The following is a 115,343-nucleotide window of genomic DNA, read 5'->3' as shown; positions in this document are numbered from 1 at the left end:
TGTGTGAGAAAAGCCGCCGCTGTTCCGCTGTCCCTCCTCGGTCTCGGCATCGCCGGACTCGGATACGCCTCCGTCGTGGAACGGAACTGGTTTCGGCTGCGCCGGTTCGACGTGCCCGTGCTCGCCCGCGGACAGCGGCCGATCCGGATCCTGCACATCTCCGATCTCCATCTGACCCCCGGACGCACCCGCCTGATCAAGTGGGTGCGGTCGCTGGCCGCGCTGAACCCCGACCTCGTGGTCAACACCGGTGACACGCTGGCCCACCCCGACGCGATCGAGCCCTATCTGCACGCCGTGGCACCCCTGCTCGACCGGCCCGGCCTGTTCGTCTACGGGTCGAACGACCTCTACGCCCCGCGGCCGAAGAACCCCACACGTTATCTGTGGCGTACCTCGAAGGGGGAGGTGCGCCAGCGCGTGCCGAACCTGCCGTGGGAGGAGCTCGGGGCCGCGATGACGGCGGCGGGCTGGCTGGACATGAACAACGCCACCGCCCGCCTGAAGGTCGCCGACCTCGACATCCACGTGGGCGGCATCCACGACTCCCACATCGACCGCGACCGCTACGACAGCATCGCGGGCCCGGCGCCCGTCGACGCCGACCTGCGGCTGGGCGTCATGCACTCTCCCGAGCCGCGCAACATGTCGCGTTTCGCCGAGGACGGATATCAGCTGCTGCTCGCCGGCCACACCCATGGCGGCCAGCTCTGCATCCCGTTCTACGGCGCCCTGGTCACGAACTGCGGCATCGACCGGGACCGGGTGAAGGGGCTGAGCCGGCACGACGGCGCGTGGCTGCACGTCTCCGCCGGCCTCGGAACCTCTCCGTACGCCCCGGTGCGCTTCTCATGCCCGCCGGAGGCGACCCTGCTCACCCTGGTGCCACGCCGCCCCGTCGCGTCTGGTGGCACATCCATCCGCAAAGTCCGCTAGACTTGCCGAGGCACAGAGCAGACGTTCTGGCCACCGGGGTGTAGCGCAGCTTGGCAGCGCGCTTCGTTCGGGACGAAGAGGTCGTGGGTTCAAATCCCGCCACCCCGACTTGAGTCTCACAGGTCAAGGGCCTGATCACTGGAGACAGTGATCAGGCCCTTGATCGTTCATTAGCGTGGCGTTAGTGGTTTGAACCCGATCACGTAGCCGTTAGCGACCCCGGGCAGCCCCAAGAAGCACCTGACCCTGCACCCGATTGAACGTCGGCTTTCAGATTTCAATGCAGGTCCGCCGGCTCCCCGAACCTGCCCGCCGCCCATCCATGACGACGGTGCCCGACATGAGTCCGCCCCGGCGGCCGTTATCACTTTGCCGCCCTGGCATGGTTTGGACGGCCTGTCCCGATCGCCTTTCAGAAGGATGACCCCTTCGGCCTCGCGATATACGGTTACCTCGTCCTGGCCATTCTGTTTTTCTTGGTCATTCGGATATTGGGTGTCGTACGCGAGACGCTCGCGTCGTCCAGACGTCTAATGCGCCTCTAGCGACCCGGATACGCCGTCCCGGCCGATCTTGATATCGAAGCTCACGCACGTCTCGCCCATGCTGGCCTCGGCGTCCAGATTGTCAATGCCTCTCAGGTCCGGCACCTGGGTCGGCTGAACTGAATTGCCGACGATCTGATTCGACCCGCGACGGCTGCGGGAGATCGCCCGAATTCTGAGGAGCCATACCGGCCTTCGAGCCGAACAAGCCGGAGCACTGCATGGAGCGGTTACTCCGGAGTTGCTCGCCATGCTCGAACCCCGGCGCGTGGCGCTATAACGATCGGCTCGGACGGTTTCCCAATGGGTGGCAGATCTTGAACTGTACGCATGCCGCGTTCAGGAGGCAGACGCGGTGCTACGGGCCCAGGAACCTCTGAAGAGCAGCGACAAGTATCGCGACCTTCTGGCGCATACAGATGACCTCGAAGGCATGCACATGCTTGTTCTTCAAGCGGCCGCCACCGAAGAGACTCCGGTACGGAGTGATCGCCGCCGGATGCCCATCGTCGGTTCCTCGGCTTGCCCCCTGTACGACGGGGGCCCCACACCGTAGTACGGCGTGCACCTGGTCGGTGGCCTTGGCTTCTTCCCAGCGAACGAAGCACCAGCACGCGGTCCGCCAAGGCGGGAAGTCGAAGGGCACCTGCCACCACGCGTAGCCGATCATCATCGCCGTCTACGGCACAGCCGGCCACGCCTCAGGACTGTTGCCTTCATCACGGCCCAGCGGTATCGTCCGACCATCACGGCGAATGTCGAACATTAGGAACCCGGTATGCCACGCACCGTCGTCCCCCCTCCAGCCAGTAAGGACTCTATCCGCAAGGTCACTGTCGCCTCCATGGTCGGCACTGTGATCGAGTGGTTCGACTTCAACCTCTTCGGCGCCATGGCCGCGCTGGTTCTCGGGCCGCTCTTCTTCCCCTCGGATAACCCGCTGACCAGCACACTGCTCTCGCTGGCGACGTTCGGCGTAGCGTTCGTCGCGCGCCCCTTCGGCGGCGTCCTGTTCGGTCACTTCGGCGACAAGTACGGTCGCAAGAAGGCGCTGGTCTTCGCGCTGCTCATCATGGGTGTCGGCACGTTCGCCATCGGCTTGCTCCCCACCTACGCCTCCATCGGCATCGCAGCGCCGGTCCTCCTCGTCACCCTCCGTCTGCTTCAGGGCCTGGCACTCGGCGGCGAGTACGGCGGTGCGGTGCTGATGGTGGTCGAGCACGAGGGGGCAGCCAAGCGTCGCGGACTTCTCGGATCTTGGATGGGCAGTGCGTCGCCGATCGGGTACATTCTCGCCGCGGGTCTGATCGCCATCACGTCGGCGGTCATGCCGGAGGACGCCTTCAACTCGTGGGGTTGGCGTGTCCCGTTCCTGCTGAGCGCCATCATGGTCATCGTCGGCCTCTACATCCGCATGTCGCTCGAGGAGCCGCAGGCGTTCAAGGAGGTCACCGCGCAGTCGGAAACTCCGGAGCCCGTCAAGATCCCCTTCTTGGAGATGTTCAAGCGCTACCCGCGCAGCGTTTTCCCCTCCATCGGCGCCGCTCTCGGCATCCACGCCGGCTACTACCTGTCCATCATCTTCGCCCTGGCATACGCCCGCAACGACGTGGGCTTCAGCGCGACGTCCAGCCTGTTGATGGTCCTGATCGCATCCGTCTTCTACTTCTTCGCGATTCTGGCCTCGGGCCACATCTCGGACAAGGTTGGCCGCAAGCCTCCGATGCTCGTCGGCGTCGTCGGCTTCGCTATCTGGGTCTTCGCACTGTTCCCACTGATCGCCACCGGTAACGCCGTACTGGCGGGCCTGGGCTTCTCGGTCGGACTGATCTTCCTCGGATCGCTCTACGGTCCGATGAGCACCTGGCTTGCCGAGTTGTTCGGAACGCAGGTCCGCTACACCGGCATCTCGTTCGGTTACACCATCGCGGCCGTTATCGGTGGAGGCATAACGCCGGCGCTGGCCGTCGGGCTGATGGACCGCTACGACAGCACGATCCCGATCTCGGTGTTCGCCGCCGGCATCTCGGTGATCGCATTTCTCACCATCCTGTTCACGCGTCGTGGGCTGTCCCACGAGGAGGAGGACCTGAACAATGTCTGAGGTCGACAACGCGAAGCCGGGAGTGTTTCTGGTGCGAGCCGAGGTTCGTGACGATCTGCGTGACGACTTCGACCACTGGTATGAAACCGACCACCTCCCGCTGGTGATCAAGACGCTCGGGGCGAAGTCGGGACGGCGCTGCTGGAGCGTCACCAGCCCCGGAGTCCACTTCGCCGAGTACGAATTCGAGGACCTCGACGCTCTGGTGCGGATCGTCGGGTCACCGAAGCTTCAACCGCTGCTCGACGAGTTCGACTCCCGATGGCCCGAAGGGGTCGTGCGCACGCGGGAGATCCTTGAACCGGCAGGCGCGGCGTGGGCGACTCACTCTCGATGAACGCCGGCGGCTGACCATCAGCCGGTGAGGACGGACCGACTCAGTGGCCCGGGGTGGCGAAGGCCCCCCGGGCCACTGAGTTTGTCGTGTCCGCCGACCGCCCGCGCCCGACGAGAGAAAGACCTTCGCTAGGCGCCCGACAACACGGCGGCCGGCCATGACGATGTCTGAGAGCACCCGTGCATGCGAGCATGAGCACCGATCAGAGACCTTGAGCACGGAAGAAGTCGATGTGCACGCGCCATGAAACCCCAGGCCGGCGCTGATCACCGCGTCTCGTGACCACCGGGTGTCAAAAGGGATGCCCTCCGGCATGCCGGAGGGCATCGGCGATGGCGTCCGATCGCGGTGAGCACGTTTGGCCGGGTTGGTTTACGCGGGATCTTCCGCCAGGACTCGCGGGGCTTGTGAGCTGGGACGAAAACTTGCCGACCAGAGCGGCCTCTCGCTCTCATCAGGCTCGGATCGATCGCGGATCAGTTGATCGTCCAGAACACGGCGATTCCGCTCAGTAGTTGCGTCGGCGGCGTCCAGACCACCCACGCCTAACAGCCACCCACGCCTATCGAGGGCGAGGAGCCCGGCCTTCTGGTCGGACAGAGGCGGGCTCACCAGTTGTAGAAGCCCTTGCCCGTCTTGCGCCCGAGGTGTCCTGCGGCGACCAGCTCGCGCAAGATGCCGGGAGGTTCGAAGCGAGCCCCCAGTTCGCGAGCAAGGTGTTCGGCGATGGCGAGTCGGACGTCGAGCCCGACGACGTCGGTCGTCTTCAAGGGACCCAGGGGGTGCTTGTAGCCGAGCGTCATGGCCGTGTCGATGTCGTCTGCCGACGCGACTCCCTCTTCAAGCATCCGCATCGCCTCCAAGGCCAGGGCCACGCCCAGTCGGCTGCTGGCGAACCCCGGCGAGTCGCTCACCGTGATCGCTTTCTTGCCAAGGGCGGTCACCCAGTTCTGCGCATCCGCGACGAGGTCCGGCGAGGTCTCGGCGCCGACGACGACCTCCACCAGATCGCTGGCCGGCACAGGGTTGAAGAAATGCAGACCGACGAAGCGCTCCGGCCGGGCCAGGTCTCGAGCGAGATCGTCGACCGACAGGCTGGAGGTGTTGGTGGCGAGCACGGCACCCGTCGCGACCCCTTCCACATCGCGCAGCACTCGCCGCTTGAGGTCGGGGTCCTCTGGGACCGCCTCGATCACGAGGGCGCACGCCTGCAACTGAGAGTGGTCCGTGGTGACGATCAGCCTCGAGAGGAGCTCGGCCGCGGGCGTGGGGAGCTTCCCACGTTGCTCGGCGTACGCCACGCTCCTCTCCACCCGCTCACGGGCGCTCCGGACGGCGCCATCTGAGATCTCGACGATCCACACTGTGGCGCCGGCCAGCAAGAATGCGTGTGCGATGCCCGCGCCCATGCGTCCGCCTCCGTACACCCCCACCGTCGACGGAGCGCTGTCGGACCGCGTCATGAACACTCTCCTGTGCCGGTGACATTTTCCAGTACGACGGCGAGGGCTTGCCCTACGCCGATGCAGATGGCTGCGACGCCCCAACGCTCCCCTTCGGAGGCAAGGCGTCGAGCGAGCGTGCCGAGAACGCGTGCACCTGAGACTCCAAGCGGATGCCCGATTGCGATCGCCCCGCCCTTGGTGTTGACGATGTCGTGATCGATCTTCCAGGCCTCGATGCAAGCCAGTGACTGCACGGCGAAGGCCTCGTTGAGTTCGACCGCGCCGACGTCGGACCAGTCGATCCCCGCCCTCGCCAAAGCGACATTGGCCGCTTCAACCGGTGCGAATCCGAAGTCCCGGGGGTCCAGCGCATGGACCCCCCGGCCGGCGAAGCGGGCCACCGGGTCGGAACCGATGAGCGATCCGGCTCTCTCAGACCCGATGACCAGGGCGGCCGCCCCGTCGCTGAGCGGGGACGCATTGCCCGCCGTGATGGAACCATCGGGTCGAAACGAGGGCCTCAGCCCTGCCAACGTCTCAGGGGATGAGTCGGCTCTGACGCCTTCGTCCTTGTGCAGTCCGGTGTTCTCGACCGGAATGACCAGGTCGTCGTAGAACCCGGCTTCCCAGGCGGCGTGGGCGAGCCGGTGTGAGCGCGCCGCGAACTCGTCTTGCCGCTGACGGGAGATGGCGTACCTATCGGCCAGTTGCTCGTTGCACTCCCCCAGGGAGGCCGTCCACTCCTTCGGCATACGTTCGTTGACCAGCCGCCACCCCAACGTCGTGGAGACGGCATTGAGATCACCCGCGGGATAACCGCGTTCGGGCTTGGGGAGCACCCACGGCGCCCGTGACATCGACTCGACACCGCCGGCGACGACCACCTCGGCATCACCCGCCTCGACCATCCGGGACGCCGTCATCGCCGCGTCCAGCGACGAGCCGCACAGCCTGTTCACCGTGGATCCGGGCACCGAAGTGGGTAGCCCGGCGAGTAACACCGCCATGCGTGCGACGTTTCGGTTGTCCTCGCCGGCGCCGTTGGCATTGCCGTAGATCACATCGCCGATCGTTGCGGGGTCAAGCGCCGGCACCGTGTCGAGTACCCCCCTGAGCGCGGTCGCGGCCAGGTCGTCGGGGCGCACCTTGGCGAGGGCGCCGCCGAAACGACCGAACGGCGTACGGACGGCGGAGTAGAGAAACGAGGCGGTCACCCGTGGAGTCCTTTCATGGTGTGGGCAGCGGCCGCACCGATCGCTATGGGTAGATCGCTGAATGAGGCTCAGCCCAGGCCCGTCGTCAGTACGACCTTGCCTTTGACCTGGCCGTCCTTGACGTACTGCAGTGCTTCAGAGGCCTTGTGGAGCGGGAACGTCGTGTCGACCGCCGCGTCGACCTTCCCCTCGACGAACAGCTGGAACACCTCGGCCATGACCGAGCGCATCAGCTCCGGCATCCGATCGCGGTAGTCGCTGCTTTGGAGTCCTACGATGCTGATGCTCTTGACCAGGACATGCCCCGGCTTGATGGGGTTCTGGCCGCCGGAGGCGAATCCGACGATGACGATGCGGCCTTCCCAGGCGGTCGCTCGGATGGCCTGGGTGAGGAAGTCACCGCCGAGCATTTCGAGGACCACGTCGACGCCCTTGCCGTCGGTGGCGGCCAGCAGGTCATCACGCAGCGTTTCCGGGGTGGAGGTGAGCACGACGTCCGCACCCTGCCGACGGGCCAGCTCCGCCTTCGCGGCATCCTGAGCCAGCGCGATCACCCGCGCGCCGTACACCTTGGCGAGCTGGACTCCCGCAGAGCCGACGCCTCCTCCCGCGCCGGTGACCAGCACGGTCTCCCCCGGCTTCATCTGGCCGCGGCGCAGCAGCCCGAAGTAAGCGGTGGAGTACACCAGGCCGGCGGCGGCCGCCGACTCGTAGGACATGGCGTCGGGCAACTCCATGACCAGTTCCTCGGGGACGCGCAGCTGCTCGGCGTAGCCGCCGAACTCGACCAGCGCCAGGACACGCTGACCGACCCGGACCCGCTCGACGCCCTCCCCGACCGCCTTCACCCGTCCGGCGGCCTCCTTGCCGGGACTGAACGGCCGCTCCGGAAGGTTCTGGTACGTGCCCTCGACGACGAGAATGTCGGGGAAGTTGACGCTGACCGCGCCGACCTCGATCACGACCTCGCCGGGGCCAGGCACCAGGTCGGGCACATCTTCGACGACGAGGCTGGAGGGAGGGCCGAACTCCTTGACGAGTGCAGCACGCATGGGTGGCTCCTTCGGTTGATCGGGCGTCAGGACCAGGGCGATTCGTCGCCCAGATCGACGAGTGCGGGGTACGGCACCGTGCCGGGACCTCGACGTAACGTCGGCGAGATGGGGCTGGGGAGGGTTCCGAACGAGTCCTGCGTTCCAGGTGCGGACACGCGCTCGGGCGCGTCGATGTCGACGAGGTTCGCCTGAACCGCCTCGTCCCACGTCGCGACGACGACGGTGCACACGTCCTCGCCGTCGAGTACGGACCGCCAGTGATCGGCGGGCTCGGAAGCGAACCGTTCGGCCAGTGCCCTGATCACGGCCTGCTCCTGGCCGTGGTCGTCGCGGAGCTTCGGGTCGAGTTCCACCAGCTCGACCAGCCGGTCCCAGAACTTCTGCTCCAACGCCGCACAGGCGACATGACGGCCGTCCGCGGTCTCGTACACGTGATAGCGCGGGCTGCCACCGGTCAGGAGCTCTGCGCCGGGGCGAGGCCAGCCTCCGCCGGCTTGATGGGTGGCGAAGTAGCCGTACGCGAGAACCTGCAGGTTGTGGGTGATCGAGACCTGCAGGTGGACCGAGTCACCGGTCATGTCTCGCTGCCGCAGGGCCAGCAGGATGTTGACGACCGCGGGATAGGTGCCGCCGGCGATGTCGGCGAGCACGGTCACGGGCAGGCTGGGTGAGCCCGTGCTGTCGGTGACCACCCCTAGCAGGGCGGACTCGGCGAGATAGTTCAGGTCGTGGCCGGCGCGAGCGGCCCGAGGGCCCGTCGGCCCGTAGCCGCTGATGGAGCAGTAGATGACGTCGGGGTTGACGGCGCGCACGTGCTGATATCCCAAGCCGAGCCGGTCGGCGACTCCCGGCCGGAACTGTTCGAGCACGACGTCGGCCTCGGCGGCTATTTCGAGTACGCGGTCCCGCTGGACGGGGTCCTTGAAGTCGACGGCATAGGCCCGCTTCCCACGGTTGAGCACCGCATAGTTCGCACTCGCCTCGCCGAAGCGCGGCTCATAGGTGCGCATCTCGTCCCCGCGGCCCGGCCGTTCGAGCTTGACGACGTCGGCGCCCGCATCGGCCAGCATCAAGGTCGCGAGGGGCCCGGGCAGCAGGGTGGAGAGGTCCAGGACCTTCACGCCGTGCAGGGGGAGCCGCGGCTGCGAGCCGGTCATGACGCCTCGCCCTCACGGGGCGGACCCGAGCCGACGAGGGTTCGGGCGGTGAGGGCGGCTGCTGCCTGGGTGTCCGTCGCCGCGCGAAGCGAGACCGCGTCTCGCAGGTACCGTTCAGCGGGATACTCGGTCAGGTAGCCGTAGCCGCCATGAGACTGCAGAGCCGCGGCGGCCACCTCGATCGCGGCGTCGCAGGCGTGACGCATCGCGGCCGACGTCTGCACCGAGTCCTCATCCACGGCGAGCGCGGCCGCCAGCGCTACGGCGGTCCGCGTCGCCTGGTCGAGCAGCGACTGCCGCACGGTCGGCAAGGCGGTGAGGGGGCCGCCGAACTGGTGGCGGCCGGCGGCGTAGGCGGCCGCGGCGTCGGCAGCGGCCCCGGCGATTCCGGCGGCGACCGCCGCGGCGCCTCGGCGCAGTCGTGTCCGTGCCGCGGCCACGTCGACATCGTTCAATCGATGGACCGTATCCGGTGACACGGTTTCCGCGAACCGCACCGATCGAGTCAGTGCGCCGTCCAGCCCCATCCGGTCCAGCGGTCGGGTCGTCATCGCCTCCGGCCCGACCAACACCGCGGTGTCGTCGTCGCGCAGCAGCAGCAGGTAGGGGGCTTCCGCGGCCGGGTCGATCCGGTCCACCGAACCGTTGAGCGCCTCGCCGGAGCCGACCAGTCGCACCTGCCGCGACGCCGTGTCCACGACGGCGATCGCCGCGGCGGCGGTGTGCACAGCGGCGACCAGGTCGGAGAATCGGTCGTCGCCGCCCAGGACGTCGACCGCGGCGTGTGCCTGGGTGGCCGCCCAGCCGAGGGCGGGCCAAGCACGTCCCAGCCGCTCCATCGCCACAGCGGTGGTGACGCGGTCGGCTCCGCCGCCGCCGTACCGCTCGTCGGTACCGATGGTCCAGATGCCCAGACCGGCGAGCTCGGTCGCGAGCCCGCTGACGATGTCGGCATCGTCGGACAACACCACGTCGCGATCGAGGGCGAAGACGTCCAGCATGGCCGCCAGATCTCGCTGCTCCTCATCTAGGGCGGGGCCGAGCCAGCTCACGACCAGAAGCTTTCGGTTGCCGGTTCGCGACGCTCGCGGAACGAGTCACTGAGCTCGTGGGCCTCGCGGGTCTGCAGGTAGAGAGTCAACTGCTGGTCATGGGCCATCCGCGCCTGGCCGGAAACGCCGTTGTGGCGAGCCGAGAAGGCGGCCTTCAGACCGGCGATGGCCATCGGACTGCGGGAGGTGATTTCGCGCATCACCGCGGCGACCCGGTCACGGAATTCGTTGACGGGCACGACCTCGTTGACCAGGCCCATCGCCAGTGCCTGCGCGGCGGTGTACTTCCGGTTGAGGTACCACATCTCCTTGGCGCGCTTGCGGCCGATGGTGTCCTCCAGGTACCAGGACCCGTAACCGGCGTCGAAGCTGCCCACCATGGGCCCGACCTGCCGGAAGACAGCGTTCTCCGAGGCGATCGTGAGGTCGCACACCGTGTGGAGCACGTTGCCACCGCCGACCGCGAACCCGTTCACGGCGGCCACCACCGGCTTGGGGATGGTGTCGATCGCCTGATAGACATCGACGATCGGCAGGACCTGCGACTGGTCCAGCGACGTGATCGGATCGTGCTCGCCTCCGATGCAGAAGAACTTCTCTCCTGCCCCGGTGAGGACCGCGGCGCGTAGGCCGGGGTCGAGGCGGAATCGCTGGAGCGCGTCGAACAGCTCGAGACAGGTCTGGTGACGAAGCTTGTTCCCCGCGTCCGGCCGGTTGATCGTGAGCGTGAGAACCGGGCCGTCGCGGTCGATGAGGATGTCGTCGTAGTTCGGTGCGGTCATCGAGTGCTCTTCTCCTCGGTGCGGAAACCTTTGCCGTTCTTGGTGCCGAGGTGGCCGGCGGCGACCATCCTCCGCAGCAGCGGGGGTGGTGCGTAGCGGTTGTCCGAAGTGGCGGCGTACGCGCTCTCGGTGGCGTTCAGGTGCACGTCCAGACCGATCATGTCGAGCATCTCGAGCGGGCCGGACTTGTACCCGAGCCCCAGCTTGAGCGCCAGGTCGATGTCCTCGGCGGTGGCGAGTCCGTCGTCGTACTCCTGGATGACGTCGTTGAGGTACGGAAGCAGCAGCGCGTTGATCAGAAACCCTGGGCGGTCGTCCACGACGATCGGCTCCTTGCCGTCCAAGCCGCTCACGAGCGTGACGAGCCGGTCGACGAGGTCTTGGCTCGTCTGCAGGGCGCGAACCACCTCGACGGTGCGCATCACCGGTGCCGGGTTGAAGAAGTGCAGCCCGGCGACACGCGTGGGGTCGGGCAGGGAGGCAGCGAGTGCGGTCACCGACAGCGCGGAGGTGTTGGTGACGATCGGAGTCTCGTCGCCGACGGCGGCGGCGACGCCGGCGAGTACCTCGCGCTTGACCTCCAGGTTCTCGGTCACCGACTCGATGACGAGGTCGACGTCGGCCAGGTCGCTCAGCGACGTGCTGGCGGTGACGCGGGCAAGTGCCGCCTTCTTCTCGTCGTCGCTCACCTTGCCGCGGGCCACGCCGCCGTCGAGGAAGGCGCCGACGGCGGCGATGCCCGCTTCGGCTCGGGCCCGGTCGGCCTCCACGGCGATGACGTCGCGGCCGGACACGGCGAACACCTGGGCGATGCCGCTGCCCATGGTTCCCAGACCGACCACTCCGATCCTGCGGAACTGATTCATCGTCTGCCTCCTTCAGGATCCGAAGAGCCGGGTGTTCTCGTACTCGTAGAAGCCGCGACCGGTCTTGCGGCCGAGGTCGCCGGCTGCGACCATCCGCTCGACCATGGGCGGCGGGAAGAAACGCGGGTCGCGCAGTTGTTCGTACAGCCGCGTCGCGACCTGCTGGTGGATGTCGAGACCGACGATGTCCAGCAGCCGGAACGGCCCCATGGGGTGGCCGACGGCACCGATCACCGCGGTGTCTATGTCTTCCTTGGTGGCCACGCCGGCCTCAAGCGCGCGGATGCACGAGTTCTCCCACGGGATCAGGAACCGGTTGACGATGAACCCCGGACGGTCCTTGGTGACGACGCATACCTTGCCGAGGGAGCCGAGGAACTCCTCGGTCGCCTTGTGCGCCCAGCCGGCGGTGTGTCGTCCATCGGCCACCTCCACGAGTTTCATCAGCGGCGCCGGGTTGCAGTAGTGCGTGCCGACGACCCGTTCCGGCAGGCGCGACCCGGACGCGATGCCGGTGACCGACAGCGTCGAGGTGTTGGTGTGGAACAGCGTCGAGCTCGACACGATCTCGTCGAGGCGGCCGAACATGTCCTTCTTCAACTGCAGGTCTTCGAAGACCGCCTCGACCACCACGTCGCAGGGCGCGAGATCGGTGAGGTCGGTGCTGCCCACGAGAGCGTCCTTGGCCGCCTGCCCGGCCGTCGCGTCCAGCTTGCCGAGTCGGACGCTCTTGTCGAAGAAGCCGTGCACTGTTTCGATGCCGCGCTTGAGATTGTTCTCGTTGACGTCGAAGAGGATGGTCCGGTGACCGGCTCGCGCCATCACGGTGGCTATGCCGGAGCCCATGGTGCCGGCACCGAGCACGGCGACGGTCTTGCTCTCGTTGCTCACGTGGTCTCCTTGCTGTGGATCGGCGTGGTCATCGGACGGTCTGGCCGCCGTCGATGACGATGACCTCTCCTGTCATGAAGTCCGAGGCGCTGCCGGCCAGCAGCAGCAGCCACGGCTTGAGCTCCTCGGGCTCCCCCATGCGACGTGCCGGGATGGCGCGCACGACCTTCGCCATGACATCGGCGTCCCTTCGCATCTCGGCGTTGAGCGGGGTGGCGAAGTACCCTGGCGCGATCGCGTTGACCTGCACTCCCGAGCGCGCCCACTCCACCGCCATCGAGCGGGTGAACCCGATGACGGCCGCCTTGGAGGCTGAGTAGGCCGCATGATCGGCGACGCCTTGGATCGCGAAGTTGGAGGCGATGTTGATGACCTTGCCCGCCCCCTGGGCCACCATGTGGCGGCCGGCCGCCCGCGTGGCGAGGAAAGTGCCGCGCAGATTGGTCGCCAGAACGCGGTCCCACTCGGCGGCCGACTGATCGAGCAGCGGCGTGGAGGCGACGATCCCGGAGTTGTTGACGAGCACGTCGACGCGCCCGAAGGTCTCCACGGTCGCCGCGACCATACGCTCCACCGCCGCCTCGTCGGTGATGTCCGTCGGGCATGCGAGGGCCTGACCGCCGGCCGCTCTGGCTTCCTCGACGAACGCGTCGAGCTCCGAAGCGGTGCGCGCCGCGACCGTCACCGAGGCTCCGGCGTCGACGAGCCCTGCCGCCATGGACCGGCCGAGCCCGCGGCCGGCCCCCGTGACGATCGCGACTTTGCCGTGCAGGTTGGTCAATGCCAGTCCTCCATCGCGCGGGTGATCTCTCGGCCGATCAGAATCCGCTGGATCTCGTTCGTGCCGTCGTAGATTTGGGTCACCTTGGCGTCGCGCAGGCAGCGCTCGACGCCCAGGACCGCGAGGTCACCGTAGGGACCCAAGATTCGGGTGGCCTCGACCGCCGCGGCGAAGCCCAGGTCGGTGCACGACTGCTTCATCATCCCGATCTGCCCCGTCGAGACCTCGCCGACGGCATCCACCTGTCGGGCCACCGCGTGCAGGAGCAGCCTCCCTTGCAGGATGCGGCCGCGTAGGTCGGCCAGCGCGAAGATGTGCTCGTCCGGTAGGCGCGTCCCGTGCATCCGGGTCAAGGCGGCCAGAGTCCGCGCGTAGGCCGCTCGGGCCAACCCGACACCCTGCGCTGCTGCGCTGATCCGCGACTTCACGACCGAACTCATGACCACGCGCCAGCCTTCGCCTTCCTCACCCAGGCGGTGGTCGGCCGGCACGCGCACGTCGTCGAAGAAGAGCTCAGTGGTGCTGGAGCCGTGCATGCCCATCTTGTCGAACGGCCGGCCCGCGCGGACGCCGTCCCAACCGCCGTCGACGACGAAAGCGCTGACACCACCGCGACCGAGGGTCTTGTCGGTGGTCGCGAAGCAGACGATGACGCCGGCCCTGTCACCGGTGGTGATGAAGGTCTTGGACCCGCTGAGCCGGTAGCCGTCCTCCGTGGGTTGGGCGGTGGTGCGCAGGCTGGACACGTCGCTGCCGGCATTCGGTTCGGTGATGCCCAACGACCCGTACACCGATCCGTCGAGCAGGCCGGGAATGTACCGCTGTGCCAGGTCATCGCTTCCGGCGATCATGATGGGGTACGCCGCATGCGTCTGCGTCATGAACACCAGCGATGTGGCGGCGCAGCCGGTGGTGATCTCCTCCATGGCGATCGCGTAGGCGACGTTGGTGTCTCCGGTTCCGCCCAGGCTCTGCGGGAAGATCAGACCCATCAGGCCGGCCTGTGCCAGCGCTTGCACGCCGTCGTGGACGAAGGCGTGCGTGCGGTCGATGTCGTACGCTCGCGGTGCCACCTCACGGGAGACGACATCTCGTGTGAGGGCGCGCACCTCCAACTCCCTACGGCTCAGTCCCGCGTCGACGACGGGCTCGTCGAGCAGCCCGTGGAGGGCCAGGTAGGCCTTCGGGTCGCTGTCGATGCCGAGTCGTTCCACGCTCATGCGGGCTCCTCGGGTACGGGTGCGGGATCGGCGAACCGAGCCGGTCGTCGTTCGAGGAATGCGGCGATCCCCTCGTCGGACTCGGCGCCCGCCACGGCGAGTGCCGCCAGGCCGGTCTCCAACTGGAGTCCGGCATCGAGCGCGGCGTCTCGGCCGCCCTCCACGGCGGTGAGGATGGAGCGGACGGCGACCGGTCCCTGAGCGGCGATCTTCTCCGCCAGTGCCGACGCGGTGGTCATCAGGTCGGCGGGGGCGACAGGCGGTACCGGGGTGAGCCCCAGCCGGTGGGCGCGCTGTGCGTCCAGCCGCGCTCCGGTGAGCATGAGATACGCGGCGGTGGGGGCGCCGACCGCACGGGGCAGGCGCTGGGTTCCGCCGTAGCCGGGGATCAACCCGAGTCCGGACTCGGGCAGCCCGAGGGATGCCTGGGTCGACACCACGGAGAACGTCGAGGCGAGCACGAGCTCGAAGCCGCCGCCGAGTGCGACGCCGTTGACCGCTGCGATCACGGGCACAGCCGCCCGCTCGATGTCCCGCAGGACCCGCTGTCCGGTGCGGAGCGTCTCGTGGGCGCGGTCCGCGCTCATGCCGGCGAGTTCCTTGAGATCGGCACCGGCACAAAATGCCTTCTCGCCGCTTCCGGTGACGACGACGGCGCGGATCGCGGGGTCGGCCTCGGCGTCGAGGACCGCGGCGTGCAGCCGGCGAAGGACCTCGGCGTTGAGCGCGTTGTACGCCTCGGGCCGGTTGATCGTCACGGTCGTGACCGAGCCGGCTCGCTCGACGATGACGGTCTCAGGTGCGGTCATGATGCGATCTCCGCTGCCGCCAGACCGACGACGCCCGCTGTCGCCAGCTCATCGATCTGCTCCTCCGTGTACCCCAGATCCAGCAAGGTCGCCCGGGTGTCCGCCCCCAGGGCGGGGAACCGCTCGTTGCGCGGTGACTCCTGCGAGGCCAGGCGGAACGGACTGCGAACGCTCACGAGGTCGCCGTGAAACCCGGGGACAGGAAGGATCGCACCACGCGCCACGACCTGGGGGTCCTTGGTGACCTCAGAGAGGGGCTGCACCAAGGCGGCGGGCACCTCGACGTCGGCGAGAAGCCGGAGCCACTCCGCTGCGGGTTTCGTGGCGAGTCGCCGTGCCACCTGCTCGGTGATTCGCGAGCGGTTGGCACGGCGGCCGGCGTTGTCCGAAAGTTCCGGGTCCGCGCCTAGCTCAGGAAGCCGGATCGCGGCGCAGAACCGCTGCCACATGGAGTCGTTGCCGATGGCGATCACGATTGTTCGGTCTTCGGCCTCGAACGGCTGATACACGGCCAGGACCGAATCGGTGCCGCCGCTGGGCGCCGGCTCCGGCTCGCCCGCGCAGTAAGCGGCGACACGCGGCGCCATCAAGGCGAGGTCGGTGTCGAGCAAGGACACGTCGATGACGTCGCCCTCTCCGGTGCGGAACTGACGGACCAGCGCCGCGTTGACGGCGATCGCCGCGGCCATCCCCGTCGCCACGTCGGACAGCGCGGTCGAGACTCGCTGGGGGGCCCCGCCTTTCTCCCCGGTGACGGACATCAGTCCGGACCGGGCCTGGGCGACGAGGTCATAACCGGGCAGGTCGCTGTCGGGACCGGTGAGGCCGAATCCGGACATGGCGCAGTACACCAGTCGCGGATTGCGGCGCCGGAGGGTCTCGCCGTCGATTCCGATGCGGTTGAGCTTGGCGGGGTTCATGTTCTGCAGGAAGACGTCAGCGGTGTCGAGCAGCCGCAGAAGCGCCTCGCGCCCCTCGGGCGCGCTGAGGTTGAGGACGATCGACCGCTTGTTGCGATTGGCGGAGGCGAACCACGCCGACGCTCCCTCGACGAACGGTGGGCCCCAGGACCGGGCATCGTCCCCGCTGCCGGGGCGCTCCACCTTGATCACTGTGGCTCCGAGGTCAGCGAGGTACATCGCGGCCGTGGGGCCGGCATACGAGGTGGTCATATCGACCACGCGTATGCCGGCAAGAGGTCCCGACGGCTCGACCGCAGATCCGTGGCTAGTGTCCAAGGAAGTCACCCCGTAATAATGTTGGACATTTGCTGATTGGTCAACTCCGTCTGCCTCACCGAGCTCAGGATGCGGCGTGCGACTCGGCCGGCGTCAGAACGGCGACCCCGGACAGGACCGAGCTGTCCCACTGGCGGGCCTCGACCCGCACAGACTCCTGGTCGTCGCCGCGCTCGAATCGCACCTCGATGGGCACTCCCGGGAGCATCGGCGCCTGGAATCGGCATTCGAGTGAGACGAGGCGACCTCCATGGTCGACCGCGTGGCGCCCGAGATATGTGGCCAGGTATCCGTAGACGTACATGCCGTGGAGAATCACGCCGGGCAGGCCGACGCGGCTTGCCACTGCCTCATCGAGGTGCACGGCACTGCGGTCCCCCGAGACCTGCGCGTAATCGCGGGGCACGCCGGCCGTCGGCTCCCACACGAGAGGGGCGGGCACCGGGACCTCACCCATGACGCAGAGCCTGGGTGCTGGTGCCGCGTAGGCATATCCGGCCGTCTTCGGTGATCGATTCGGTCTCCACATCGAAGAAAAGGGCGCGTGCGCCTTCCTTGATGCGGCCGATCCAGGCTCGGGTCTCGATCGAGGCGCCTACGGTGATGGGCGCGTGCCATGCGAGGGATTGCGCCGCATGGACATTGTGGTCGAACGGCAGGTCGAGGCGGCGATCGCGCAGGACGCCGAGTACGGCGCGCATCGTGAGGGCTGCGGCCAGGCTGGGCGGCACGTCCTGGGTGTCCATGAAGCCTTTCCCGCCGGGGTCGTTCACATCGGGCCGCTCGGCCCGTACGCCGCTGAGCCGAGCGTGACCGATCGCGTCGGCCGGCGCGATGACTTCGTGGGTCCGCCACAGTCCACGCCGCCCCTGCAGCGCGGCAAGCCGGGCGAGCACCGGAGCCGGGTCCCAGGTCCCTGTCACAGGGCCGCCGTCTCCGTCGACGTCAACCGCTCGCGGAGTTCGACTTTACGGATCTTCCCGCTGGGCGTCTTGGGCAGGCTCGGCACCAGCACCAGGCGCTCCGGCAGGAAGTGCTTGGACACGCCGTTGTCGAGGAGGTGCCGGGTGAGATCGGCGAGGTCCAGATCATCATTGCTGGATACCACCACGGCGCAGGCCCGCTCACCGAGACGCTCGTCGGGAACTCCGACGACGGCGACATCGACGACATCAGGATGGGTGTAGAGCACGCTTTCCACGGCGACCACGGGGATGTTCTCCCCGCCGCGGATGATGATGTCCTTGCTGCGCCCCTCCAGGTAGACCAACTGGTTCTCGTCGACGCGGGCGGTGTCGCCGGTGTCGAACCAGCCCTCGGCATCGATCTCCTGGCCGGTTCGATCGGGCAGCCCCTCATAACCCAAGAAGAGTCCCGCGCTGCGAACCTGCATCCGTCCCGGCGTGTCGGCGCCCACAGGCCGGCCGTCCTCCCCCACGACACGGACTTCGACGCCGGGCACCGCCCGGCCGTCGCTGGCGAGCTCGAGCTCAGACATACCGGGTCGGCAGGAGACTCCGATGCCGATCTCCGTCATTCCCCAGGCGGAGCCCACCCAGCAGCCGAAGGCATCGCGACCGGCGCTGGGGAGCGCACGCGGGACCGGCGATCCCGTCGTGATGACGGCACGCAGCGCGCAGCGAGGGTCGCCGACGAGGTCGGTGGCGAGCAGGTCCTGGAGGAACGTCGGTGCGCCGAAGAACACCGTGGCCCGTTCCTCACGCAGGAAGGCCGCAGCCGCCGGCGGGCTCCACTTCTCGAGGTAGGCGGCCGTCCCCCTGAGGTATGCGGTCATCAGGACTCCCCACAGGAAGCCGCTGTGGTGACCGACCGGTGAGACCACGGCGTTGACGATCGGGGAGCCGAGGTTCTCCGCTCCGAAGTAGGCCAACCAGTTCCGAAGCACCGCGATCAGGGTCTGGTTGGTGTTCATGACGCCCTTGGGCGCGCCCGTCGTGCCGGAGGTGAATCCGATGTGGCACAAGGCGCGAGGGTCCACCGCGGGAAGGTGCACGTCGGCGGCGGCGGACGGTTCGGCCAGGTCCCCGAGCGCGATCTCGCCGTCAACCCGGCCCGAGTCCCCACGCACGACGATCAGCGGCGCCGCCTCTCCACGCGAGGCGCGCACGACCGCCAGCGGGGTGGCGCTGGCGACCCGCTCCTGCGTCACCACCACCTTCGCGCCTGTCGAGGCCAGGATGTGCCCGACCTCCTTGGTGCCGTAGGCGACGGGGATACCGGTGTAGACAGCGCCGGCGCGGTTGATGGCGAAGATGAGTGCGGCGAACTCGATGCAGTTCGGCAGCATGACCACGACGGAGTCGCCCTCGGTAACTCCGCGTGCACGCAGACCCACGGCGAGATCGGTGACGTAGGCGTCGAGCTCGGCGTAGGTCATCGCGCGACGACTTCCACCCGGTCCGGCGGAGTCAACCGCCGCGGTCAGGTCGGGGTGTGCGGCAGCCGCGTCGGTGAGCAGGGAAGTCAGCGTCTGTGAGTTCCACTGGCCGGTGGACTCGTAGGCGGTCGCCAGCTCCGGGGTCAGCCTGCTGTCCGGGCGGATGCCCGGGTGCTCGCCCGCCGCGGGCTTGTCCTGCAAACTCACGATGCGCTCCTCGTTGGTTGGGGTTGCTCGGCCGCTCAACGCGCGGTCTCTCCGCCATCGACTATCAGCACGGCTCCGGTCAGAAACGTGCTGTGGGGGTCGCACAGCGGTCCCATCGCCGCCACGACGTCATCGACCGTCCCAAACCGGCGGGCGGGCACCGCCTTCACCACACGGGCACTCCGTTCGGGGTCCGCGCGGATGCTCGCGTTGAGGTCGGTCGCGATGAACCCGGGGGCGATGGCGTTGACCTGGACGCCGTAGCGCGCCCATTCGACCGCCATGCTGCGCGTGAACGAGACGACGGCCGCCTTCGACGCGCAGTAGGCGGCGTGCTCGGCGACGCCTTTGAACGCGTAGTTCGAGGCGACGTTGACAACCCGGCCGGAGCCCTGGGCGGTGAGGAAGGCCCCCGCGGCGCGGGTCACCCGTACCGTGCCGAGGACGTTGGTCTCCCACGCCAGAGCCCACGGTTCGTCACCGGCGTCCAGGAGAGAACCCGAGGCGAGCACGCCCGCGCAGTTGACCAAGAGGTCCAACCCGCCCAGGTCATCCACCGATTCTGCGACGAAGCGCTGGATGGAGTCGTGGTCCGAGACATCGACGACATGCGGGTGGGCGGCGCCGCCATCGGCGGCGATGTCATCCGCTACCGCGCTCAACGCCGCGGAGTCCCGGCCGCCGACCGCGACTGTTGCGCCGGCCGCTGCCAGCGCCCGCGCGATCGCTCGACCGATTCCCCTGCTGGCACCTGTGACCATGGCCCTTCGGCCGGCCAGATCCGGGAAACCCGACATGCTGTCGCTCCTCATCGCGCGGGGCGCGTCTCCGACGCCCTCCCTCGGGAACGAGTCGACTACGCCGGCGACGCGGAACCGGTACGCACGCCATAATGTCGAACATTCGCCGGGTGGGCAAGTATGGTCCTCTAGCGACTTCGCCACCCGCCGTACGGGTGGGGACCAGTAGACTTTTGATCTGACGACTGACTGGTGTAGGACACTTGTCGACTCCTGGAAACGAGAGGCCCGCATTGGACACCCTTGGTGAGGCCCGCACTCTCGGGCAAGCGGTCACGCGCCCGCGTGAGCAGGTGGAGGACCGCATCCGTCGGGCAATCCTTGACGGCGAGCTCAAGCGTGGTGAACGCCTTCCTTCGGAGGCCGAACTCGCGCGTCAGTTCAGGGTGAGCAGAACGACGGTGCGCGAAGCACTGCGCTCGCTGTCGACGCAGAACTTCATCGAGAAGGTCCCGGGCGCGGGCGGCGGCAGCTTCGTCCGGGCCGTGGACCACGAAGCACTCGGCGAGATGCTGTCGGAGTCCATGAAGAACCTACTCAGCCTCGGCAGCATCGAAGCCGACGAGGTGCAGTCCGTGCGCGAGTACCTCGAGGTCCCGGCGGTTCGACTGGCCGCCGGTCAGCGTAGCCTGGAGGACCTGGCCCGGCTGCACGAGATCATCGAGCGCCAGAAGTTGGTCCGCGTGACAGACCCGTCAGTGCCCCAGCTCGACGTCGACTTCCATTCGGCGATCGCCCGCGCGTCCGGCAATCGGGTGCTGTGGTCGTTCGTCCAGGCACTGCATGAGCAGACGATGCCGGTGCGGTTTCTCGATCTCTCGGAGGAGGTCGGCACCGAGACCGTGCTTCAGCACTTGCAGATCGTGAAGGCGATCGAGGCGGGTGACGAGGACGCGGCCCAGAACGCCATGGTGACGCACCTTCGCTACCTCGAGGCGCACCGCGCCACCGCCGCGGAACGTCCTTGAGCCGGGGGCTTCCGCTCCGGCGCCCCACGGTGCGATACACCATGTGCCGACCTTTCCAGACAACCCTATTGCCGCGCCGCAAACTGTCCGACAATAATCTGACAGTCCTCAAGTAGTCGATGCAGGGAGCGCACGGTGGGCGGTTTCGAGGGGCAGGCAGTGGTTGTGACCGGCGCGGCAGGAGGCCTGGGGCGGTCGATCGCAGGCGAGTTCGTCGAATCCGGCGCAAATGTGGTGCTCGTGGACGTGGAAACCGACCGTCTGAGGGAGGTTTCCCAGCAGCTCGGCTTCCCCGACCGCGTCATGGTCTACACCGGAGATCTGACCGACGAGGATGACGTCATCGGCCTCGCAGAGGCGACCGCCGACAGGTTCGGTACCTGCGACGTGCTGGTGAACAACGCCGGCATCCTGGGCGCTCCCGGGCCGTTGGCGTCGCTCTCGACGGCGGCGTGGAATGAGACGATCGCGGTGAATCTGACGGCTGCGATGCTCTGCACTCGCGAATTGGGCCGCCTCATGATCGACAACGGCCACGGTGCCGTTGTGAACATCGCCTCGGTCGGCGCACACTCGCCGAACACCTCCCCCACCTATGGCGTCTCCAAGGCGGGTTTGATCGCGCTGACGCGACACACCGCCGTGGAATGGGGTCCGCTCGGGGTGAGGACCAACGCGGTCAGTCCCGGGTTCGTGCGCACAGAGATGTCGGCAGCCCACTACGCCGACCCCGATCTGCTTGCGTTGCGCACCCAGCTCACCCCCTTGCGTCGCATCGGCGTCGCGTCCGACATCGCGAAGGTGGTGGCCTATCTGGCGAGTGACGCCGCCGCGTTCGTCAATGGCCAGGAATTGGTGGTCGACGGTGGGTTCCTGTCCGCCTCGCTGATGCATGTGCAGCGTCACGCGGATCAGTACGGTGGCCATTCGGCTCCCCAGCCCGCACTTTTCGCGGATCGCCTGCGTTCCGCCGAGGCCGGCCGATAGCGCTATCGCGCCTTGCGAGGGGGTCGGTAAGTGGCTCATGTCCAGACCGATCTCCGGCAGGATCGCCAAGGCCGGCGACGTCATCGGCCTCCCTCTGGCGGAGGAGGGAGGCCATGCCGGATCTGCCTCATAAGAGGCTCGTACGCAGACGGCAGGCGGCCTGGTGCGGGTCTACCGAGTGTCACCGGCCCCGAACGTGGACAACAGGCGGTCAAGCTGGTGCGGTGCCGCCGGGCGGACCAGTGGCAAGGTGACGCCTGCCTGCCGATATGCCTCGATCCTGGCCCGGACGTCCGCAACGGTACCGGTAGCCGTGAGCGAGGTGACGTAGTGCTCCGGAAGGATCTCCTGGAGCGCTGCCTCCCCGCCCTGTCCGAACGCGGCGGCGAACCGAGGTAGGTCGTCCGGATCGATGGTCGGCTCACCCACCGACATCTTCGCCTTCGGCGTCGAGGCGTGTTTGAACTTGGTCGCCACCTCCCAGCGGATCGCGGCGACCGCGGCGGCGCGATCGTCCTCGATGGAGGTGTTGATGAGCTGTGCCACGGCCAGTTCGTCGGGGTCACGGCCGATCTTCTCGCAGCTCTGGTGGAGGAGCTTGACGGCGTTGGCCGAATACTCGGGAGAGGCGCCGGCATCCAGCAGCACGCCGTCACCGAGCGCCGCCGCGTTGATGAGACCCCGGCGACTCGCCGCCGCGATCCAGATCGGGATATCGGCCCGGATCGGGGTGAAGTTCAGCGCCACGTTTTCGAGGTGCACGACCTCGCCGCGGTAGGTGACCGGTTCTCCGGTGAGCAGCGCACGGATGGATTCGACGTACTCGCGCAGGGTGGTGATCGGGTCGGTCAGCGGACGACCGTTGCGGGCGGCGTGTTTGGCGGTGAACGCCCCGACCACCAGCACGAGACGTCCACCGCTGAGCTCGTCCAGAGTCGCCGCCGTCTGTGCCATCACCAGTGGGCTGCGCAGCCGGACGACCTGGGTGGCACCGAGGGTGACGCGCTCGGTGGCGAGCCCGAAGGCAGCGAGCGCGCTGGCCGAGTCGCGGTTGGTGAACAGCGTCTCGGAGAAGAAGGCGGTGTCGAAACCCGCTCGTTCTGCGGCGGCGGCCGATGCCGCCATCTCGCGTACGGTGACTGACGGGTCATACCCGAGCGCAAGCCCGACACGGGCCGACGACGAGGGCGAGGAGGGTGTTGGCTGGATCACAGCGGCTCCGTGAGGTCGGTGGCAGGTTCGCCATGGTGGGCCGAGACATCGAGAACGATCTTGCCGAGCAAACCTCCGTGTTCGAGGCGGTCCAGCGCGACCGCGACATCGGCCGCCGGATAGGTAGCGGCGATCACCGGCCGGACGCCGTCCGGCCCGGCCCACGGGCCGGCCTGTCGCAGTTCGGCGATGATGGCGGCCTTCTCCGCTGCGGGCAGGCTGCGCAGTGAGCCGCCGGTGATGACGAGTCGGCGCCGGATCACGGCACGCAGGCTGAGCGGGACCTCGTCGCCACCCAGGACGCCCACGCACAGCCAACGCCCGCCCGTTCGAAGGCCGGCGAGCGTGAGTCCGGCGACGGCCGCTCCGACGAGGTCGAGCACGATGTCGAAGCCGTCCGGCACCTGCCTGCGCAGGGTCTCCCCGGCGTCAGGCGAGGTGGAGACGACGACGGGGTCCGCACCGAGGGCACGCACGCGTTCGACCAGAGCAGGAGTTCGCACGGTGCCCGCGACGGTGGCTCCGAGCGACCGTGCCAACTGTACGGCCGTGGTGCCGACGCCGGAGTTCGCCGCGTGCACCAGCACTCGGTCGCCGGGACGGAGGCCGGCGCGTGACCGCAGGTTCCACCACGCTGTGGCCAGCGCCTCGGGGAGCGCCGCGGCCTCGGCCGGGCTCCATCCCTCGGGCACCGGCAGCAGGAGGTCCTGCGCCACGAGCACGTGCGACGCGTAGCCGCCGCTGCCGAGCAGCGCACACACCAGGTCGCCGACCTGCCAGCCGGTGACGCCGGGACCGAGCGCGGCGATCCGGCCGGCGCATTCCAGCCCCGGCACCGCGGACTCGCCTGCGGGCGGCTGATAATCGGCGTCGCGTTGTAGCAGGTCGGCACGGTTGAGTCCGGAAGCGGATACCTCGATCAGCACCTGACCCGCGCCGGGTGTCGGGGTGGGGGCGTCCACCCAGACCGGCGTCGGCGGACCTGCCGGCGATCTGCTTGCCGCGTCGCCTGCCGGAGAGGTGAACAGGACCTGACGCATCAGCGTTCTCCAGCGGCGGACGGAGATTCGGGGCGGAATGGAGTGGGTGTGGTCGCGCGTCCGTCCCGGACGACCTCCACACCGTCCCGGAACACGCGGCGGACCCGCAGATCCATGTCGAGCACGGCGACGTCCGCCGGCACGCCGGGCCGCAGCATTCCGGCCCCGTCGAGTCCCAGGGCGGCGGCCGGGTTGCGGGTCACGAGGGCAAGTGCGTCGGGCAGGTCGAGGATGCCCTCCTCCGTCAAGGACCGTACGGTCGGCAGCAACTCCGTCCGGTAGGCGAAGCGTTCCAGCGAGCCGTCGGGCAGCGTACGCGGCACCGATGCGTTGCCGTCACTGCTGAGCGTGATCCGGTCGGCCGGCACTCCCCGGGCGAGCGACTCGGCCACCGCCGTGGTCGGTGCCACGGCACCGGTGATGCGGGCAGGGTTGATCAGCGGGTTGACGTCGACCCAGGATCCGGCGGCGCCGAGCCGGACGGCCACGTCGAGCGTGGCGGGGCTGTAGTTGGCATGGGTCACCTGGAGCCGTCGCGGATCGGCGCCGGATCCGTCCAGCGCCCGTACCAGCAGATCCGGGTCCCCGACAGCCGTGCCGAGGTGCACGTGGAGCAGACATGCCTTCCCGGTGGCGCCGGCCGCCCATTCCAGTTCCCGGAGCAGACGGGTCAGCTCGGCGAGGTCCGGACAGGTCGCCTTGTGCTCGTACAGGGCGACCTTGACTCCCAGGAGGTGCGGCAGCAGGTACAGGTCGCGTACCAGAGCCCCGGTCACGGTCGGCGGTGGCCAGTGAAAACCACCGGCCATCGCCCAGGCGCGCGGGCCGATGGCCGGAAGCGCGTATGCCCGAGCGAGCAGCGCTTCCGGGCTCTTGCTGATCGGGTCGACGCCGGGCATTCCGACACAGGTGGTCGTACCGGCCTCGACGATCGCGTCAGCGGGCAGCTCCGGAATCCTGCTGTGGTATCCGGAACCACCGCCGCCGCCGAGGATGTGCAGGTGCCCGTCGACGATCCCCGGCACCACGATCAGCCCCGCGCAGTCGTGGACGACCGTGCCCGGCGGTGCGGTGGGAAGCGCCACCGGGCTCTCGGGCATGCCGGCCCGATTCTCATCCATCGGCACGACGGCCAGGATGTCGCGCCCACCGATCACAACGTCGGCGGTGCCTGCGGGCTCCGGGGTGAGCGTGGTGCCGCCATGCAGGATGGTGAGGGTCATGGTCAGCTCGCGGGCTGCCCGTTGATCGTCACGGCGGGACGCAGGATGTCCTGCAGTCCCCACTTCTCACCGATCTTGGCGTAGCCGCCGTCCTCCATGAGCGCCTTCAGTGCCGCCGCCACCGCGTCCCGGAGCTGGTTCTGGTTCTTGCTGACGGCGATGCCGACCGGGATCTCCGCGATCGGCTTGCCGATCAGCGCGTACTTTCCGGGTGACTGCTCGTTGACGACGTACCGGATGGACTCCGCGCCCCTGATGCTCACGTCGGCGCGTCCCTGCTCGAGCTGTAGGAGTGCGTCGGCCGTGCCGTTGGTGGTCACTTCCTCGACCGCCGGCTTTCCGGCCGTCGCGCAGACGTTCTTGCTGAACTCGGTGAGGGCGTTGCGGTATCCGGTGTCACCGCTGTCAACCGCCACCTTCTGCCCGCACACGTCGGCCTCCGTGGGGAACCGGTCGGCCTTGTCCGCCAGGCTGAACAGCTGCGGACCTGTCGTGTAGTAGTCGATGAAGTCGACCGTCTCCCGGCGCGTCTCCAGATCCTGCATGGCCGAATGGACCATGTCGAGCCTTCCGGTCGCGAGCGAGGGAATGTACTGCTCATACTCCTGGGTCACGAATGTGACCTCCACGCCGAGCTTGTCGCCGATGGCCCGGGCCAGATCAACGTCGAAGCCCTGCCGCTTCTCCCTGTCCTCCGTCCCCTCCGGAAGGTAGGACATCGGCGGATAGACCGGACTGTTTCCCACGTTGAGCCGGCCGGACTTGCGGATGGCGTCCGGCAGCATCGCGTTGAGCGGGTTGTCCGAGGACGAACTGTTCGAGGACGAGGGCGCGGCCGGCTCATCAGCGTTGCCACCACAACCGGCGAGCAGCGCGGCGACGACCGCCGTACTCACCCACATGGCTGACTTTCTCACTCTGTCTCCTCCGGGTTCTCGGTGGGCCGCACCGCGGACCCCGCATGGCCGCCGGCGAACTTCGCCCCAGTTTTCAAGCGACGCCGAGCCGTAGGAAGGGGACCTCTTGTCCAGGATGTCCCCGATGGACTGTACTTCAGGTCCAGGTCGCTCCGATCCGGCGATGACCAAGACCTGAGAGGCGGGATATCCGGTGGGAGTCACAATCGAACAGGTTCTCGCGCTGCCCGACCTGAACCTGCGCGTCGTGGCCGGAGCGGCCGCACTCGGCAACGAGGTCCGATGGGTGCACGTCAGCGAGACCGTCGACCCGACACCCTGGCTGCGCGGCGGGGAACTGCTGCTCACCACCGGCCTCCAAATCGAAGATCCGAAACAGTTCGGGCCATACCTGCACCGACTCGCCGACGCGGGGCTGGCCGGCCTCGGATTCGGTGTCGGACTGGGCCACCCGGAGGTGCCCGAGACGCTGCTCGTGGCCGCCGACGAGCGCGGCCTTCCCGTGCTGGAGATTCCGGTCGACGCTCCCTACGTGGCCATCTCGGAGGGAGTGTCCAACCTGCTCGCCGCCGAGAGACGGGACACCATCGCGCGAGCGTTCGACGCCCAGCAGGCGCTCACGGCCGCCGCGCTGGAGTCCGGCCGAGGCGGCATCATCACGGCGATCGCCAACACGCTGGGCGGGTGGGCGATACTCACCGATACCTCGGCGGCAGTCGTACGGGCATGGCCGCCGGAGGCGGCCGAACGGCTGCCGACCCTGCTGCCGGACATCATGCGCACCCGGGAGCGGGGCATCCGGTCCAGCAGTTCGGTGATCGGCCTGCACGAGTCGATCGTGATCCACCCCCTGGAGGCCCGGGGCCGGATGCGTGGATTCCTCGTCACCGCCATACCGGGCGGGGCCGACGACTACAGCCGGATGGTCCTGGCGGGCGGGGTGGCCCTGCTGTCGCTGGAGATGGAGCGTTCGCACGCGGCCGGCCGACAACTGCGCCGGCTCCGCGCCGACACCCTGGCCCATCTGCTGCACGGCGCGGTCGAGCTTCAGGTCGCGCGGCAACATGTCGTCGGCTGGGGCCTGGACCCCGGTGCGCTGCGGGCCGCCGTCTATCTGTGCGACGCCGGCCACGGCAGTCTGCTCTACGAACAGGTCACCGAGCTGATGAGCGAGGCCGACCTCTCCGGTGCCGTCGTCACCCAGACGGCCGGGCGGAACATCCGAGTGGTGGTGCTCACCGACGGCTCCGAGCAGACCGGCGCGACACTGTCCCGGCTGGCGTCGGTGCGTCCGGCAGCGGTGCTCGGGCTCGGCGACGTGGTCTCGACCGAAGGCATCGGGCAGTCATACCGTGCCGCCGCCCACGCGGCCGAGGTCGGCCAGGTGGAGCGGCGGGCGGTGACCCGCTTCGACGACCTGGAGACATTGCAGATGCTGTTGCGGGCCCAGTCGCCGCAGGCTCTGGCGAGCTTCGTTCGCCGGGTCCTGGGGCAGCTCCAGCAGCACGACCGAGGACGTGAGGGAACGCTGAAGGCCACCCTGCGCGCGTTTCTCGCACACAACGGCCACTGGAACGAGACCGCAGCCGAGCTGGGCGTGCATCGGCACACGCTGCGCGCCCGGATGGACAGGATCGAGCGGATCACCGGCCGCAACCTCGACTCCGCGTATGCCCGGATGGAGCTGTGGCTCGCGCTTCTCGCCGACGGCGCGGCAGAGCCGGGGGAGGACGTCGCGGGCGATGTCGCAGCGGCCCCCGAAGCCATCGCCGGCGACGCCGAGGTCATCCAGGCACTGGACAACCAGTAGTGCCCCGGGCCACATAATTCGACCTTCTGTCAGGTATCGCACTTCTTGCCGCAGCGGCAAGACTCAGCCCAACGCAGACGGGAGACAGCGATGACGAGCACAGAGCGGGCCACCGCTGCTGCGCCGGCACCCGGTCCAGGGCAACTTGCCGGACTCGAACGCATGCCGCTTCGGCACTATGGCCGCTGGATCTCAGCGGCGGTGGTGCTCACCCTGATCGCCCTACTGGGTATGGCATTCGCCCGGGGCGGCATCGAATGGTCGGTCGTCGGCCACTACCTCACGGCCGGAGCGATCCTCCACGGTTTGGGCAACACCGTGATGATCACGCTGTGCTCGATGGCTCTCGCCATCGTCCTCGGCGTGGTGGTGGCCTTGATGCGGATGTCGGCCAACCCGGTGACGAGTACCGTCGCCTTCGGCTACATCTGGCTGTTCCGCGGCGTCCCCGTCCTGCTCCAGCTGCTCATCTGGTACAACCTGGCGCTGGTCTTCCCGACCATCGGGTTCGGCGACTTCCAGACACGCACGATCGACGTGATGACACCGTTCATGGCCGCGCTGCTCGGTCTCGGCATCAACATGAGCGCCTACACCGCCGAACTCGTCCGCGCCGGCATCCTCTCGGTCGATCGCGGGCAGATCGAGGCCGCCCAGGCGATCAGCCTGACCCCGGGACAGATCCGCCGCCGGGTGGTGCTGCCGCAGGCCATGCGGGTCATCCTGCCCCCACTGGGCAACGAGTTCATCAGCACGCTGAAGATGTCCTCGCTGGCAGCGGTGATCTCGTACGGAGAGATCCTCGAGAGCGCCGAGTTCATCTACTACGCCAACAACCGGGTCATCGAGCTGCTCATCGTCGCGGCGATCTGGTACCTGGCCGTCGTTTCGGTGCTCAGCGTGGTCCAGCACTTCGTGGAGCGGCGCGTCGGTCGCGGCTTCCAGCACTCGGTGAAACGTACCGGTCGTTCGCTCGGACGCTCTGGTAAGGGAGACGCGGCGTGAACAGGACAACCGTCGTCCGGGCCATCGAGGTGCACAAGTCGTTCGGGCCGGTGCACGTGCTGCGTGGTGTGTCGCTGGAGGTGCACGCCGGGGAGGTGCTATGCCTGATGGGGCCGTCCGGCTCCGGAAAAAGCACGTTCCTGCGCTGCATCAACCAGCTCGAACGCGTCGACGACGGCGAGCTGTGGGTGCGCGACGAACTGGTCGGCTACCGGCTGCACCGCGGCCGGCTACGCGAGCTCACCGAGCGGGAGATCACACGCCAGCGCCGCGGCATCGGCATGGTCTTCCAGCGGTTCAACCTCTTTCCGCACATGACCGCGCTCGGCAACGTGGTCGAGGGGCCGCTGCGCGCGCTGGGGCACAATCGTGCCGACGCCCTCGCCGCGGCCCGCACGCTGCTCGACCGGGTCGGGCTGAGCGACAAGTACGACGCCTACCCGGCCCAGCTCAGCGGCGGGCAGCAGCAGCGGGTCGCGATCGCCCGAGCACTGGCGATGCAGCCCCATCTGATGCTCTTCGACGAGCCCACGTCCGCGCTCGACCCCGAGCTGGTCGGCGAGGTGCTCGACGTGATGAAGGCCCTGGCCGCCGAGGGCATGACCATGGTCGTCGTCACCCATGAGGTCGGCTTCGCCCGAGAGGTCGGCGACACGCTCGTCTTCATGGACGGGGGCGTCGTCGTCGAGAGCGGGCCACCGGCCGAAGTACTCAGCACACCGCAGCATCCGAGGACCCGGGAGTTCCTCTCCCGCGTCCTCGGCTGAACCACACACCAGACGCCTTTAGGCCTAGCGAAAGGTCAGGAATGCCACGTCCTCACGAGGCGCGGAAGTTCGACGTGTGGGGGGTCCCGTTCGATGGGGGCTCGACGTTGGGCTGGCCGGGTTCGCGGTACGCGCCCGCCCGGGTCCGCGATGCGTTGCGTTGGATCACCCAGCGCATCGAGAACGGCGCCATCTACTCCCTGGAGAGCGACTCGGTGCACGAGGTCGGCGACGACCTGCTCCGTGACCGGGGTGACGTCGACGTGATCGGGCACGACATCCTGGCCACCATCGACGCCTGCTCCACCGCGGTCGCCGACTCGCTGCGAGAGGGCCGTACGCCGATCGTCATCGGCGGCGACGACTCCGTCCTCTTCCCCTGTGCACAGGGAGTTCACCGGGCGCTGCCCGGCCGGGTGGGCATCGTGCACTTCGACGCGCACCTCGACCTACTCGACCACAACCGCCACCAGGGCCGGGTCAGCCAGTCCAGCGGCATGCGGCGCAGCCTGGAACTGGAGCGCGTCAACGCCGACGACTGCATCCAGGTCGCCGTACGGCACTTCAACTTCCCGTCCTCGGCCGAGTTCAAGCGAAAGTCCGGTCTGACCCACATAACCGCCCGGGAGTTCCAGGCGCTCGGTCCGGTCGCCGCGGTCGAGCAGATCCTCGATCGGGTCTCCGGCGCGGACCACCTGTTCCTGTCCTTCGATATCGACGCGATCGATCCCGCGTTCGCTCCCGGGGCGGGCGCGCACGAACCAGGCGGTCTCACCTCGGGCGAAGCGCTGGAGGCGGTCCGCCTGCTGGCGCCGCACTGCGACGCGTTCGCCATCACCGAGGTCAACCCGATGACCGACCACACCGTGTCGACGACCGCGACACTCACCGCGTACCTGCTGTTCCACTTCGCCGTCTCAGGTTCGGGGGCGACGCGTCGATGAGCGCCGACCCGAGCCACGCCTCCCAGGGCTTCCGGGCCACCGGCATCAGGCTGACCGAGGAGCAACTGCCGCACCTGCGCAGCCACCGTACGGAACTGCTCGGCGATTCGTTGCCCGCGATCCACGCCTTCGACAAGGCGCACGCGGTGATGCTCACCGAGCAGGGCCTGCTCGACCCCGCCGACGGCCGGGACATCCTCAACGCGCTGCGCGATATGGAGGCCCGTGGCGTCGCGGAGGCCCGGATCGAGGCCGGAGGCGGGATGCACTCCGGCGAACAGTATCTGATCTCCGTGCTCGGCGCCGAGACCGGCGGGAGGATCCATCTCGGGCGCAGCTCCGGAGATCTGATCGAGGTGGCCCGGAGGATGACGATCCGCCGGCACCTGCACGCCCTGCTGCCGGCCCTGGCGGACGTGCGGGCCGCACTCCTTGATCTGGCCGAGGCGCACCGTGAGACGATCATGCCTGGTTACACGCACGGCCAGCACGCCCAGCCGACCACCTTCGCGCACTGGGCCACCATGTTCGAGCAGGCCTTCGCGCGCGACACCGAGCGGTTCCTCGGCTTCCACGGCCGGCTCAACGTCTCACCCGCCGGCGCGGCCATCCTGACCGGCAGCGACCTGCCGATCGACCGGCACCGGATCGCCGACCTGCTCGGGTTCGACGCCCCGCTGCCGCACACCATGGACGCGATCCTCAGCCATGACCTGGAGATGGAGGCGGCGGCGCTGCTCGCCACCACCGGCGCCACGCTGGCCCGGCTGGCCGACGACCTCTACCTCTGGTCGACCTCCGAGTTCGCGTACATCGAACTGCCCGATCGGTACTGCGGCACGAGCAGCATCATGCCCCAGAAGAAGAACCCGGACGCCCTGGAGGACATCAAGTCGGTGGCCACCCAGGCACTCGCCGCGCTGGTGGGCGTGATCACCGCCGAGCGCGGGCCGACCGGCTTCCCCATCCTGGAACGACGCTACTCACAGCAGGCGCTGTGGTCGATGTCGGCGGCGATCACCGGCAAACTGCGGGACGCCGCCGGGATCCTCACCGACCTGCGCGTCGACCGGGACCGGATGGCCGGACAGGCGGGCGCCCACTGGGCACAGGTGACCGATGTCGCCACCGCGCTGGTCAGGCACACCGAGCTCGACTGGCGTCATGCCCACCAGGTCGTCGGCGTCTTCGTACGGCTCGCCATCGAGCGCGGCGTCGACCCGTCAGCGGCGACCCGGGACCTGCTCGACGAGGCGGCAGGACAGGTCATCGGGCGGGGAAGCGGCCTGACCGAACAGCAGTTCACCGAGGCCATGGATCCGTATGCCTTCGTTGTCAGACGAACCATCTACGGCGGCCCGGCACCCGACGCGGTCCAGCGGGAGTCCGTCCTGTTCACCCGGCGTCTGGCCAGCGACCGACACCGGGTCGAAGAGTTTCAGCGGCGGGTGGCCCGTGCCGAGGCGGCGCTGGAGGAGGCCATCGATGCCCTGGTTTCTGAGGGCCACCCCTGATGATCCGTACGGCCACCCGGCGTGACCGGCGGCACCGCGCCGCCGGTCGGTGAAGACCTCGGTGGCGCGAACCTGGTCCGTCTCACCGCGATGGGCAGGCGGCCGGTGACCCGATGCACCGGAAAGGTGCACCCGATCCTGTGCGGATTCGATCCAGGCGATCGCATCCTTGCAGGTCAGGTGCACCTTCTTCATTTCACCGGTCTTGCCCGGCCGCCCGCAGGCGGAGCAGCGGAGGTCAGCGCTGCAGTGTCAGCAGACCCGGCCGGTAGGGCAGGAGGCCGTAGTCGCCGCCGGAGTTGGGGTCACGTCCCTGGTAGAGCAGCTGCAGATTGCAGGGATCGACGGTCTTGGTCTGGTCGGGGTTGCTGCGCACCAGATCGCCGTGGCTGATGTCGTTGGTCCAGGTGGCGCCGCTGTTGGCCTTCCCGGCGAAGGGATTGCTCTCGGTGGCGGCCTGCGGTGTCCACGTGCCGTCCAGGCTGGTGGCCGTGAACGAGCGGAAGTAGCGACCCCGCGAGCCCATCGCCTCGACGAGCATGAGGTATTTGTTCTGGCCCTGGAGCTTGTAGACCTCGACTCCTTCGAACAGGTTGGCCTGCGTGTCGCTCATGATCGTCGTGTAGTTCGAGCCGAAGCTGCCGGGGAAGTTCCCGATGGGCATGCTGGCCCGGTAGATCTTGCCGTTGTCACCGGCGAAGAACAGGTACATGTTGTTGCTGTCACCGATGAGCGTCTGGTCGATGGGTCCTGTTCCGGAGCCGGAGATGCTTCCGGTGAACAGGGTCTGCTGCGATGACCAGCCGTTCGGGTTGGCGGGGTCGGTGGAGGTCCGGTAGGAGAAGGCCGTCCCACCCCACTGGTAGGCCAGCACCCAGATGTTCTTCGGGGCGAAGTAGAAGAGCGTGGGCGCGACGGTGGAGAAGTTCATCGTGTTCTGGGGGGCCGAGGCCATGTCGGACCAGTTCGAGAAGAGGCCGAAGTTCATCGAACCCCACCTCGTTCCCGTGTCGTGCGTCGTCGCGTAGACGAGATGCTTGCCGTTGTAGACGACGTTGGTGAAGTCCTTGAGCGAGACCCACCCCGACTTCGGGTTCGCCAGCGGGCCCGTCGACGTCCAGCGGTACGTCGAGGGGAGATCGCACGTGCCGGGCGTCGGAGTCGGCGTGGGCGTCGGGGTCGGAGTCGGGGTCGGCGTGGGCGTCGGCGTGGGGGTGGGGGTCGGCGTGGGGGTGCCGGAGCCGCCACAGGTCACACCGTTCAGGGCGAACGACGTGGGCACCGGATTGCTGCCGTTCCACGAGCCGTTGAACCCGAAGTTGGTGCTGCCGCCGGAGGGGATGGAGGCGTTGTAGGAGACGTTGGTGGCGGTCACCGACGAGCCGGACTGGGTATGGTCGGCGTTCCAGATCTGAGTGATCTGCTGGCCGGCGCCGAAGGACCAGGTCAGCCGCCAGCCGTTGACCGCGTCACCGAGGTTGTTGATGGTGATGCTGGCGTTGAAGCCGCCCGGCCAGCTCGAAGCGATGGTGTAGTCGACCCGACAGGCGACGGCGGCCTGGGCGGGCTGTGTGGCCAGTATGCCCCCTCCGACCAGCAGGACCGAGGTGGCACCGATCGCGAGGCTGCGGCGCGGGGCCCGCCGGGGCGGTGCCGCGGTCGCGACGGTGGATGCGCGCGGTGACCGCGCTCGCCAGGACAGACGCATCTGTGTTCTCCTCATCATCAGGTCCGACCGCCGTCAGGGGCTGGTGCAGGTGGCGGTCGGGGTGGTCGCGGTGCCGTTGCCGGTGTAGCCGAAGGTCGTGGAGCCGCCGGAGGCGATGGAGCCGTTGTAGGGGGCGTTGCGCACGGTCACGCTGGAACCGGACACGCTCTGTGTGCCGTTCCAAGGCTGCTGATGCTCTGCCCGCTCGGCCAGGTCCACTTCACGGTCCATCCGTTGACCGCGGAGCCGCCCGAGCGGACCGTCCCCGCGGACTCGACGCCGCGCCCCGCCGATTCGGGTGGACGCACACCACCAGGGCGTCGCGGACGCGCGGTCTCCCTGCCCGTGCACCAGCCGCTCCGGGGACCGCTTTGGAGACCAAGTGTGGAAACCGCACCCGAAACTTGTCAAGACCGTTAGAGAAAGTTACGACACGGCCTTTGGTGCGAAAGTGGAAACCGCCGCACTAGGGGGACATCCGTGGAAGTGAAATTTCCCGCGTCCCACGTAGTGATGCGGGAAACGTCGGTGAAAGTTTCACCATCCGATCCGCATCGGTCGGGCGCGCAGACGCGAAGACTCCCAGGTGGGCCGGGATCAGGCCCCGCACGGCCGGCGCGCGACACATCGGACCCTTGACATCTGCTCCGTCCCTCGTGTGTGCTCCACTCCACACCACCTCCACCCGACCGATGGAGAAGGGACTCGACCGATCGACAGAATGTGAGCGCTAACATTTATGGAGTCACGCGTGTCGTTACTCAGACCCGTGCGACCCGGGCGGGCACCGCGTCCCGGGGCCGCTCGATTCCACTGATCAGGAGGTTCTCGCATTCGTCAGGAAAGGTCGGCCGCTTGACCGCGGTCCATCGCGACAGAACCGGAATGGCGATCGGACCCCACTTCGGAGTTCGTCAGACCGATCCAAACATTCGCTCAAGATACTCATGTACAAGAGCTGAAAAATCGGCATTTCCCGCATTAACGTAAACGCCACATCGAGGTTGTACGGCACGCACTCGGCCGGCAGAGGTCGGCCCATGGCCGCCGATGTCAGCCAGGAGGTCTCGATTCCACCCCACCCGCCGAGCCGTTCCGGGAGCAGCCGGATAACGGACGACTCCGGATGGATAACCGCTCCACCGCCGTGATCGAATTTTGTCGGCAGGGATCGCTAGGGTGAGCGCTCCGCTCCCTGCTTGATCTCCTGGATGTGACGCGTGCACCGTTATCGGTCGATGCTCCCCGCCGTGCTCGTGACCGGCGGATATGTGACGGCGCTCGTGATCGCCGCCGTACTCGCGCTGATCGGTGGCGACGTCGGCTTCCTGTGGCGGCTGTCGCTGTTCTCCGAGGCGGACGAGGACGCCGCGGCCACGTGGCCGAACGTGCTCACCCTCATCATGGCGGGCGGGCTGTGGGCCTGGGCGCTGTGGCAGAGCCTGCGGGGCCTGCCGTCCGGGGAGCCCCTCTCGACCGACCCCGAGACGCGCCCGCTGCGAATGGCTCTGTACGCGGCGGTGGCGTCGTGGGCGTTCTATGCGGTCATGCCGATCTGGCCGTGGTGGGCGGTGGTGCTCGACGCGCTCCTGATGTCGGCGGTCGTGGTGCTGTTCCACCCGGTGCTGCGCCGTAACATACGCCACGCCGACCTCGCCCTGGGCGCCGGCCTGCTGACCCAGGCGAGCCTGGCGGCGACCGAGGTGTTCGACGTGCTCAACTGGCACGGGGTGGAGCGGGCGGCGGCGCTCGGCGGGTTCGCCGGCGTCGGAAGTCTGGTGTGGTCCGTGCTGGTGCTCAAGGCGCAGTGGCGCGACGGCCGCTGGGGGCTGACGACCGTGCGGTACGGCATCGCCTCCCTGCTGGTGCCGGTCGCACTCTTCGTCGTGGGCATTCCGCTGAGTGGGGACGGTGGCCTCTACGACGAGGCCACCACGGCCGCCGACGCCCTGTTCGTGATCTGGCTGGCCCGATCCGCCCACGAACTCGGCGGCACACCCGGCGGGCCAGCGCCGTACCTCCCGCCCGCCGATCGGAGGGCCACGCTCACGGTGGCGGCCCGCCTCACCGCGTGCCTGGTCCTGCTACTTCCGCCGCTGACCAACCGCCATCCGGCGTGGATCAGCCCGCACGTGTCGATCGAGCGGCTGCCCAGTGTCGCTGGTGGCTCGGCGGGAGACGCATTCGCGACGCTCTGGCAGGCTTTCGAGCTGTTCGTGGGCATCGGCGGCCTGGCCGTACTCGTGCTCGTCGCCCTGCACCGGCGGGCCGTGTTCTGGGTGGCCATGAGCGGCCTGCTCCTCACCGCGCTCGGCGGGCTCGCCGCCGTGACCCTGGTCGACGCGCAGGGCCTCGACCTCCCCGGCGGTTGGGTTCTCACCCGGCCGGATCCCTCCCATCTGTACGGGATGATCCAGACGTTCTCGAGGTCGACCGTCTCCCCGCTGTGGTTCACCACCGCCTGCCTGGTCTCGGCCGCCCTGCTCTGGTGGTCGAGCAGGCCAGGGCGCGCGCCGTCGCGGATTCGAGTGCCCGCGCCTACGAGCCGGCCGGATGAACACGATCGGCCGCGGCACGCGATGCCCTGAGCCGGCATACCGCCCCCGGCTCGAAAACCGCAGTTCAATCGGCCGGCCGTCCCTTTCCTTCAGCCGTCCCTTTCCTTCAGCGGTACCGCAGGCGGGCCTGGAGGGGGACCTCGCCGAGCCTGCCGGCGTGGAAGTCGCGGAAGGCCTGGGTGATCTCGGCTCGGGCGTTCATCACGAGGGGCCCACCGATGGCGATGGGTTCCCTGATCGACTCTCCGCTGTAGACCATCACCATGCTCTGCGTGTCCCCGTCGCCGGCCTCCAGGGCGATCGATGAGACGAGCGAGCCGGGGACCGGATCGGACCAGGCGATCTGACCCGCTCACCCCGGCCGACGTCCGGCGGTTAAGTCTCCCCGGTGCCCGACGATGCGCAGGGCCAGGGCCGCGTAGAAGTCGCCGATCCCTTCGGGCGAGAGATCGAGGCCCTGCCTGTACCACCGGGCCACGTCGATGCCGAGAGACAGCAGCGCCGCGGTCGTCATACGCGGATCGGAGGTCTCGAAGGCGCCATCCGCGACCCCGCGCTCGACCACCTGCCGCAGCTCCCCGGTGATCGTCCGGCGGATGCCCTCGATCTCCGCCCGATGCTCCGGGGTCAGTGCGGCGAGCTCGTAGTTCACGACACGGGCGATCGTCGGCGAGCGCGCGTGGTCGGTGACGAAGGCGCGGATGACCGCCACCAGCTGGGCCGCCGGGTCTTCGGAGGTGGCGATCGCCTTCCGTACCAGCGCGAGGGAGCCGGCGTGCCCCTCCCGGGAGATCTCGTAGAGCAGTTGCTCCTTCGTTTCGTGGTGGACGTAGACCGCTGCCGGGCTCATGCCCGCGGCAGCCGCGATGTCGCGCGTGGTCGTCGCGTGGAAACCGCGCGCCGCGAACGCCGCCACGGCCGCCTCGAGGAGCCGCGCCCGCCTGTCAGCGTTGCGCGAGCCGCCGTTGTCCATCCCTACCCCTTTTCGGTCTACCCGTTGACGCCTACCCCTGTGGTGGGAAATCGTAGGGCGAGTCTGGTAAGCGACCGCTTAGTATGTTGGAGACGTGGTGCCTGAAGCAGTGATCGTGGCCGCCGCCCGCTCCCCGGTCGGACGGGCGGTCAAGGGCTCCGCACTCCGGCGCCACGACAAGGAGCTCGGCCCGGGGACGATGTGCGTCGGCGGGGGCCAGGGCATGGTCATGGTCATCGAGCGACTCGGCCGAGGGAACGGGACATGACAGAGAGACTGACAGGACGCACGGCCATCGTCACCGGTGCCAGCCGCGGGATCGGCCTCGCCGTGGCACGACGGCTCGTCGCCGAAGGCGCCAGGGTCGTCATCACGGCGCGCAGGCCGGAGGCACTCGCCGAGGCGGTCACGCGGCTGGGCGGGCCGGAGCACGCCCTCGGCGTGGCCGGCCACGCCGACGACGCCGACCACCAGGCCGAGACGATCGAGCGGGCGATCCAGACCTTCGGGAGTGCGGACCTGCTCGTCAACAACGCCGGCATCAACCCGGCCCTCGGGCCGATGGTCGAGCTCGACGTCGCCGCCGCGCGGAAGATTTTCGAGGTCAACTGCCTGGCCGCCCTGTGCTGGACCCAGCGGCTCCACAGGGCATGGACGGGAGCGCACGGCGGCGCCGTCGTCAACGTCGCGTCGGTCGCCGGGCTGACCACGTCGCCGGGGATCGGCTTCTACGGCGCGAGCAAGGCGATGCTCATCCACCTCACCCAGGAGTTGGCGGTCGAGCTGGGGCCGAACGTGCGCGTCAACGCGGTCGCGCCGGCCGTCGTCAAGACCCGTTTCGCCTCGGCCCTGTACGCCGGTCGCGAGGCGGAGGTGGCGGCGACGTACCCGCTCAAGCGGCTGGGCGTTCCGGAGGACGTCAGCGGCGCCGTGGCCTTCCTGCTGTCCGAGGACGCGGCATGGATCACCGGCCACGTCCTGGTCGTCGACGGCGGCCTCACCCTGGTCGGTGGGCAGTGAGGGCGCCGGGCCTCGACCTCGACCGCCTCGGCGCCTGGTTCGCGGCATCGGTTCCCGGTGCCGGCGCCGACCTGACGGCCAGGGTCATCACGGGTGGCAGATCCAATCTGACCTACGAGATCAGCGATGGCTCGCACGTCTGGATTCTCCGCCGGCCGCCGCTCGGACACGTGCTGGCGACGGCGCACGACATGGCCCGGGAGTACCGGGTGATGACGGCTCTCCGCGACACCGACGTGCCCGTCCCGGCCACCTTCGCCCTGTGCCGGGACACCGAGGTCGTCGGCGCCGAGTTCTACGTGATGCAACGGGTCGCCGGGGTGCCGTACCGGCAGGCCGACGAGCTCGAGGCGCTCGGGCCCGACCGCACGCGCGCCATCTCCACGCGGATGGTGGACGTGCTGGCCACCCTCCACGCGGTCGAGCCGGGCGCCGTCGGCCTCACCGGCTTCGGCCGTCCCGACGGGTTCCTCAGGCGTCAGGTCTCGCGCTGGAAGCGCCAGCTCGACGCGTCGTACAGCCGCGAGCTGCCGGCGGCGGACCGGCTGCACGCGGCGCTGGCGGATCGTGTGCCGGCGGAGTCGGCCGCTGCGATCGTCCACGGTGACTACCGCCTCGACAACCTGCTGATCGACGAGCACGACCGCCCGGCCGCCGTGATCGACTGGGAGATGGCCACCCTGGGCGATCCGCTGACGGACCTCGCCCTGCTCGTCACCTACCAGCGGCTCGGCGAGCTGTCCCCCGACAACGCCGTGGTGAACGCCACGACGGCGCCGGGCTTCCTGTCCGAGACCGAGATGGTCGAGCGGTACGTCGCCCACACCGGTGGAGACCTGCCCCGATTCGGGTTCTACCTCGGGTTGGCCGCCTACAAGCTCGCCGGGATCCTCGAGGGCATCCACTTCCGGCACCTCCGGGGGCAGACCGTGGGCGCCGGTTTCGACCGTATCGGCGAGGTGGTCGAGCCGCTGCTCGAGCACGGCCTCGGCTCGTTGAAGGAGGACCACTGATGGACTTCGCGTTCGACCCACGGACAGAGGAGCTCCGGGAGAACCTGCTGGAGTTCCTGGACGAGCACGTCATCCCGGCCGAGCCGGTCTTCCGGCAGGAACTGCGACGGCTTCGGAACCGGTGGGCCTGGGACTCCGTTCCGATCCTCGCGACGCTCCGTGCCGAGGCGCGGCGGCGCGGGCTCTGGAACGCCTTCCTGCCCGGTGAGCACGGGGCAGGACTGACCAACCTGCAGTACGCGCCACTCGCGGAGCTCACGGGCCGGAGCATCCACCTGGCGCCGGCGGCGCTCAACTGCGCGGCGCCGGACACCGGCAACATGGAGGTGCTCACGCTCTTCGGCACCGAGCAGCAGAAGAAGCGGTGGCTCCGGCCGCTGCTCGAGGGCGAGATCCGCTCCTCGTTCGCGATGACGGAGCCGGACGTGGCCTCGTCGGACGCCACCAACATCGCGACCCGGATCGAGCGCGACTCCGACGAGTACGTCATCAACGGCCGCAAGTGGTGGATCACCGGCGCGATGAACCCGAACGCCCAGATCTTCATCGTGATGGGCCAGACCGACCCGTCGGCCGAGCGGCACCGCCGGCAGTCCATGATCCTCGTGCCGCGCGACACCCCGGGCGTGGAGGTCGGCCGCGGCCTGGAGGTCCTCGGGTACGACGACCACGAGCACGGTGGCCACGCCGAGATCACGTTCACCGACGTACGGGTCCCGGCCGGCAACCTGATCGGCGCCGAGGGGAGCGGCTTCGCCATCGCGCAGGCGCGGCTCGGCCCGGGCCGCATCCACCACTGCATGCGCTCCATCGGCCTGGCGGAGCGGGCCATCGAACTCATGTGCGCGCGGGCCTCCGAGCGCGTCGCGTTCGGCAAGCCGCTGTCGGAACAGGGTGTGATCCGCGACTGGATCGCCGAATCGCGGGTCCGGGTCGAGCAGCTGCGGCTGCTCACCCTCAAGACGGCGTGGTTGATGGACACCGTCGGCAACAAGGGCGCCCACACCGAGATCCAGGCGATCAAGATCGCCACGCCGGCGACCGTGCAGTGGATTCTCGACAAGGCGATCCAGGTGCACGGCGCCGGCGGACTGTCGCAGGACTTCCCGCTCGCCAGCGCGTACGCGGGCATCCGCACATTGCGTTTCGCCGACGGGCCGGACGAGGCGCACAAGGACGCCCTGGCGAGAAACGAGCTCCGTCGCCAGGCCGACCGGAGGACGACGAAACGATGAACGACGATCGCGGCCGGTGCCGGACCTCCCGTTCGGAGCACCCGGCGGGTCAGGGCGTCGGTACGGGAACCTCCGCGTACAGCTCGAGATGCCGCTTCGCGCTCGCCGTCCAGGTATATCCGTCCACCAGTGCCAGGCCCGCGGTCCGCAGCCGGTCACGCAGGGCGTGGTCGTCCAGGGCACGTGACAGGGCGTCCGCCAGCGCGTCGGCGTCGCCGACGGGGACCAGCAGGGCGTCGCGACCGGGCACCAGCCACTCGCGGAACACCGGGAGATCGCTGGTGACCACCGGAACGCCGGCCGCCATCGCCTCCAGCGCGGCCAGGCCGAACCCCTCCTTCACCGACGGGAACGCCAGCACGTCGGCCGCCGCGTACCATGCGGCCATCTCCTCCTCGGGCACGGTGCCGAGCTCGACGACGTCCCTGCCCAGGGTCAGGCCGAGGGGGCCGAGGCTCGCCAGGACCCTTTCCCTATAGGCCCGATGGTCCTGGAAGGAGTGGCCGCCGAGCACCGCCAGCACCGGCGGCGGGGTGCGTCTCCCGACCAGTCTGGACAGGGCCGCCACCAGGGTGTCCGATCCCTTGCGCGGCTCGATCCCGCCGACGGCCAGCAGCATCGGGCGGTCGCTCGCGCCGACCCTGGCGCGCAGCCGCGCCACCAGGTCCGGCGGGGCCTGGCGGTATCGGAGCGGGTCCACCCCGTTGGGGACGACGGCCGCGTGCACGCCGTAGTCCTCGCGCAGGATGTGCTGCCAGGTGGTGGTCACCACCAGGATCCGATCCGGTTCGAGGATGGCGCGGGCCTGGCAGTCCATCAGCGACTCGCTGTCGAAGTCGTCGACGTGGTGGACGGTGCGTACGACCCGGCAGGTCGTCCCGGCGTCTCTCACCCGCGCTGCCGCACGCGCCGAGATGCAGTCCTGGGTGTGCAGGATGGGGTGCGTGGGCGCGATGTCGGCCAGGGCGATCTCCAGCGCGTCGATGTTCGCCGCCACCTTCTCCTCGAGTCCCCCGCCGACGGTGGGGGCGGAGACGACGTGGGTGGGCGCGGCGACCGGCCGGAAGAAGCCCTTCTCGGGGTCTCCCAGGCCGACGATCATCACTTGTCGGCCCAGGGCGTGCAGCGCCTCGCCCAGCGCGAGGGTGTGCGCGACTCCGCCACGGGGCTTCGTGCTGTAGGTGACCAGGGCGATGGGCGGCGGTCCGGGGTTCCCGGTCATCGGTTCAGCTCCGTGATCTCGGGGCGGCGGCTCGCTATCGCCGCCGCCGCGTAGGCGGCCCGGGCCGCTGTCTCGGTCACCAGGCAGCCGACCCGTTCGAGCGCGGCCCGCTGCTCGGCGTAGCCCTGTGGATCGGTGTCTGCGCCCAGAACGTAGGCGACCACCCGAGGTCCCCCTTCCGACATGATCTCCTTGAGGACCGGGGCGAGCCGTCCGGCCGGATCCTCGTGCGCGCCGTAACCGAGCACGACGTCGAGCAGCACCACCGCGACCTCCGGATCGCGGGCCTCGTCGAGCATGAGCTCCAGACGTAGGCCGGGGTCGATCATCGGGTGCGGCCGGCCGACGGTGTACTCCTCCGCGCCGAGATCGAGCAGCACGTGCGCGCCCGGAGGGGCCGGGAGCGCCTGCTCGCTCCGGAGCGGCTCGTTGGAGTACACGTTTCCGAGCAGCTCGCCGATGATCAGCTGTGCCTCGTAGCACAGCGTTCCGCCGGAGTAGTATCCGCGGATGACGCGCCGCCGGTCGTCCAGCGCGGCGATCCCGTCCACCACCTGTTCACGCACCCCCGCCGACGTCGCGGGCGGGGTGACGCCCACCAGCTTCGCCGCGGCGAGCGCACCGGTCTCCAGCGTCCGCGCCAGCCGGACGCCCGGAGGTGTCTCCAACTCGTCCAGGCCGAGGAAGGTCGCCACGGCCGGCGTCGACGTGCACTGGCCCAGCACCTCGCGGGCGACCGCCTCGCTGGGCGGCTTGGAGACCAGGAGGATCGCCTCGGTCTCCGGGTCCTGGTCGAGTGCGCGCACCGCCGCCTTCGCCATCCGCCCGCCGATGTCCTCCGACAGGTCGCGGCCGCCGACGCCGATCACGTGCGAGACCCCGACGCCCCAGCGGTCGAGCAGCGCCGAGACCTCCTGGGCCCCGGTGCCGGCGGCGGCCACGACGCCGACCGGCCCGCGGCGTACGGCGTTGGCGAACCCCAGGCCGACACCCGAGATCACGGCGGTGCCTGCGCCGGGCCCCATGACCAGCAGGCCGAGCTCGTCCGCACGCCGCTTGAGCTCGGCCTCCTCCTCGATCGAGACGTTGTCGCTGAAGAGCAGGACGTGCAGTCCCGCGGAGAGCGCGTGGTGCGCCTCCACCGCCGCGTAGTCTCCCGGCACGGAGACGACCGCGACGGTGGCGTCGGGCATCTGCTCCACGGCCCGCTCCATGGACCGGGGCGGGGCGGCCGCGGTGTCCCCCTGCTCGTCGGACGCCTGTGCGTAGACGGCGTCCGCGCCGGAGTCGAGAGCGGCCTGTGCCGCGGTCTCGTCGCTCGCGCGTACGGCGAGCACGAGGTCGTTCGATCCCGCGGTCCCGATGACCTCCTCGCCGAACCCCTCGTCGGCGAGACTCTCGCGGCCCGAGGGGGTCGCCATGACCGCGCCGGCCCAGGAGACGCCCGCTTGCTCGGACATCACCGAGGTGGCCACGAGCAGGCGCAGCGAGTCGCAGTAGGTGTCGCGGACGACACGGGATCGGGCGACGTGCTTGGGTGTGCTCATGCGATGCTCTCGACTGGTTCGGGGATGATACGGGTACCGACGCCGGTCGTCGGGTCGAGCGCGTGGAGCATCAGCTCCGCTGAGGTGATGACGGCCGTTCCGCCGCTGTGCCGTACGAACTCCGACGCGGCGCGCACCTTCGGCCCCATGCTCCCGGCCGGGAACTGGCCCTCCGCCAGGTACTTCTCGGCGAGGGCGAGGGACATCTCGTGTACGACGCGGGCCCGCGGGGTCCCGTAGTCGACGGAGACCGCGTCGACCCCCGTCACCAGGATCATCGCCTTCGCCCCGACGTCCCTGGCGAGGCGGGCGGCCGCCCAGTCCTTGTCGATCACGGCGTCGACGCCCAGGTAGCGGCCGTTCTCGTGGGAGACCGCGACGCCGCCGCCTCCGGCCGCCAGGACGATCTTGTCGGCGGACAGCAGCGCCTCGACGGCGGACGACTCCAGCATCTCGACGGGAAGGGGCGAGGCGACCACCCGCCGATGGCCTCTTCCCGCGTCCTCCCGCATGGTCCATCCGCGTTCGGCGGTCAGGTCGAGCGCCTGATCCTCGGTGAAGAACGGGCCGATCGGCTTGGTCGGCGTCTCGAACGCCGGGTCCGTACGGTCCACGGTCATGTGCGAGATGACGGCGACGGCGGAACCGGCGCCCAGGACCGAGTCGATCGCACGCACCAGGACGCTGCCCAGCTGACCTTCGGACATGGCGTTGAGGATGTGCAACGGCTGGGGCGGGACGAGGTCGATCCCTCCCTCCTGCTGGATGGAGAGGTTGCCGACCTGAGGGCCGTTACCATGAACGACGACCACCCTCCATCCCGCCCGACACAAGCTCGCGATCCCGGCCGCCACCTGGGCGGCGTTGTCCTCGATCTGCTCGGAAGTGCCTTCCTGGTCCGCTCGGGTCAGGGCGTTCCCGCCGACCGCCACCACGGCGACATTGCTCACGAGCCGTCCTCACCTCAGTATCCGATACTAGATGACTCGTTTACGATAGTGAACCCAATGGAAGGAATTGGCAATGACCGAGCCTGATCCGAGACCCGCCGGGGATCTCCGGGCGGTCGCCGAGCAGCTCTCTCGCCTGTGGGTCGCGACCTCGGAGCGGGCATTCGCCGCCGCCCTCCACCAGCCGGACGTCTACGTACGGACGACCCGGCTGGTGAGCGCGATCACGCAGGAGCTCCGCCGGCGGGGGCGGGGCGTCCGCCCCCTGCTGGAGGCGTGGCAGGGGCGTCACGAGCTGGTGCGCGGCGTCGCCGACTCCGACGGAGCCCTGACCGTCGACGGCCTGGATGCGGAGGCGATCGCCGGCGCCGCGTTCGCGATGCGCTATCGGGAGGTCCTCGAAGAGATCACGCTCGACGACCGGCTGGCCGCGCTCGCGGCCGGGCCACGGGACGGCGGCTGGCTGGTGCTGGAGGAGTCCGGCCACGCCCCGGGGGATCCCTTCGTCCCCTACCGCCGACTCGAGGCCGACCCCAGGACCGGGCGGGCGCTGCTGGTGACGACGCGGCCGGACGAGACGTTCACGTCCTGCGTTCACGTGGTCGAGCAGGGGGTCGTCGACCTGGAGACCGGACGGCTGACCGCGGACGCCGCCGGCGAACCCGGGAACGCCGCCCACGAGGTCGGCACCGCCGAGGAGCGGGAGGCGCTCGTCGAGCGGCTCAGGTGCTCGTCGACGGCCGATGCCGACAGCTGACGGTCAGCGGAAACTGTTGCCACTCCCCCAATTCTTCCTATAGAAGTTGAAGATAAGTTTCCTATAGTGGACGGAAGGTCCCAGGGTCGCGCAGGGCTGTCCCCGCCCTGATCGGGCCCGGCAAGGAGCCATCTCATGACCGAGGCGAACCACCGAGTACTGGATGCGACAGAGCTGGCCGAGCTGATCGTCAAGCTGCAGAGCGTAGGGCTGCGGACGGACGTCTCGATCGGCGCGCGCAGCGGAGGCGCCGGCCCCGCCGATGCGGGAATGCTGTGGATCAACGGAGCACCCGCCACGGTCCCGACCACCGCCGACTACGTGAAGGAGTCGCCGTACACACTGCGGCAGGAGGACGACGGGTTCGGCATCTACGAGGGCTCGGTCCGCCTGGCGGACGCGTCGCCGGCGCCGCGCCCGAAGTACTACGACATGGAGACGGCGGACGGCGTTCCCTACTGGAAGATCGCCCTCATGCACCTCGACTCCCTGGCGAGCACGGTCCTGCAGACCTGTGCCTACTGGGGGAACTCCGACCAGTGCACCTTCTGCGGCATCGGCGTCTCCCTCGCCGGCGGGCGGACCATCGCCAAGAAGACGCCCGAGATGCTGGCGGAGGTGTCGGTGGCGGCGCGGGATCTCGACGGCGCCGTCGACGTGACGCTGACGACCGGCAGCACGGCCACCCCGGACCGGGGCGCGCTTTACGTGGGCAGGTGCGCCGAGGCCGTGAAGGAGGCGTCCGGCCTGCCGGTGCAGGTGCAGTTCGAGCCGCCCGCCGACCTCGACGTGATCAACCGCGTCCGCGACATGGGCGTTGACTCCGTCGGCATCCACGTGGAGACCTTCGACGCCCGGGTGCTCGCGAAGATCGCGCCGGGCAAGGCGCGGTGGGGCATCGAGCGCTACTTCGCCGCGTGGGAACGCGCCGTGCAGGTCTTCGGCGCCGGACAGGTGTCCACGTACGTCATCCTCGGCATGGGCGAGGACCCCGAGATCACGGTCGAGATGTGCAAGCGCGCGGTCGACCTCGGCGTCTACCCATTCATCGTCCCGCTGCGTCCGGTCCCCGGCAGCCTGATGGAGGACGCCCTGCCGCCGTCCCCCGAATACGTCGAGAAGATCTACCGGCGGGTCGTCCCGCACATGTTGCGACGGGGGCTCACCGCCGCCGGGACCAAGGCGGGCTGCGCACGGTGTCAGGCATGTTCCGGCATGGCGGCGCTCGAACGCGCCGGTTCGGGTTCGACGAAGGGTCTGGCCGATGGCCGTCCGGTTCTCCCGCTCGTCGTCTGAGCTGAGCGAGCCGACCCTCGTCTGTCGTACGGCGGCCTCGCCGGACGAGTTCGCCGAGTACGCGAAGATCCGGCACGCGGTCTTCGTCGAGGAGCAGGGCCTGTTCGAGCGGACCGACCAGGACGAGTTCGACCACGATCCGGCCACCCGTCATGTGGTCGGATATCTGGACGGCCGTCCGGTCGGGACCGTACGGCTCTACCCGCTGCCCCCGTCCGACGAGGGCGAGGCGCTGTGGAAGGGAGATCGGCTGGCGGTCCTGTCGCGGTACCGGCACCTGATGCTGGGCGGGCCCCTGGTCCGGCACGCGGTGGCGACCGCCGCCGCGGCCGGCGGCAGCCGCATGATCGCCTTCGTTCAGCTCGCCAACGTGACCTTCTTCCGCCGGCTCGGCTGGTCGGCCGTGGGCGAGCCGGTTCCCTATGTGGGCGTGCCTCACCAGCGGATGAGCATCGACCTCACGCGATGATCTCTCACGGCAGGCAGGCACTCACCGCCTCAACGGTCGAGCCGGGTGACCGACTCCCGCTCGAGGTCGAAGACGACGACGGAGCCGGAGGCGTCGGCGACGCGCACCTTCCCGGTGTCGTCCAGCGTGCCGATCCGCCGCGCCGTGAGGCCCCGGGAGGTGAACGCCTCGACGCACTCCGCCTCCTTCTCCGGCGGCGTCGCGAGCAGGAAGGCGAAGCAGGGGAAGCAGGACAGCCAGTCGCCGATCGGCACCCCTGCGGGCACCGGCAGCACGTCGAGGTCCACCTCGACGCCGAGCCGGCGTGCCTCCAGGAGCATGGCCAGCGAGCCGATCATCCCGGCCATGCTGACGTCCTTGGCGGCCACGGCGGCGCCCTGCTCCGCCACGGCGGCGAGGGTGCGTACGTCGCCGGCGAGGCGCTCGCCCCGCTCGTCGAACGACGGGAAGAACGGGAAGTCCGTCCGCATCCTGCCGTCGAGGCAGCAGGCGAGGATCAGCGCCTGGCCGGGCGCGGCGTGGGTGGCCGACAGCACGGACTCGGCGACGCCGAGCCCGAACGCCGACAGGCTGGGCGGGCCGTCGGTCTCGGTGGTGTGCCCGCCGACGATCGGCACGCCGTACACCTCGCCGGCCCACTTCAGGCCCTCCAGGATGCCCTTGACGACGTCGCGTGGTCCGGTCACCGTGTCGACGATCGCGAGCGGCCGGGCGCCCATGGCGGCGAGGTCGTTCACGTTCGCGAGGACGGCCGCGACGCCCGCGCCGTACGGATCCCGCTCCACGAAGGCGGGCAGCATCGCCTCGCCTCCGACGATCAGGTCGCGTCCCCGATCGTGTACGACGGCGCCGTCGTCACCGGGACCGGCCCACCAGTCCCCGCCGCCGAACACCTCGGCGACCACGCCGATGGAGCTCTTGGCCACGACACCCGGGAGGGACCGCAGCCGGTGTGCCAGTTCTTCAAGATCGTGGATGTCGCCGAGGGGCAAGATGAGTTCTCTTCCGTGCGATGCGTATCGGTGAAAGCCGCCGACGGCGTCATCCTAGCCAGTGAGGAAGCCGCTCCCGTGACAGGACAATCCAGCCGAAACCACACCTCCGTCCGGGTCCTGAACCCGGCGGAGCCCGACTTCCTCGTGCTCCCGCAGCGCACGAGGAAGCCTCGCCGGTGCGGCATCTCCCACGTTCTGGACAACGGCATGTCGGTGTCCGAGGTCGAGCGGCGGCTGCAGGCCGCCGCCGCGAACATCGACGTGTGGAAGTTCGGCTGGGGGACGGCCTACGTCGACCCGTCGCTCCGGGAGAAGCTCGAACTGCTGGCCGCGCACCAGGTGCTGGCCTGCACCGGGGGAACGCTGCTGGAGATCTCCTGGCGGCAGGGCGTGCTGGACAGGTTCATGGACTGGGCCGAGGCCGTGGGCTTCCCGTGCGTCGAGGTGTCCTGCGGCTCTGTGGAGATGCCCCGCGCCGACAAGGACAAGATCATCGATGCCGCGGCCGCCCGATTCCTGGTCCTGTCCGAGGTCGGGCTCAAGGATCCCCGGGCGACCCCGTCGGCCGCGCAGTGGGCGGCGGACGCGCGGGCCGACGTCGAAGCGGGCGCCACCTGGGTGCTGACCGAGGGGCGGGAGAGCGGCACGGTCGGCCTGTTCGACGCCGAGGGCGAGGTGCGCGCCGACATCGCGGACGCCGTCGTGGCGGCCGTCGGCCTGGAGGCCACGCTGTTCGAGGCCCCCCGCAGAGCCCAGCAGGCGTGGCTGATCCGGCGTTACGGCGCCGACGTCAACCTCGGCAACATCCAGCCGGCCGAGGCGATGGCCGTCGAGACGCTCCGGCTGGGGCTGCGTTCCGACACCATCGGCGCGGTTCCCACGCACTCCCGGTCGCGCACAGGAGTTGAGACACCATGATCCCCCACCAGTACCGGACCGTGGCGTTCACCGACGTCGCGGTCGATCTCGACGGCGACTCCCTGCGCACGCTCTTCCTCAGCCGGCAGATCTACCGCAGGACGCGCTTCGTCGTGGCCAGGAACCGGGACGCGTACGCCGTGGTCGAGCTGACCCCCGCCCGGGGGGACGGCGGCGCCGGCACCGGGCTGTTCATCGACGTCGGCGACGTACGCGTGCTGGCCGGTCCGGACGAGACGGTGTTCGTCGACCGGCCCGACATCGACACCGCCGTCCCCAGCCAGTTGCTCCGCGCGGCCCGCGACATCCCGGACGCGCCCCGCTGCGTGATCGTGCGCGGGCGCTACGAGCACGTCAACTTCATCCTGGATCCCACGCCGCGCCGGGTGCACGTGCTCGACGTCGCGCCCCCGTGGCCGGCCAAGCTGTACGACCAGGTCCGGCGCGTCGTCGACACCGCCGAGGAGCTTCCCGCGACCGAGTGCGTGCCACAGGTCGTCGACCTGGAGAAGATCGCGGCCGCCGAACCGGCCGAGCACTACCTGCTGCCCTGCCGCGGAGGCGGCATGTCGGTCCCCGGTGCGGAGATCTCCTATCTGGACGAGGTGCCGCCCCAGGCGGACTGGGTCCTGCTCGGCTGCGCCCGCTCCCGTGCGATCCACGACCACTTCTATCCGGACAAGGCGGGTGACGTACGCCAGATCGACATCTGTCCGGCCGCCCTGGCGGCCGAGCTGCCGCTTCCCCCCGGCGAGGCCCGGCTCACCAAGTGCTGTCTGCTCGAGGAGAGCGTGGAGACGCGCGGCGACACCGTCGTGGTCCCCTGGGGGGCGTCGTTCTCGCTGGTGGCGGAGGGGCTCGCCGCCGCGTCCGAGCTGGCTGGAAGGCTGGGCGGATCAGACGGATCGGACAGGGAGCGGAACGGGGAGATGACGTGACCGCACGCATCGCTGACTCATCGGGCTACGCACATCTGTGGGGCACGGACGAGCTGCGGCAGATCTTCGAGGAGCGGGCCCGGCTGCAGGCGTGGCTCGACGTCCTCGCCGCGCTGGCCAGGGCGCAGGCGGCGGAGGGGATCATCCCGGCGGAGGCCGCCGCGATCATCACCGATGAGCTGCGCGTCGACCGGCTCGACCTGGACCGGATCGCGCTGGGCACCAGGCAGACCGGGCACTCGACCCTGGGCCTGATCCACGAGCTGCGCCGCGTGCTGCCGGAGGCCGCGCGGGAGCACGTGTACGTCAGGGCGACCGTACAGGACCTCACCGACACCTGGACCTCGCTGGCGATCCGCGCCGTCGGCGCCATCGCCTGGCGTGATCTGCGCCGCATCGAGAAGGCGCTCGTCGATCTGGCGGCCGAGCATCGCGAGACGCCGATCGCGGGCCGAACCCATGGCCAGCCAGGGGCGCCGGCGACGTTCGGCTGGAAGGCGGCGTCCTGGGCCGACGAGATCAGACGGCATCTCGACCGGTTACGCGAGGGCGCGCCGCGCTGGCTCGTGGCGCAGCTCGGCGACGGCATCGGCACCCTTGTCGCGTACGGCGACCGCGGACTCGCCGTACGCGCCAGGTTCGCCGCCGAGCTGGGGCTGGCCGATCCCGTCATCTCGTGGTTGAGCGCACGCGACAGGATCGCGGAGTTCGGCGGCGTGCTCGCCCTGATCACCGGCACCCTCGCCCGGATCGGCGAGGAGGTGTACGAGCTCCAGCGCCCGGAGATCGGGGAGCTCGGCGAGCCGCGACCGGCCGGGGTGGTCGGCAGCATCACCATGCACCACAAACGCAATCCCGAGGGCAGCGAGCACCTGAGCACGCTCGCCCGCCTGGTCCGCGCGAACGCCGGCGTTCTCCTGGAGTCGGTCGTCAGCCAGCACGAGCGCGACGGGCGGGCCTGGAAGGCGGAGTGGATCGCCCTGCCGGAGATCTGCCTGCTGACGGGCAAGGCCCTCGCGCTCGGCGTCGAGCTGGTCGAGGGGCTGGAGGTCAACGCCGACCGGATGGCCGCCAACGTGCGCGCCTACCTCGGTGACACGCAGAACCCGTCGGATCCCGGTTCCGCCGCCCGAATGGTGGACCTGGTCGTGGCCCGGGCCCGGCGCGCCGCCGCCGAGGAGCCGCCTTCATGGCCGTGACACCGGATCACCGGGGGATCGCCCCCGCCCGTGCCGGCCTGGCCGTACTGCCCACCCCCCTCCAGGAGGCGCCGCGGCTGGCGGAGGCGCTCGGCGTCAGCGGCCCCCTGCTGCTGAAACGCGACGACCTGACCGGCTTCGCGGTCGCGGGCAACAAGGCACGCCAACTGGAGATGCTCGTCGCCGACGCGTCCGCTTCCGGCGCCGACGTCCTGGTGACCGGGGGGACACCCGGTTCGAACTTCTGCCAGGCCGCGGTCGCGGCCGCCGCCTGGGCGGGCATGCGGTGCGTGCTCGTCTACGCCGGCTCGCCCCCACCGGCCAGGCACCCCAACCACGCCGCCGCCGTCCACTGGGGGGCCGACGTCCGATGGACGTACGACGCCGACCGCGGCTCGGTGGACGCCGCGATCGAGGCGACGGCGGCCGAGCTGACCCGGGAGGGGCTGCGGCCCTACGCGGTGCCGCGCGGCGGCGCCACACCCGTCGGATCCGCCGGGTTCCACCTGGCCGCGCTCGAACTCGGCGCCCAGCTCCGCGACAGGTTCGACGGGTCGGCCACGGTCGTGGTGGGCGCCGGCTCCGGAGGGACGCTGGCGGGTCTCGTCTCCGGGGCGGTGGCGCTCGGGCGGCGGCTGCGGATGCGCGGAGCGGCGGTCAGCCGGCCGCCGGAGGAGACCGCCGGGCGCGTCCTCAAGCTCGGCCGGGAGTGCGCCCTGCTGATGGGCACCGAGCCGCCGCGGGAGGCGGACGTCGTCGTGTACGACGCCCGCGGCCCCGGCCACGGGCACCCGTCCGAGGAGGGCGAGCGCGCCGCCCGGCTCGCCCTGCGCGCCTCGGGGATCGTCCTCGATCCGGTGTACTCGGCGAAGGCGCTGGGCGCGCTCGCGCGGATCCTCGGGGATCGGCGCGCCGACCCCGGCCACACGACAGTCTTCTGGCATACCGGCGGCCTGCTCGACGCGGTCGCGGGATGGAGTCACGATGATCGATGACGGACTGCCGTCCGTTCCCTCCGCACACCATCGGAGCGGACCCGACCGGCTGGGGCCGCCCATGGGCGGCCCGGCCCGGGAACTGATCGACAGCGGGTTCGCGCTCGAGAACGCCGACGCGCCGCTGCTGCACGCCGGCCTCAACCTCGCCGACATCGCGCACGTCATCGACCTGCACGAGCGCCGGGTGATCCCCCGGCCTGCGGCGGGCCGCCTCATGGAGGTGCTGCTCAAGGCGGTACGCACCTCCCCCGAGGACTTCCCGTACGACCCGGCGTACGGCGAGCCGTACAACTCGCGGGAGCGCCACTTCACCGAGCAGATCGGGGACGACGCGGGGTGGCTACACGCCGGGCGGCCCCGGCGGGAGGCCGTGCGCATCGCACTCCGCCTCCACGTGCGCGCCGTCCTCGAGGACCTGGTCGAGGACGCGGCCGAGCTCGCCCACGCCATCGCCGTGGTGGCCGGACGGCACAGCAGGACCTGGCTGCCCGACCAGACCTACCTCCAGCACGCGCAGCCCTCCACGTTCGGCCACTACCTGGTGAGCTTCGCCTATCCGATCCTGCGGGACGCGGAACGGCTCATGGACGCGTTCGACTGGGTCAACACGAGCCCGGGCGGCGCGGGCTGCGTCAACGGGAGCCGGCTGCTGGCCGACCGGAGCCGGGTCGCCGACCTGATGGGCTTCGACGGCTTCATCGAGCACACCCGCGACGCCATGTGGCAGATCGACGGTCTCATCGCGACGCTCTCGCACGCCTCCAGCCTGCTCACCACCCAGAGCAAGCTGGCCGAGGACCTGGAGATCTGGGCGAGCAACGAGTTCGACTACGTCACCATCGCCGACGGGTACAGCCGCTCCAGCGTGCTCATGCCGCAGAAGCGCAACCCCTACGCGCTGTCGATCATCCGCGGCGCCGCCGGCACCATGATCGGCCGGCTCACCGGGTTCCTCGCGGTCAGCAAGAGCCCGTCCGCCCGGAGCGACAACCTGATCTACGCGTACGGCGAGATCCCGCGCGCGCTGGACCTGGCCGGCCGGACGACCCGGCTGACCGGCGGGGTCATCCGCAGCCTTACGGTCAACGCCGACAAGATGTGGGCCGCCCTGGAGTCCGGGTTCAGCCAGGCGACGGACCTCGCGGAGTTCGTCATGCAGACCTGCCAGGTGGACTACCGGACCGCGTACCAGGTGATCGGCATCGCCGTACGCGAAGCGAGCCGGGAGGGGCTGCGCGGCATCGACCTCGACGGGACGCGGCTGGAGGCGGCGGCCAGGCGGTACGCGGGGATCTCCCTCGGGCTGGAGGGCCGCGACCTCAGCGAGATCCTCGATCCCCGGCGCATCGTCGAGACGCGGACGCTGAGCGGCGGGGCCGCGCCGCCCGTGGTCGAGGAGATGGCGGCGGACTGCGCCGCGAAAGCGGAATCGCTCCGGGAGCGCGCGAAGGCACGGCGGGAGTCGTTCGAACGGGCCGAGGCCGCGCTCGTGGCCGAAGCGGAGAAGTTCGTCACCGATGTCACCGGGGCCACCCCAGTCACGGAAGTCACCGAGTCGCCGAGGTAAGTCCTCGTCGAAGCCCTCGAAAGGGAGAATGATGCCGACAGCTGAGATCGCCACTCCGATCCGCCTTCCCGGGGAGGTCAACGTCGTCAACGTCGGCCTGCCGCTGTTCGCCGAGGCGATCAGGCAGCAGGGACGCCCGGTCGTACAGCTCGACTGGCGCATCCCCGGCAGCGGTGACCGCACCGTGGTAGCCGCGCTCCGGCGCCTGTACGGCCCGCACACGCGCACGATCGACGCGGCCAACGAGGAGGTCTTCCGGCGGCTGGACCGCGGCGCACCCCAACTCGTCGCCGTACGGACCGCCGCCGACGTGATCCCGGTGCTCGCCGACGGCAGGGTGCTGCTGCACTGCGGGCCGCGGATCGCGATCGAGCGCGTCACAGATCCGCTGCGCCGCTCGATGCGCGCCGTCGTCTGCGCCGAGGGCTGGGCGCGAACGCCGGAGGAGGCGGACGTCCTGCTCCGGGACGGCACGGTCCGGCTGGAGCCGGCCAACGAGCACGGCACGGTGGTGCCGATGGCCACGTCGATGGGGCCGAGCACGCCCGTCTGGGAGGTCGAGCTCGCCGAGGCGGGCATCCGGGCCTACGCTCCGATCGGGCAGGGCTCGGGGGACGTCGCGTGGTTCGGCCGGGACACGCCGGGTGCGATCGAACGGCTGGTGCTCCTGCAGGAGGCGGCCGGTCCGGTGCTGGCCGCCGCCGTTCGGGAGCATGGGCCGGTCGACGTGCTGTCCCTGGCCGCTCAGGCGGTCGCGATGGGAGACGACGTCCACGTACGGACCCAGGCCGCGACCAACCTGCTACTGCGCAGCCTGCTGCCCGCGCTGGTGGCGGGCGACCATCCGCGCCGGATCGAGGTGGCGACCTTCCTGTCCGCCAACTATCTGCTGTTCCTGAGCCTGGGAATGGCCGCCGCCCGGGCCCTGACCACATGGGCCGCCCAGGTGGAGAACAGCTCGATCGTGATCGGGATGGCGCGAAACGGCACCGACTTCGCCGCCTGGCTCGCCGGCCCCTCCGCCGAATGGTTCCACGCCCCCGCGCCGATGGTGGGGCGGGCGCTCTACCACCCCGGACGCAACGAGGCCGACGCCTCCCCTGATGTGGGAGACAGCGCGGTGCTGGAGCTGGTCGGGCTCGGGGGCGCGGTCGCGGCCGGGTCGCCGGCGGTGGCGCAGTTCGTCGGCGGCACGATGGCGAACGCCGCCGAGTTGACCGAGGAACTGAACGAGGTGTGCGTCGGCAACTCCAGCCGCTTCATGATCCCTTACTGGGGGATGAAGGGGTCGCCGGTGGGCGTGGACGTACGCAAGGTCGTCGAGCTGGGCATCACCCCGAAGGTGACGACCGGCATCCTGCACAACTCCGACGGCAGCGGCCAGGTGGGCGCCGGGGTGGCCGAGGCGCCCATCGAGGTGTTCGTCCAGACGCTGCTGGCGCTGGACGCGAAGCTCTCCGACGAGGCCTGAGTCGTAAGGCCTGAACCGTAGGACGTGAGCGATGACGCGGGGGCCGGTGGACCGGACGGGTCCGCCGGCCCCCGCGCGTACATGCCGGGTGTTCCCTCAGCCGTCGGCGTCGGCCGTGCTCACCTCGATCCGCGGTGAGCGGGCCAGCGTGTTGGAGACGTAGCAGACCCGGGAGGCCGGCTCGAGCAGCGGCCGCAGCCGCTCCGCCGGGAGGCTGGAGCTCACCCGCAGCCGGATCCCGCTGAAGCTCGGGCCGTCGTACTCCCCGATCGCGGAGACCGACAGATCCGTCATCTCCACGCCGCGCTTGCGCGCACACCAGGCCAGCGCCAGCGCGTAGCAGGACGCGAGGGACCCCAGGAGGTATTCGGTCGGCATGGGACCGGTGAACGTTCCGCCGACGCTTTCGGGCTCGTCGACCTCGAACGAGAACGGCCCGGCCGTGACGGTCGCCCGCCAGCCGCCCTGCCAGTGCGCGACGACCTCGTTCGATTCTCCCGACCTCGCCACAATCCCACCCCTTCCGTGTTCCGGCCCGTCGGCGAAGACACCACGAGTCCCAGGCGGAGCTCCGCCTGGGACTCATGGCACGGCCCGATCAGCCGTAGAGCCGCTCGAAGTTGCCGTGGAAGACCGACTCGGTCAGCTCACCGCCGCCCGTGGCGTCGACCATGCGGGCGTACTCACCGGCGAACTCGCCCCACGGCTGGTCGGAGGCGAACAGCACGCGATCGCCGCCGATGCCGCGACGGTCGATCTCCCGGGCGAGCCACTGCGGCGCGAAGCCCACCGACCAGGTCAGGTCGGTGTAGACCTTCTTGCCGGACTCGATCCAGTCGAAGAACCGCTTGCCGATGAGCTTGATGTGGCCGCTCACCCCGCCACCGAAGTGGACGAGGTGGATCGGCGTCTCATCCGCGTAGCGCTCCACGAGCAGGCCGACCTTGTCGATGTCCGATGCGGCACCCGGTGAGGTGTGCACGTGGACGACGAGGTTGTTGGCCTTGGCGACGGCGAACACCTTGTCGAGCCGGGCCAGACACTCCGGATCCTCGGCCGAGCCGCCGAGCAGGAAGCTGATCTTGAGTGCCTTCACCCCGCTCTCCGAGGCGAGCGACAGCGCCTTGTCGGTGAGCTCGGCGTCCTGCGGTCGAGGCGAGGCCCACAGCGCGGCGCTGAGGCGATCACTCCGGCCGACCGCTTCGAGGACGAGCTCGTTGAGCGCGAACGAGTGGCTCGGGTCGGGGACCCCGTAGTTGGGGATCACCAGGGCTCGCTCGGTGCCCTCCCGGTCCATGTCGGCGATCAGCTCGTCGACCGTGGCGCGTGCGTTCACATCGGGGTTGACCGGCGGCCCGCCGTAGAAGGGGAACGCCGGCAGCACGCCGATGTGACGGTGCGCGTCGATGTGACGTGACGGTGCCTTTGCCATCTACATCGTCCAGGTGTTGAGCTGGAAGTGACGCTCCCGCCACGCCGTCAGGGCGGCGTCGAGCACGTCCAGCGGGTTGAACGCCTTGACGCCCGGGATCAGGTCGTCCTCGCGCATGCCGTACAGCGCGCCCATCGCGAAGCGGCAGGCGTAGATCGTGGCGCCCTCCTCGAGGAGGATCTTGATCTGCCTGTTGACCGCGAGGTTGCCGGGGAAGCCCTCGGTGCCGACCGCGGGATAGCCGCGGCCGGCGGCGGCCAGCAGCACCGCGGGCCCGTAGAGGACGATCGTCAGCTTGAACCCCTTGCGCTGGAGGCGCGTGGAGGTCATCAGGTTGACGAGGGAGACCGATCCCTCGAACGGCACCGAGTGGATGAAGACCGTCGCCTTCTCACCCTCGTTGGCCCTGATGTCCTCGAATACCTTCTCGCTCGTGTCCCACAGGACATCCCCGTCCTGGGGGGTGGCGACGGTCACGGTCTTGGTGGACATGTCACTCCTTTGTGATGTTGTTGGCGGGGAGAGAAGACGGATCCCAGGTCAGACCGCGGGACCCTTGGAGGGTGGCTGGGGAGTCCAGGACTGCCGATGGCTGCCCGGCATGCGCGCGATGATCGCGTTGCGCAGTTTCAGGGGCAGCCGGTGGAAGATCGGGACGTAGACCCGGCGCCAGAAGATCTCGGCTCCGCGCGGCGGGTGGGGACGCCGGGCACCGTGCCGGGCGCCCACCTTGTCCTGCGCGTCGATCATGAGGTGATACTCCGAGCGGGAGCGAACCCAGCGCGTCAGGCCCATGTCAGCTCCTCACCTTCGTGAGCGCGTTCTGGGCCGCGAGCGCGATCGGCTCGTTGAGCGCGCCGATCGGCGGGCTGTAGACGTTCTCCATGGTCGCCAGGTCGTTGATCGTGATCCCGGTGCGTACGGCCATGGCCAGGAAGTCGGCGCGTTCCTTGATGCCCTCGCCGCCGACGAGTTGGGCTCCGATGAGCCGGAGGTGCTCGGGCTCGGCGAGAAGCTTGACCTTGACCGGCTTCACGTCGGGGTAGTAGCGCGCCCGGGAGATGCCCTGCGCCATGCCCGTGATGAACGGGAGGCCGAGAGCGGTGGCCAGCGTCTCACTGAAGGACACCCCGCCGATCATCCACTTGCCGGCGACCATGCCCCAGGGGACGTACACGGCCTGGTACTCCCGGGAACCGCCGGCCGCGTTGGTGCCGGCGACCTTGCCCTGGGCGTAGGCGTGGCTGCCGGACAGCCCCTGGATCGGGACGTTCGAGACGCCGTGCGGGATCTCGGTGCAGTCGCCCGCCGCGTACACACCGGGGGCGGAGGTGCGCATCCGCCCATCGACGATGAGGCCGCCGCTCATGCCGGTCTTGATGCCGGCCGCGACGGCGACCGCGGTGTTGGGCTCCTTCTTCGTCGCCACCACGGCCAGGTCTGCCGGGATGTCCCCCTCCGAAGTGGTGACCTTGGTGAGCTTGCCGCCCTTCCCGACGAATCCGGTGACCTTGGTCTTGAAATGCAGCTTGGCGCCCATCTCGACCCAGGACTCCTCGACCGGCTGCATGATGTCGGGATCGGTGGCCATGGACATGGCCCACGGCGCGGGGTCGACCAGATGGGTCTCGATGCCGCGATGCGCCAGCGCGGTGACCATCTCGGTGCCCAGCGGCGTCGCCTCGTCGACGACCGCGGTCTTGACCGTGTCCAGGACCTTGTCCCACTCCATGGCCTGGCGGATGTTCTTCACGTAGTAGATGCCGCCGAGGTCGCCCCCGGGCACCCCCGGGTCGGCGTAGTTGAACCCGGTCGCGAGCACCAGCGAGTCGTAGCGCTCGACGGTCCCGTCGGACGCGGTCACCGTCTTGGCCTTCACGTCGATGGAGGTGACGGCCGTCTCATAGCGGATGTCGATGCCCTGGTCGACATAGTGCTGCTTGGTCGCCATGAAGAGAGACTCGAAGCTGGCGATCTCCTGGCCGTGGACGTAGGGGATCCCACAGGGGCTGTACGAGGTGTCCTCATACTCGGTGAAGACGATGACCTCGGCGTTGGGGTCGGTACCTTTCGCGGCGCCGGCCGCGCCCATACCTGCTGCTCCGCCACCTACGACTACGATTCGCCTGGGCATCTGACTTCGATTCTCCTCGGGGAGGCCTCGATCGCATTGAGCATGCGCAAATTTCCGTTTACCATACTTGACGTACCTGCTCGGCGGCGTCAAGGTATCGATGGGTGCTTGTTACGGAGTGCGAACCTCGGCACATCTAGCGGAGGCGCGAAGTGAAGGTACGGGTGGCCGAGGTCGTCTCCGGCATAGGCCCGAAAATCAAGGCGCTTCGCAAGGAGAAGGGCTACTCGCTCCAGTCGCTCGCGGAGCGCGCCGACGTGTCCGCCGCCGCGATCCACAAGATCGAGCAGGCCGACATGGTGCCGACGATCACGACGCTCCTCAAGATCGCGGCAGCGCTCGGCCGGCCCGTTTCGTACTTCGTGGAAGAGGAGGACGACGACGAGTACCCGACGGTCTTCACTCCCGCGGGCAGAGGCCGTCCGATCTACACCTCGCACGCGGGGATCGACCTCAGCGGGATCAGCGGCCCCTACGGCGAGTTCCTGGTCGCCGCGGCCGTGGCGACGGTGATCCCCGGGGCCAGCAGCGGCGCCAAACCGATGCAGCACCCCGGCGAGGAACTCGTCTACCTGGTGTCAGGCCAACTGGAGTTCGGGGTCAGCGGGGTGCTGCACGTGCTGAATCCTGGTGACGCCCTCCACTTCCGCACGCATCAGCCGCACTTCTGGCACAACACCGGAGAGGAGGACGCGGTGGCGATCTGGATGGCTCTACGCCCCCAGCAGTGAGCCCTCCCCTCGGCGGCGGTGGTCATCAGACGGATGGGTGATCCGGGTGATCTAGGTGATCACTTCTTGACGCACGGAGCACCGTTGAGCATGAACTTCGCCGGTGCCGCGTTCGTGCCGCTGTAGTCGGCCAGGAAGCCCAGGTCGACCGTACCTCCGTTCGCGCGGATCGTACGGTTCCAGTCGGCGTTCTTCACGGTGACCTGTGTGCCGGACTGGGTGACCGTGCCGTTCCACAGGGTGCTGATCTTCTGGTCGCCCGAGAAGGAGAATTCGAGGGTCCAGCCGTTGATCGGCGTGACTCCGCCGTTCGCGACGGTGACACTCGCGACGAACCCGCTTCCCCAGTCGTTGGTCCGATAGGCGACCGAGCACCCACCGGGGGTCGGCGACGGACTCGGACTCGGCGACGGACTCGGCGACGGGCTGGGGGAAGGACTCGGGCTCGGGCTCGGCGACGGACTCGGCGACGGGCTGGGGGAAGGACTCGGGCTCGGGCTCGGCGACGGACTCGGCGACGGGCTGGGGGAAGGACTCGGGCTCGGGCTCGGCGACGGACTCGGCGACGGGCTGGGGGAAGGACTCGGGCTCGGGCTGGGCGATGGGCTGGGCGACGGCGACGGGGACGGTGAAGGGTCGGAGCCGCCGTGCTTGAAGTCGCCGAGTTCATCGCGGGTGATGACGTGCGGGTCGTCGTAGAACTTCCGCAGGAACTCCAGGGAGTTGCTGTCCCCGTCCTGCGGAGAGCCGTCCCAGGGGACGACGTAACTCCAGTCCGCGTGGTAGGCCCGCATCAGCTCGGGGTCCGGCAGGGTCCCGACCTCGCTCAGCGTCACGAGCTTCCGGTCACCGCCGAGCGCCACCAGCTTCTCGTACTGCGTGCTCACCGGGCCGTGGTCGCCCTTGGGCGGGTAGGAGTCATAGCCGAGGACGTCCACGACGTCGTCACCCGGATACCAGTCCGGCGAGACCGAGTTCCACACCCAGATGAGGTTGTGCAGCCCGTGGTGGCCGGTGAGCCGGTCGTACATGATCCGCCACAGTTCCTTGGCGGGGCCGGGCCCCTTGGCTCCCCACCAGAACCAGCCGCCCTCGGCCTCGTGCAATGGCCGCCACAGCACGGGGATGCCCGCGTCCCGCAGCCGCTTGAGCTGTACGGCGATGGCGTCGATGTCGCGGATCAGCAGCCCGTAGTCGGCCGAGTCCTTGTCGGCCAGGGCGGCGGCGACGTCGAAGGTGGTCGCCTCGGTGTAGAAGCCGCGCCACCATTCCTTGCCCGGCTGGTCGATGAGGCCGCTCGGTGCGTTCCAGTGCCAGACGAAGGTGACGATGCCGCCCTTGGCGTCCCAGTCGATCGCGTTCTCGACCTCCTGGGAGGAGGTCCCGCGTTCGACGCGGCTGGGCGAGTAGTCCATCATGTCGAGACCCGCGATGGCCGGGGACTTCCCGATGTTCTGCTCGATCCGCTGGATGCTGGGCATGGCCTGCTGGCCGGAGATGATGTCGGTGCCGTAATGCGCGGTCAGGTAGCGCATCAGGCCCTTGGCCTCGGGCGTCGCTTCTGGATCGGACAGCTCGCCGGTCACCTCGTGCGGCGGCGGAGGCGGCGCCGGCGTGAGGGTGATGGCGTCGATGAGGTACCAGCCCCAGTTGTTCACCACGGTGACGGTGTTCTCGCCGGCCTTCAGCAACACCTTGCCCGCCGACACCGAGGTGAACGTGTCGCTCGGGGTCAGCGTGACCTCGCCGAGCCCGGCGCCGTTGAGCTGGAGGGTCGCGTTCTTCTGGCCGTACGGCGCGGCGTAGCGGATGCCGAGCGAGTAGAGACCGGCATCGGCGTCGGGGATCGTGATCGTGACGCTGTCGGTCGAGGTGTCGAAACCGCCGACATATCCGGTGCCGGAGAAACCGGAGAGCGAGGTCTCCACCTGCACTCCGTTCAGCACCCCGTCCTCGGCCTCGTAGGTCAGCACGCCGTCGTCCGCCGACGCCGGGAGCGCCCCGCCCGATAATGGGACCACCGCGAGCAGGGCGCACAGCCCGGCCGCCAGCCGTACCCGCAGACGCTTCATGGGACCGCCTTTCCGTTGATCGGGGAGAAGCGCCCACACGATATAGACGGCCCAACGGGTGGAGAACGCCCCCGGCCCGTACGGATGGAGTCCCCCGTCACGACCTGCCGGGACAGGTCGGCGCGGCCAGGTGCCCACGCGGATCCTCCGAAAGTTTCAACGTCGTGGGCCGCGGCGACATCGTCACCGCCGCCGTGACGGCTAGGCAGTGCCATATCGCGGCGACCGCGCGAACGCGGCCTGCGGAGCCACCCGCGCTCTTGCCGCCGAGAGGTGCCACGAGGAGGCGGATCGCCCCCTGCCGATCACCCCTTGCCGATCACCCCTTGCCGATCACCCCCTGCCGATCACCCCCTGCCGTCAACTGACACACCGCCTTTCAGAGGAGCGGTCGAGCAGGGCGGCGATCGCGCCGGTCGTGGCCGGATGGCGGGCGAGCAGCTCCCGGACCTCGACCCCGGCATCGGCCTGGGCATCGACCCGGGCTTGGGCTTGGACCTCGTCCGGTGCCGGCCATTCCGCCGGGCAGCCGAGCAGAGCCGCCACGGCGTCGCACGCCTGCGGGTGCCGGACCAGCAGGGCGGCCACCGGCCCGCTCCGCACGGGTGCCGTCCGGGTCTGCCGGGTCGGTGGTGCGGCAGGCCGTTCCCACGGCGGGGTCCACGCGTCCAGCTCGGCGAGCCCGCCGGGGAAGGTGCGGCCCGCCTCCCGGACGAGCACGGGCACCAGCTCCGGCACGTGCTTGCGCAGCGTCGTGATCAACGTCGGCAGCCACGGCAGCAGCACGGAGTCGGGCAGCCGCGCGAACGCCTTCGACAGCGCCTCGACCACGAACGGCGCGAGAGCCGGGACGGGTTCGAGTGCCTGGACGAACCCGCTCAGGTAGAGCGGGAAGGCGGGGACGACGAGCGGGTTGGCCAGCAGTTCGTCGCACCTGGCCCGCAGCTCGTCCCGCGACAGCAGGCCCAGCTGCGTCTTGGCCGCCCACAGCAGCGCGACCTTGGCGGGGTCCTCCGGGTGCGACTGCCGTACGGCGAGTTCGAGTTGGGCCCGGTCGCAGCCCAGCGACAGCGCGAGGCTCTCCAGCGTGAAAAGGAAGCCGAGCATGGCGCCGACCTGGCGTACGCCCGTGTCGTCCTCGGTGAACGCGGTCGGCAGCAAGGTGCAGTAGTGCGCGTATCCGGCCGTGACGAACGCCTCGCACCAGGCCGGCAGCTCCGGCTCAGTGGCCCGGTAGTGGGCCAGCAGCCGCCTGATCCGGCGCAGCACCTCGGGGGCGTCATCGACCGTACGCTCGGCGGCCAGCAGCTCGACCGCCCGATTGCCGAGTTCGTCGGCGAACCGGCGACTGCCCAGGTAGAGGATCGCGTCCGCCACGGCCGCGAGCGCTACCCCCGCGGTGGCCTGCGGCTCCCACACCTTGCGGCGCAGCCGCTGCTCCAGCACCTGCTCGACGCTGACGCCCTCGTAGCCCAGCTCGATGATCGACCGCTGGTGCCGGCCGATCGCCAGGTCCCAGCTCTCCTGAATCGGCCGCTCGCCGAGGCGGCGCACCCCCATGATCGGACGGACCGCGTCGTCGGGCAGCAGGTAGCGCAGCTTCCACAGCACGTCAGAGCATGGTTCCAGCTCCGGGTTCGCCTTCAGGTCGAGCAGCACCCGCTGCTGGGTGCGCCGGCTCAGGTCCAGGCCCAGCGGCGCCAACCGGTCGTACACGTCGCGGGCGAGTGGCGGGAGCGCGTCGTAGCCGACCACGCCGACCCGATCGCCGCCGAGCAGGATCTCGCACAGGCGGCGGACGTCCCGGCGGCCCGGCACGACGTCCTTCTCGATGCAGGTCACCGCCGCGTCCGCGAAGTCGTACGGCGTGGGCCTGGCCCGGCCGCGCAGGCCGGCGAGCAGGATCGACGTCTCGAACACGGCGATGGCGTCGGCCGTGCTGGCCAGGTAGCCGTTGCGGCGGGCCAGCCGCACGATGTCGACGCACCAGCCGCGCAGTTCGTCTTCGTCCAGGCCGTCGAGCACGGGCGGGGCGGCCAGGAAGCCCGACAGGCGGTCGCCGGCCGGTCCGTCCGACGCGGGCGGCCCGGGCTTGGCCCCTTGGACAACCTTGGCCCCTTGGACAACCTTGGCGGCCTTGGTCGCCTTGCCGGCCTTGGCGCTGGTGCCGCCGCCCTGCCGCCCCTCCAGTCGGTACGGCGTCACGCCCCCGCGTCTGACCGCTTTGGCCCAGGTCGCCGCCGCGATCGACACCGATCCCTGGGCGAGGCCGAACTGGGCCTCGATGGCCGAATGGCTGGACGGGATGAGCCCGTACAACCAGTTGGTTCCGGTGCGCGGCGTGATCGTGTACGGAGGCGCGTCGGCCGCCAGGCCGAACTCGGCCACCCTGCTGACGGCGTGGAAGGCCCCGCATACGTACAGGCAGTCGGCGGGGACGGCACCGGAGGCGGCGAGGTGCTCGCGGATCCGCGTCCACATGTAGCGTTCGCGTTCCTCGTCGATCGCGAGCCGGTCGTCCTCGGTGGGGCGCAGCCGCCGGAACAGGCTGCCGATCAGCGCCATGGCCTGCCGGTAGGTGTCGTAGTCCGCTCCGGTCAGCGGCTGCTCGACGTACTGGTCCCACCACTCCGACCAGTGCCGCACCTTGCCGTGGTGCAGCAGGTGCGCCTCCAGTTCGGCGAAGCGGGGCCGCAGGTCGCCGATCTCGACGCCGACGGCGTCCCCGTGCAGGGCCTCCTCCTCACCGGAGGGCGCGGTCTCACCCGAGGAGGCGGTCTCGCCGGAGAGCGCCGAGCCGTCCGGCTCCCCGGGCTGCCACTGGAAGACGTGGTCGACCGAGCGGTCGACCAGGACCAGCTCGACGCCGGGGGTGTCGAGCGCGTACGCGATCGCCTGGTATTCGGCCGACACCTCGGTGACCGGCGCCACGACGCTGAGCGGACCGGAGCCGGGCGGGAAGCCGTCGAGCTGGGTGGCGAACGCCTGCAGCGCCACCGGCAGCCGGCAGTTGCGCAGCTCGTCCAGGAGCGGCCGCAGGTCCTCGCACAGCTCCAGGTAGACGACCTTGGGCCGCTTGGTGCGCAGCCGCCGGGTCATGGCCAGGGCCGAGGCCGGCGAGTGGTGGCACACCGGGAAGATCTCGAGTTCCTCACGCAGCATCCGGTCGACGTCGTCGACCATGCCGGACAGGATGCCGGACAGGGCGTCCCCGCCACCGGAGAACGTCTCGGCGGCGTCGAGGAGTTGCCCGCGCAGGGCGTCGAACGTGCTCATGACAGCGTCGAGATCGTCTGACGGCCGCCCTCGAGGAAGCTCGTCCACTCACCGCCGTCCTTCTTGCTGCGGGGTTCGACGACCCCGTGCCAGTACTTGTTGAGGATCGCCAGATCCTCCGGGGCACGTCTGGCCAGCGAACCCACCAGCGAGCCGCCGAGGGTCTCGGCGCGCAGCGTCCGGTCGCCGAAGAAGTGGCTGTGCAGGATGGCGTCCTCCAGCACGCCGATCTGCTCGGCGGTGGACAGTGCCGACTCCAGCTTCTCGTCCTCGCTGGTGGCCGAGGCCGCTGCGGCGCGCAGGTCGGCGAAGCTCTGCAGCAGGATGTCCAGCAGCGTGGGCGGCACGTCCAGCTCGATGCGGTGCCGGCGCAGCAGTTCCGTGGTGCGGAAGCGGACGATCTCCGCCTCGCTGGTCTTGCTGGTCACCACCGGGATGCGGACGAAGTTGAACCGCCGCTTCAGTGCCGAGGACAGGTCGTTCACGCCCCGGTCACGACTGTTGGCGGTGGCGATGATCGAGAAGCCGGGCTTGGCGAACACGGTGTTGTCGGTGTCCAGCTCCGGGATGGACACGTACTTCTCGGACAGGATCGAGATCAGCGCGTCCTGCACGTCGCTGGTCGAGCGGGTCAGCTCCTCGAAACGGCCGATCACGCCCTGCTCCATCGCCGTCATGATGGGTGAGGGGATCATCGACTCGCGCGACTGGCCCTTGGCGATCACCATCGAGACGTTCCACGAATACTTGATGTGATCCTCGGTCGTACCTGCCGTACCCTGCACGACCAGGGTGGAGTTACGGCAGATCGCCGCGGCGAGCAACTCGGCCAGCCAGCTCTTCCCGGTTCCTGGATCACCGATCAGCAGCAGGCCGCGGTCGGACGCGAGCGTCACGATGCTGCGCTCGACGAAACCGCGGTCGCCGAACCACTTCTGCGAAATCTCCCGGTCCAGGCCGTCGGAGCGCTCGGAGCCGAGCACGAACAGCCGCACCATGCGAGGGCTGAGCCGCCAGGAGAACGGCTTGGGGCCGTCGTCGATCGACTCCAGCCAGTCGAGCTCCTCCGCGTACTTCACCTCGGCGGGCGCACGCAGCATCTCATTGGTCATCAAAGTCTCCTAAGCGAGGAAGTTCTTCAGTTCGAACACGAGTTTCCGGATGTGGCCGGAGATGACCGGCGTGCCCAGGTCCTTGAGCTTCTGCCGGAACCACGGGTTCACGCTCTGCTGCCCGCCACTGCTCACCGAGCCCACCGGGATGAGCCGTACGCCGGAGCGGTGCAGCGCCTCCATGCCGGCGTAGACGCCGTCGCAGTCCCACTCGTAGAAGTCCGAGATCCACACGACCACGGTGTTGCGCGGGTCGGCGACCTTCGGCTGCGCGAGGGCCAGGGCGGCCGTGCCGTCGGTGCCGCCGCCGAGCTGGGTGCGCAGCAGCACCTCGAACGGGTCGTGCACCCACGGGGTGAGGTCGAGCGCCCGGGTGTCGTACGCGACGAGGTGCACATCGACCTTGGGCAGCCCGGCGAAGATCGACGCCAGGATGGTGCAGTTCACCATCGCGTCGACCATGGAGCCCGACTGGTCGACGACCACGATCATGCGCGCCGGGGTGGTACGCCGCGCGGTGCGCCGGTAATAGAGCCTGTCGACGTAAAGTCGCTGGTCCTCGGGGCTGTAATTGGTGAGGTTCTTCCAGATCGTCCGTTCCAGGTCAAGGTTGCGGAACACCCGCTTGGGCGGCACCGACCGGTCGATCTCCCCCACACTGGCCTTCTCGACCTGGGTACGGAGCACCTCGGCTACCTCGTCGACGAACCTGCGGATCAGCGCCTTGGCGTTGGCCAGGGCCACCCCGGACAGGTTGGACTTGTCGCGCAGCAGTTGCTCCACGAGCGACATGCTCGGCGTGAGCCGCTTGGCCAGGTCCGGGTCCGCCAGGACCTCGCGCAGCCGCATCCGGTGGACCAGGTCGCCCTCCAGCTCGGCCAGCGCGCGGGCCAGCTCGGGGTCGATGCCGTCGCCCGGACCGGAGCCAGCGCCGGGTCCCACGCCGGCTCCCGCCCCGGAACCCACACCGGGTCCCACGCCGGCTCCCACACCGGGTCCCAGACCGACTCCCGCTCCGGGTCCCGCATCGGCTCCGGGCCCGGCGGCGGCGGATCCCGCACCCTGCCCGGTTCCCGCACCCGTTCCCGACCCGCCGCACATGGACAGCTTGAACCAGGCGGCGTCCTGCTGCCAGGTCGCGAGCTGCGTGGCGGTGACGTCGCCCGTGCCGGTGGCGAAGACGTTGAGCAGCAGCTTCGAGATCAGCGCGGCCCTGCGCACCTCGTCACCTGGAGCACCCGGCGCGAGCAGGTCACGGAACTCGGCGGCCAGCTCGGGGAAGCGCTGCACCAGCGAATCGACCGAGACGGAGGGGTCGAGCACCGCGGCCGGCAGGCCGAGGTCGCCGACGACCGCCATGCTCGCGGTCTCCAGCGCGGGCTGCTCCTCGTGGTCGAAGAGCCGGGCGAGCAGCCGCCAGTACAGCACCTGACGCCGGTTCCGCTCCCCGCCGACGTGGTCACCGATCGAGATGTGATCACTCATCTCCGCAGCAACCGTCCGGCTCGTTCGCGCAGCACGGCGACCGCGTCTCCGGCCCTGGCCTCGGCCTTCACCACCTTGGGATCGGTGGGGCCCTGGGCCCAGTCACCGGTGCCGATCTCGACCGTCTCCCGCTTGACCTTCGCCTGTACGGCGAGAGGCTGCAGCAGCCAGCGTCCGCCGTCCCAGCGGACCAGCCCGACACAGGCCGAGGAGCCGGCGACCAGCTTCGGAGTGAGCGGGCCGCAGGAGGGCAGCCGCCCGATGTCCACAGTGATCTCCGCTCCGCCGAGATCGAACGAGCCGTCCTCGGTCACCTTGTAGCCCTCCACCAGCACGGGTTCCGCGATCCGCACCGGGACCCGCTCCAGAGGCGGCACCGCCGGGGCGAGCGCGCCCGCGAGGTGCAGCCGGGCCGTGGTGAACGAGTCGGCCGGCTTGCCCAGGAACGCCCGGTCGTCGTGCCAGACCAGGTCGCCGCTGTCGAGCAGGGGCAGATCGGTGACCTCCAGCGATCGCCGGTCGGCCAGCGCGGCCAGCAACACCTTGTGTTCGTGCGCCAGCGTCCACAGCGCGGGCCCGACGATGGTGTCGACCTTGGCCACGGTGACTCCGGTCCGCACCAGCCGGGCCGGGCCGCCGTCGGCGGGCTCCAGGACGGCGTGGACCTGGAACTGGACCGCGGTGCCGTGCTCGTGCACGTCCACACCGAGGACCAGCAGCCGCCCCGACACCAGGCCGACCGGCCGCGGCTCCGCGGGCAGCACGCCGTCCTGCGCCAGCAGCACGGCACGAGTCCACAGGTCGGCCCAGCGCCGTACCGGCAGGTGCTCCATCGTGGCGATCGGGCAGGAGGCCCGCAGCTCGGCCGCGAAACCGTCCAGCAGCACGGCGAGCCTGCGCTGTCCGGGCGCGGCCGTGAGCGCCTCGACGATCTGGTCGACGGCGGAGACGAGGTCGTGGTCTACGCCGCGCCAACCGGTGATGGCCAGCTCGCGCAGCCAGGAGCGGACCCCGCCGAGCATGTTGGCGACTCCGTACGGCTCGGACTCCGGCGCGGGGCTCCAGGGTTCGCGCTCGCGTCCCAGCGCCGCGTCCAGCCTGGCGAGCAGGGCGTCGTGCACCGCGCCGAACAGCGCGGCCCGGCCGCCCGCCAGCGCGGTCAGGTGCTCCGCTGCGATCGAGCCGGAGGCGACCTCGGCCGCCGCCTCCGCGAGCCGCTCGCCGATCGGGGTCGCCGTGAACGCCCCGGCCAGGGCCGCCAGCGCGGCGGTCCGCTCGTCGGCGAGCCGGGCGAGGCCGTGCACCAGGGCGTCGTCGAACCCGTCGACCAGGGCGAGCGCCTCCCCCGTGCCCTCCGGATCGCCGTCGAGCAGGTCGGCCAGCTGTACGGCGAGCATCAGCGCACCGCCCCCTCTGCGGGGAACCAGTGCATCTCGGGGATCGGCATCGTGGTCTCCGGCACCTCCAGGTAGGCCAGGTGGCGCAGGAAACGGCTGAACACCATGGCGGCGGGTGCGGGCTCGTGCGCACCGGTCAGGCGGTCGACCAGTTCGGTGCCATCCGGCACGTCCACCCGCAGGTAACGGGCCACGCGGTCGAGGCCGTACTGCAGGACGGCCTCGGCGGCGAGTGCCCGAAGGTGCTTGCACGGCGAGCCGTACAGTCCACCGCAGGGGCGATTGTTGTTGGTGCTGCAGTTGTAGTCGTGGGTGCCGGCGGCGATGGAGGAGACGTAGACCCGGCTGATGTCCGAGCCGCTCGACACCACGCCCTGCAGCCGGCCATCCGCCAGTTCGACGAAGGGGACCTTCGCCAGCTTGCGCGGCTTGACCGGGGGCACCACACGCAGCCTGCTGTGCTGCGCCCACACGGTTTCGCCGTCGGGGGAACGGTCGTTCATGGCCTCGGAACGTAGCCGATCACTCCGACAAAACCGGGTCGTCCTACCCGCCGGTCGGGTCCCTCCCGATCAGAGTCCCAGGTCCGCCTTCCTGGCCTCAGCGATCATGATCTCCGCCGTGCGGCCGTCGCTCACGGAACCTCCCCGTCCCGACGATCACAGGATCACCCGGGAAAGATACCGCCGACGGCCGCCCCCGGCCAGGTTTCGCCACCTCCCGTGGTCACCGCAGTCACCTTCCGGTGATGAGCGGATCACCTCCGAGACCTAATTGGATAGCGTCACTATCCATAATTGGATAGTCTAACTATCTAAAGAAGGGAGAGTCCCATGACCTTGATCGTTCTCGTGGTGGCCACCGTGTGCTTCCGCCTGCTGGGCGCGCTGTTCGACGTGGCTCGCTTCGCCACCTGGCGGGTCAGCGCCGCGCACGGCCTGGCCGTCATGCTCGTGATGACGGCCAGTGCCCACTTCGTCCCGTCAGACGTGACCTTCATGCCGAACCACGCCGACATGGTCGCCATGGTTCCGCCGTTCGTCCCGTTCCCCGCCTTCGTGGTCCACCTGACCGGCGTCCTGGAACTGGCCGGGGCGGTGGGCCTCGTGCTCCCGGCCACCCGCAAGGCGGCCGGGATCTGCCTGGCACTGCTGTTCGTACTGATGCTTCCGGCGAACATCCACGCCGCGCTGGACGGCGTGACCCTGGCGGGCGAGGCGGCGACCCCGCTGTGGCAGCGCATCCCCGAGCAGATCCTCTACATCGGCATAGCGCTCTGGGCCGCGGGCGTCATGGCGAGGCCCTCAAGCCGTACGGCATCCGCACCGGTCGCGCGAGGTACTCACCACCCATAGGGCACGGATGCGCCCATCGGCCTCCACCCCCTCGGGCCGGCCGTAGTCGTCCCGCACCCGGGAGACCCGCAGCGGGTTTTGTCTGCTCTGCCGCGGAGAGTCCGGGTGCATGAACGGCGACGTGAAGCCACGCGGCGGGACCCAGCCGAAAGCCTGAGCGCCGCGACCATTCCCCTCACCTATCGGGGACCCGGCGACGCGACCGCGAATTCATGCCCTGCTGAGGCCGTCTCTCGGTTTTCATCGGCGGCGTCTCCGGCGCCCGGGTGGGGAGATCACCGGACTATTCCGCACGGAATTCGGCCCCCGGTTAAGCACCATCAAGGATGTCCTAAATGGCATGATTAATCCGGTATTGACGGGTATTGATCGGCAACACTACTGTGCTGAATATGTTCACTGAACGCGTTCACCGATTGCCGGTAGAGGAAGCGCAGGCGCTGCCGCGACGTCGGCGCGACAGGCGGGCGGCAAGCGCCATCATGCGGGGACGACACCTTCTTTCCATTCCGGCCGGTAAGGCGCTCACGTGCGGACAGTGGTGGACCACGGGCGTTTCCGGTGCGATCAACGCGGTGTGAGTGCGATGGCGTCGTCAACGATGCTCGACGTGATGAATCGCAGTGCGCGACAGGCGGGCGGAGCCGGCGCACGCTTTCACCAGTCGCCTAAGGACTCCACATTCCTCTCGTACGCCGACCTCGACCGGCAGGGGCGGCATGAAGCGGTGCTGCTACGGCTGGCGGGGCTCGAGCCCGGGGACCGGATCGTATTGGCCTTCCGCCCCGGCCTGGACTTCCTTCGCGCGGTGTACGCGGCGATGTACGCCGGAGTCGTTCTGATACCCGCCCCCATGACGGTGTCGCACAGCATCGAGACCGTACGCCAACGCATTCTTTCGATCGCCGCGGATTCCGGCGCCAGACATGTTCTCAGTACCGGCGACCTGGCGGACGGCCTGGGCGATCTCGGGCCGGACATCTCTACGGTGATCCTCTCCGACTCGGGCGGGAGTTCACTGGCGGACGATTGGCGGCATCCGGGGACCCGCGCCGACGACATCGCGTTGATCCAATACACCTCCGGTTCGACCCGGGCGCCGAAGGGCGTGGCGATCACCCACGAGAATCTGGTGGTCAACCATCAATGCATTTACACCGTGATGGACTACCACCCCGATTCGATACTGCTCGGCTGGCTGCCCCACTACCACGACATGGGCTTCAGCCTCTACATGCAGCCGATCTTCGGCGGCTTCGACCTGGTCGCCACGACTCCGGCCCAGTTCCTCCGGCGACCGGTTCTCTGGCTGCAACTGATAACGCGCTACGGGGCCACGTCGACCGTCGCTCCTGATTTCGCCTACAACCTGTGCGCCCGGCTGGTGACGGACGCGCAACTGGCGACGCTCGACCTGTCTTCCCTGAGAACGGTCATCACGGGCGCCGAGCCGGTACGAGCGCGGACCCTGAACGATTTCGCCGCCCGCTTCGCCTCGGCCGGCTTCGACCCGGGTGCCTTCGTGCCCGCCTACGGAATGGCGGAGGCGACGGTGTTCATCAGCGCCAAGCGGTCGCGGCTTCCGGTCGTCCCGTTGGCGGTGGACGCCGATGCGCTCGAACAGGGGGCGGTGCGACCCGCCGGCGAGGGCAGATCTCTCGACGTCGTGCCGTGCGGGCCGCCTGCCCCGGGACACGATGTCGTGATCATCGATCCGAATACCGGCACGCCCTCGCCGGGTGACCGCGTGGGCGAGATCTGGGTGCGGGGTCCGAGCGTGGCGCGGGGGTACTGGGAACAGCCCGAGGAGACCGCCAAGAAGTTCAGGGCCGAGCTCGCGGAGGACCGGCGTGAATACCTGCGAACGGGCGACCTCGGCTTCTTGTCGGCGGGAGAGGTGGTCATCACCGGCCGGATGAGCGACGTCATCAATGTCCGCGGACGCAACGTCTACCCGAGCGACCTGGAAAATGCCGTATCCAACGAGATCGCTTCCCACATCGACCCCGTGAGCGCCGCCTTCGAATGGGCCGATGACGTGGTGGTGGTCGTCGTCGAGGCCGGGCCGCGAACGGCGGACGCGGTGGCGGTCGCCGAAGACGTTCGCCGCAGGCTCGCCGAGAAGTTCTCCCTCGAACCACTCGGTCTGGTCATCGTGCGACGAGGGAGCATTCCGCGCACGTCCAGTGGCAAGGTGAGACGCAAGGCGACGCGCGATCTGCTCGCGGCCGGCGAGCTCCCTGTCGTCTTCTCCACCGGCCTGCGCCTGGAAGCCGGCGAGTCGTGAGCAAAACGTTCCTCCGCGCGGCCGTTATCGACGAATATCTCGGGGACCCCGAAGATCCGCGGGCACATATCCGCGGCAAGGACGTGGTGTCGGCCGATGAAGCGGCGGTCTTTCCAGCGGAGACCGTCGACGCGCTCAACGAGTGGGGCCTGCAACGCGCCTATGTCCCGACCCTGTTCGGCGGCGAGCTGCACGATCTGCTGCTGACAATGTTGCTGACAAGGCATGTGGCCAGGCGCGACCTCACCGCCGCCGTGGCACACGGCAAGACCTTCCTCGGTGCGCTCTGCGCCTGGTTGGCGGGAGGGGACATCGCCCACCGCATGGCGTCCATCGTCGACTCCGGGGCCGCCGTGTCCTGGGGGTTGACGGAATCCGGGCGCGGATCCGATCTGCTCCGTACGCGGACCCACTGCACGACCGACGGCCCGACGCGGTTGCACGGTGGGAAGTGGCCCGTGAACAACGCCACACGCGGGCGCGCCATGTGCGTCCTCGTCCGTACCCGGACAGAGCTGAGCCCGCGTTCGCTCTCCCTCGTTCTCGCGGACAAGGAGGAGATCGATCTCCGGCGGGTGAGCTACCGGCCGAAGGTTCACACGCACGGCATCAAGGGTGCTGACATCAGCGGAATCGACTGGGACGGGGTGCCGCTCCCGGCCGACAGGTTCATCGGCGAGCCGGGGCAGGGCCTCGAACTGGTGTTGAAAGCCCTTCAGATCACCAGACCGGTCTGCACGGCACTGTCGATGGGTGGCGCTGACACCGCGGTCGCGACCGTGCTCACGTTCCTGTCCGACCGGCGACTGTACGGACGCAGGCTCGTGAATCTGCCCGGAGCGACCGCGGACGCCGGTGCGATCGTCGCCGACGCGCTCATCGCCGAGGCCACCGCCATGGTGGGGGCACGGCATGTGACCGCGTACCCCGAGGAAATGGGGCTCGTCAGCGCCCTCGTCAAGTACATCGTGCCCGCGACGGTCGATGCGCTCTTCCGCAACGCGACCCGGTTCCTCGGCGCCCGATCACAGCTCATCGGACCGGCACACGCCGGGGTTTTCCAGAAGGCGGCGCGCGACAACCGCGTGGTGGGCATCTTCGACGGGAACTCAGTCGTCAATCTGAACGCGATCATCAATGAGTTCGGCGCGATCGCGAGAGGGGCGCGGCGGGAGATCGGCGATCTTCCACCGCTCGCGGCGCTCGATCCCGGCGTCGAGTCCCCCGGGCTGGACTTCGGGCGCCTCCGGTTGCACACGAAGGCGGGATCGACCCTGCTCCGTGCGATCCCGTCGCTCGCATCGACCGCGCGGCGGAACGCATCGCCGGAACTGGCCCGTGCGATCGAGGTGTTCCGGGACGCCGCCGCCGAGGTGTCGGGAGAGGTTTCCGGAGCCGGTACGACGGCGAAGCCCGGGGCCGCGCACTTCGAGCTGGCCCAACTCGTGGCCGAGACGTTCGCGGGCGCGTGCTGCCTGCTCGTTCGTACCGGAAACACCGCCTCCTCATCCCTCGCACGGGACGACACCTGGGCCGTCGCCGCGCTGGGAAGGGTATGCGAGCGGCTCGGGCGTCCCCTCCCGGACACGACCTCCGCATGCCGGGCCCTGGCCGGGCAGGCGCTCGAGAGTAACCGGCGTGGCGAGCCCACCACACTATTCGAAGGTTGGTACGCCGCATGAGCCGGACAACGGCCGAACCGCCCGCGGGGCTGGAGGAACTGTTCGGAGATCCCCTCTCGCCGGACGGCGCATTCACTTACGAGTCCATCTTGGCGGCGGACGCCCAGCGGCGATTGGTGGAGCCCGCCGAGACGCTCCTGAACCAGTGGGGCTTCGGGGCCGAGCTCGTGCCCGTGCATCTCGGTGGGCGGTGGAGATCCACCGAAGACCTTGTGCGACGCCTGCTGCCGATATTCCGGCGCGACCTCGCCCTTGGTCTGGGGCACGGCATCACCACGTTCATGGCCGCGGTCAACGTGTGGCTTCGCGGCGATGAGCGGAGCCGGCACGACCTCGCGGCCCGGCTGCTGAGGGGTGAGCGGGTCGCGGTGTGCTTCCATGAACTGGCGCACGGCAACGACCTGCTGCAAAACGATTGCACCGCGACACTCGTGGAAGACGGGCCGGTCCGCGGCTGGCGGGTCGACGGCGCGAAAGAGGTCATCAACAACGTCGAACGCGCCGAGTCGGCGCTGATATTCGCGCGCACGTCGGATGAGCCGGGTCCCCGATCCTTCAGTCTGCTGCTGTGGAACAAGGACGCCTCTCTGGCCGGCGGCGCGGACACCGGCCGCCGCGTTCTGACGGCAGGCGTACGAGGCTGCCGGCTCGGAGTGATCGAGTTCGACCGGCTCGTCGTTCCGGAGGATGCGCTGATCGGCGACGTCGGCGACGGCGCCGCCACCGCTCTGCGCGCTTTTCAGATCACGCGGCCGGTCGTCTCCGCGCTCGCCGTGGGAACCCTCGATGCCGCGACGAGGTTGGCGGTGCCGTACATGCGCGGCCGCGCTCTGTACGGGGACAGGGTGTGGGACCTTCCACACGCCCGGCTGCTCCTGACCCGGGCCTGGGCGGCGCTGCTCGTCGCGGACGCGTTCGCGAGGACGGCGGTGCGGGCCTTACATGTCCGTCCAGACGAGTCCTATCTGCTGAGCGCCGCCGCGAAGTACCTCGTACCGAAGCTGTTGAACGACGCGATGTACGACCTCAGTGTTCTCTTCGGCTCCAGCTTCTACACGGTGACGTCCCCGTACGGCATCTTCGAAAAATGGTTCCGGGATCTCGAGATCCTGCCGATCGGCCACGCCGGCTCGACGTCATGCCTGCTCAGCCTGATTCCGTACCTGCCGACCTGGGCACGCCGTTCCAGGAAATCGGCGCCCTATGAGGCCGCGCTGTTCGCGGCTTCGGCCGACCTGGGTGAACTTCCGTTCGCCGAACTGCGCCTCGGTGCGGGCCGCTTCGATTCGGTCACCGCGCCGCTCCGCGATGAGGCGATCACGTCGGCCCTGTGCTCGGCGCATCCGTCCGTCGCCCGTCTGGTCGACCGGTGGGTCGACGAGCTCACGGCACTGCAGGACGCCGCGGCCGCACTCAGCCCCGCTTCGCTCCGGTCGGATGCCTCGCCGGAGGCGTTCGACCTGGCACGACGTCTGACCGGCGTCATGGCCGTCGGCGCGCTCCTCGGCAGTTGGCACGAGGGCCGGGTGCGGGAGACCAGCCCGTTCAGCCGATCCCCCGTGGCCGTCGAGACGGCGCTACTCAGAATCTCCGAGTTGCTCAGGCCGGCCGCGTCCGACTCCAGCGTGCCCGTTCCCCGATCGGCTCCGTCACGGGTGCGCTGGCCTCAACACCTGGCCGACGCCGCAGCGGCTCACATAGCTTCCGCGACCGACGCAGGTCTCAGCCTCGGCGTCGAAGAGCTCGTGACGACCCGTCCCTCCCACAGTTCGCACGAGAGGAACCCATGACCATAGAAGCGCTGACAGTCGTCACCCTGGAAAGGTGGCTCAGGGACCGGGTCGCGGCATACGGAGAGCTCGCCCCCGACGCCTTCACCGTGGACACGCCCCTGACCGAGCTGGGATTCAACTCGGTTTACGCCCTGACCATATGCGGCGACATCGAGGACACGTTCGACATCGACGTCGACCCCACCGTCGTCTGGGACAACCCGACCATTCGCCGGCTTGCCGCCGCGTTGTACGCGGTCATCAAGAAGGAGTGATCGTGTTCGTGTCACACGGTGACTGGCGTGTTTCCCTTACGCCCATGAGTTTTGCGGATTCGACCTGTCCGGGCATCCATCCTGGCCCCCGCTCTCGATTAGAACGCTCCCTGATGGATTATTGGGGGCACCGGGCCGTCCGAAAAGGCAGCCGACGGCGTCCATATGCGGGCGGAAAAGCATGCGACCACCGCGGCTTGACTCGGATCCAGCGCCCCACTAGCGTGATGAAAATGTTCAGTGAACACGTTCACCATGCTTCGGGGTGGCCTTAATGGCATCACGTGACGAACTCCGCCGAGCCACGCAGGCGAAGATTTCGCTCGCCGCCGAGCGACTCTTCTGTGAACGAGGCTACAAAGGCACCACCATCCGTGACATCGCCGCCGCCGCGGGCGTGAGCACCGGGTCGGTGATGATGCTGGGAGACAAGCGCACCCTGTTGATCGCGATGTTCGACAGATCTATCGCGGAAATCCATCGACGCCGGATGCCCCAAGCCCCATCACAGGAACCACCCGAAGGTACGGCTACGAGCACCGTCGACCGGCTGACCGAGCTTTTGAAGCCCTTTCTGGAAATCTTCGCGACTCAATCGGAGCTGTCCCGTGAGTACGCGTCCGCACTTGTCAGCGGGAATCACACGTCGGTGGTGTTCAAAGACCTGGGGGCCGCCCTCAGAGCGGAGATCGAAACTGTGCTGACCGAGGAGGGAATGGACTCGACCAGCGCTTCCCTAGCCACACAGACCATCTATCTGTCCTATCTCGGGACCCTTTTCGCATGGGCCGGAAAAAGCGGATCCGACATTTCCGAGCCACTCCGGAAACTACGCATGATCATCTCTTTCGTAACCGCACCAAAGGAGGCATAAGTTGAGCGAGACCCCAGACCCGTCCTGGTTGGTTTTAATACTGGCGGGCTTGCTGTTCATGGACGCGGCGATGTCGGTGCGTCCGCCGAAGTTCATTCGAGACTGCCTCAACGGCGTCCACTTCCCACGCGAGTGGTGGTGGATCCTCATCGTGATCAAGCTGCTGGCGACCGCCGGTCTGATCGTCGGGATATGGGTACCCGGGGTCGCGTTCGCCGCCAACGTCGGGGTGATCGCGTACTTCCTCTGCGCGTCCGTGGCGCATATCCGGGCACGCTTTCTCCGGCAAGAGTTCTGGGTCAACTGCCTCGGCTTCCTGGCCGTGTCGGTCCTGGTTCTCGTCTTCGCATTCTTCGTGTGACGAGTCGCTGTTCAGGCACAGACAGGAGGGTGGAGGGCAGTGTCCGTGCTTCCTCCCCGGAATATCGGTCTGCTCTTTGACTGGCATGCGGCCAAGTCTCGGACGACCGAGCTTCACCTCGACCGGCCGTTCGACATCGACCCGGACGGCGGCTTGATCTACGATGCGGCCGCCCTCGCGCGTCTGGTCGGGGAGATGTCGGCCTGCTGGTATGCGGCCGGTGTCCGCCGCGGAGATCGCGTCGTGGTCATCAAGCGGAATCACTTCGACGTGATCGTCCTGTCCGCCGCGGCGGCGCGGATAGGGGCGGTAGCGGCGACGATCGCCGAGGCCAACCCTCCTGCGCACCTCTTCGAGATGCTGCGGAGGCTGCGCCCGATGGCGACCGTGATCTCATCGAAGGCGATGCGGGAAGCCCGGCGCCAAGGTATCGATCTCGGGGCGTTCGGGCGAACCATCCTCCTCGACGAGGATCACGGGGCTCGCGCCGGACGGGTGACTCTGGACGAGCTACGCGGAGCATCCGTACCGGCACCCGACATCCGGCCGGACGGCGAGCCGATGATGATCACCCACACCTCCGGGACGACGAGTACGCCGAAGCTCGTCGTGCATACGGCCGACTCCAATCGAGCGGGGACCAGGCTGGAGCTCCTTCCCCTGCCGTTCGCGGTCAGCCGCCGCGACGACGTGTGCCTCAGCTCGATAGCGTTCGCTCATTCGCGCGCGTACACCTGGGCCGCCGCGCAGTTTCGGTGGGCGCCACGCCGCCTCGTGATCGCCAGCAGTCACGCGGTCGCCGATGTCGAGCGCGTCTTCGAGTCACAGCGGCCGACGACGGTCGAGGCGATGCCGAACGTGTTCCAGCATTGGCTTCCCCTCATCCGGCGCCGGCCGCACCTGTTCGCGCAGGTGCGGTACTACATGAACACGTTCGACATCATGCACCCTTCGATCGCGCGTCCGTTCATGCAGGCGTCGAAGCGGCGTAACGTGCTCTGGGCGCACAGCTGGGGACAGAGCGAGGTCGGCCCCATCGCCGGGCTCCCGTACTCCCGCAGAAAACTCAACCGGCTCGCCGGTTCCACCCGGGACAACATGAACCTCATGGGCTGGGTGTGGCCAGGGCTGATGCGGGCCAAGGTGGTCGATCCCGACACCGGCCGCCGCCTGCGCGCCGGTGAGGTCGGTGTCGTGATGGTCAAGACCAAGTCCCTGTGCGTCGACTACCTCGGCGAGACGGATCGCTATCGGGCCGAACGGTCGGGCGAGTGGTGGAACACCGGGGACATCGGCTTCAAGGACGCGCTGGGCAGGATCCACTTTCTGGACCGGGCGGTCGACGCGGTGCCGGGAGGAAGCGCCACCGAGATCGAGAGCGTCCTTCTGCAGCGCATAGACAACGCGCTCGAGGTCATCGTTCTCACGCGAGGAGAGCTTCCCCCGCTGCCTGTCATCAGCACGGAAGACAACAAGCTCGCCGCCGAGGACTGGTCACGCGCCACACGTGGGCTGCCTCAACTGGGCAAGCCCGTTCTCGTCCCCTGGGAGGAGCTACCGCTGACGTCGACCTGGAAGGTCCGCCGCAAGGAACTCCGCGAGAAGGTGTTCGCCGAGACGGCCGACCGGACGGTACTTGAGGAGAGATCGGCGTGACCGCGGTCATGGACATCTGGCACGACTGAGGCGTTCAACAATGGATATTTACGCACGCGCTCTGGAGCAGACTCTGCTCCGCGTCCCTTACAACAGCGCAACCCAATATCATCGGTATTTCGGCGATGGCCCGGCGGATCCCAGGTTCGGCGCCGCATGCATCATCCAGACGACCGATGTGGCGGAGCGAGCCGTGGCCCTCGGCGCTCCGGATCCGGTGTTTATCCAGGATATGCGACATGTGGGAGCGGTCTTCCACCACGACGGGGAGATCGTGGTCCTGGATCCGTACCTCCTGCACCGCGAACCCATCCGATTCACAAGGGAAGAAGTCGAGTCCGGGGAAGCCACCATAAACGTGCCGGCCGCACCCCTTCGCCGCGATCGCACCGGAGCACCGCGGGACGGGCGGCTGCACGCCAGGTACAAGAAGAACCACAACGGCTATGTGATCAGGCTCGACTACTCCAAGTACAGTCCGGCGAAAGACCGGTACGTCGTCAGCAGGCACTTCTCGCTCCGCTCGGGCGAGGTCTTCAATCTGCGGGAATTCACCGAGGACCTGCGTGCGCTGATGACTCATCCGGAGCAGACCAGCGTGTCGATACGGGCCGTGCTGTCGGGGATGACACGCACCGCCGAGGCGATCATTCCCTTACGTGGCTTCGCGAAGCGAACCTTCACCGCCGACGACATCTGGCTGCGCACCGGCGAGGGGGTCGTGTCGCGTAACTCGGAGCCCGCCTCACCGGCCGTCTGGGCCGACCTCGAAGACTCGCTCGGTCTGCCCCGGGCGGACATCGTGGACCACCTGGTCTCCGCCGCGGTGATATATCAGCGCATCGCAGATCCCGAACAAGAACTCGAACCATACCATCTGGAGAATTAGCAGTGCGGTTTGACCGGATCTTCATCGCAGGAACGATTCAGGGCTCGAATCGCGGGACGGACATCGAGGACCAGAGTTATCGCATCACGATCCCCGCGATGGTGGCCCGGTTCTTTCCCGGAGCGGAGTGCTTCGACCCGAGTGCCGACGTGGCCGAAAAGCTGGCGAACGCGTCGGTCGCGGCCCAGATCCGGTCTCTGCTCAGCGACACTCCTCCCGCCCTCGAGACGGCCTCACTCCCCGCCCAGCTCACCGAACTCAGGACGACCTTCCATGAAATGACCCGTGAGGTGGCGAAGTGCGACCTCTGCATCGCGTACCTTCCCGGTCACACACCGAGCATGGGAACGGCGATGGAAATGTACGCCGCCTACCTCAGCGATGTGCCGATCGTGACCGTGACCGACATGGTCGCGAACCTCGCCGTGGTCTCGGTGTCGACGTGGATCCTGCGCGACCTCGAAGTCCTCGAAGAATGGCTGGCCCAGCGGTCCCCGTCGAAGGGCGGAATCCCGGCATGACACGTCGCGTTCGACAGTCGGTCTTCCCGCTCATCCGCTCCGCCCAAGAGCCGGGCAGCGCCGATCAGTGGGCACGAGGGTCCACATGATCACCGCCAGGCCGGCCCGGGAGAGATCCTCATGGAGCCAGCGGTGCGCACGGCGTGGAGACGGTGCCCCGGCATCAGGTGATGGTGAGCGTCGTCGCCCCGGTCGCGTTCGTGAAGCCGGTGGTGAGGCACTGCAGCAGCCCTGGTTGCGGAAGCGGGATGACCTCTAGCGCGCTCCTGCCTTGGAACCGGCCCTGGATGACCTTGCCGGTGACCACGGTGACGATCTGGCCGGCCACGGCGGTGGTGCTGCCTTTCCCCTCGATCACACTGGTGTCGCCCGTGTTCCACGTAAAGGTCCGCTGGCCCTGGAATCCGTCGAGGAGGTCGTTGCAACTGATGGAGATGGTGAGCTGATTCCCGTAGGAGCCGCTCGTCACCTCACCCGCGCCGTCGATGCACGAGCTGAACCGCCCGTTGACGGTCATGTCGACATCCCGCGTCTCGAAGATGATCCCCGGGTTGTAGGTGACGGTCTCGGTGCCCTGGCACTGCAGCAGCGTGAGTGGCTGCGCATGGGCGGTGCCCGTCGACAGCACACTCCCGCCGAGTACGGCAACGGCTGCCAGGGCCAGGGAACGCACGATTGATCTGCTGCCGGTCATGAGCGGTCTCCTCTGTGTGAGCGTGCTGAACCTGCCTGAACCGCTCATGAGACGCACAGCCGGAGCCACGCGATTACCGAACGTGAGGTTGTGGCCAAGAACGGCCAACGCGACGTCTATCGCCTCCGATGGCCCAAGGTCAGCCCCGTTGGCCCGATCAGAGCGGTCGAGGCAGCCTGATTAATAGAACCGGAGAGCTAACCAAAAGCCGTTCCTCTCAGTCTTGGACGGGCGATCTGCAGGAGCGGAACCAGTCGCCGGTTGTCGGAATCCGGTATTGGACCAGGCAGTGGTGAGAGAATATGGAGCCTGGTCAGACCCCTAGATCGGCCCGCATAGCCCGGCTCAACGCCCGGGACTTGCCAGCCCCGTCTAGCAATGATCCCCGCACGGCGGCGCTTATCCGCTTCTCGGTGACTAAGACATGCGCGATTCCGGCTTGCAACACCTCGGGGCTGCAGGTGATGAATAGCGGGTCAATCGTCTGGCGCCATTCCGCCTCTGCAGGGGTGATCACCTCTCGCGCACTGCTAGTGTCACGGCTGGCCTGCTCCAGGATGCGGATCAGCGTGTTCCACGCCGTCCAATAGGTGGCGTACGTTTCGCGGCGTTCCTGCCGCAGTTGCTGCTCAAGCTTGAACCGCCGCTCCTGCTCCGCGTTATGCATCTGCCATCTATGGCTGAGAGCGGTGGTGACGACTCCGATCGCTCCACCGCCGAGAGCCCCGGCCAGAGCGAACCACCCGCTCGTGTCTGCCATGCATCCTCCTGGTTCGGTTCCACAATGCGTCGAACGGAACTTCACCACAGGAAAACTTGTAACGGAATGGAAACGATCCGTGACCAGGTCTCCGTGCCGCTCAGAGAGCCGGAACAGACGGCAAGCCGACAACTTCCTGTCGGAATACGACCTGTGGATGCACGATCGCTACAGGCACCTGCTCACGGAGATCGTTCCGTCGTACGTCTACGCCTCGGAGGAGGCCGATCCCCAGGTCATCGGAGACGATCCGGATCCGGACCTGTGCGTCCTGGTCGATCCGCTCGACACGAGCGAGCTCGCCGTCCGAACCCTGTACGGCTACACCCACGTGCTGGTCTACTCATACGCCGTGACGATTCAGGTGATCGTGCTCAACGGCGGATCCAGCGCGGGCAAGTCCGAGATCGTCCGGCAACTGCAGGCTGTGCTGCCGCAACCCTGGCTTGCCTTTGGGGTCGACTCCCTCATTGAGGCGATGCCCCAATCCATGCAGGAATCGGACGCAGGAATCGAGTTCGCCCCTGATGGCGGAGTGTCTGTCGGGCCGGAGTTCATAGCGCTGCAAGCAGCATGGATGGAGGGCATTGCCGCGATGGTCCGTGCCGGAGCTCGGGTCATCATCGACGATCTCTTCCTCGGCGGAGCGGCTACCCAGCAGCGGTGGCAGCGTGTTCTCGACGGGCTGGACGTCCTATGGGTCGGCGTCATGTGTGACAGCGCGATCGCCGCCGAGCGCGAGAGATCTCGGGGAGACCGGATCGAGGGCATGGCCGTGGCGCAGGCGAAGGTGGTTCACGAAGGTGTGGTCTATGACCTGCGAGTGGACACCACGCGGACCGAGTCCCTGGACTGCGCGAAGATCATCGCCGATCACGTACGGCCATCCGGCGAACGCGCGGATGGCGCGTCAGCCACACCTTGATCGCCGCCGTCCTGTGAGTGCCCGTAGTTGCCGCAGATCAGGTGGACGTCCAGCTCAACGAGAACGGAATCAAAGGGGGTGCCACCTGCGGGCGCGGTCTCCTGTCATGAGGGAGGACAGCCGGTTGGACAACTCGGCGCGGGCGGCAGGGTTGTGCTCGGCACCGCGGATGAAGGCGCTCAGAGTGCGGACCTCACGGATCTCGGCCAGCAGGTCGAGGTTGGAATTGCCATTCGGGTGGATTCCATAGCCCGTACGGAACTTCCGCCATAAGGAGTGCGGGTAGCCGAAGCGGCGGGGGCGCAGGTAGATGGGCATGAAGTCGTACTCGGGCGGGCCGATGCCAACGGAGTCCCAGTCGATGAGCACCCACCCGTGATCGCGGTGTGGGAGCAGGTTGTTGGTGTGCGCGTCACCGTGCACGATCCCCTGCGACAACGTGGTGGCGAGCCGTACGAAGCCCTCCTCCAGTTCGGCACAGCGCGCGATCAACCAATTCCGCTCGCCTTCAGACAGGACGGTGGACGCGCTCGCGTCGGCAACCGTGTTCCCAACCGGGCGGATTGGGGGCAACGGGAACGGCGGCAGCGGATGACGGTGCAGCGCACGCAGCAGGCCGGCGAGGTGCTCGACGTTGGCCTGTCTGCCGTGGAGAGGCGGCAGGTACTCCCAGAAGGTCACGAGGTGGGCGCCGATGACGACGGGCTGGGCCACTTCAAGCGGCCGAAGCGCGGGGAAACCCTGATCCGCGAGCCAGGCGGCGGTCCGTACGGCAACGCGCATGCGTTCCAGCGCTGAGGCGTTGCGGACACGGGCGACCACGTTCTCCCGTAGCAGGTGATAGATCGCGTTGGCGTGGACGCGAAGCAGCCGGGCACCGTCGCAGGCGAGCCCGGCCTGCCGGCAGGCACCAGCCAACGCCGTCCTGTAGGGGGCGTCGACCGGCTCGGCACCACGACCTCCCCCATTGGGCAGGGTCATTGCGTTGTCGGGTAGGTGCTGGTCACGGCGGTGATGAGGTCGTGGGGGCGGCGGTTGGCGCGTCGGGTGGCGCGGGCGATGTTGGTGGCGCAGTTGGTGCGGTGGTAGCCGATCGCGGTGTTACGTAGCGTGGCGATGACGGCGGGTCCGGTGCCGGTCCGGGCCTGGTGGAGGTCTTCACGGAACGTCACGTCCCGGACGTGATGCACCATGTTCTCGATGTGCCAGTGGCGGCGGATCCAGTTCTGCAGGTCGGCGGGTTGGGCGTCGGCGGCGGGCAGTGACACGGTGAGGTAGCAGGTTTCGCGGCTGGTCTTGCCGTTGGTGATGCGGGTACGGGTGACCCGCATGGCCTGCTGGGCGTGCGGGAAGGCGATCCCGCCGGGGGTGGCGAGGGTGACGGCTTTGACGGTGCGGGTCTCGCGGCGGCCGTGCCCGCGGTCGCGGGTGCGGTCCCCGGCCGGGATCTGCGGCCAGGGCAGGGCTTTGAGCTGGGCGTGCAGGGTGGGCTGGTTGCCCTTGACCTGGATGAGCAGATGGGCGCCGCGTTCGGCGATCTCATGGGCGTGGCCGGTTTGTGTGTGCAGCGCGTCGGCGACGAACAGCACCCCGGTCAGGCCGCCCAGGACGGTTTCGACGGCGTCGAGCAGCGGCGCGAACGCCGGGATCTCATTGGACTTGGCGTCCACGGTGACCTGGGCCAGCACGATGCCGGTGCTGGTGTCCAGCGCGGACAGCAGGTGGATCTGACCGCCGCCGGGGCAGCGCGCGCCGCGTAGCGTCTTGCCGTCGACGGCGATCACCTTGCGGTAGCGGCGTGGCCGGGACGCGGCAGGCCGGGCGCGGGCACGCAGCCGGCCGGCCAGGGCGGTCACGAGCAGGCTGGTGTCCAGGCGGGTCAGCAGCCGCCACACCGTCTGCCCGCCGGTATGCCTCGGTGGAATCCCAGCCGGGTCTTGGCGTGTTCGTCCAGGTCGTGCAGCCAGTCGCTGATCGCGGCGAACGACGAGGCCCCGGCCAGTACCGCGCATACGGCGGCGGCCAGCAGAGCGCACAGCGGGTAGCGCACCCCACGCGGGTCACGCGGATCGGGGACCGCGGCCAAGGCGCGCAGCAGGTCGCCGTGTTCACCGTCGGTGACCGGAGTCGGCGGGGTGCCGCTGACGGCTGCCGTAACGGCGAGTGCGGGAATGAGGGACGATGTCATCGGCGGGTGAGGTCCTCACGGTGTCATGAAGCGTCGAGAACTCCATGATCACCGGTGTGATCTCACCCGCTTTGCTTGCTCCTACAGAGGCCGCTCACCCCACGGATCTCCAGCTCGGCGGCAGCGCCAACCGACTACGCAATCGCCCTGCCCCATTGGGGAGCACGATCACGTTCGAACGCGTCGCTGTTAGGGAGCGTCGAAGTCGGTCAGATACGTGGGGCGTGAACATTTCCCTGGTCGCCTGTACAAACGCCCGTATCAATTAGATACTCGTACAACCTGCCTGCAATGGCCCTTGCCAATCCAACAGGAACTGCGTTTCCGATCTGCCGGGCGATCTGAACCTTAGAGCCGCACCATAGAAAATCCTCAGGGAAGCCTTGCAGCAGTGCGGCTTCAAGGTGGGTGATCGGACGATCCTCAAAAGGGTGGAGGTAACGACCTTTCTCCGGTTTGTAGAACTCGGTACGGATGGTCACCGAAGGCTCGTCCCAATACATCCGCCCCATCACGTCGCCAGAGCCGCTGTGGTGATTCCACCAGCTTTCAGTGGACAAGTGTCGAGGAAGATCATGCCGGTTGCCCCCTGGAGGAATCGCCGAATAGCGGGCCAGCGATAACGGGGTCGGGTTACGCCCAATGTGCAGTTCCGTCGTCCGGAAAGCGCCTGGAAGCCGACGGCCCAGGGGATGGCATTCCCTATTCGGTAGCTCACTGGTGCTCGTGGTCTTCGGAGTCCGTTCGAAAACTGTGCGCGCGGGCACCCAGCTCTTACTCACTTCGTCGAGTCGGAGCAGGCTGTCGTGGTCCTCGATCTTCTCCTGCTTACGGTGGGTCGCCTTCGGGTGATCGAGAGTCCTGCGCTTCGGATGCGATGCAATCAGGTCGCGATGGGTCGCCAGGGCGATAACGCGCTTACGCGCCTGTGGCACACCGTAATCCGCGGCGTTGAGAATCTTGGTCTCCAAGGCGTAATCACTCAACGCGCCGCCCAGATCGGTGGCCGCACGCAACAGAGCGAACTCCGGTGACCGGAGGAACCGATCGACGTTTTCGATCACGAAGATCTTCGGGTGAACGGCCTTGACGACACGGACGTACTCGCGCCACAGCTTGTTCCGTGGATCATCGGGGTCCTCTTTTCCAAGCCCGGAGAAGCCCTGACAGGGAGGACCCCCGAGGATCACGTCAACGTCGGCGAAGCCTACATCGGGAGCCCAGTCCTTGATGTCCCCTGGGAAGATATGAGCCGTACCGCCGGCCTCATCGGCGAAGTTCGCAGCATATGTTGAAGCCGCTGCGATATCCCACTCAACCGCTCCGACCGTGCGAAAAGGTGAGCTTTCACACCCCGCCGGCCGGAAGTCATGAAATCCCTGCGTGAAGCCCCCGCAACCCGCGAAAAGATCAATGATATTTATGGGGCGGGTGATGCGGAAGTTCATGTACATTACCTTATCGAGGCTTGGGGGATGGAGTACAACGGACAGTGCAATCAACACGAGCGGCTAGCCGACCAAGGCGAGCGCGATCTGACGTCCCAACGCGGTTGCCACCGGTGGGGGAAACGACTGGGCGACCTGCCGGTAGCTCGATGTCTTGCGTCCTGTAATGATCCATTCCGGAGGAAAGCCTTGGATCCTGGCCACCTGTGGGACAGTAAGCTTCGGCAGGCCTTGACGCCCGAGTTCGGGCTTGAACGGAAAGTCCGGTCCAGGGACATTATCGGCCAGACCGCTGCCGTCCACGCCCAACTCCATCCAGGAACGCTTGGTGCGGCTAGGACCGAGGTCGGCCCCGCCGTGCTTCTTGGAACCGCCCACGATCGTGGGAGCCACGCGATTCGCGATCTCCGCCCACTCATCGGCCGCCACCCATCCTCTGCTCGCCATCGAGTCCCGTAGGACCTGCCCCACGGTCGGCGCGTTACCGTCACCTTCCGGCCATGTGAAGCGGGCGAAGTCGGCGGGGCGCATGGCGACGATGATGCTGCTGCGGCGGGTCTGAGGTACGCCGAAGTCTTGGGCCTCGAGTATCTGCCAGTCCAGCCTGTAGCCCAGATGTCGCAGCTCCTCCTCCACGAAGTTGCGAGTCCCGATGAACTTCGAGCTCGTCAGCAAGGTCGGTATGTTCTCGATCATGATCGCGCGGGGGCGGACGTCCATAGCGAGAAAGATCGAGGCTCTGAGCAGATCACGGTCGTCTGCGGTGCCTTGCTGCTTGCCAGCGACAGAGTACGGTGCCGAAGGCACACCACCGGAAAGGAGATCGACGTCCGGGACTCCGTCGTGCTCGGAACCCACGAAATCCTTCAGGTCGGCCTGTAGAACTCGCCAGTTCGGGCGATTCACTCGAAGCGTGGCGCAGGCCTGAGCATCATCGTCGATGAGCATGACAGGGCTGAATCCGGCACGCTCCAGTCCGAGGGCCTGCCCACCCGCTCCAGCGCAGATCTCCAGGCTTCGGAAGTCCCCTTCACGCGGCGGACTCATGCGATCGCCCGCTGATCTGATTCAGCCCGACCTCGCACGGGCGCCTCCATGAAGAGTTGTTTGAATATTTCAGTGAGCGTCTCCACGGATCGTGCCGGGACATGGCCATCATCAGGACCGTCGGGCAACGAGTCGTACGGTACGAGCACATCCGTCAGGTTCTCGATCCAATCCCAGTAAGAATCGGTGTCCAGTTGCACATCGGGTGCCAGAGCCTCGTAGGCGAGAGTGCTACCCGCAGTGTTCACGGCCTGCGCCAGAGCATTGACCTCACGGCCGGTCCGGACTATCCCGGACGACAACAGCCGGAGGATCGCTTGAGCCGTCGGCCGGTGCAGGATCACCTCCAAACGCAGCACGGTGTTGAGCACGTCCTGATTACCGCAGGCGATCACGACGGGCCCATAATCGGGGCCGTCACGGAAGAGCTCGGCAGCCCACCAGAGCCTGGCGAACGCTTGGGAGTAGAACGGGCCGGAGAACCGTCCGCGGTTGACAGCCCGGGCCGGCTGCCGTCCGGGATGACGCCGGAACACATAATCTGGCGCCACGCGCAGCGCTAGGTGGTTCCAGAGTCGGGAGTCCGCAGCCTCCTGGCGCGTCAGGCGCAGAGTCGCATGCAGTACCGGTGCCAGCCAGGCATCCGCCGCTGTTCGGGACTCCGACTCGAACCGCTTCAGTGCCTCGTCCACGAGTTGTCGCACCGGCTCCACAGCCCACCGAGTCGGGAGGGATGCTCGGTCGATGGCGGCAAAAGGCAGCGGTTCACGCTGTTCCAGCACGGCCGTTGTGAGGAACTTGGCCGCCGCCGCGTCGGGCAGGCAGGCGAGCCACTCGGGGATGTTGTTCACTCGTCCTCCTGACCCGCACGACGCAATGTACGAATGAAGCCGCCCAGGTTCTTGGGCATTCGCGCTTGCTTGGCGGCGGCGTGCAGGATCCGGGTCTGCAGATCGCCGCCGCCGTCGCCCGTCCTTCGGCGGTTGATCACTTCGGCAAGAGCATCACCGGGAGAACGGTCCGGGAAAAGGTCCGGAAGCATCCGGCGAAGGACCGATTCACGCCAACCGCCCGGCCATTCCGGGACATCGCCGTCGTCCTGATATGTCGCGGCATTGAACAGGGCGGTCCACGTATCCATTGCGATCTGCGCAGCGAGAGCGTCACGCGCCGGTCGGTGAGCGGCTTGTGCGCTGTCCAGCACAGCCCTCAGCCCTTCGAAGCCGCTGTTCAGGTAGAGAACGGGTTTATCGCCAGCCGCTTCCACAGTCCAAGGATCATTCTTGAAGGGGTGCAGGTAGGGATTGCGCTCGTCACCGAAGTCGACCCATCGAGCCCGAATCTCGTCACGCCGCGTCGGCGTGCGAGCCCGAAGGTCCACAGTCCAGAAATCATCTGTGGCCGCGATCACGCGTCCGGGCACTCCATCGACGGTAGCGACCAGATATCCGATCAGCTCGGCACGGACGAGGTGATGGTCATGCTGTAGATCGACATCCCCGGACCACTCACCGGGGCGATCCATGCGGAGGGGCGTCGAAGTGCGAGTATTGGTACGGCGCTCTGACAGTACGACCAGGCAATCGATGGCCGTCCAGGGGCCCGAGTCCAGTTCGTGCTCCGGCGCACGCATCCTCACCGACAGTCGAGCGGTCCGCCAGTCACTGCGACTGGCCTGATGAAGCGCGACCATCCTGTGCGGCTGCGAAATCATGCTGTACGGCAGGGCGATGTCGTCCAACCGGGCCTCGTGGACTTCCAGGGACACGTCCCCGACGACGACCGGGTACGGAAGGACTCGCTTCATTGCGCGCTCTCCTTCCCTCGAGCGAGGTCCACCTCGGCCACGGCCATCCGTGCGGTCACAGGGTGGCTCGCCACATCACTGATACCGGTGAACACAGCCGTACGGGCGCCCGCCGCACATCGCAGATCGCCGTCCTCGGTCACCTCACAGTGCGACTCGGCAGTGAGGTGCGCCCAGCGGGCCTCAGGCCGGGGCCCCGAACGCGTGGCGAAGCGTAGCAAGGGACGTACCAACCAAGGATCATCCCGTTCGGGAAGCTTGATCTCTACCCTGAGGCACCAGGCACCGTCCGCGTCGACCGCACCGGTCGCACTTCTGATCGTCGGGTATCCGGGGCTGCGCGGTGCTGGAGGCGGGTCGAGCTTCAGCAGTTCGCGCAGGGAGGCGGGAGTTTCGATATCGGTGATATTTTCCATCGGGCGAACTGCTTCGCGGACGCGGTCGACCATGGCCTTGCGGAACTCTTTGAGTCGCGTGGCCGCTCCCCGGGCATAGGTGGAGGTCAGGTCCTCGGTTTGTTTCCAGTCGTTGTGCTCTGGAGGCTCGGCGGCTCGGAGGAATGCCTCGGCCAGGTCGGCTTCCGCCCCGTTCCTTCTGGAGGCACGGCCGGCGAGCAGTACGGCCTGGAATCGGATCGCGCCAAGGGGAACGTCACTGACGGTGCGCTCCAGTACGACCATTCGGGTACCGCGCGTACAGACCAAGCGATTCGGCCGCTCGTCATCATCGGTGGTCGGAGTGACCAGCAGTACGGCCTGATGCTCAACGGTCTCAGTGTTGGTGTCGTCCTTGCGCGGTGGCACGGTCAACGGGACGGGCAACGCGATGACGTCCTCGGCCGCGGTGATCTGCGAAACGGTGGTGCCGTCGAGAAACGCTCGCACAGCACGGGAGCGAGCAGGTTCGTAGCGGTGCGGGTCGACACGTTCTTCCGCCATGACGACTTGGCCGTCTCTGAAGGCTTCGACTGAAGCCTCCAGCAAGGGGGCGGAGTCTCGGCCAACGACCATGGAGGCCCAGAAACCCGTAGCCAGAGCTCGGACGAGAGCACCGTGCATCTGCTCGAGATCCACCGCCTCTCCGGAGGGATCATAGGCTCCGACGATCAGGAAACTGGTGCCGGGGTCACTGCTACCACGAGTGAGGTAGAACTCTTCGACCGTGCGGTCGCCGGCCCACCAGGACCGCGCGGCCCCATGACGGAGCGGATCACTTTCTCCGAGCCAGGCGGGACCCGCATACTGGACGCCGTTGACCTCACGCCAGGGAAGATCGAGACGACCGACCATTCGGCACTCACGCCGACCCTCGTACGTCTCTGAGAGGGTGCTGTTCATGATGACCAAGCCGAATTGGCTGGTGGCCCAGATGGTGGCCTTGCCCAGGCCATAAGATCCGCCCGCCGTGCCGGTCTTATGGCTGTCAAGCAGCCGTCGCACCACGGCAGCGAATCGACCGGTGTCGTATTCGGGGCCGGTCAACCCGTGCGCGTTGTAGTCGTCGATGCGTAGCAGCAGCAGGCTGCCCCGTTCTCGTAACTCTTGCAGACCGTTGGCGAGCACCCTGCCTACCTTCTGACGAGGGTCGGCGGCGGCTTCGAAGTGCGGCACCAGATCGTCCCAACGCAGCGCCTCCTGCAGGCGGCGTAGGCGTTCGCCTGTCAGTTCGTGGAGTGTGAATCGCACGCGGACGGGCCTGTTGCCGTCCAACCGTTCGTCGATGCTGTTCTGCGTGGCTTCACGAGCGAGGACGGTGAGGTCGGGATCGAACGCGAAGGCAGCGGCATTGCCCAATTCCCGACCACCGTCGGCATGTGCAGGTCGGTGATGCCAACTGATCGATCCGGTGGAATCAGGGGCCTCGTCCCGAGTCACCGATGAACCGGCGGCCAGCCCGAGAATCTCCTCAATGGCCTGGATCTTCTCGATCCGCGGTGCGGCCCGGCCGGTGATCCAGGCGGAGACTGCAGCTCGAGTCACGTCGAGTTCGGTGGCGAGGTCGGACTGGCTCATGTTCTTGCGTCGCAGTTGCCGGCCGAGCCAAGCGCCAAAGGCTTCCGGTTCCTGAGGGACGTTGCCGTCGTCCTGCGTCATCCATCGACCTTCCAGGCGAAACGAGCACTTTTGACGCCGAGGTTACCGTCAAACGGCATTTGACACTACCTGGCGACGGTTCCCCTATGTCTTGGTGGGGTGAGTGCTGTGATACCGGGCGCCGAGAGCCCTCCGCCTCACTGGACGTGTCTCGAGAAGAAGGCGTTACATGCATCTTTGATGCTATATGTCGTATTGGTCGGAATGGGGCGCTCGGTCCATACTCAACTCGTCTTGCGCATCTATCCGTACATGTGCGACCATGTCTCCACTCCGAAAGGCGGACAGAGGGAATGATCCGCCCAAGGGGCGAGTTGTACCCCCACGTAATTGAAGGCCTCATAATTCGCGTGCGACCTAAGGTCGTGTCCGAATCGTGCCCTCATTGATTCACTTCCATCGTTTCGTCGTGATTGCCATCGGGTATTGCTTTTCGTTGACGAAACCGGCCCCATCCTCAGAAAAGCTCCGTCTTCCCCCGAGGAGTTGACCGCGCAATGAGCAGCGTCGCGTCATCCGTTCTTCAACTAGTCCTCGATCAGTCGGCCCGTGTCCTGGGAACCTATCGCATTGATCCGGGCCTCATTCAGGAGCACGCGAACGGTGAGCGGAGTATCACGCAAGGCGGCTACGGCGACCGTCAGATCTACGAGCTCGTTCAGAATGGCGCCGACGAACTGCAGCGTGAGCCTGGCGGGAAGATCAGTGTGGTCCTGACCGGGGCTTATCTCTACTGTGCGAACCAGGGCACCGCGATGACCCCTGAGGGCGCGGACACCATTCTCCGAATGGGCGTGTCCCGCAAGCGTGGTGGTCAGATCGGGCGCTTCGGCGTGGGCGTCAAGTCCGTCCTCAGCGTCACCGATTCCCCGCAGTTCTTCAGCCGAGACAACGACAAGAGCTTCGGTTTCGACCGGGAGTGGGCGGAAGAACAGATCAGAGCTGTTTGGCCCGAGGCCGACGAGGTTCCGGTGCTGCGGATGGCCCAGCCGCTCGACCGCGAGAAGGCCGTGGAGGCCGATCCAGTGCTCGCGGATCTGCTGGCATGGGCGACGACCGTTGTCCGGCTCCCACTCAAGCCGTCTCATGTGAGCAGGCTCGGTGAGGACCTGAAGAACTTCCCGAGCGAATTCCTGCTCTTCTCTCCGCATGTCGGCACCGTGGTTCTCGAAGACCGGCGAGACACGAAGGTGATCAAGCAAGAGATATCTCAGAAGATCGACGGGGATCGCCGTACAGTTACCGTGAGCAGGACGCCTGGCGGCACCACCACCGAAGAGTGGAGGGTCTTCACCAGGACGCACCGGCCCTCCGCGAAAGCCCTCGGTGAAGCCGGCGAGCTTCACGATCGGCCGGAGATCGACATCTCGTGGGCGGTTCCGGTACGGAGCGGTCGAGAAACCAGACTCGGCGAGTTTTGGGCCTACTTCCCGACGAACTTCAAGACGACCCTTCGGGGCATCATCAACGCCCCTTGGAAGACCAGTACCGACAGACAGAACCTCTACGACGCCAACGCGTTCAACAAGGAGCTGATCCGGGTGGCCGCCGAGTTGGTGGTCGACTCTCTGCCGCTCCTCGCGCGCGCGGACGACCCTTGCGCCTACCTTGACCATGTTCCGGCTCGAGGGCGGGAAGAGCCGCAGTTCGCGGCGGCCGAACTCGTCAACACGATCTGGAAGGTTGCTGCGGTTCGACCGACCTTGCCCGACCAGGACGGCCGTTTCGACATCCCGTCACAGGTCGCTCTCCACCCTGCCGATCTCCGACCCGAGTGGCGCGAGCTGTGGGCCGGATATACAGGCCGGCCGAAGAACTGGTGCCACCACACGGTGGAGCAGACTCCTCACCGCAGGCAGAGCGTGGAGCGGATCCTCAGAGAGGCGAAGGATGTTTCGCCCAAGTCGATTCGCCAGTGGTTGGAAGCACTCGTCCAAGGCAAGTCTCCCGAGGCGTCCGCCCGGGCGATCCTGATTGCGGCGGACATGAAGCGATGGAGCCATACCCTCGCGGAAGAGGCATGCAAGGCCAAGATCGTCCTGACCGAGTCGCATGGTCTCGCGGCGCCCTCCCCCAAGGTTTTTCGGCGCGCGTCCTTAGACCAGTTGTCCGATCAGATGATCTACGTGGATGAGCGGGTCCTGAGCGACGAGTCGGTTCGGCGGGCACTGGATGAGTTGGGCGTGTACGAAGCCGACGCGGCAGGGCGGTTCGCCTCTGTTCTGGAGCAGGGCTTCTTTACCTATGGGGACACTCAATGGACCGCCTTCTGGGAGTTGTCACGGCAGGCGGGACCTGCCGACACCCTCGCCGTCATCAGGGCCGGAAAGATCGACACCGTTGAACAACTCAAGGTGAGGACAGTCGCAGGCGAGTTTCGGCGGATCTTCGATTGCCTGCTGCCCGGCAAGGTGGTACCGGGCGACGGTTCCCGGGACGCGCAAGTCGCGGTGGACATGGAATTCCATGGTCCTGACCGTCCCATTCTCCGTGATCTGGGGCTTCGAGAGGGGCCGGACACGAGGGTCGACCCCAGCGGAGAGCCCTGGTATAAGGCGTACGTCGAAAGCAGGTGGAAGCTCTATTGCAAGAAGCTTCCCGCATCGGACCGCCGACCGCAGATGAGCACAATGCGGTTCGACGGGGCGGCCCCGGCGGGACCTCTCCACTTCCTGATGGAGCTGTCCCCCGAGGGGAAGGCCGCCTTCATCCGGGAACTCCCCGATCTCGGCCTCGTGGCGAACTGGACGATGCAGGTCGGCAGACAGGCGGAGACTCGGCAGACGGTGATGTCTCCACTTCAGTGGATGGCGCGTTCTTACGGTTACCTGGACACCTCACGGGGCCTCCGGCGCGTTTCCCAGTGCGTGAGCCCGCAACTCCATCGACACGCTGACGTGCTCCCCGTGGCCAAGGTCTCCGCCAACGTGGCATCCATGCTGAAGCTTCCGGCCGGCCTGGGGGACCTCAGGCCGACTCATTGGGCCAAGCTCATGTCAGAGGTGGCGGTGTCCGAGGACGACGCCTTCCCCGGCAAGGTCTACGCCCTGTTGTTCGAAGCAGAAGCGGCGTGGCCCGAAGGAGCGACCACCCGTTGTCGGGTCGGTGACGAATGGCGCAGCGACATCGAGGATGCCGACATCGTCGTGACGGCGAGCCACGCCGACTACGAGGCGCTCATCAGAGAGCGGGTGCCCGCGCTGCTCGCGCCGTCCGAGGATGCGGCGGAGCAGATGCGGGAGACCTGGGGGATGCTGTCCCCGTCGGACGTGATCCAGAAGGAGCTCCGCTGGGTCGAGCAGGCGGAAGCCGTACCGTTGATCGAAGAGTTTCCGCACTTGAAAATCATTAAGCGCAACCAGGTGGACGGATGGTCGTTGGTGCGGTGCAGCGAGTTGGAGGAGATCACTCGCACCCCCAACGGGATGCGGTCCGCGTCGATCCCCGCCGCCGCCCAAGTCCAGGACCGCGTGGTGTTCGTTCTGCGGCCCGTCGACGACACGGAGGTTTTGACGCAGATCGATCGGGTGCTCAAGCTCGGCTTGGGTCCGGCCGGATGCCGAGGCGTACTCGACCGGCGCGAGCAGCAGCGCAACGACGAACGGCTGCGGCGTGCCCGCAAGGCCGAGAGCACTGCGCAGAAGATGCTGGAGCTGGTCGGTGCGGAGGCACTCAAGAAAGGGCTGCCGCAGGGGCTGCTGGAGAGCGAGGAAGCGGAGAAGGGGAAGCCCGCTGATGACCGGCGGATCGCGGAGCTCGCACACAACGCGTACGGCCCGGAAACCCTCCGCGTCTATCGCAAGGAGATCGAAACCAACTTTCCCGAGGCGGCGGTGAGCTTCCGCGGTGACACTCGCTCGTTGCAGCTGGTGAACGACCTGGGCCTGTCGGAGTCCTATGCCGGCACCAAGAGCGAGACGCTTCGCCCGATGGAGGTCGTCAGTGGACCTACCGCCTACCCCCGGCTCCACGACTACCAGGAGAAGCTCGCCGGGAAGATGGTCGACCTGCTCATGAAATGGAAGGCACCGAGGGCGATGCTCTGTCTGCCCACCGGCGCCGGCAAGACTCGCGTGGCGGCCGAGGCCGTGATCCGCGTGATCAAGGAGCGTGGCTTCGACGGCCGTCCGGTGCTGTGGATCGCGCAGACCGAGGAGCTATGCGAGCAGGCGGTGCAGAGCTGGTCCTTCGTCTGGTCGAAAGTCGGTCCGGAGGAGCGACTCACGATCAACCGCCTTTGGGGCGGCCGTGAGGCCACCGCGATCAAAGAGACGCCCCACCTCGTCGTCGCCACCGATGCCAAGCTCGAAGTCTGCCTGGACAAGGACGAGTATGCCTGGCTCCGGGACGCGGCCATGGTCATCGTGGATGAGGCCCATGTCTCGATCGCTCCCAGGTACACCAGGCTGCTCGCCTCCCTCGGACTCACCCATCGCGAGTCCGCCAGGCCGCTGATCGGCCTTACCGCGACGCCGTACCGCGGGTTCAACAAGGAGGAGACCCGGAGGTTGGTGGATCGGTACGGCGCTACTCGGCTGGACGAAGGGGTTTTCGAGGACAGCCCGCACGCTGAGCTCCAGAGACTGGGCGTGCTGGCACGAGTCGAACACCGTCAGCTCAAGGGCGCGACCTTCAAGCTGACTGCCGACGAGTTGCTGAGGACCGCGGATTTCCAGGGCGGGAGACTGCCCTCTACGGCAGAGGAGCGGCTCGGCCGGGACATCGATCGCAACCACATGCTGATCAAGGAGATCGAGAGCCTGCCCACTGACAGCCCGATACTGCTGTTCGCCACGTCAGTGGGACACGCGAAGCTGATGGCGGCCAAGCTCAACGATCGCGGGATCAGGGCCGCCGCCATCGATTCCGCCACCCCGGACGCCGACCGGCGGAGCCGCATCGAGGACTTCCGCAAGAAGAAGATCCGGGTCCTCACCAACTACGGGGTACTGGCTCAGGGCTTTGACGCACCCGCCACCGAGGTCGTCATCGTGGCCCGCCCTACCTACAGCCCGAACGTCTATCAGCAGATGATCGGCCGTGGCCTGCGCGGTCTCAAGAACGGTGGTAAGGAGACCTGCCTGATCCTCGACGTGGCCGACAACATCGTGAACTACGACAAAAAGCTTGCCTTCACCGAGTTCGAGGAAATGTGGGGGCTGCTGTGAGCGATATCTACACGGGCGCGCCTCCCCTCACTGCCGAACAGCAGGCCGTGATGGATCAGCCAGCGGACGCGCTTCTCCTGGTCACGGCAGGGGCGGGGGCGGGCAAGACCCACACGCTGGTTCGACGGCTGGACCGGCTGATCGCGGACGAAGGCCTGAGCGCGGGGGAGATCCTGGTTCTCACCTTCTCTCGGGCCGCGGTACGAGAGCTACAAAATCGGCTCGTCAGGCATGGGGATGCGGCCCGTCACGTGCGGGCGCGGACCTTCGACTCGTGGGCGCTCGATGTGCTGTCACAGGTCGATGCCGACGGCGACTGGCCGAGCAGGTCCTTCGACGCCAGGATCCACGGTGCCCGACAGGCCATTGAGGACGGGCTCGCCGACGCGCTGTACGAGGACCTGCTCCACGTGGTCATCGACGAGGTCCAAGACCTGGTCGGTACCCGACGTGAGCTAGTCGAGGCACTGCTGGACCGGTTCGACTGCGGCTTCACCGTCGTCGGCGACCCGGCACAGGCGATTTACGGCTTCACCATTGAAGACCCGGCGGAACGGGCCAGCGAGACCAACCGGTTCTTCGACTGGCTGCGCGCCACCTTCGGTGAGGACCTCGTGGAGTTGAGCCTCACCGAGAACTTTCGAGCCCGCAGCGAGGCGGCCGAAATCGCTCTCGGACATGGCGCTAGGCTCCGGTCGCTCTCGGAGAACGGCGGCGATGGCGCCAAGTCGTGTTACGACGATTTGCGTGACACCCTTCGGGGTGACAGGAACAGTTTGACCTTCGGTGAGCTCGACCAGTTCGCCGCAGAGGCCCTTGTCTGCTACGAGGGCACGACCGCTGTGCTGTGCCGTACAAATGGGCAGGCGTTGATCGTCTCGGAGGCGTTGCACGGGCTCGGCGTTCCGCATCGGCTTCAACGATCGGCACAGGACCGAGTGGTCCCGGCTTGGATCGGGTCGCTTGTCCGGCAGTGCGATGGCTCCATGCTTAGCCGGTCCCGTTTCGACGAGCTGGCCGCTGACCTGTCGCTGGCGGAGAGCCTGCTCCTCGACCAGCTGTGGCGGCTTCTGCTGCGGACGGACTCGAGACGCGGTGGGGACCGCAGCCTCGACCTCGGACGGTTACGCACTGCGATTGCAAAGGGACGACTCGCGGACGAGCTCACCGCGCAGCCGCCCGCCCGGCTGGTGGTGTCGTCGTTCCATCGGGCGAAGGGGCTGGAGTTCGACAGGGTCCTGGTCGTTGATCCGGGCCCGCTCCGTACGGAGACACCGCCGAAGAAAGGGAAAGTCGTTCACCAGGTGGACTCGGCGGAGGAGGCCAGGCTGCTCTACGTGGCCATGACGAGGCCTCGCGACGAGGTCTACTGGCTTGACCCTCTGGACATGCAGTGCATCCGCATCGACGATGCGACCGGTCGATGGGCTCGCTTCTTCTTCCAACGGTGGGCTCGTAAAGGTCTGGAGGTCGTCGCAGGAGACGTGCGTTCCGAACAGCCGGCCGGAACGCGGGACTTCGAGATGGATCCAGCAGAGGTGCAGGAGTACCTGACCCGCAAGGTCCGACCTGGAGACGAAATCGCCCTGGAACGACTCTGTTCCGAGGCCATCGGGCTGCAGGAAAGCCCGCCGTACCTCGTCATGCATGATGGCCGACCGATCGGGACCACATCAGACCGGTTCCATGCGCAGCTGCATCGACATCTGAAGCTCGGCCGCGACTACGAGCCGAGGAACTGGCCGCGGACGATCACTGGGATTCGGATCGATGTGGTCGAGACGGTTGCCGGCAGCCAGGCCGCCGGCATCGAAGCAGGCCTCGGTCCGCACGGTGTCTGGCTCGCTCCCCGACTTGTCGGCCTCGGCCATTTCACCTGGGACAGAAAAGATGAAGAGGAGGATACCGGTGTCGCGGCACGCTGAGCACTACCGGTTCAGGGAAGATCTCGTCGAACGGCTGGCGCTCGACATCCTCGGCCCGGTCGGAGGAGAGGAGGAGATCCTCACCGACCCACCGGTCACAACCTACGCCGCGGGCATCCTCTTCCCACATGACGCCGACGACGACCGTGTCCGTAAGGAGCGGTCGGAGCTCGACGATGAGCAGACTTCGGTCTCCTCCATTCTGGACGACGTCCAGGACACGGGGGTCTCCATGGCGAACCGGCAGTTTCCCACCTCGATGGGACTCACCTTTGGTGTCGATCCGAAGGTCGCTCCCGTCGTCCTGGTGACCGTCACAGCGGCAATGTACGATCCGATCGACTCGGCGGGACGCCCCGTCAAAGCACAGCGGGCGGCCCGCCGTGCCACAGATGAGCAGGATCTGCGGTGGCGGCGCCGTGTGCTTAATCTCGATCCGGTCACCGTGGACGTCACCTCGCAGTGTCAGGTCACCAAGGTGTTGGCACCTGGGGTCGAACTCCGGGTCAGGATCAGGGACGCCGACGCGGGGACCGGCGCGGTCGCGGTCACGGCCGCGCTGTTGAACGCGAACCGGGTCGACAAGTACGACCTCAAGGACGCCCACTGTCTGTTCCAGCCGACCATTCACATAGCGGGCCCTAACGGGACGAAGGCGCTGGTGGAACGGCCCGTTCCGGTGGGTGCGGACGAGGAGGAGGTTCACGTCAACCGTCTCCTGTATCGGCACATGCCGACCTTCGCGATCGGTCACGGATGCGCAGCCGACTGGGACTGGACGCCGCCAGCGCCTCGGGACGAGGAACTGCTCAAGGGACGCCCCAGCGCAGTGGCGGCTGTGTGGACCTCGTTCGTTCCCACGAAAGAGGTACTGCTCACCGACTCGAATCCGGAGATCGACGTTCCAGGGTTGGAGATGGCCTATCTCGCCGAGGCCACCACGTCGGATGTGCTAGCCACGCTTCGACGGCTGGTCGAGGGGTATCGCGCCTGGATCGCGGAGCGCGCCGAAGAGGCCAGGTTGCTGCGTCCGACTCCCTTCGGTACGGCCGCGGCGGGGCAGATCGAGCACTGCGAGATCGCTTGTGACCGGATGGCCGCAGGCATCGAGACACTTCGCCGCGACCCGGTCGCCCTTGCCGCCTTTCAGCTTGCCAATCGGGCGATGTCCGAACAACGCGGCCGGACCAGCTGGATCAAGTCGGGCCGTCAGGGCGAGGTGACGTACGACGGTCGGTGGCGACCGTTCCAGCTCGCATTCATGCTGCTGTGCCTGGACGGGATCGTCGATCCCGATCACGACGATCGCCGTGTCGCGGATCTTCTCTGGTTCCCCACAGGCGGCGGAAAGACCGAGGCGTACCTGGGCCTCATCGCGTTCACGGTGTTCTTACGCCGGATGCGCAGGGGCGATGCCGGCGGAGGTGTGACTGCGCTCATGCGCTACACGCTCAGATTGCTCACCCTGCAACAGTTCGAACGGGCCGCCGCTCTCATCTGCGCCATGGAGGTGATCCGGCGGGAGCGGCTGACTGACCTCGGTCACGAGACCATCTCCATCGGCATGTGGGTCGGATCGGCCGCCACCCCCAACAAGCTCAAGGAGGCGGCGGCTGCCATCGATCGGCTGCGCGGTGGTGAGGAGCTTCAGACGGAGAACCCGGTGCAGCTGCGCGGTTGTCCATGGTGTGGAACCGCGATCGACGAATGGCACTACGAGGTCGATGTGGAGACCTCGCACATGCGGATCTTCTGTCCGACGTCCGCCTGTGACTTCCATGAGGAACTGCCGGTTCACGTCGTGGACGAGAGGATTTACGAGGTCCGACCGACCCTCGTTATCGCGACGGTCGACAAGTTCGCCCAGATTGCGTGGAAGGAGGAGGTCGCGTCGCTGTTCAACCGGGACAGGGACGATACGACGCCGGCTCCGGAGCTGATAGTCCAGGACGAACTACACCTGATCTCCGGCCCGCTCGGCAGCCTCACCGGGCTCTACGAGACCGCGATCGACATCGCCGCCGACCTTCCCAAGGTCATCGCGTCCACCGCGACGATCCGCCGGGCCAAGGACCAGGGCAGGCGACTGTTCAACCGGGAAGTTCATCAGTTTCCACCCGCCGGTCTGGACGCGCGCGACTCCTGGTTCGCGGTTGAGACGGCGGCGGCGGACAAGGCCACCCGCCGCTATGTCGGACTGTTCGCGCCCAGCCAGAGCCAGGCCACTCTGTTGGTTCGGGCCTACGCCTCGCTGTTGCATCATGCCGCTGAAATCGAAGGCGACGAGAGGATACGGGACGCCTACTGGACGTTGATCGGTTACTTCAACAGCCTTCGTCTTCTGGCGGCGGCTGAATTGCAGGTTCTCGACGATGTCCAGGACCGCTTGCACCTGCTGGCGAAACGGGATGGGGGGAAGCCGCGCTCCGCAGAACGTCTCGCCGAGCTGACCAGCCGGGTGAAGTCCAGCGACGTGCCCCAGAGACTCAAGGACCTGGAGCGCGGGCTGCCCGATGAAGAGGCCTTCGACGCGGTCCTCGCCACCAACATGATCTCTGTCGGGGTCGACGTGGACCGGCTCGGACTGATGGCCATTATGGGGCAGCCGCAGACCACCGCGGAGTACATCCAGTCGAGCAGCCGGGTTGGGCGGCAACATCCGGGACTGGTGGTCATGCTGTTCAACGCGAGCCGGTCCAGAGACCGGTCGCACTACGAGAGCTTCGTCTCATATCACTCGGCTCTCTACCGCCAGGTCGAATCGACGAGCGTGACCCCGTTCTCCGCCCGTGCCCGGGACCGGGCGCTCCATGCGGTGCTCGTCGGTACAGCACGGCTTGTTTATCCAGAGCTTCGCTCGAATGGGGCAGCCAGACTGGTGCGGGACCACGAGCACCGACTGGAAGAGATGAAGGACCTGATCTTGGCCCGAGTCTCGAAGGTTGCTGAGGAGGAGCTACAGGGCACCGCAGAGGATCTCGACGACGTCATCAATTGGTGGATCAAGTTGGCCGAGAACAATCCGGCACTGGTCTACGCGGCGAAACCCACATACAAGCGCAGCGAGAAGCGACCGAGCGATGCCTCGCTCCTGCGCAGTTACTCCGACGAAGATCTCGATGACGCCTTCGCGACGCTCTGGAGCCTGCGCGACGTCGATGTCGAGTCCGACCTCTATCTGGAGAAGTGACATGGCGTTGCGACAGGGACGCAACCGGCGCAGCGGTGGCCGCCAGCACGGCGAGCAGGAGGTGACGAGCAAGCCCATCGGTGCGGTCCGGCGCGCCCAGTTGATCACCACCTACGGAGTGGGTGGATTGGTGGCCATCGAGGACCAGTCGTACATTGTCAGCGGATTGGACACCTGGAAGGTTCGCCCCTCCGGGGTGATATACGAGCCCCGGCTTCAGAACTGGCTGGCCGTCTCCAAGTTTCATCTGCCTCCAGCCGATAACCCGTCCTCCGGCAATGGAGTGAAGATCAGGCTGTTTCCCGAGATCTATTCCTGCCCGGGGTGCAATGATCTACAGGAGTTCAGGAGGTTCGGCTCGCCAGCGGGCAAGAACCTGTGCGGGGCGTGTGAGAAGCCGCTAGTGCCGTCCCGATTCGTGATCGCGTGCGAGAACGGCCATCTCGATGACTTCCCCTACTTCGCCTGGGTACATAAGAAGAACTCGCCAGGTGAGACCACGGATGGGACCGGACACAAGCTCAGCCTGCACAGCACGGGGCGGACGGCGTCGCTACGGTCGATCCTCGTCAAGTGCAGCTGTGGGGTGCCCCCCGTCTCTCTGGAAGGAGCCTTCGGCCGTAGAGCCATGGAGGCGCTGGGGATCAAGTGCAAAGGGCGTCGTCCCTGGCTCGGACGAGGATCGGAGCAGCCGGGCTGCACTGCCGTGCCTCGGACGCTCCAGCGAGGCTCATCGGCCACCTGGTTTCCGATCAATCGGTCGGCGCTGTCGATCCCACCATGGTCTGAGAGCCTGCAAAAGAAGCTGAACTCCTACTTCGACGGATTCAGCGGACTCATCGACGATGGGGCCTCCGAGACCATGGTCCTGAACAACATCAGGCGCTCGGGCATCCTGGATGACAACCGGTTCACGGCGGAGAGCGTTCTGGAGGCTGTTAAGCGACGCAGGGAGTTGACCACGAGTGCCGGGCCGGATTCTGACGAGTCGGTCGGGTTCGAACCGGCCAACGACCTGCGGCGCAGCGAGTACGAGCAACTGTACGCGGGAACGGGTCGTGTCGAGCGGGGCGAGGACTTCGAATGCGTCCCGCCGGAATCGGACCCCTCCGCAGGCCTGCCGTACGGCATCGCGAGATCGATGCTGGTCAAACGACTACGCGAAGTGCGCGTGCTCGAGTCGTTCGCCCGGGTTGAGATGCCCGATCCTACCCATGCCGACCTCCGCAACGCCGCTCTCTCCAGAGAAAGAGTCGACTGGCTGCCCGCCATCGAGGTCAGCGGTGAGGGTGTGTTCCTCACCATTGATCAGTCCAGGCTCCGTGAGTGGGAGGCGCGACCAGGGCCTGCCGAGCGTGCTGAGCGAATCCAGCGGAACCACACCGCACAGCTGCGGCGACGGGCCGGCTACGGCAAGCCGACCAGTGACGTGCGTTCCCCGGTCACCCCTCGATATGTGCTTCTGCACACTCTGGCTCACATCCTGATCAATGAGTGGACGTTGGAGGCCGGTTACCCGGCGGCGGCGCTTCGTGAGCGTCTCTACGTGTCGGACGACATGGCGGGATTGCTCATCTACACCGCCACCAGCGACTCCGAGGGTAGCCTCGGAGGCGTGGTGGCTCGGGGCGAGCACCGGGAACTCTACCGCTCACTCGAATCGGCTTTGGCCCGGGCCGCCTGGTGTTCGCAGGATCCCCCCTGCATCGAGTCGGAGGCCCGAGGCTTCGAAAGCCTCAACCTGGCCGCCTGCCACGCCTGCGTCCTGTTGGCCGAGACCAGTTGTGAGGCGCAGAACCTCTTCCTGGACCGGGCGCTGATCGTTGGGACTCCCGAAGATCCGTCTACTGGCTTCTTCTTCAACGGAACCGGATTACCGTGATCCACCTGTTCTTGGCCCAAACAGTTATGCCCGGGCCGAGAACCGATCTACGGACGCAGAAGGGGGCTGGCGTGGCCAAATTGGGCCTTCATCGGGACTTCCTGCAGGATCTCGTTCGCTTGGAACGGCCAGTGCAACAGAAGGTCGTCGAGACGATCCGCAAATTCGAGCAGACTTCGAACGCCGGCGCCCATCTGGAGAAGTTGAACCACATCCGAGATCATCGGTTTAAAAGCATTCGGATCGACCGAAAATACCGGGGCATCGTCCTGGTCCCGGAGACCGGCGACGAGTACACCTTGCTCAGAGTGGACAACCACAACGAGGCCTACTCATGGGTACAGAATCGCCGCGTCTCCGTGAACGCCGCCACGGGACACATGGAGGTCCGCGACACCGAGACGATCGACATGGCCATCCAACAGCTCTCCGTGGACAAAGCGCCTGTCGTCCGACCGGTCTTCGCCCATGTCACGGATGCCGATCTTGTACGGTTGGGCATCGACGACCAGATCCGAAAGTTCGCTCGTAAGCTGACCGACATCGGAGTATTGGAAGCACTGGAAGGACGTCTTCCGCAGGTCCAGTACGACGTGCTGATCGGCCTCGCGAGCGGCATGTCACCAGAAGAGGTCTGGAACGAGATCGTCGGATCCGTCATTCATGAACAGTACGACCCGGATGACGTGGCCGCTGCTGTACGCCGCATGCCCGACAAGGTGGCTTTGGTAGAAGGTCCCGAAGAACTCATGGACTTGTTCGAAAAGCCCTTCGCTCGCTGGCGCGTCTACCTTCACCCCGCCCAGCGAGAGGCCGCCTACCGCTCCTACTCCGGATCCGCACAGGTTACGGGCGGGCCGGGAACGGGAAAGACGGTCGTGGCCCTGCACCGCGCCCGCCATCTGGCGCGGCAGGGCGGCAGGGTGCTGCTGACAACCTTCACCGCGACGCTCGCCCGTTCGCTGGCCGAATCCCTGCGATTGCTGGAGACCGACGACGACATTCTGGCTCGTATCGATGTGTTGACGATGGACCAGGTGGCCAGGCGGGTGGTGGACGAGCACGGCGGGAAGTTCGCGCTGCTCCGCGACTCGGAGGAGATGGAGATCTGGCGGCGGATCGTCCGACGTCGCAGTCTGGACTTCAACGAGACGTTTCTCCGCGAAGAGTGGCGTCAGGTGATCCTGGCACAGGGGATCACCACCTCGGGCGACTATCTGTCCGCCCGCCGCGTCGGACGTGGGCGACGACTGGGCGTCCTGCAGAGGGCGCAGATCTGGCGCGCCGTCGCGGAGTTCGAGGACATCTTGACCGAACAGGGGTACCGCACCTTTGAGACGGTTTGTGTGGAGGCTGCCCGGCTCTTGAACGAGACGGATGCCAATCCATACGACCACGTGATCGTGGACGAGGCACAGGACCTCCATCCGGTTCGCTGGCGCGTCCTGCGAGCCGCAGTCGACGAGGGTCCGGATGACCTGTTCATCGCCGCTGACACCCACCAGCGGATCTACGACAACCGGGTATCCCTGGGCGCGCTCGGCATCCAGCTGGGTGGCAGGTCCACCCGGTTGAAGATCAATTATCGAACCACCGCGGAGATCCTCGCGTGGAGCTGCGCCATGCTCACCGGGGAGAAGATCGACGATCTCGATGGGCAACAGACGAGCCTGACCGGCTGCCGCTCGGAGGTCCATGGCGACACACCCGAACTGTTCGCCGCCGCCACGAAGAACGCCGAACTCGCGCACCTCGTGGAGACAGTGCGAGGTTGGCTCGACGCAGGAGTGCAACCCGAGGAGATCGGCATCGCGGCCCGATCTCAGACGTTGGCCCAGGACGCCGTGGCCGCTCTGACTCGGGCGGGCATCGAGACCAGCTATCTATCACGCGACCGCGATGGCGCCGACGACCACGTTCGCGCAACGACCATGCACCGAATGAAGGGGCTGGAGTTCCGCTGTGTGGCCGCGATCGGCGTCGGCGCCAACCAACTGCCCGCTGCGAGTTCGGTCACGCCACTCGAAGAGGACGCCACCACCCACTGGAACGACCTGCAGCGGGAGCGCTGTCTGCTCTTCGTCGCATGCACCCGCGCCCGCGAACGACTGCAGGTCTCCTGGCACGGCGAACCGAGCCCGTTCCTCAACCTCGCCAGTGGCTGACGATCGCCGCGATCTCATCGTCGGAGATCGCGGCGAGTCTGATCCAGTGCGGCACGCGCTGTCGATCGCCGACGAACAGCCCATCGCCTGCGCACAGTGACTCCGCACCCTCCCGGTCGAGCACCCGCATGCTCTCCTCGACCGTGGACACCGACAGGGCCAGTCGGGCCTGGATGTAGCCCTTGATCCGGCTGGTGATCACACGCTCGTTCGGCGAAGCCGTACGGGCAACGACGTGGACGCCGACAGCGCGGCCTTCCCTGGTGAGTTCCCTGATGGCCTCCTCCCCCGGGGCCTGCCGGATGGCTTCGGCCAACTCGTCTATGACCACCAGCACGTCCGGGTGGGCCAGCTCGGTGTCACCGAGGGCGATTGGGGTCGGTACTCGCCCCTCGCGTACCTCCCGGTTGAACTGCTCGGTGGTACGGCAATGGGTCGCCGCCAGATCGGCATAGCGGCGCCCCACCTCGGCGATGGCCCAGCCGAGGGGGTCGTCCTTGGCTTGATCGACCATGTGGGGTAAGTGTCCGAAGGCGGCCAAGCGTTGTTTGCGGGAGTCGATGAGCACGAGACGAAGCCGGCTCGGCTTCTGTCGCATGGCCATCGAGGCGATGATGTTCCGGAGCGGATCGATCCCTTCGGAATCGCCGCCGACAAGTAGGTGCGGCGATTTCACCAGGTCCAGCATGACGGGGGTCCTGTCCTGGGCGCGCCCCAGACCTGCCGTCAACCCGCTGTCTTCCGAAACCTCTCGAAGGATGTCACCCAGACTGATCAGGTCGGGACGGCGGTGGGGCACCTCCAAGCCGATGGCAGCGACGCCCGGAAGGGGGGAGGTCGACCGTTTCAACGGCACGAGCCGTATTGCGGCGTTGCCCACCGCCGCGACGAGAGTGGATGACAGCGAGAACACCGCCTCCTGCGGCGTCGTCGGCCCGAGCCTGATCTCGAAACGGCTCGTGCTGGGGCCTCGGGTGAATCCCGTCACTCTGGCGTCCACATGGGCCTTGCGCAGGACATCATCGATCGCCTTCGACATGGCGTCGTCGGCGTCGGTGTACTTCTGCTCCGGCGCCCCGGACTTCAGGAGCTCGTTGGGCGGGAGCTGAGTAACTGGCCTCTTCTTGATGGGATTGGGCGTTTTCGGGTTGCGGTCCATCCCGGTGCGTATGGCCTCGAGCCGAGCGACGACCTCGCCAGCTGTCTGCGGTCGGTCTTCCGGCTTCTTCTCGAGCAGTTGAAGGATGAGTTCCTCCAAGTCGGCCGGAATTTCGTCGCGGGTCGCACTCGGCGGCTGCGGGGTGACCATGCTGTGCTGATAAAGGAGCTGCAAAGGGCTCCCAAGAAAGGGGCGGTCCCCCGTCAGCATCTCGTAGAGGACGCAACCCAGTGAGTACAGGTCACTTCGCGCGTCCATCTCCCCGTTGTACTGCTCGGGCGCCATATATGCAGCAGTACCGATTCCCGCGGTGCCCTTTCCACCAAACGACTGCACCATCCTTGCAATGCCGAAGTCGCAGATCTTGGGCTGACCGTCAGAAAGGATCATGATGTTGGCGGGCTTGATGTCTCGATGAACTACGCCTCTAGCATGCGCAGCGGCCAGCGCATCGGCGAGCCGCTCGCCCATCCGTACGATCTTCTCGATCGGCAGGCCGTTGCGGGAGCGCGACAGTACCTTGGCCAAATCCTCACCGGCCAAGAGCTCCATGACGAAGAAGAGGCGTCCTTCGTGCTCACCAAAGTCGAATACCACCACGATGCCCGGGTGCTGCATTGCGGCGCCGATCTTGGCTTCGGCAAGGAAGCGCTCAACCTTGCGCTTCTCACCCGATAACTGATCAAGCAGGAGCTTCACCGCTACCTTTCGGTCCAGTCGGAGATCGAACGCCTGCCAGACCTCGCCCATGGCGCCTTCGCCGAGCCGCTCATCCAGTCGATACCGATTGACGAGTCTGACGTCATCCCACAAAGCGTTCCTCCACCCGGCCTGCCGCAGTGAGGGCAGGTGCTCTGGGGTCTATACTGACGGCCCTTCGGTCAAAGCCCTCGATCGGGATCGTAGCGGTCGCATACGGTATGTCCGTGAGAGTCGAGAGACCGACCCGCGCTTCCAGCGAAGGTGTACGCAAGAGCATGCAGGCCAACCGAGGTCGGGACACCAAGCCGGAGCTGGCCCTTAGGCGTGCTGCCCACGCCCTTGGGCTGCGCTATCGAGTCTCGGTTCGACCTCTACCGGCCGTCCGCCGAACGGCGGACCTTGTTTTCACAAGGGCCAAAGTGGCCGTGTTCATGGACGGTTGCTTCTGGCACGGCTGTCCGGAGCACCACACCAAGTCGGCGACTAATGCGGAGTACTGGGCGGAGAAGGTCCGAAAGAACAGGGAGCGTGACGCCGAAACTGATCACCTTCTCGTTGAATCCGGCTGGACTGTTATTCGCGTCTGGGAGCACGAAGATCCGTCTGATGCGGCGAAGAGAATCGCGCACTACGTGCATTCCTTAAGGGACAAGCCTTAATTGCCAATACGGACGCGATTGATCTATCGCATGCCGACTTGACGACTGCGGGCCAGCCGGTTACGAGGAGTTTGACGGGTATTTGATCTCCCTAGTCGAACTTTCCGGATTTGATTCCGTTAAGGAAGGCGGTCCACTCGGTGCTCGTGAATACGAGAACGGGGGAGGCCGGGTCCTTCGAGTCACGTACGGCCCGCCGTCCTCCTGACAGAACGGCGACTTCGACGCACTGGTCGCCGCTACCGCTGTAGGAGGACTTGCGCCACCGCGCTTTGGCGAGTTCGTGCCGGGTATCGTCCATGCTCACTCCCGAGCCAGCTTGCCGATCAGCGCGGCAGACTCCTCGGGCGACAACGCCGCCGCGCCGACCTGATCGAACCTCAACTGGTGCTTTGCTACATCTTCGGCGCTCTCAAGGTAGATGTCACCCATCGTGCCCTCTACATAAGCAATGTCAGGGTCGGCCGGGTCCGGATAGCTCAGGATCGTGAAGCGGCCATCCAGTCCGGCATGCTCGCCCATGTCGTACGGCACGACCTGGATGGTGATGGCGGATTGGGCTGCGTGATCGACCAATGTCCTCAGCTGCTCCCGCATGACGTCCCGGCCTCCGATCTGACGTTGGAGGGCGGCCTGGTCCACGATGACGTGTAGCCGTGGCGGTTGGGGTCGGTCCAGCATGGCTTGCCTGGCCCTGCGGGCAGCAACCCTTCGGTTGATCTCCGTGTCATCGGCGATCATGCGGCCGGCGCGGATGACGGCCCGGGCATAGTCCTCGGTTTGGAGCAGACCGTGAATGAGCTGAGCGTCCCAGGCTCGGATCTCCGATGCCTCGTCTTCGAGAGCCACATAGCTACCGGAGAAAACATCCTGATACGCGGTCCACCAACCACGTTGCCGCACCTGCCTTGCGAGCGCGATGAGGGCATCGCGCTCTGGGCTGCTCACTCCATAGAGGTCGAGCAGGTCGGCAACGTCGCCGTGATGCGGCCTGATCTGCGTCGTCTCGATGCGAGAGACCCGCGCCCGTGACCAACCGAGCCGGTCGGCCACTTCCTGCAAGGTGAGGCCCTGCAGTTCACGTAACCGCCTCAGTTCGCGCGCCAAGCGGCGGGCCCGCACAGTTGGTCGATACACCATGCCGCCAGTTTCGCGGTCTGGCGTACCACCGCGCCGCAAGATCCAAAAAAAATCTTGGCGATCTCAGCAAAGAGAGTTGCAGGAGTGGGATTCTCGATTCACTATTACGTTCAGTGTCTACACGACTCTCCTAGGTAATCGACAAAACGGCTCGGAGACCGCATAGACAAGCAAATCGGACGATCGCCACCTAAGTCCTCATCGTGAAAGGTAGGTCAGCGTGAACGATCGTGTCCCGTCCGTGCTCGCTACAGGAGCGGCTGAACCGCCCGACTTCGGCATGGAGTCCCAGGCCTTTGCCGGTTCGATCCCTCAGACGCATCTCATGATCTCGCGCCGATTCCCCTCTTCGCCCGAGCAGGTGCGGTTGGCTCGGAGGTTCGTGGGAGCAACACTGGGGGACGGCCATCCGCGGGGCGATGACGCCGTGTTGCTCACCAGCGAGCTTGCGGCCAACGCCGTACGCCACGGAGAACCTTTGTCCGGGTTCCTCGTCTCCATCCGGCTCGGCGGTGGGTGCGTCGTGATTACTGTCCGAGACGAAGGTTCCGCCCTGATTCCTCGTACGAAGGACGCCGACCTGGATGCGGCAGGTGGTCGAGGGCTCTGGCTGGTCGATCACATTGCCGATCGTTGGGGCTTCAGCCGTAGCGCGGCGGGCACAGCCATCTCGTTCGAGTTGGCCGCACCGGTCCCGCTTCAGTCCGAAACCGACACCGAGTAGCGGAACCGGACCCGGCCGCAAGACCCAACAGTGCGCGTCTCAGAGCCTGCCGTGGACGGACTCGATTGTTGGTGCCAGCCCATATTCATCGCAGAGCCCGTCAGTAACGATCGCGTAGCACAGGTGGAAGGCATGTAGACCGAGTGAAACCCTGGCGTCATCGGAAGATTGCGAGGCAGGGTCGATGACGGGAATCTGGCTGGACACTCCGGATGGGCTGGTCCCACTGCCCACGCAGCCGTTCGTTCGCGAGCCCTCGCCCGCCGAGCAGCCAAGACGAGCGGTGAGCCCGAACCCTGGCTGGACGACCTCGGCTGGGAGCCGGCGGAGTTCACTCTGATCGCCGAACGGCAACTGGCCTGGGAGGACGCTGCCGCGCGGACGGGCTCTTCCCTGCTCGTGTGCGACACCGACGCGCTGGCCACCTCGCTCTGGCACGAGCGCTACCTCGGCGCCGTCTCCCCCGAGGTCGTCCGGATCCATGAACGTGCCCGGCACGACCTGTGGATCCACACCTCGGTCGCGGACGTACCGTTCGAACAGGACGGCTGGCGCGACGGCGAGCACATCCGTCACCGGATGGACGAGCGTTTCCGCACCGAGCTCGCGTCCAGGGGTCTGCCACACGTGATCGTCACCGGCTCGCCCGAGCAGCGGCTGGCACAGGCCGTACGAGCAGTGGACGGCATGCTCGCCGAGGGCTGGCAATTCTCTCCCCCTCTTTGACCAGCATCAGGAGCGAGCGCGAGCGAGATCCGTTCGGGATGCGACCGTGCTCCGGTTGTTCAGTCCCAAGCTGAGGTACCTAGGTGCTATGGAGGAAAAGAGGGAGACCACAATCATGCCCCACCCGACAAAGCGGCAATCGCCACTGAAGGTCGATCCAGCGACCGACGAACTGATCACCCAGGGGGCTCACTTCCTCGGGATGACCAAGAAAGACCTCGTCACTGCCGCCGTACGTCTTTACGTAGAACAGCAGCGTGAACAGATCCGCCGTGGGATGATCGAGTCGATGAAGGTCCTGGACGGTTCTCTGACCTCCAGTGTGTCCCTGCTCACCGGCCTGTCACCCGAACGCATCAACGAGCTCGGAGGTGTCGGCGATTGGGAGGAATGACATTCCGTGCAACGCGTCCGCCCGACACTACGCGTCCTCCGCGATGACCTGAAGCTGCAAGGGCGGCCCGCGCCCGCTACAACGCCGAACACGACCAGCCCCTGATCACGGACACCTACAGCGAACATCTGAAGCCCAACCGCGACGACCACGACCGCTACCGCCTCGAAGCCGCTACCAGGTTCGCTGTCCGTCTCGACTCCACGATCCGAGACCTCACTCGCGGTTCCCTGCACGATGGACACGAACACGCCACCGACTTCCCCGGTTTCCGGCTCGGTGTCCTGATCCGGGCCGATGACGGCAACGAAACCTACGTGGCCATTCGTATCACCGGTTCGATCCCCGCCAACCTGACCGCGACGATCCTTGGCCGGGTTCCTGGCTGCGAGCCGGACGGATGGTTCCCCGAATACGCGTTGCCTGAACGCGATCTCCTCCCCGCCGAACAGGCATGGTCCAACATCATGGACCCGAAGGCCGCAGCCGAACTCCTCGAAGAACTCTGAACGTTCAGGATTATGCTGTCCCAGAACCCGCGTCCGCGGCAGATTCCCATGCAGGATGTACAGCGTTTGTACAACTGATCAGACCACGCGCTCGAGACCGAGGGCACGCAGACCGCAGCCCAGCGAATCCGAAGCCGGTGTGTAGCGTGTCGTCGCTACGGCAGGTCGGCGTCTCCGTTACCAGGCGATGGCGTGCACGCTGGACTTTCCGCTCCACACGGGGGTCTGCGGCAGGTTGAGCGGGGTGGCCTCACCGGGGTACCGGGCGGCGTGCGGCGTCGGTCTCGGGGCGTCAGCCGCAGGCCGCAGGTCGACGCGGAACACCTGGTACGGCCCGGCGTTCCCGCATACGGGTTCCGGTGAGTCACCCACGAATTGGCCGGCCCTGTTGTCCACCGAGACCAGCAGATAGCGGCCGGACCGGTCGATGGTGAACGCCGCGATGTTTCCGCAGCCCGCGGCGAAGGCCGAGCCGATCGGCTGCTTCCTCGACGGATCGACGACCACGATCTGCTGATCCCACGTCCGTTCCACACCGACCTGGGACAACACCATCCGGGTCTCCCCCGGTACGGTGAGCGCGGTCCCGTCCTCGAGGCCACCCATGGTCAGGAGCGTCCCGGCGGCGGACAGGTCACTGCCTGGGCGGCGAACGTCCAAAGAGGCGAGCCGGGGCGAGCCGGCCTTCGGCGAGGGCCCCCGGAACACGAGGGTGTTCACGTCCCGCCAGTGCAGACCGAGTTCCCCGTCTCCGAACGCGCCGAAGCCCTGGCCGCCCGCCGCCGACCATTCCCGGTGATCGTCCACCAGCCCGACGAACGTCCTGTCGATCTCCAGAGAATCGTCCCGCTTCCCCACGGCACGCGAGTAGGCAATGCGGCCCTGCGGCGAGACGGCCAGGTCCTTGATGATGCCGTCGTAATCACCGCCCACCTGCTCTCCGACCTCCGCGTCGCCGTCCCCGTGCACGCTGATTTGGTAGATCCGCGAGGACCGGTCTCCCCAGGCGCCGTTCCCGGCGGTGGTGACCGCTGCCAGATATCGGCCCGGGGTGGTGTCCCGCACGACCCCGGTGTACTGGTAGAACCTCTCGTCCGGAGCGCCGACCGCATTCGGCTCGCCACCCTCGACCAGGTCCAGTACGGCCAGGCGGTGGCCCTTCAGCACCAGCGCGTGGCGGGGTGTTCCGTCCGCCGCGACCGCGGGCGGCGGCTCCGGCGTGAGCCGTACGATCACCACGGCCACGGCGACCAGCAGGGCCGTGACGGCCGCGACCAGCGCGACGGGCCGCCACGGCAGCGGGCGACGCGCCGACCGCATCGGCGGCCGCATGCCCGTCCAGGCCCCGATCATGACGAAGACCGCGGGGGCGAACATCCAGCCGACATATTCCAACGGAAAAGCATTGAACGTCGCGGGGTCCACCGAGCAGCTGGCCTCCTCCGGCATCGGATTCAGCAGGGCCTGCGCCCGGGTCAACCCATAATCCAGACAGATCAGACTTACACCGGCGAAAGCCGTCCATTTGTGTACGCGAGGACGGTCGGCACCCCGGCGGGCGATCAACCAGATGCACAGCACCATGGCGACGGGGATCGCCGGTGTCACGAACGCGTCGATCTGCCACAGCCGGGCGGTCAACTCCCTCTTCCACTCGGGACCGGCGTCGTAGCCCATCCAGCCGCAGCTGACGATCTCGCTCGCCATCAGCGAGGGAACGAACAGGATCAGCAGATTCAGAACGAATTGCTGGATCGCCAGCAGGGCCGCCATCCACCACCAGAAAAGCGAGTAGGACTGACGAACCGGTAAGACGGATGTATGAGGGGACAAGCCGGTCATCCCATAGTCGGTCGGCGTGGGCATTTGCCCGGCAAATCCTGTCGCGCCATTCTCTCTTGGTCAAACCGCGGAAAAACTCCGGCTGTCCGGCTTCTTATCCCTTCGCGGCAGGGCGGGCCGTACGTGCAGCCGCTCGCCCTGCGGGTCGAACAGGCTGAGGAACTCGACCGGCTGCGGTCCGGCGTTGCCGAACCCGTGCGGCACGCGGATGCCGAACTCGGCGGCCTCCCCGGCGGTGAGGACGAGGTCGTGCTCGCCGAGGGCCAGCCGTAGCCGGCCGGACAGGACGTACGGCCACTCATACCCCTCGTGCGACCGCTGCTCCGGCCGCACGTCGTCCGCATCCTGCCCCGCAGGCCGGTGAGGTTGCGGGTCCTCGTCTCCAGGAGCGGTGCGGCGGCGCGGGATTTTCGGTGGGACCGACCTGCGGGTCTGGCGGCCAGTGTCTAGGCTCTTCCTATGAGCGCCCAGCCCGTACATGATCCGCGCTACGACCCGCAGGCCATTTTGCAGGCACTACCCGACGAGTGGCGGCCCCGGTTCCTCACGGAGTACGAAGCAGCCCTCGACGCGGCGCGCAGGCCGGAGCAGTTCCACCGGCTTCACGAGTTGCTACATGTGTGGTGGCTGAGGTCGGTCGCGTACTCTGACCCGACCTACGGTCAGGGCCTGGAGGACGTCCTGCATGGAACCGGCATGCGGGTTCCGCTGGAGGTCGCCATTCCCGACTGGGAAGAGCGCCTCGCCCGGGCACGACGCCCGTGAGCCATCACGTCGAATTGGCCGGCTCGGCCTTGGCCGAGATGAAGAACCTGCCCGATGAGGCACTGGACGCACTCGTCAAGCGTGCCGCCGACCTGATCGAGGAGCCATGGGACGCCTGGGCGGTCTATCCCGGCCGCAAGGACATCCGCGAGACCACGTTCGGTGACTTCGGCATCTTACGGTTTCACTTTGATGAATCAGCCGAGGTCATCATGATCTACGACCTGGTCTGGGCCGGCTAGCCTCTTCACCCCCAGCATGAAGTGATCCGGCCACCGGGACCGTCCGTGACGGCAGCCTACATGGCGCTGAAGCCCAGAGTTCCGATGTGACGTCAGGGGCCGGATGCTCCTATGGATGTCAAGCGGCGAGTTCATGATCGTTTGCTGTGATGATCTGGTAGAGCTCGCGGACGATATAGCGCTTGAGGCAGCGGATGATCTCTTTCTTGGAGAGGCCTTCCTTTGTGCGTCGTTCCATGTAGGCGCGGGTGCGGGGGTCCCAGCGCAGGCGGCAGAGGACGACGCGGTAGAGGGCGGCGTTGGCCTGCCGGTCGCCGCCTCGGTTAAGCCGGTGCCGGTGGGTCTTGCCCGATGAGGCCGGGATCGGGGCGGCGCCGCAGAGCATGGCGAAGGCGGCCTCGGAGGTGAGCCGGTCGTGGTTTTGGCCGGCGGTGACCAGGAGCTGGCCGGCGACGTCGGTGCCGACGCCGTTGGCCGCGACCAGGTGGGGGTTGATGGCGGCCACGAGTGGGTCCAGGAGTTCGTCGAGCTCGTTGATCTCTTGTGTGAGCTGCTGGTGGCGGCGGGCCAGCGACCGCAGGGCGATCTTCGCGGCGGTGGATGGGCTGGCGGCGTCGGCCGGCTGTGGCCGCAGTCCCGCACACACCTTGATCAATTCCTTGACGGGCAGGCCGCGCAGTCGTTCGCGCAGGTCGTCGGGAGCGGTGACGATCAGTGCTTTGATCTGGCGTTGGGTGTCTGCGCGCTGGTCGACAGCCGAACGGCGGGCCACCCGCAGGTTGCGCAGCGCCTCGATCCGGCCGTCGCGCTGTTTGGGGGG

Annotated in this window: 104 protein-coding genes and 1 tRNA gene; 50 read left to right on the top strand and 55 right to left on the bottom strand. The window is 67.7% G+C overall.

Annotation, left to right across the window (positions count from 1 at the left end; all coding sequences use genetic code 11):
* Window positions 1-3: 3 nt before the first annotated feature.
* The 4 genes from AP234_RS08180 (at window position 4) to AP234_RS08160 (ending at window position 3,922) form a co-directional block, all read left to right on the top strand.
* Window positions 4-936 (top strand): metallophosphoesterase, encoded by a 933-nt coding sequence (locus AP234_RS08180; RefSeq protein ID WP_055478984.1) that lies wholly within the window; start codon window positions 4-6, stop codon window positions 934-936.
* 34 nt (window positions 937-970) lie between these two features.
* Window positions 971-1,044, top strand: a tRNA-Pro gene (locus AP234_RS08175).
* A 1,215-nt stretch (window positions 1,045-2,259) separates the two neighbouring features.
* A complete protein-coding gene (locus AP234_RS08165) occupies window positions 2,260-3,585 on the top strand; it encodes an MFS transporter (RefSeq protein ID WP_055478982.1) in 1,326 nt (441 codons plus the stop codon).
* Window positions 3,578-3,922, top strand: coding sequence for a hypothetical protein (locus AP234_RS08160; protein WP_055478981.1), 345 nt, complete (start codon window positions 3,578-3,580; stop codon window positions 3,920-3,922). The genes AP234_RS08165 and AP234_RS08160 overlap by 8 nt, the downstream gene beginning before the upstream one ends.
* 608 nt (window positions 3,923-4,530) lie before the next feature.
* Here the strand turns inward: AP234_RS08160 and AP234_RS08155 are convergent.
* The 16 genes from AP234_RS08155 to AP234_RS08080 all read right to left on the bottom strand — a co-directional run bounded on the left by AP234_RS08155 (window position 4,531) and on the right by AP234_RS08080 (window position 19,834).
* Window positions 4,531-5,385, bottom strand: a complete 855-nt coding sequence (locus AP234_RS08155) for a 3-hydroxyacyl-CoA dehydrogenase family protein (RefSeq protein WP_055478980.1) — start codon at window positions 5,383-5,385, stop codon at window positions 4,531-4,533.
* Entirely contained in the window at window positions 5,382-6,581 is a 1,200-nt protein-coding gene (locus AP234_RS08150; protein WP_055478979.1) for a thiolase family protein, read from the bottom strand. The genes AP234_RS08155 and AP234_RS08150 overlap by 4 nt, the downstream gene beginning before the upstream one ends.
* A gap of 68 nt (window positions 6,582-6,649) precedes the next feature.
* On the bottom strand, window positions 6,650-7,633 hold the full coding sequence (locus AP234_RS08145) for an NADPH:quinone oxidoreductase family protein (protein WP_055478978.1): 984 nt from the start codon (window positions 7,631-7,633) through the stop codon (window positions 6,650-6,652).
* 26 nt (window positions 7,634-7,659) lie between these two features.
* Window positions 7,660-8,793: a CaiB/BaiF CoA transferase family protein gene (locus AP234_RS08140; RefSeq protein WP_055478977.1), complete on the bottom strand. Its 1,134-nt coding sequence runs from the start codon at window positions 8,791-8,793 to the stop codon at window positions 7,660-7,662.
* The gene (locus AP234_RS08135) at window positions 8,790-9,845 is read right to left on the bottom strand and encodes an acyl-CoA dehydrogenase family protein (protein ID WP_055478976.1); all 1,056 of its coding nucleotides are present in this window, start codon (window positions 9,843-9,845) and stop codon (window positions 8,790-8,792) included. Before AP234_RS08135 ends, AP234_RS08140 begins: the two co-directional genes overlap by 4 nt.
* Window positions 9,842-10,627: an enoyl-CoA hydratase-related protein gene (locus tag AP234_RS08130; RefSeq protein ID WP_055478975.1), complete on the bottom strand. Its 786-nt coding sequence runs from the start codon at window positions 10,625-10,627 to the stop codon at window positions 9,842-9,844. The genes AP234_RS08135 and AP234_RS08130 overlap by 4 nt, the downstream gene beginning before the upstream one ends.
* Window positions 10,624-11,493: a 3-hydroxyacyl-CoA dehydrogenase NAD-binding domain-containing protein gene (locus AP234_RS08125; protein ID WP_055478974.1), complete on the bottom strand. Its 870-nt coding sequence runs from the start codon at window positions 11,491-11,493 to the stop codon at window positions 10,624-10,626. The genes AP234_RS08130 and AP234_RS08125 overlap by 4 nt, the downstream gene beginning before the upstream one ends.
* A gap of 12 nt (window positions 11,494-11,505) precedes the next feature.
* Window positions 11,506-12,384, bottom strand: coding sequence for a 3-hydroxyacyl-CoA dehydrogenase family protein (locus AP234_RS08120; RefSeq protein WP_083501904.1), 879 nt, complete (start codon window positions 12,382-12,384; stop codon window positions 11,506-11,508).
* A 28-nt stretch (window positions 12,385-12,412) separates the two neighbouring features.
* A complete protein-coding gene (locus tag AP234_RS08115) occupies window positions 12,413-13,165 on the bottom strand; it encodes an SDR family NAD(P)-dependent oxidoreductase (protein ID WP_055478973.1) in 753 nt (250 codons plus the stop codon).
* Window positions 13,162-14,385 carry an acyl-CoA dehydrogenase family protein gene (locus AP234_RS08110; RefSeq protein WP_055478972.1) on the bottom strand — a complete coding sequence of 408 codons (1,224 nt, stop codon included), beginning with the start codon at window positions 14,383-14,385 and terminating at the stop codon, window positions 13,162-13,164. Before AP234_RS08110 ends, AP234_RS08115 begins: the two co-directional genes overlap by 4 nt.
* Window positions 14,382-15,194 carry an enoyl-CoA hydratase-related protein gene (locus tag AP234_RS08105; protein WP_055478971.1) on the bottom strand — a complete coding sequence of 271 codons (813 nt, stop codon included), beginning with the start codon at window positions 15,192-15,194 and terminating at the stop codon, window positions 14,382-14,384. The genes AP234_RS08110 and AP234_RS08105 overlap by 4 nt, the downstream gene beginning before the upstream one ends.
* Complete coding sequence (locus AP234_RS08100; RefSeq protein ID WP_268778024.1) at window positions 15,191-16,441, bottom strand: CaiB/BaiF CoA transferase family protein; 1,251 nt, start codon at window positions 16,439-16,441, stop codon at window positions 15,191-15,193. Before AP234_RS08100 ends, AP234_RS08105 begins: the two co-directional genes overlap by 4 nt.
* 55 nt (window positions 16,442-16,496) lie before the next feature.
* Window positions 16,497-16,889, bottom strand: a complete 393-nt coding sequence (locus AP234_RS08095; RefSeq protein ID WP_055478969.1) for a MaoC/PaaZ C-terminal domain-containing protein — start codon at window positions 16,887-16,889, stop codon at window positions 16,497-16,499.
* Complete coding sequence (locus AP234_RS08090; protein WP_152990299.1) at window positions 16,882-17,328, bottom strand: FAS1-like dehydratase domain-containing protein; 447 nt, start codon at window positions 17,326-17,328, stop codon at window positions 16,882-16,884. Before AP234_RS08090 ends, AP234_RS08095 begins: the two co-directional genes overlap by 8 nt.
* A gap of 23 nt (window positions 17,329-17,351) precedes the next feature.
* Window positions 17,352-19,037 carry an AMP-binding protein gene (locus AP234_RS08085; RefSeq protein WP_160330390.1) on the bottom strand — a complete coding sequence of 562 codons (1,686 nt, stop codon included), beginning with the start codon at window positions 19,035-19,037 and terminating at the stop codon, window positions 17,352-17,354.
* Between the two features lie 35 nt (window positions 19,038-19,072).
* Window positions 19,073-19,834, bottom strand: a complete 762-nt coding sequence (locus AP234_RS08080) for an SDR family oxidoreductase (RefSeq protein ID WP_055479299.1) — start codon at window positions 19,832-19,834, stop codon at window positions 19,073-19,075.
* Window positions 19,835-20,130: 296 nt separating this feature from the next.
* On the opposite strand from AP234_RS08080, the gene AP234_RS08075 reads away from it, so the two are divergent.
* Window positions 20,131-20,805 (top strand): FadR/GntR family transcriptional regulator, encoded by a 675-nt coding sequence (locus tag AP234_RS08075; RefSeq protein ID WP_200926291.1) that lies wholly within the window; start codon window positions 20,131-20,133, stop codon window positions 20,803-20,805.
* A gap of 135 nt (window positions 20,806-20,940) precedes the next feature.
* Window positions 20,941-21,792 carry an SDR family NAD(P)-dependent oxidoreductase gene (locus tag AP234_RS08070; protein WP_063842821.1) on the top strand — a complete coding sequence of 284 codons (852 nt, stop codon included), beginning with the start codon at window positions 20,941-20,943 and terminating at the stop codon, window positions 21,790-21,792.
* A gap of 171 nt (window positions 21,793-21,963) precedes the next feature.
* Here AP234_RS08070 and AP234_RS08065 read toward each other — a convergent pair whose 3' ends face one another.
* Genes AP234_RS08065 through AP234_RS08050 form a run of 4 tightly spaced genes read right to left on the bottom strand, consistent with a single transcriptional unit; the run spans window position 21,964 to window position 26,184 of the window.
* Window positions 21,964-23,004, bottom strand: a complete 1,041-nt coding sequence (locus AP234_RS08065) for an LLM class flavin-dependent oxidoreductase (protein ID WP_268778023.1) — start codon at window positions 23,002-23,004, stop codon at window positions 21,964-21,966.
* On the bottom strand, window positions 23,001-24,044 hold the full coding sequence (locus AP234_RS08060; protein ID WP_055478964.1) for a zinc-binding dehydrogenase: 1,044 nt from the start codon (window positions 24,042-24,044) through the stop codon (window positions 23,001-23,003). The genes AP234_RS08065 and AP234_RS08060 overlap by 4 nt, the downstream gene beginning before the upstream one ends.
* Window positions 24,044-25,267, bottom strand: a complete 1,224-nt coding sequence (locus AP234_RS08055; RefSeq protein WP_055478963.1) for an amidohydrolase family protein — start codon at window positions 25,265-25,267, stop codon at window positions 24,044-24,046. Before AP234_RS08055 ends, AP234_RS08060 begins: the two co-directional genes overlap by 1 nt.
* A gap of 2 nt (window positions 25,268-25,269) precedes the next feature.
* The gene (locus AP234_RS08050) at window positions 25,270-26,184 is read right to left on the bottom strand and encodes an ABC transporter substrate-binding protein (protein WP_152990298.1); all 915 of its coding nucleotides are present in this window, start codon (window positions 26,182-26,184) and stop codon (window positions 25,270-25,272) included.
* Between the two features lie 193 nt (window positions 26,185-26,377).
* Between AP234_RS08050 and AP234_RS08045 the strand changes: the two genes are divergently transcribed.
* From AP234_RS08045 to argH, 5 genes are all read left to right on the top strand, one after another.
* On the top strand, window positions 26,378-27,994 hold the full coding sequence (locus tag AP234_RS08045) for a PucR family transcriptional regulator ligand-binding domain-containing protein (protein WP_055478961.1): 1,617 nt from the start codon (window positions 26,378-26,380) through the stop codon (window positions 27,992-27,994).
* Between the two features lie 90 nt (window positions 27,995-28,084).
* Complete coding sequence (locus AP234_RS08040; RefSeq protein WP_055478960.1) at window positions 28,085-28,999, top strand: amino acid ABC transporter permease; 915 nt, start codon at window positions 28,085-28,087, stop codon at window positions 28,997-28,999.
* Complete coding sequence (locus tag AP234_RS08035) at window positions 28,996-29,766, top strand: amino acid ABC transporter ATP-binding protein (RefSeq protein ID WP_055478959.1); 771 nt, start codon at window positions 28,996-28,998, stop codon at window positions 29,764-29,766. The genes AP234_RS08040 and AP234_RS08035 overlap by 4 nt, the downstream gene beginning before the upstream one ends.
* A 41-nt stretch (window positions 29,767-29,807) precedes the next feature.
* Window positions 29,808-30,710, top strand: coding sequence for an arginase family protein (locus AP234_RS08030; protein ID WP_055478958.1), 903 nt, complete (start codon window positions 29,808-29,810; stop codon window positions 30,708-30,710).
* Window positions 30,707-32,224: an argininosuccinate lyase gene (gene argH / locus AP234_RS08025; RefSeq protein WP_055478957.1), complete on the top strand. Its 1,518-nt coding sequence runs from the start codon at window positions 30,707-30,709 to the stop codon at window positions 32,222-32,224. The genes AP234_RS08030 and argH overlap by 4 nt, the downstream gene beginning before the upstream one ends.
* 238 nt (window positions 32,225-32,462) lie before the next feature.
* Here the strand turns inward: argH and AP234_RS08020 are convergent, their stop codons facing one another.
* Together AP234_RS08020 and AP234_RS08015 are read right to left on the bottom strand one after the other, a co-directional pair.
* Window positions 32,463-33,932 carry a non-reducing end alpha-L-arabinofuranosidase family hydrolase gene (locus AP234_RS08020; RefSeq protein ID WP_083501901.1) on the bottom strand — a complete coding sequence of 490 codons (1,470 nt, stop codon included), beginning with the start codon at window positions 33,930-33,932 and terminating at the stop codon, window positions 32,463-32,465.
* A 33-nt stretch (window positions 33,933-33,965) separates the two neighbouring features.
* Window positions 33,966-34,163: a cellulose binding domain-containing protein gene (locus tag AP234_RS08015; protein ID WP_055478956.1), complete on the bottom strand. Its 198-nt coding sequence runs from the start codon at window positions 34,161-34,163 to the stop codon at window positions 33,966-33,968.
* 989 nt (window positions 34,164-35,152) lie between these two features.
* Between AP234_RS08015 and AP234_RS08010 the strand changes: the two genes are divergently transcribed.
* Entirely contained in the window at window positions 35,153-36,520 is a 1,368-nt protein-coding gene (locus tag AP234_RS08010; RefSeq protein WP_152990297.1) for a hypothetical protein, read from the top strand.
* A 76-nt stretch (window positions 36,521-36,596) separates the two neighbouring features.
* Here the strand turns inward: AP234_RS08010 and AP234_RS34740 are convergent, their stop codons facing one another.
* Window positions 36,597-36,785, bottom strand: a complete 189-nt coding sequence (locus AP234_RS34740; protein ID WP_268778034.1) for a pirin-like C-terminal cupin domain-containing protein — start codon at window positions 36,783-36,785, stop codon at window positions 36,597-36,599.
* Window positions 36,786-36,842: 57 nt separating this feature from the next.
* Window positions 36,843-37,463 (bottom strand): TetR family transcriptional regulator, encoded by a 621-nt coding sequence (locus tag AP234_RS08005; RefSeq protein WP_055478954.1) that lies wholly within the window; start codon window positions 37,461-37,463, stop codon window positions 36,843-36,845.
* Window positions 37,464-37,560: 97 nt separating this feature from the next.
* On the opposite strand from AP234_RS08005, the gene AP234_RS37090 reads away from it, so the two are divergent.
* Genes AP234_RS37090 through AP234_RS07990 form a run of 4 tightly spaced genes read left to right on the top strand, consistent with a single transcriptional unit; the run spans window position 37,561 to window position 40,731 of the window.
* Window positions 37,561-37,731: a hypothetical protein gene (locus AP234_RS37090; protein ID WP_160330389.1), complete on the top strand. Its 171-nt coding sequence runs from the start codon at window positions 37,561-37,563 to the stop codon at window positions 37,729-37,731.
* A complete protein-coding gene (locus AP234_RS08000; RefSeq protein WP_055478953.1) occupies window positions 37,728-38,483 on the top strand; it encodes an SDR family oxidoreductase in 756 nt (251 codons plus the stop codon). Before AP234_RS37090 ends, AP234_RS08000 begins: the two co-directional genes overlap by 4 nt.
* Window positions 38,480-39,496 (top strand): phosphotransferase family protein, encoded by a 1,017-nt coding sequence (locus AP234_RS07995; RefSeq protein ID WP_055478952.1) that lies wholly within the window; start codon window positions 38,480-38,482, stop codon window positions 39,494-39,496. Before AP234_RS08000 ends, AP234_RS07995 begins: the two co-directional genes overlap by 4 nt.
* Window positions 39,496-40,731, top strand: a complete 1,236-nt coding sequence (locus tag AP234_RS07990) for an acyl-CoA dehydrogenase family protein (RefSeq protein ID WP_055478951.1) — start codon at window positions 39,496-39,498, stop codon at window positions 40,729-40,731. Before AP234_RS07995 ends, AP234_RS07990 begins: the two co-directional genes overlap by 1 nt.
* Window positions 40,732-40,780: 49 nt before the next feature.
* Here the strand turns inward: AP234_RS07990 and AP234_RS07985 are convergent, their stop codons facing one another.
* The 3 genes from AP234_RS07985 to AP234_RS07975 are packed head-to-tail and all read right to left on the bottom strand — an operon-like array spanning window position 40,781 to window position 44,450.
* Entirely contained in the window at window positions 40,781-41,953 is a 1,173-nt protein-coding gene (locus tag AP234_RS07985; protein WP_055478950.1) for an MSMEG_0565 family glycosyltransferase, read from the bottom strand.
* Entirely contained in the window at window positions 41,950-43,500 is a 1,551-nt protein-coding gene (locus AP234_RS07980; protein ID WP_055478949.1) for a protein FdrA, read from the bottom strand. Before AP234_RS07980 ends, AP234_RS07985 begins: the two co-directional genes overlap by 4 nt.
* Window positions 43,497-44,450 carry a carbamate kinase gene (locus AP234_RS07975; RefSeq protein ID WP_055478948.1) on the bottom strand — a complete coding sequence of 318 codons (954 nt, stop codon included), beginning with the start codon at window positions 44,448-44,450 and terminating at the stop codon, window positions 43,497-43,499. Before AP234_RS07975 ends, AP234_RS07980 begins: the two co-directional genes overlap by 4 nt.
* Before the next feature lie 73 nt (window positions 44,451-44,523).
* Between AP234_RS07975 and AP234_RS07970 the strand changes: the two genes are divergently transcribed.
* From AP234_RS07970 to AP234_RS07960, 3 genes are all read left to right on the top strand, one after another.
* Window positions 44,524-45,207, top strand: coding sequence for a hypothetical protein (locus tag AP234_RS07970; RefSeq protein ID WP_055478947.1), 684 nt, complete (start codon window positions 44,524-44,526; stop codon window positions 45,205-45,207).
* Between the two features lie 135 nt (window positions 45,208-45,342).
* Window positions 45,343-46,503: an MSMEG_0568 family radical SAM protein gene (locus AP234_RS07965; protein ID WP_055478946.1), complete on the top strand. Its 1,161-nt coding sequence runs from the start codon at window positions 45,343-45,345 to the stop codon at window positions 46,501-46,503.
* Entirely contained in the window at window positions 46,472-46,972 is a 501-nt protein-coding gene (locus tag AP234_RS07960; RefSeq protein ID WP_055478945.1) for an MSMEG_0567/Sll0786 family nitrogen starvation N-acetyltransferase, read from the top strand. Before AP234_RS07965 ends, AP234_RS07960 begins: the two co-directional genes overlap by 32 nt.
* 29 nt (window positions 46,973-47,001) lie before the next feature.
* Here the strand turns inward: AP234_RS07960 and AP234_RS07955 are convergent, their stop codons facing one another.
* Window positions 47,002-47,964, bottom strand: a complete 963-nt coding sequence (locus tag AP234_RS07955) for an AIR synthase related protein (RefSeq protein ID WP_055478944.1) — start codon at window positions 47,962-47,964, stop codon at window positions 47,002-47,004.
* 78 nt (window positions 47,965-48,042) lie between these two features.
* On the opposite strand from AP234_RS07955, the gene AP234_RS07950 reads away from it, so the two are divergent.
* From AP234_RS07950 to AP234_RS07925, 6 genes are read left to right on the top strand one after another with little or no spacing between them, the layout of a single operon-like run.
* Entirely contained in the window at window positions 48,043-48,885 is an 843-nt protein-coding gene (locus AP234_RS07950) for a phosphosulfolactate synthase (RefSeq protein WP_200926290.1), read from the top strand.
* Window positions 48,882-49,823, top strand: coding sequence for a DUF7714 family protein (locus AP234_RS07945; protein ID WP_055478943.1), 942 nt, complete (start codon window positions 48,882-48,884; stop codon window positions 49,821-49,823). Before AP234_RS07950 ends, AP234_RS07945 begins: the two co-directional genes overlap by 4 nt.
* Complete coding sequence (locus tag AP234_RS07940; protein WP_055478942.1) at window positions 49,820-51,022, top strand: class-II fumarase/aspartase family protein; 1,203 nt, start codon at window positions 49,820-49,822, stop codon at window positions 51,020-51,022. Before AP234_RS07945 ends, AP234_RS07940 begins: the two co-directional genes overlap by 4 nt.
* Window positions 51,013-52,017: a pyridoxal-phosphate dependent enzyme gene (locus tag AP234_RS07935; RefSeq protein WP_055478941.1), complete on the top strand. Its 1,005-nt coding sequence runs from the start codon at window positions 51,013-51,015 to the stop codon at window positions 52,015-52,017. The genes AP234_RS07940 and AP234_RS07935 overlap by 10 nt, the downstream gene beginning before the upstream one ends.
* Window positions 52,007-53,587, top strand: coding sequence for an argininosuccinate lyase (locus tag AP234_RS07930; protein ID WP_083501898.1), 1,581 nt, complete (start codon window positions 52,007-52,009; stop codon window positions 53,585-53,587). Before AP234_RS07935 ends, AP234_RS07930 begins: the two co-directional genes overlap by 11 nt.
* 28 nt (window positions 53,588-53,615) lie before the next feature.
* Window positions 53,616-55,058 carry a DUF1116 domain-containing protein gene (locus tag AP234_RS07925; protein WP_200926289.1) on the top strand — a complete coding sequence of 481 codons (1,443 nt, stop codon included), beginning with the start codon at window positions 53,616-53,618 and terminating at the stop codon, window positions 55,056-55,058.
* Between the two features lie 96 nt (window positions 55,059-55,154).
* On the opposite strand, the gene AP234_RS07920 is transcribed toward AP234_RS07925, so the two are convergent.
* From AP234_RS07920 to AP234_RS07900, 5 genes are all read right to left on the bottom strand, one after another.
* Complete coding sequence (locus AP234_RS07920; protein WP_055478940.1) at window positions 55,155-55,568, bottom strand: OsmC family protein; 414 nt, start codon at window positions 55,566-55,568, stop codon at window positions 55,155-55,157.
* 88 nt (window positions 55,569-55,656) lie between these two features.
* The gene (locus AP234_RS07915; RefSeq protein ID WP_055478939.1) at window positions 55,657-56,490 is read right to left on the bottom strand and encodes an amidohydrolase family protein; all 834 of its coding nucleotides are present in this window, start codon (window positions 56,488-56,490) and stop codon (window positions 55,657-55,659) included.
* On the bottom strand, window positions 56,491-56,982 hold the full coding sequence (locus AP234_RS07910) for an MSMEG_0572/Sll0783 family nitrogen starvation response protein (protein ID WP_055478938.1): 492 nt from the start codon (window positions 56,980-56,982) through the stop codon (window positions 56,491-56,493).
* A 48-nt stretch (window positions 56,983-57,030) separates the two neighbouring features.
* Window positions 57,031-57,285 (bottom strand): hypothetical protein, encoded by a 255-nt coding sequence (locus tag AP234_RS07905; protein ID WP_055478937.1) that lies wholly within the window; start codon window positions 57,283-57,285, stop codon window positions 57,031-57,033.
* A gap of 1 nt (window position 57,286) precedes the next feature.
* A complete protein-coding gene (locus AP234_RS07900; RefSeq protein ID WP_055478936.1) occupies window positions 57,287-58,624 on the bottom strand; it encodes an FAD-dependent oxidoreductase in 1,338 nt (445 codons plus the stop codon).
* 152 nt (window positions 58,625-58,776) lie between these two features.
* Here AP234_RS07900 and AP234_RS07895 point away from each other — a divergent pair, with 152 nt between their 5' ends.
* Window positions 58,777-59,355, top strand: coding sequence for a cupin domain-containing protein (locus AP234_RS07895; protein ID WP_055478935.1), 579 nt, complete (start codon window positions 58,777-58,779; stop codon window positions 59,353-59,355).
* Window positions 59,356-59,414: 59 nt separating this feature from the next.
* Here AP234_RS07895 and AP234_RS07890 read toward each other — a convergent pair whose 3' ends face one another.
* The 6 genes from AP234_RS07890 to AP234_RS07865 form a co-directional block, all read right to left on the bottom strand.
* Window positions 59,415-61,427 (bottom strand): glycosyl hydrolase, encoded by a 2,013-nt coding sequence (locus tag AP234_RS07890; RefSeq protein ID WP_063842820.1) that lies wholly within the window; start codon window positions 61,425-61,427, stop codon window positions 59,415-59,417.
* Window positions 61,428-61,787: 360 nt separating this feature from the next.
* A complete protein-coding gene (locus AP234_RS07885) occupies window positions 61,788-64,703 on the bottom strand; it encodes a DUF5682 family protein (RefSeq protein WP_055478934.1) in 2,916 nt (971 codons plus the stop codon).
* Complete coding sequence (locus AP234_RS07880; RefSeq protein ID WP_055478933.1) at window positions 64,700-65,815, bottom strand: ATP-binding protein; 1,116 nt, start codon at window positions 65,813-65,815, stop codon at window positions 64,700-64,702. Before AP234_RS07880 ends, AP234_RS07885 begins: the two co-directional genes overlap by 4 nt.
* Before the next feature lie 9 nt (window positions 65,816-65,824).
* Window positions 65,825-67,300, bottom strand: a complete 1,476-nt coding sequence (locus AP234_RS38445; protein ID WP_055478932.1) for a VWA domain-containing protein — start codon at window positions 67,298-67,300, stop codon at window positions 65,825-65,827.
* Complete coding sequence (locus AP234_RS07870; RefSeq protein ID WP_055478931.1) at window positions 67,297-68,697, bottom strand: hypothetical protein; 1,401 nt, start codon at window positions 68,695-68,697, stop codon at window positions 67,297-67,299. Before AP234_RS07870 ends, AP234_RS38445 begins: the two co-directional genes overlap by 4 nt.
* Window positions 68,697-69,200, bottom strand: coding sequence for a hypothetical protein (locus AP234_RS07865; protein ID WP_055478930.1), 504 nt, complete (start codon window positions 69,198-69,200; stop codon window positions 68,697-68,699). Before AP234_RS07865 ends, AP234_RS07870 begins: the two co-directional genes overlap by 1 nt.
* Before the next feature lie 330 nt (window positions 69,201-69,530).
* On the opposite strand from AP234_RS07865, the gene AP234_RS07860 reads away from it, so the two are divergent.
* The 11 genes from AP234_RS07860 (at window position 69,531) to AP234_RS07815 (ending at window position 80,369) form a co-directional block, all read left to right on the top strand.
* Complete coding sequence (locus AP234_RS07860) at window positions 69,531-70,052, top strand: DoxX family protein (protein ID WP_055478929.1); 522 nt, start codon at window positions 69,531-69,533, stop codon at window positions 70,050-70,052.
* Between the two features lie 392 nt (window positions 70,053-70,444).
* A complete protein-coding gene (locus tag AP234_RS35985) occupies window positions 70,445-70,633 on the top strand; it encodes a hypothetical protein (RefSeq protein WP_152990296.1) in 189 nt (62 codons plus the stop codon).
* Window positions 70,634-70,665: 32 nt separating this feature from the next.
* Window positions 70,666-72,339 carry a fatty acyl-AMP ligase gene (locus tag AP234_RS07855; protein WP_160330388.1) on the top strand — a complete coding sequence of 558 codons (1,674 nt, stop codon included), beginning with the start codon at window positions 70,666-70,668 and terminating at the stop codon, window positions 72,337-72,339.
* Window positions 72,336-74,021, top strand: a complete 1,686-nt coding sequence (locus AP234_RS07850) for an acyl-CoA dehydrogenase family protein (RefSeq protein ID WP_055478927.1) — start codon at window positions 72,336-72,338, stop codon at window positions 74,019-74,021. The genes AP234_RS07855 and AP234_RS07850 overlap by 4 nt, the downstream gene beginning before the upstream one ends.
* A complete protein-coding gene (locus AP234_RS07845; RefSeq protein WP_055478926.1) occupies window positions 74,018-75,811 on the top strand; it encodes an acyl-CoA dehydrogenase in 1,794 nt (597 codons plus the stop codon). The genes AP234_RS07850 and AP234_RS07845 overlap by 4 nt, the downstream gene beginning before the upstream one ends.
* Window positions 75,808-76,068 carry an acyl carrier protein gene (locus tag AP234_RS07840; RefSeq protein ID WP_055478925.1) on the top strand — a complete coding sequence of 87 codons (261 nt, stop codon included), beginning with the start codon at window positions 75,808-75,810 and terminating at the stop codon, window positions 76,066-76,068. Before AP234_RS07845 ends, AP234_RS07840 begins: the two co-directional genes overlap by 4 nt.
* A 274-nt stretch (window positions 76,069-76,342) precedes the next feature.
* Window positions 76,343-76,942 (top strand): TetR/AcrR family transcriptional regulator, encoded by a 600-nt coding sequence (locus AP234_RS07835; RefSeq protein WP_063842839.1) that lies wholly within the window; start codon window positions 76,343-76,345, stop codon window positions 76,940-76,942.
* Between the two features lies 1 nt (window position 76,943).
* Complete coding sequence (locus tag AP234_RS07830; RefSeq protein ID WP_083501896.1) at window positions 76,944-77,303, top strand: DoxX family protein; 360 nt, start codon at window positions 76,944-76,946, stop codon at window positions 77,301-77,303.
* A 45-nt stretch (window positions 77,304-77,348) separates the two neighbouring features.
* Entirely contained in the window at window positions 77,349-78,959 is a 1,611-nt protein-coding gene (locus tag AP234_RS07825; RefSeq protein WP_152990295.1) for an AMP-binding protein, read from the top strand.
* 232 nt (window positions 78,960-79,191) lie between these two features.
* On the top strand, window positions 79,192-79,848 hold the full coding sequence (locus tag AP234_RS07820; protein WP_152990294.1) for a hypothetical protein: 657 nt from the start codon (window positions 79,192-79,194) through the stop codon (window positions 79,846-79,848).
* 2 nt (window positions 79,849-79,850) lie between these two features.
* The gene (locus AP234_RS07815) at window positions 79,851-80,369 is read left to right on the top strand and encodes a hypothetical protein (RefSeq protein WP_055478921.1); all 519 of its coding nucleotides are present in this window, start codon (window positions 79,851-79,853) and stop codon (window positions 80,367-80,369) included.
* A gap of 163 nt (window positions 80,370-80,532) precedes the next feature.
* Here AP234_RS07815 and AP234_RS07810 read toward each other — a convergent pair whose 3' ends face one another.
* Both AP234_RS07810 and AP234_RS07805 read right to left on the bottom strand, forming a co-directional pair.
* Entirely contained in the window at window positions 80,533-81,063 is a 531-nt protein-coding gene (locus AP234_RS07810) for a hypothetical protein (protein WP_055478920.1), read from the bottom strand.
* A gap of 313 nt (window positions 81,064-81,376) precedes the next feature.
* Window positions 81,377-81,823, bottom strand: coding sequence for a hypothetical protein (locus AP234_RS07805; protein WP_055478919.1), 447 nt, complete (start codon window positions 81,821-81,823; stop codon window positions 81,377-81,379).
* Between AP234_RS07805 and cpt the strand changes: the two genes are divergently transcribed.
* Complete coding sequence (cpt, locus tag AP234_RS38440) at window positions 81,822-82,748, top strand: chloramphenicol phosphotransferase CPT (protein ID WP_235558068.1); 927 nt, start codon at window positions 81,822-81,824, stop codon at window positions 82,746-82,748. The genes AP234_RS07805 and cpt overlap by 2 nt on opposite strands.
* 69 nt (window positions 82,749-82,817) lie before the next feature.
* Here cpt and AP234_RS07795 read toward each other — a convergent pair whose 3' ends face one another.
* The 8 genes from AP234_RS07795 to AP234_RS07765 form a co-directional block, all read right to left on the bottom strand.
* Complete coding sequence (locus AP234_RS07795) at window positions 82,818-83,666, bottom strand: aminoglycoside phosphotransferase family protein (RefSeq protein ID WP_055478918.1); 849 nt, start codon at window positions 83,664-83,666, stop codon at window positions 82,818-82,820.
* A 59-nt stretch (window positions 83,667-83,725) separates the two neighbouring features.
* Complete coding sequence (locus AP234_RS07790) at window positions 83,726-84,643, bottom strand: ISAs1 family transposase (RefSeq protein ID WP_200926287.1); 918 nt, start codon at window positions 84,641-84,643, stop codon at window positions 83,726-83,728.
* Complete coding sequence (locus tag AP234_RS37840) at window positions 84,628-84,936, bottom strand: transposase family protein (RefSeq protein WP_200926286.1); 309 nt, start codon at window positions 84,934-84,936, stop codon at window positions 84,628-84,630. Before AP234_RS37840 ends, AP234_RS07790 begins: the two co-directional genes overlap by 16 nt.
* A gap of 209 nt (window positions 84,937-85,145) precedes the next feature.
* Entirely contained in the window at window positions 85,146-86,384 is a 1,239-nt protein-coding gene (locus AP234_RS34735; RefSeq protein ID WP_083501951.1) for a DNA cytosine methyltransferase, read from the bottom strand.
* Window positions 86,385-86,447: 63 nt separating this feature from the next.
* Window positions 86,448-87,431 (bottom strand): DNA cytosine methyltransferase, encoded by a 984-nt coding sequence (locus AP234_RS07780; protein ID WP_055478916.1) that lies wholly within the window; start codon window positions 87,429-87,431, stop codon window positions 86,448-86,450.
* Window positions 87,428-88,282 (bottom strand): DUF6339 family protein, encoded by an 855-nt coding sequence (locus AP234_RS07775; RefSeq protein WP_083501894.1) that lies wholly within the window; start codon window positions 88,280-88,282, stop codon window positions 87,428-87,430. The genes AP234_RS07780 and AP234_RS07775 overlap by 4 nt, the downstream gene beginning before the upstream one ends.
* Window positions 88,279-89,238 carry a hypothetical protein gene (locus AP234_RS07770; protein WP_055478914.1) on the bottom strand — a complete coding sequence of 320 codons (960 nt, stop codon included), beginning with the start codon at window positions 89,236-89,238 and terminating at the stop codon, window positions 88,279-88,281. Before AP234_RS07770 ends, AP234_RS07775 begins: the two co-directional genes overlap by 4 nt.
* Window positions 89,235-91,331 carry a helix-turn-helix domain-containing protein gene (locus AP234_RS07765; protein ID WP_055478913.1) on the bottom strand — a complete coding sequence of 699 codons (2,097 nt, stop codon included), beginning with the start codon at window positions 91,329-91,331 and terminating at the stop codon, window positions 89,235-89,237. The genes AP234_RS07770 and AP234_RS07765 overlap by 4 nt, the downstream gene beginning before the upstream one ends.
* Window positions 91,332-91,828: 497 nt before the next feature.
* Here AP234_RS07765 and AP234_RS07760 point away from each other — a divergent pair, with 497 nt between their 5' ends.
* The 5 genes from AP234_RS07760 (at window position 91,829) to AP234_RS07740 (ending at window position 105,661) form a co-directional block, all read left to right on the top strand.
* Window positions 91,829-96,499, top strand: coding sequence for a DEAD/DEAH box helicase (locus AP234_RS07760; RefSeq protein WP_055478912.1), 4,671 nt, complete (start codon window positions 91,829-91,831; stop codon window positions 96,497-96,499).
* A gap of 50 nt (window positions 96,500-96,549) precedes the next feature.
* A complete protein-coding gene (locus tag AP234_RS07755; protein WP_055479292.1) occupies window positions 96,550-98,424 on the top strand; it encodes an ATP-dependent helicase in 1,875 nt (624 codons plus the stop codon).
* A 232-nt stretch (window positions 98,425-98,656) separates the two neighbouring features.
* On the top strand, window positions 98,657-101,614 hold the full coding sequence (locus tag AP234_RS07750) for a helicase-related protein (RefSeq protein WP_235558028.1): 2,958 nt from the start codon (window positions 98,657-98,659) through the stop codon (window positions 101,612-101,614).
* Between the two features lies 1 nt (window position 101,615).
* A complete protein-coding gene (gene drmB, locus AP234_RS07745; protein WP_055478910.1) occupies window positions 101,616-103,496 on the top strand; it encodes a DrmB family protein in 1,881 nt (626 codons plus the stop codon).
* A gap of 71 nt (window positions 103,497-103,567) precedes the next feature.
* A complete protein-coding gene (locus tag AP234_RS07740) occupies window positions 103,568-105,661 on the top strand; it encodes a UvrD-helicase domain-containing protein (protein WP_055478909.1) in 2,094 nt (697 codons plus the stop codon).
* Here AP234_RS07740 and AP234_RS07735 read toward each other — a convergent pair.
* Entirely contained in the window at window positions 105,642-107,633 is a 1,992-nt protein-coding gene (locus AP234_RS07735; RefSeq protein WP_055478908.1) for a DNA translocase FtsK, read from the bottom strand. The two genes, AP234_RS07740 and AP234_RS07735, sit on opposite strands and share 20 nt — an antisense overlap.
* Before the next feature lie 107 nt (window positions 107,634-107,740).
* Here AP234_RS07735 and AP234_RS34730 point away from each other — a divergent pair, with 107 nt between their 5' ends.
* A complete protein-coding gene (locus tag AP234_RS34730; RefSeq protein WP_083501893.1) occupies window positions 107,741-108,181 on the top strand; it encodes a very short patch repair endonuclease in 441 nt (146 codons plus the stop codon).
* Window positions 108,182-108,272: 91 nt separating this feature from the next.
* Here the strand turns inward: AP234_RS34730 and AP234_RS07730 are convergent, their stop codons facing one another.
* Both AP234_RS07730 and AP234_RS07725 read right to left on the bottom strand, forming a co-directional pair.
* Window positions 108,273-108,482: a DUF397 domain-containing protein gene (locus AP234_RS07730; protein WP_055478907.1), complete on the bottom strand. Its 210-nt coding sequence runs from the start codon at window positions 108,480-108,482 to the stop codon at window positions 108,273-108,275.
* 2 nt (window positions 108,483-108,484) lie between these two features.
* Window positions 108,485-109,288, bottom strand: a complete 804-nt coding sequence (locus tag AP234_RS07725) for a helix-turn-helix domain-containing protein (protein ID WP_235558026.1) — start codon at window positions 109,286-109,288, stop codon at window positions 108,485-108,487.
* A gap of 253 nt (window positions 109,289-109,541) precedes the next feature.
* Here AP234_RS07725 and AP234_RS07720 point away from each other — a divergent pair, with 253 nt between their 5' ends.
* The 4 genes from AP234_RS07720 to AP234_RS37835 all read left to right on the top strand — a co-directional run bounded on the left by AP234_RS07720 (window position 109,542) and on the right by AP234_RS37835 (window position 111,674).
* The gene (locus AP234_RS07720; protein ID WP_200926285.1) at window positions 109,542-110,045 is read left to right on the top strand and encodes an ATP-binding protein; all 504 of its coding nucleotides are present in this window, start codon (window positions 109,542-109,544) and stop codon (window positions 110,043-110,045) included.
* A 168-nt stretch (window positions 110,046-110,213) separates the two neighbouring features.
* Window positions 110,214-110,771 (top strand): AAA family ATPase, encoded by a 558-nt coding sequence (locus AP234_RS34725; protein ID WP_235558025.1) that lies wholly within the window; start codon window positions 110,214-110,216, stop codon window positions 110,769-110,771.
* Between the two features lie 115 nt (window positions 110,772-110,886).
* Window positions 110,887-111,165, top strand: a complete 279-nt coding sequence (locus AP234_RS07710; protein WP_055478903.1) for a hypothetical protein — start codon at window positions 110,887-110,889, stop codon at window positions 111,163-111,165.
* A 317-nt stretch (window positions 111,166-111,482) separates the two neighbouring features.
* Complete coding sequence (locus tag AP234_RS37835) at window positions 111,483-111,674, top strand: hypothetical protein (protein WP_055478902.1); 192 nt, start codon at window positions 111,483-111,485, stop codon at window positions 111,672-111,674.
* Between the two features lie 177 nt (window positions 111,675-111,851).
* Here AP234_RS37835 and AP234_RS07700 read toward each other — a convergent pair whose 3' ends face one another.
* Both AP234_RS07700 and AP234_RS38435 read right to left on the bottom strand, forming a co-directional pair.
* On the bottom strand, window positions 111,852-113,447 hold the full coding sequence (locus AP234_RS07700; RefSeq protein ID WP_055478901.1) for a hypothetical protein: 1,596 nt from the start codon (window positions 113,445-113,447) through the stop codon (window positions 111,852-111,854).
* Window positions 113,448-113,576: 129 nt separating this feature from the next.
* Window positions 113,577-113,849, bottom strand: a complete 273-nt coding sequence (locus tag AP234_RS38435) for a cupin domain-containing protein (RefSeq protein WP_431998267.1) — start codon at window positions 113,847-113,849, stop codon at window positions 113,577-113,579.
* Window positions 113,850-113,975: 126 nt separating this feature from the next.
* Between AP234_RS38435 and AP234_RS07690 the strand changes: the two genes are divergently transcribed.
* Together AP234_RS07690 and AP234_RS07685 are read left to right on the top strand one after the other, a co-directional pair.
* Entirely contained in the window at window positions 113,976-114,281 is a 306-nt protein-coding gene (locus AP234_RS07690) for a DUF6247 family protein (RefSeq protein ID WP_055478900.1), read from the top strand.
* A gap of 14 nt (window positions 114,282-114,295) precedes the next feature.
* On the top strand, window positions 114,296-114,523 hold the full coding sequence (locus tag AP234_RS07685) for a hypothetical protein (protein WP_235558024.1): 228 nt from the start codon (window positions 114,296-114,298) through the stop codon (window positions 114,521-114,523).
* Window positions 114,524-114,641: 118 nt separating this feature from the next.
* Here AP234_RS07685 and AP234_RS07680 read toward each other — a convergent pair.
* A partial coding sequence (locus AP234_RS07680; protein WP_152990293.1) for a transposase occupies window positions 114,642-115,343 on the bottom strand: 702 nt, incomplete at its 5' end.

It is taken from the genome of Sphaerimonospora mesophila (assembly GCF_001417795.1).
Taxonomy (GTDB): Bacteria; Actinomycetota; Actinomycetes; order Streptosporangiales; family Streptosporangiaceae; genus Sphaerimonospora; species Sphaerimonospora mesophila.
The sequence above is the reverse complement of the archived record's forward strand: the minus strand, read 5'-3'. Positions and strand labels throughout refer to the sequence as shown.

Excerpts from the sequence above, each read along its gene's own strand:
- AP234_RS08030 (WP_055478958.1), top strand. The coding sequence starts at position 29,808 with ATGCCACGTCCTCACGAGGCGCGGAAGTTCGACGTGTGGGGGGTCCCG.
- AP234_RS34730 (WP_083501893.1), top strand. The coding sequence starts at position 107,741 with ATGTCCGTGAGAGTCGAGAGACCGACCCGCGCTTCCAGCGAAGGTGTA.
- AP234_RS35985 (WP_152990296.1), top strand. The coding sequence starts at position 70,445 with ATGTTCACTGAACGCGTTCACCGATTGCCGGTAGAGGAAGCGCAGGCG.
- AP234_RS38445 (WP_055478932.1), bottom strand. The coding sequence starts at position 67,300 with ATGAGTGATCACATCTCGATCGGTGACCACGTCGGCGGGGAGCGGAAC.
- AP234_RS07805 (WP_055478919.1), bottom strand. The coding sequence starts at position 81,823 with ATGGCAGACACGAGCGGGTGGTTCGCTCTGGCCGGGGCTCTCGGCGGT.
- AP234_RS07945 (WP_055478943.1), top strand. The coding sequence starts at position 48,882 with ATGATCCCCCACCAGTACCGGACCGTGGCGTTCACCGACGTCGCGGTC.
- AP234_RS07930 (WP_083501898.1), top strand. The coding sequence starts at position 52,007 with ATGATCGATGACGGACTGCCGTCCGTTCCCTCCGCACACCATCGGAGC.
- AP234_RS08000 (WP_055478953.1), top strand. The coding sequence starts at position 37,728 with ATGACAGAGAGACTGACAGGACGCACGGCCATCGTCACCGGTGCCAGC.
- AP234_RS07770 (WP_055478914.1), bottom strand. The coding sequence starts at position 89,238 with ATGAAGCGAGTCCTTCCGTACCCGGTCGTCGTCGGGGACGTGTCCCTG.
- AP234_RS07935 (WP_055478941.1), top strand. The coding sequence starts at position 51,013 with ATGGCCGTGACACCGGATCACCGGGGGATCGCCCCCGCCCGTGCCGGC.
- AP234_RS07820 (WP_152990294.1), top strand. The coding sequence starts at position 79,192 with ATGCGACATGTGGGAGCGGTCTTCCACCACGACGGGGAGATCGTGGTC.
- AP234_RS08155 (WP_055478980.1), bottom strand. The coding sequence starts at position 5,385 with ATGACGCGGTCCGACAGCGCTCCGTCGACGGTGGGGGTGTACGGAGGC.
- AP234_RS08145 (WP_055478978.1), bottom strand. The coding sequence starts at position 7,633 with ATGCGTGCTGCACTCGTCAAGGAGTTCGGCCCTCCCTCCAGCCTCGTC.
- AP234_RS07765 (WP_055478913.1), bottom strand. The coding sequence starts at position 91,331 with ATGACGCAGGACGACGGCAACGTCCCTCAGGAACCGGAAGCCTTTGGC.
- AP234_RS08080 (WP_055479299.1), bottom strand. The coding sequence starts at position 19,834 with ATGTCGGGTTTCCCGGATCTGGCCGGCCGAAGGGCCATGGTCACAGGT.
- AP234_RS07965 (WP_055478946.1), top strand. The coding sequence starts at position 45,343 with ATGACCGAGGCGAACCACCGAGTACTGGATGCGACAGAGCTGGCCGAG.
- AP234_RS07970 (WP_055478947.1), top strand. The coding sequence starts at position 44,524 with ATGACCGAGCCTGATCCGAGACCCGCCGGGGATCTCCGGGCGGTCGCC.
- AP234_RS07710 (WP_055478903.1), top strand. The coding sequence starts at position 110,887 with ATGCCCCACCCGACAAAGCGGCAATCGCCACTGAAGGTCGATCCAGCG.
- AP234_RS08020 (WP_083501901.1), bottom strand. The coding sequence starts at position 33,932 with ATGCGTCTGTCCTGGCGAGCGCGGTCACCGCGCGCATCCACCGTCGCG.
- AP234_RS07990 (WP_055478951.1), top strand. The coding sequence starts at position 39,496 with ATGGACTTCGCGTTCGACCCACGGACAGAGGAGCTCCGGGAGAACCTG.
- AP234_RS08005 (WP_055478954.1), bottom strand. The coding sequence starts at position 37,463 with ATGGACAACGGCGGCTCGCGCAACGCTGACAGGCGGGCGCGGCTCCTC.
- AP234_RS08040 (WP_055478960.1), top strand. The coding sequence starts at position 28,085 with ATGACGAGCACAGAGCGGGCCACCGCTGCTGCGCCGGCACCCGGTCCA.
- AP234_RS07730 (WP_055478907.1), bottom strand. The coding sequence starts at position 108,482 with ATGGACGATACCCGGCACGAACTCGCCAAAGCGCGGTGGCGCAAGTCC.
- AP234_RS08165 (WP_055478982.1), top strand. The coding sequence starts at position 2,260 with ATGCCACGCACCGTCGTCCCCCCTCCAGCCAGTAAGGACTCTATCCGC.
- AP234_RS07855 (WP_160330388.1), top strand. The coding sequence starts at position 70,666 with ATGAATCGCAGTGCGCGACAGGCGGGCGGAGCCGGCGCACGCTTTCAC.
- AP234_RS07925 (WP_200926289.1), top strand. The coding sequence starts at position 53,616 with ATGATGCCGACAGCTGAGATCGCCACTCCGATCCGCCTTCCCGGGGAG.
- AP234_RS07690 (WP_055478900.1), top strand. The coding sequence starts at position 113,976 with ATGAGCGCCCAGCCCGTACATGATCCGCGCTACGACCCGCAGGCCATT.
- AP234_RS07835 (WP_063842839.1), top strand. The coding sequence starts at position 76,343 with ATGGCATCACGTGACGAACTCCGCCGAGCCACGCAGGCGAAGATTTCG.
- AP234_RS07760 (WP_055478912.1), top strand. The coding sequence starts at position 91,829 with ATGAGCAGCGTCGCGTCATCCGTTCTTCAACTAGTCCTCGATCAGTCG.
- AP234_RS07960 (WP_055478945.1), top strand. The coding sequence starts at position 46,472 with ATGGCCGTCCGGTTCTCCCGCTCGTCGTCTGAGCTGAGCGAGCCGACC.
- AP234_RS34735 (WP_083501951.1), bottom strand. The coding sequence starts at position 86,384 with ATGAACTTCCGCATCACCCGCCCCATAAATATCATTGATCTTTTCGCG.
- cpt (WP_235558068.1), top strand. The coding sequence starts at position 81,822 with ATGCATCCTCCTGGTTCGGTTCCACAATGCGTCGAACGGAACTTCACC.
- AP234_RS08130 (WP_055478975.1), bottom strand. The coding sequence starts at position 10,627 with ATGACCGCACCGAACTACGACGACATCCTCATCGACCGCGACGGCCCG.
- AP234_RS07905 (WP_055478937.1), bottom strand. The coding sequence starts at position 57,285 with ATGGGCCTGACGCGCTGGGTTCGCTCCCGCTCGGAGTATCACCTCATG.
- AP234_RS37840 (WP_200926286.1), bottom strand. The coding sequence starts at position 84,936 with ATGACATCGTCCCTCATTCCCGCACTCGCCGTTACGGCAGCCGTCAGC.
- AP234_RS07755 (WP_055479292.1), top strand. The coding sequence starts at position 96,550 with ATGGATCAGCCAGCGGACGCGCTTCTCCTGGTCACGGCAGGGGCGGGG.
- AP234_RS08015 (WP_055478956.1), bottom strand. The coding sequence starts at position 34,163 with ATGGACCGTGAAGTGGACCTGGCCGAGCGGGCAGAGCATCAGCAGCCT.
- argH (WP_055478957.1), top strand. The coding sequence starts at position 30,707 with ATGAGCGCCGACCCGAGCCACGCCTCCCAGGGCTTCCGGGCCACCGGC.
- AP234_RS07750 (WP_235558028.1), top strand. The coding sequence starts at position 98,657 with ATGGCGAACCGGCAGTTTCCCACCTCGATGGGACTCACCTTTGGTGTC.
- AP234_RS07910 (WP_055478938.1), bottom strand. The coding sequence starts at position 56,982 with ATGTCCACCAAGACCGTGACCGTCGCCACCCCCCAGGACGGGGATGTC.
- AP234_RS07890 (WP_063842820.1), bottom strand. The coding sequence starts at position 61,427 with ATGAAGCGTCTGCGGGTACGGCTGGCGGCCGGGCTGTGCGCCCTGCTC.
- AP234_RS07780 (WP_055478916.1), bottom strand. The coding sequence starts at position 87,431 with ATGAGTCCGCCGCGTGAAGGGGACTTCCGAAGCCTGGAGATCTGCGCT.
- AP234_RS07865 (WP_055478930.1), bottom strand. The coding sequence starts at position 69,200 with ATGAACGACCGTTCCCCCGACGGCGAAACCGTGTGGGCGCAGCACAGC.
- AP234_RS07880 (WP_055478933.1), bottom strand. The coding sequence starts at position 65,815 with ATGACCAATGAGATGCTGCGTGCGCCCGCCGAGGTGAAGTACGCGGAG.
- AP234_RS08140 (WP_055478977.1), bottom strand. The coding sequence starts at position 8,793 with ATGACCGGCTCGCAGCCGCGGCTCCCCCTGCACGGCGTGAAGGTCCTG.
- AP234_RS07840 (WP_055478925.1), top strand. The coding sequence starts at position 75,808 with ATGACCATAGAAGCGCTGACAGTCGTCACCCTGGAAAGGTGGCTCAGG.
- AP234_RS07980 (WP_055478949.1), bottom strand. The coding sequence starts at position 43,500 with ATGAGCACACCCAAGCACGTCGCCCGATCCCGTGTCGTCCGCGACACC.
- AP234_RS08110 (WP_055478972.1), bottom strand. The coding sequence starts at position 14,385 with ATGAGCGTGGAACGACTCGGCATCGACAGCGACCCGAAGGCCTACCTG.
- AP234_RS07845 (WP_055478926.1), top strand. The coding sequence starts at position 74,018 with ATGAGCCGGACAACGGCCGAACCGCCCGCGGGGCTGGAGGAACTGTTC.
- AP234_RS08160 (WP_055478981.1), top strand. The coding sequence starts at position 3,578 with ATGTCTGAGGTCGACAACGCGAAGCCGGGAGTGTTTCTGGTGCGAGCC.
- AP234_RS08105 (WP_055478971.1), bottom strand. The coding sequence starts at position 15,194 with ATGACCGCACCTGAGACCGTCATCGTCGAGCGAGCCGGCTCGGTCACG.
- AP234_RS07985 (WP_055478950.1), bottom strand. The coding sequence starts at position 41,953 with ATGACCGGGAACCCCGGACCGCCGCCCATCGCCCTGGTCACCTACAGC.
- AP234_RS07900 (WP_055478936.1), bottom strand. The coding sequence starts at position 58,624 with ATGCCCAGGCGAATCGTAGTCGTAGGTGGCGGAGCAGCAGGTATGGGC.
- AP234_RS07885 (WP_055478934.1), bottom strand. The coding sequence starts at position 64,703 with ATGAGCACGTTCGACGCCCTGCGCGGGCAACTCCTCGACGCCGCCGAG.
- AP234_RS08125 (WP_055478974.1), bottom strand. The coding sequence starts at position 11,493 with ATGAATCAGTTCCGCAGGATCGGAGTGGTCGGTCTGGGAACCATGGGC.
- AP234_RS07700 (WP_055478901.1), bottom strand. The coding sequence starts at position 113,447 with ATGGCGGCCCTGCTGGCGATCCAGCAATTCGTTCTGAATCTGCTGATC.
- AP234_RS07915 (WP_055478939.1), bottom strand. The coding sequence starts at position 56,490 with ATGGCAAAGGCACCGTCACGTCACATCGACGCGCACCGTCACATCGGC.
- AP234_RS08095 (WP_055478969.1), bottom strand. The coding sequence starts at position 16,889 with ATGGGTGAGGTCCCGGTGCCCGCCCCTCTCGTGTGGGAGCCGACGGCC.
- AP234_RS07860 (WP_055478929.1), top strand. The coding sequence starts at position 69,531 with ATGACCTTGATCGTTCTCGTGGTGGCCACCGTGTGCTTCCGCCTGCTG.
- AP234_RS07810 (WP_055478920.1), bottom strand. The coding sequence starts at position 81,063 with ATGACCGGCAGCAGATCAATCGTGCGTTCCCTGGCCCTGGCAGCCGTT.
- AP234_RS08055 (WP_055478963.1), bottom strand. The coding sequence starts at position 25,267 with ATGACCCTCACCATCCTGCATGGCGGCACCACGCTCACCCCGGAGCCC.
- drmB (WP_055478910.1), top strand. The coding sequence starts at position 101,616 with ATGGCGTTGCGACAGGGACGCAACCGGCGCAGCGGTGGCCGCCAGCAC.
- AP234_RS07870 (WP_055478931.1), bottom strand. The coding sequence starts at position 68,697 with ATGCTCGCCGTACAGCTGGCCGACCTGCTCGACGGCGATCCGGAGGGC.
- AP234_RS08060 (WP_055478964.1), bottom strand. The coding sequence starts at position 24,044 with ATGCGTCAGGTCCTGTTCACCTCTCCGGCAGGCGACGCGGCAAGCAGA.